The 115,343-nt window shown below is 61.5% G+C and carries 96 protein-coding genes and 1 pseudogene (2 of these 97 cut by a window edge); 36 read left to right on the top strand and 61 right to left on the bottom strand.

Going from position 1 to position 115,343, the window contains the following annotated elements; all coding sequences use genetic code 11:
* Positions 1-949, bottom strand: partial view of an ABC transporter substrate-binding protein gene (locus tag OS035_RS04250; RefSeq protein ID WP_097628011.1) — the 5' end (the start) only. It extends 989 nt beyond the left edge of the window; 949 of the gene's 1,938 nt are visible here — the first part of the coding sequence; it begins with the start codon at positions 947-949; the stop codon falls past the left edge of the window.
* Between the two features lie 293 nt (positions 950-1,242).
* Between OS035_RS04250 and OS035_RS04245 the strand changes: the two genes are divergently transcribed.
* Genes OS035_RS04245 through OS035_RS04205 form a run of 9 tightly spaced genes read left to right on the top strand, consistent with a single transcriptional unit; the run spans position 1,243 to position 9,927 of the window.
* Positions 1,243-1,956: a FadR/GntR family transcriptional regulator gene (locus OS035_RS04245; protein ID WP_097628012.1), complete on the top strand. Its 714-nt coding sequence runs from the start codon at positions 1,243-1,245 to the stop codon at positions 1,954-1,956.
* Between the two features lie 21 nt (positions 1,957-1,977).
* Positions 1,978-2,808: an NAD-dependent epimerase/dehydratase family protein gene (locus OS035_RS04240; RefSeq protein ID WP_331813397.1), complete on the top strand. Its 831-nt coding sequence runs from the start codon at positions 1,978-1,980 to the stop codon at positions 2,806-2,808.
* Positions 2,805-3,692 carry an SMP-30/gluconolactonase/LRE family protein gene (locus tag OS035_RS04235; RefSeq protein ID WP_183854091.1) on the top strand — a complete coding sequence of 296 codons (888 nt, stop codon included), beginning with the start codon at positions 2,805-2,807 and terminating at the stop codon, positions 3,690-3,692. Before OS035_RS04240 ends, OS035_RS04235 begins: the two co-directional genes overlap by 4 nt.
* A 19-nt stretch (positions 3,693-3,711) precedes the next feature.
* The gene (locus OS035_RS04230) at positions 3,712-4,665 is read left to right on the top strand and encodes a dihydrodipicolinate synthase family protein (RefSeq protein WP_184378070.1); all 954 of its coding nucleotides are present in this window, start codon (positions 3,712-3,714) and stop codon (positions 4,663-4,665) included.
* A 44-nt stretch (positions 4,666-4,709) separates the two neighbouring features.
* Positions 4,710-6,296: an ABC transporter substrate-binding protein gene (locus tag OS035_RS04225; RefSeq protein ID WP_097628016.1), complete on the top strand. Its 1,587-nt coding sequence runs from the start codon at positions 4,710-4,712 to the stop codon at positions 6,294-6,296.
* Between the two features lie 5 nt (positions 6,297-6,301).
* Complete coding sequence (locus tag OS035_RS04220; RefSeq protein ID WP_183854085.1) at positions 6,302-7,396, top strand: ABC transporter permease; 1,095 nt, start codon at positions 6,302-6,304, stop codon at positions 7,394-7,396.
* Positions 7,397-7,400: 4 nt separating this feature from the next.
* Entirely contained in the window at positions 7,401-8,333 is a 933-nt protein-coding gene (locus tag OS035_RS04215) for an ABC transporter permease (protein WP_097628018.1), read from the top strand.
* Positions 8,330-9,187: an ABC transporter ATP-binding protein gene (locus OS035_RS04210; RefSeq protein WP_331813396.1), complete on the top strand. Its 858-nt coding sequence runs from the start codon at positions 8,330-8,332 to the stop codon at positions 9,185-9,187. The genes OS035_RS04215 and OS035_RS04210 overlap by 4 nt, the downstream gene beginning before the upstream one ends.
* The gene (locus OS035_RS04205) at positions 9,184-9,927 is read left to right on the top strand and encodes an ABC transporter ATP-binding protein (protein WP_097628020.1); all 744 of its coding nucleotides are present in this window, start codon (positions 9,184-9,186) and stop codon (positions 9,925-9,927) included. The genes OS035_RS04210 and OS035_RS04205 overlap by 4 nt, the downstream gene beginning before the upstream one ends.
* A 32-nt stretch (positions 9,928-9,959) precedes the next feature.
* Here OS035_RS04205 and OS035_RS04200 read toward each other — a convergent pair whose 3' ends face one another.
* Positions 9,960-10,802 carry an alpha/beta fold hydrolase gene (locus tag OS035_RS04200; protein ID WP_183854079.1) on the bottom strand — a complete coding sequence of 281 codons (843 nt, stop codon included), beginning with the start codon at positions 10,800-10,802 and terminating at the stop codon, positions 9,960-9,962.
* A gap of 199 nt (positions 10,803-11,001) precedes the next feature.
* Between OS035_RS04200 and OS035_RS04195 the strand changes: the two are divergent.
* A pseudogene (locus OS035_RS04195) lies at positions 11,002-11,163 on the top strand (ATP-binding protein); the annotation flags it as partial.
* A gap of 123 nt (positions 11,164-11,286) precedes the next feature.
* Here OS035_RS04195 and OS035_RS04190 read toward each other — a convergent pair.
* Positions 11,287-12,399: a hypothetical protein gene (locus tag OS035_RS04190; protein ID WP_179867147.1), complete on the bottom strand. Its 1,113-nt coding sequence runs from the start codon at positions 12,397-12,399 to the stop codon at positions 11,287-11,289.
* A 411-nt stretch (positions 12,400-12,810) separates the two neighbouring features.
* On the opposite strand from OS035_RS04190, the gene OS035_RS04185 reads away from it, so the two are divergent.
* A complete protein-coding gene (locus OS035_RS04185; RefSeq protein WP_003572688.1) occupies positions 12,811-13,014 on the top strand; it encodes a cold-shock protein in 204 nt (67 codons plus the stop codon).
* Between the two features lie 159 nt (positions 13,015-13,173).
* Here OS035_RS04185 and OS035_RS04180 read toward each other — a convergent pair whose 3' ends face one another.
* The 10 genes from OS035_RS04180 to OS035_RS04135 form a co-directional block, all read right to left on the bottom strand.
* The gene (locus OS035_RS04180) at positions 13,174-14,799 is read right to left on the bottom strand and encodes a GMC family oxidoreductase (protein WP_165503870.1); all 1,626 of its coding nucleotides are present in this window, start codon (positions 14,797-14,799) and stop codon (positions 13,174-13,176) included.
* Positions 14,796-16,325, bottom strand: coding sequence for an FGGY-family carbohydrate kinase (locus OS035_RS04175; protein WP_097628023.1), 1,530 nt, complete (start codon positions 16,323-16,325; stop codon positions 14,796-14,798). The genes OS035_RS04180 and OS035_RS04175 overlap by 4 nt, the downstream gene beginning before the upstream one ends.
* A gap of 31 nt (positions 16,326-16,356) precedes the next feature.
* Positions 16,357-17,199 carry a class I fructose-bisphosphate aldolase gene (locus tag OS035_RS04170; RefSeq protein WP_183779684.1) on the bottom strand — a complete coding sequence of 281 codons (843 nt, stop codon included), beginning with the start codon at positions 17,197-17,199 and terminating at the stop codon, positions 16,357-16,359.
* On the bottom strand, positions 17,172-18,920 hold the full coding sequence (locus OS035_RS04165; protein WP_222148762.1) for a glycerol-3-phosphate dehydrogenase/oxidase: 1,749 nt from the start codon (positions 18,918-18,920) through the stop codon (positions 17,172-17,174). Before OS035_RS04165 ends, OS035_RS04170 begins: the two co-directional genes overlap by 28 nt.
* Before the next feature lie 12 nt (positions 18,921-18,932).
* On the bottom strand, positions 18,933-19,928 hold the full coding sequence (locus tag OS035_RS04160; RefSeq protein WP_183779679.1) for an aldo/keto reductase: 996 nt from the start codon (positions 19,926-19,928) through the stop codon (positions 18,933-18,935).
* Positions 19,925-20,929: a sugar-binding transcriptional regulator gene (locus tag OS035_RS04155; RefSeq protein ID WP_183779676.1), complete on the bottom strand. Its 1,005-nt coding sequence runs from the start codon at positions 20,927-20,929 to the stop codon at positions 19,925-19,927. The genes OS035_RS04160 and OS035_RS04155 overlap by 4 nt, the downstream gene beginning before the upstream one ends.
* Before the next feature lies 1 nt (position 20,930).
* A complete protein-coding gene (locus OS035_RS04150) occupies positions 20,931-21,923 on the bottom strand; it encodes an ABC transporter permease (RefSeq protein WP_331813395.1) in 993 nt (330 codons plus the stop codon).
* Between the two features lie 28 nt (positions 21,924-21,951).
* Entirely contained in the window at positions 21,952-23,490 is a 1,539-nt protein-coding gene (locus OS035_RS04145; RefSeq protein WP_183779796.1) for a sugar ABC transporter ATP-binding protein, read from the bottom strand.
* A gap of 69 nt (positions 23,491-23,559) precedes the next feature.
* Complete coding sequence (locus tag OS035_RS04140) at positions 23,560-24,588, bottom strand: substrate-binding domain-containing protein (protein ID WP_026230460.1); 1,029 nt, start codon at positions 24,586-24,588, stop codon at positions 23,560-23,562.
* Between the two features lie 203 nt (positions 24,589-24,791).
* A complete protein-coding gene (locus tag OS035_RS04135) occupies positions 24,792-25,034 on the bottom strand; it encodes a DUF982 domain-containing protein (RefSeq protein ID WP_097628139.1) in 243 nt (80 codons plus the stop codon).
* Positions 25,035-25,222: 188 nt separating this feature from the next.
* Between OS035_RS04135 and OS035_RS04130 the strand changes: the two genes are divergently transcribed.
* A complete protein-coding gene (locus OS035_RS04130) occupies positions 25,223-25,804 on the top strand; it encodes a nucleoside 2-deoxyribosyltransferase (RefSeq protein ID WP_331813545.1) in 582 nt (193 codons plus the stop codon).
* 78 nt (positions 25,805-25,882) lie between these two features.
* Here OS035_RS04130 and OS035_RS04125 read toward each other — a convergent pair whose 3' ends face one another.
* Positions 25,883-26,203 carry a YkgJ family cysteine cluster protein gene (locus OS035_RS04125; protein WP_097628028.1) on the bottom strand — a complete coding sequence of 107 codons (321 nt, stop codon included), beginning with the start codon at positions 26,201-26,203 and terminating at the stop codon, positions 25,883-25,885.
* Positions 26,204-26,490: 287 nt separating this feature from the next.
* On the opposite strand from OS035_RS04125, the gene OS035_RS04120 reads away from it, so the two are divergent.
* The gene (locus OS035_RS04120) at positions 26,491-27,408 is read left to right on the top strand and encodes a DMT family transporter (RefSeq protein WP_097628029.1); all 918 of its coding nucleotides are present in this window, start codon (positions 26,491-26,493) and stop codon (positions 27,406-27,408) included.
* Between the two features lie 128 nt (positions 27,409-27,536).
* Positions 27,537-27,986, top strand: a complete 450-nt coding sequence (locus tag OS035_RS04115; protein WP_097628030.1) for a pyridoxamine 5'-phosphate oxidase family protein — start codon at positions 27,537-27,539, stop codon at positions 27,984-27,986.
* A gap of 22 nt (positions 27,987-28,008) precedes the next feature.
* Here OS035_RS04115 and OS035_RS04110 read toward each other — a convergent pair whose 3' ends face one another.
* Positions 28,009-29,253 carry a DUF763 domain-containing protein gene (locus tag OS035_RS04110; protein ID WP_331813394.1) on the bottom strand — a complete coding sequence of 415 codons (1,245 nt, stop codon included), beginning with the start codon at positions 29,251-29,253 and terminating at the stop codon, positions 28,009-28,011.
* Between the two features lie 92 nt (positions 29,254-29,345).
* Between OS035_RS04110 and OS035_RS04105 the strand changes: the two genes are divergently transcribed.
* A complete protein-coding gene (locus OS035_RS04105) occupies positions 29,346-30,887 on the top strand; it encodes a phospholipase (protein WP_331813393.1) in 1,542 nt (513 codons plus the stop codon).
* Here the strand turns inward: OS035_RS04105 and OS035_RS04100 are convergent.
* Positions 30,834-31,793, bottom strand: coding sequence for a lysylphosphatidylglycerol synthase domain-containing protein (locus OS035_RS04100; RefSeq protein ID WP_097628033.1), 960 nt, complete (start codon positions 31,791-31,793; stop codon positions 30,834-30,836). The two genes, OS035_RS04105 and OS035_RS04100, sit on opposite strands and share 54 nt — an antisense overlap.
* Before the next feature lie 113 nt (positions 31,794-31,906).
* On the opposite strand from OS035_RS04100, the gene OS035_RS04095 reads away from it, so the two are divergent.
* Both OS035_RS04095 and OS035_RS04090 read left to right on the top strand, forming a co-directional pair.
* A complete protein-coding gene (locus tag OS035_RS04095) occupies positions 31,907-32,635 on the top strand; it encodes an endonuclease/exonuclease/phosphatase family protein (RefSeq protein WP_097628034.1) in 729 nt (242 codons plus the stop codon).
* A 222-nt stretch (positions 32,636-32,857) separates the two neighbouring features.
* Positions 32,858-35,362: a methyl-accepting chemotaxis protein gene (locus OS035_RS04090; protein ID WP_097628035.1), complete on the top strand. Its 2,505-nt coding sequence runs from the start codon at positions 32,858-32,860 to the stop codon at positions 35,360-35,362.
* 45 nt (positions 35,363-35,407) lie between these two features.
* On the opposite strand, the gene OS035_RS04085 is transcribed toward OS035_RS04090, so the two are convergent.
* The 5 genes from OS035_RS04085 to OS035_RS04065 all read right to left on the bottom strand — a co-directional run bounded on the left by OS035_RS04085 (position 35,408) and on the right by OS035_RS04065 (position 40,027).
* Positions 35,408-35,659: a hypothetical protein gene (locus tag OS035_RS04085; protein WP_131710532.1), complete on the bottom strand. Its 252-nt coding sequence runs from the start codon at positions 35,657-35,659 to the stop codon at positions 35,408-35,410.
* A 148-nt stretch (positions 35,660-35,807) separates the two neighbouring features.
* Positions 35,808-36,320, bottom strand: coding sequence for a hypothetical protein (locus OS035_RS04080; protein ID WP_097628037.1), 513 nt, complete (start codon positions 36,318-36,320; stop codon positions 35,808-35,810).
* A 54-nt stretch (positions 36,321-36,374) separates the two neighbouring features.
* Positions 36,375-37,511, bottom strand: coding sequence for an NAD(P)/FAD-dependent oxidoreductase (locus tag OS035_RS04075; RefSeq protein WP_097628140.1), 1,137 nt, complete (start codon positions 37,509-37,511; stop codon positions 36,375-36,377).
* Positions 37,512-37,596: 85 nt separating this feature from the next.
* Positions 37,597-39,135 (bottom strand): amino acid ABC transporter permease/ATP-binding protein, encoded by a 1,539-nt coding sequence (locus OS035_RS04070; protein ID WP_097628141.1) that lies wholly within the window; start codon positions 39,133-39,135, stop codon positions 37,597-37,599.
* A 64-nt stretch (positions 39,136-39,199) separates the two neighbouring features.
* On the bottom strand, positions 39,200-40,027 hold the full coding sequence (locus OS035_RS04065; RefSeq protein WP_097628038.1) for an ABC transporter substrate-binding protein: 828 nt from the start codon (positions 40,025-40,027) through the stop codon (positions 39,200-39,202).
* Between the two features lie 182 nt (positions 40,028-40,209).
* On the opposite strand from OS035_RS04065, the gene OS035_RS04060 reads away from it, so the two are divergent.
* Entirely contained in the window at positions 40,210-41,280 is a 1,071-nt protein-coding gene (locus OS035_RS04060; protein WP_097628039.1) for a LacI family DNA-binding transcriptional regulator, read from the top strand.
* Positions 41,281-41,304: 24 nt separating this feature from the next.
* On the opposite strand, the gene OS035_RS04055 is transcribed toward OS035_RS04060, so the two are convergent.
* From OS035_RS04055 to araD, 11 genes are all read right to left on the bottom strand, one after another.
* Positions 41,305-41,568, bottom strand: coding sequence for a hypothetical protein (locus OS035_RS04055; RefSeq protein WP_097628040.1), 264 nt, complete (start codon positions 41,566-41,568; stop codon positions 41,305-41,307).
* 95 nt (positions 41,569-41,663) lie between these two features.
* A complete protein-coding gene (locus OS035_RS04050) occupies positions 41,664-41,894 on the bottom strand; it encodes a hypothetical protein (protein ID WP_037074096.1) in 231 nt (76 codons plus the stop codon).
* A 316-nt stretch (positions 41,895-42,210) separates the two neighbouring features.
* Complete coding sequence (locus OS035_RS04045) at positions 42,211-42,459, bottom strand: hypothetical protein (RefSeq protein ID WP_097628041.1); 249 nt, start codon at positions 42,457-42,459, stop codon at positions 42,211-42,213.
* Positions 42,460-42,526: 67 nt separating this feature from the next.
* Positions 42,527-42,934: a hypothetical protein gene (locus tag OS035_RS04040; RefSeq protein WP_097628042.1), complete on the bottom strand. Its 408-nt coding sequence runs from the start codon at positions 42,932-42,934 to the stop codon at positions 42,527-42,529.
* Positions 42,935-42,968: 34 nt separating this feature from the next.
* The gene (locus OS035_RS04035) at positions 42,969-43,259 is read right to left on the bottom strand and encodes a hypothetical protein (protein ID WP_097628043.1); all 291 of its coding nucleotides are present in this window, start codon (positions 43,257-43,259) and stop codon (positions 42,969-42,971) included.
* 172 nt (positions 43,260-43,431) lie between these two features.
* Positions 43,432-44,493, bottom strand: coding sequence for an Ldh family oxidoreductase (locus OS035_RS04030; protein ID WP_183779670.1), 1,062 nt, complete (start codon positions 44,491-44,493; stop codon positions 43,432-43,434).
* Positions 44,494-44,565: 72 nt separating this feature from the next.
* Complete coding sequence (locus OS035_RS04025) at positions 44,566-46,086, bottom strand: ABC transporter substrate-binding protein (protein ID WP_097628045.1); 1,521 nt, start codon at positions 46,084-46,086, stop codon at positions 44,566-44,568.
* Positions 46,087-46,401: 315 nt separating this feature from the next.
* Positions 46,402-47,919 (bottom strand): aldehyde dehydrogenase (NADP(+)), encoded by a 1,518-nt coding sequence (locus OS035_RS04020; RefSeq protein ID WP_097628046.1) that lies wholly within the window; start codon positions 47,917-47,919, stop codon positions 46,402-46,404.
* A 116-nt stretch (positions 47,920-48,035) separates the two neighbouring features.
* Positions 48,036-48,746, bottom strand: a complete 711-nt coding sequence (locus tag OS035_RS04015) for a ribonuclease activity regulator RraA (protein WP_097628047.1) — start codon at positions 48,744-48,746, stop codon at positions 48,036-48,038.
* A gap of 22 nt (positions 48,747-48,768) precedes the next feature.
* Positions 48,769-49,959, bottom strand: a complete 1,191-nt coding sequence (locus OS035_RS04010) for an L-talarate/galactarate dehydratase (RefSeq protein ID WP_097628048.1) — start codon at positions 49,957-49,959, stop codon at positions 48,769-48,771.
* Positions 49,960-49,968: 9 nt separating this feature from the next.
* Positions 49,969-51,705, bottom strand: a complete 1,737-nt coding sequence (gene araD, locus OS035_RS04005; RefSeq protein WP_097628049.1) for an L-arabinonate dehydratase — start codon at positions 51,703-51,705, stop codon at positions 49,969-49,971.
* Between the two features lie 143 nt (positions 51,706-51,848).
* Here araD and OS035_RS04000 point away from each other — a divergent pair, with 143 nt between their 5' ends.
* Positions 51,849-52,568: a GntR family transcriptional regulator gene (locus OS035_RS04000; protein ID WP_018245653.1), complete on the top strand. Its 720-nt coding sequence runs from the start codon at positions 51,849-51,851 to the stop codon at positions 52,566-52,568.
* 27 nt (positions 52,569-52,595) lie between these two features.
* Here the strand turns inward: OS035_RS04000 and OS035_RS03995 are convergent, their stop codons facing one another.
* The 5 genes from OS035_RS03995 to OS035_RS03975 form a co-directional block, all read right to left on the bottom strand.
* Positions 52,596-53,543, bottom strand: a complete 948-nt coding sequence (locus OS035_RS03995; RefSeq protein WP_097628050.1) for a 2-hydroxyacid dehydrogenase — start codon at positions 53,541-53,543, stop codon at positions 52,596-52,598.
* Complete coding sequence (locus tag OS035_RS03990) at positions 53,540-55,174, bottom strand: ABC transporter ATP-binding protein (protein ID WP_097628051.1); 1,635 nt, start codon at positions 55,172-55,174, stop codon at positions 53,540-53,542. The genes OS035_RS03995 and OS035_RS03990 overlap by 4 nt, the downstream gene beginning before the upstream one ends.
* Entirely contained in the window at positions 55,167-56,108 is a 942-nt protein-coding gene (locus OS035_RS03985; RefSeq protein ID WP_179867149.1) for an ABC transporter permease, read from the bottom strand. Before OS035_RS03985 ends, OS035_RS03990 begins: the two co-directional genes overlap by 8 nt.
* Positions 56,109-56,111: 3 nt before the next feature.
* Positions 56,112-57,026 (bottom strand): ABC transporter permease, encoded by a 915-nt coding sequence (locus OS035_RS03980; protein WP_097628053.1) that lies wholly within the window; start codon positions 57,024-57,026, stop codon positions 56,112-56,114.
* A 135-nt stretch (positions 57,027-57,161) separates the two neighbouring features.
* Positions 57,162-58,037 carry a DMT family transporter gene (locus OS035_RS03975; protein WP_097628054.1) on the bottom strand — a complete coding sequence of 292 codons (876 nt, stop codon included), beginning with the start codon at positions 58,035-58,037 and terminating at the stop codon, positions 57,162-57,164.
* Between the two features lie 453 nt (positions 58,038-58,490).
* On the opposite strand from OS035_RS03975, the gene OS035_RS03970 reads away from it, so the two are divergent.
* Positions 58,491-59,678, top strand: a complete 1,188-nt coding sequence (locus OS035_RS03970) for a hypothetical protein (protein ID WP_097628055.1) — start codon at positions 58,491-58,493, stop codon at positions 59,676-59,678.
* An 87-nt stretch (positions 59,679-59,765) separates the two neighbouring features.
* Here OS035_RS03970 and OS035_RS03965 read toward each other — a convergent pair whose 3' ends face one another.
* The 3 genes from OS035_RS03965 to treZ all read right to left on the bottom strand — a co-directional run bounded on the left by OS035_RS03965 (position 59,766) and on the right by treZ (position 63,743).
* Positions 59,766-59,927 carry a hypothetical protein gene (locus OS035_RS03965; RefSeq protein WP_003591297.1) on the bottom strand — a complete coding sequence of 54 codons (162 nt, stop codon included), beginning with the start codon at positions 59,925-59,927 and terminating at the stop codon, positions 59,766-59,768.
* Between the two features lie 106 nt (positions 59,928-60,033).
* Positions 60,034-61,923 (bottom strand): 4-alpha-glucanotransferase, encoded by a 1,890-nt coding sequence (malQ, locus tag OS035_RS03960; RefSeq protein WP_179867153.1) that lies wholly within the window; start codon positions 61,921-61,923, stop codon positions 60,034-60,036.
* Positions 61,924-61,949: 26 nt separating this feature from the next.
* Complete coding sequence (gene treZ / locus OS035_RS03955; protein ID WP_097628057.1) at positions 61,950-63,743, bottom strand: malto-oligosyltrehalose trehalohydrolase; 1,794 nt, start codon at positions 63,741-63,743, stop codon at positions 61,950-61,952.
* A gap of 165 nt (positions 63,744-63,908) precedes the next feature.
* Between treZ and OS035_RS03950 the strand changes: the two genes are divergently transcribed.
* Together OS035_RS03950 and OS035_RS03945 are read left to right on the top strand one after the other, a co-directional pair.
* Positions 63,909-64,190, top strand: coding sequence for a type II toxin-antitoxin system ParD family antitoxin (locus tag OS035_RS03950; RefSeq protein WP_097628058.1), 282 nt, complete (start codon positions 63,909-63,911; stop codon positions 64,188-64,190).
* Positions 64,191-64,297: 107 nt separating this feature from the next.
* Complete coding sequence (locus OS035_RS03945) at positions 64,298-64,780, top strand: hypothetical protein (protein ID WP_143541930.1); 483 nt, start codon at positions 64,298-64,300, stop codon at positions 64,778-64,780.
* Positions 64,781-64,863: 83 nt separating this feature from the next.
* On the opposite strand, the gene OS035_RS03940 is transcribed toward OS035_RS03945, so the two are convergent.
* The 3 genes from OS035_RS03940 to OS035_RS03930 all read right to left on the bottom strand — a co-directional run bounded on the left by OS035_RS03940 (position 64,864) and on the right by OS035_RS03930 (position 73,075).
* On the bottom strand, positions 64,864-66,540 hold the full coding sequence (locus OS035_RS03940) for a response regulator (RefSeq protein WP_097628060.1): 1,677 nt from the start codon (positions 66,538-66,540) through the stop codon (positions 64,864-64,866).
* Positions 66,541-66,550: 10 nt separating this feature from the next.
* Complete coding sequence (locus OS035_RS03935) at positions 66,551-72,850, bottom strand: HAMP domain-containing protein (protein ID WP_097628061.1); 6,300 nt, start codon at positions 72,848-72,850, stop codon at positions 66,551-66,553.
* A gap of 81 nt (positions 72,851-72,931) precedes the next feature.
* Positions 72,932-73,075: a hypothetical protein gene (locus OS035_RS03930; RefSeq protein WP_179867146.1), complete on the bottom strand. Its 144-nt coding sequence runs from the start codon at positions 73,073-73,075 to the stop codon at positions 72,932-72,934.
* On the opposite strand from OS035_RS03930, the gene OS035_RS03925 reads away from it, so the two are divergent.
* The 5 genes from OS035_RS03925 (at position 73,062) to OS035_RS03905 (ending at position 76,825) form a co-directional block, all read left to right on the top strand.
* A complete protein-coding gene (locus tag OS035_RS03925) occupies positions 73,062-73,526 on the top strand; it encodes a hypothetical protein (RefSeq protein ID WP_179867154.1) in 465 nt (154 codons plus the stop codon). The two genes, OS035_RS03930 and OS035_RS03925, sit on opposite strands and share 14 nt — an antisense overlap.
* A gap of 27 nt (positions 73,527-73,553) precedes the next feature.
* Complete coding sequence (locus tag OS035_RS03920; protein ID WP_097628063.1) at positions 73,554-73,835, top strand: hypothetical protein; 282 nt, start codon at positions 73,554-73,556, stop codon at positions 73,833-73,835.
* Between the two features lie 169 nt (positions 73,836-74,004).
* Positions 74,005-75,030 carry an ABC transporter substrate-binding protein gene (locus OS035_RS03915; RefSeq protein ID WP_097628064.1) on the top strand — a complete coding sequence of 342 codons (1,026 nt, stop codon included), beginning with the start codon at positions 74,005-74,007 and terminating at the stop codon, positions 75,028-75,030.
* Positions 75,027-76,067, top strand: a complete 1,041-nt coding sequence (locus tag OS035_RS03910) for a FecCD family ABC transporter permease (RefSeq protein WP_097628065.1) — start codon at positions 75,027-75,029, stop codon at positions 76,065-76,067. Before OS035_RS03915 ends, OS035_RS03910 begins: the two co-directional genes overlap by 4 nt.
* Entirely contained in the window at positions 76,064-76,825 is a 762-nt protein-coding gene (locus OS035_RS03905; protein WP_097628066.1) for an ABC transporter ATP-binding protein, read from the top strand. The genes OS035_RS03910 and OS035_RS03905 overlap by 4 nt, the downstream gene beginning before the upstream one ends.
* Before the next feature lie 11 nt (positions 76,826-76,836).
* Here OS035_RS03905 and OS035_RS03900 read toward each other — a convergent pair whose 3' ends face one another.
* Positions 76,837-77,304 carry an Lrp/AsnC family transcriptional regulator gene (locus OS035_RS03900; RefSeq protein ID WP_097628067.1) on the bottom strand — a complete coding sequence of 156 codons (468 nt, stop codon included), beginning with the start codon at positions 77,302-77,304 and terminating at the stop codon, positions 76,837-76,839.
* A gap of 149 nt (positions 77,305-77,453) precedes the next feature.
* Between OS035_RS03900 and OS035_RS03895 the strand changes: the two genes are divergently transcribed.
* On the top strand, positions 77,454-78,629 hold the full coding sequence (locus tag OS035_RS03895; protein ID WP_097628068.1) for an amino acid aminotransferase: 1,176 nt from the start codon (positions 77,454-77,456) through the stop codon (positions 78,627-78,629).
* Positions 78,626-80,254: a thiamine pyrophosphate-dependent enzyme gene (locus OS035_RS03890; protein ID WP_183779665.1), complete on the top strand. Its 1,629-nt coding sequence runs from the start codon at positions 78,626-78,628 to the stop codon at positions 80,252-80,254. The genes OS035_RS03895 and OS035_RS03890 overlap by 4 nt, the downstream gene beginning before the upstream one ends.
* Positions 80,255-80,258: 4 nt before the next feature.
* Here OS035_RS03890 and glgB read toward each other — a convergent pair whose 3' ends face one another.
* Genes glgB through OS035_RS03875 form a run of 3 tightly spaced genes read right to left on the bottom strand, consistent with a single transcriptional unit; the run spans position 80,259 to position 88,978 of the window.
* Positions 80,259-82,472: a 1,4-alpha-glucan branching protein GlgB gene (gene glgB / locus OS035_RS03885; protein WP_097628070.1), complete on the bottom strand. Its 2,214-nt coding sequence runs from the start codon at positions 82,470-82,472 to the stop codon at positions 80,259-80,261.
* Complete coding sequence (treS, locus tag OS035_RS03880; RefSeq protein ID WP_131710504.1) at positions 82,469-85,750, bottom strand: maltose alpha-D-glucosyltransferase; 3,282 nt, start codon at positions 85,748-85,750, stop codon at positions 82,469-82,471. The genes glgB and treS overlap by 4 nt, the downstream gene beginning before the upstream one ends.
* Positions 85,751-88,978 (bottom strand): alpha-1,4-glucan--maltose-1-phosphate maltosyltransferase, encoded by a 3,228-nt coding sequence (locus OS035_RS03875; RefSeq protein WP_183779663.1) that lies wholly within the window; start codon positions 88,976-88,978, stop codon positions 85,751-85,753.
* A gap of 220 nt (positions 88,979-89,198) precedes the next feature.
* On the opposite strand from OS035_RS03875, the gene OS035_RS03870 reads away from it, so the two are divergent.
* The 3 genes from OS035_RS03870 to OS035_RS03860 all read left to right on the top strand — a co-directional run bounded on the left by OS035_RS03870 (position 89,199) and on the right by OS035_RS03860 (position 91,327).
* Complete coding sequence (locus OS035_RS03870) at positions 89,199-89,582, top strand: hypothetical protein (protein WP_179867150.1); 384 nt, start codon at positions 89,199-89,201, stop codon at positions 89,580-89,582.
* Between the two features lie 65 nt (positions 89,583-89,647).
* Complete coding sequence (locus tag OS035_RS03865) at positions 89,648-90,529, top strand: MBL fold metallo-hydrolase (protein ID WP_331813392.1); 882 nt, start codon at positions 89,648-89,650, stop codon at positions 90,527-90,529.
* A gap of 24 nt (positions 90,530-90,553) precedes the next feature.
* Positions 90,554-91,327 carry a phosphotransferase enzyme family protein gene (locus OS035_RS03860; RefSeq protein ID WP_097628144.1) on the top strand — a complete coding sequence of 258 codons (774 nt, stop codon included), beginning with the start codon at positions 90,554-90,556 and terminating at the stop codon, positions 91,325-91,327.
* On the opposite strand, the gene OS035_RS03855 is transcribed toward OS035_RS03860, so the two are convergent.
* Both OS035_RS03855 and OS035_RS03850 read right to left on the bottom strand, forming a co-directional pair.
* Positions 91,328-92,371 carry a magnesium and cobalt transport protein CorA gene (locus tag OS035_RS03855; protein WP_097628073.1) on the bottom strand — a complete coding sequence of 348 codons (1,044 nt, stop codon included), beginning with the start codon at positions 92,369-92,371 and terminating at the stop codon, positions 91,328-91,330.
* 186 nt (positions 92,372-92,557) lie between these two features.
* The gene (locus OS035_RS03850) at positions 92,558-93,268 is read right to left on the bottom strand and encodes a DUF4272 domain-containing protein (protein ID WP_097628074.1); all 711 of its coding nucleotides are present in this window, start codon (positions 93,266-93,268) and stop codon (positions 92,558-92,560) included.
* A 200-nt stretch (positions 93,269-93,468) separates the two neighbouring features.
* On the opposite strand from OS035_RS03850, the gene OS035_RS03845 reads away from it, so the two are divergent.
* Positions 93,469-95,352: a HAMP domain-containing methyl-accepting chemotaxis protein gene (locus tag OS035_RS03845; protein ID WP_097628075.1), complete on the top strand. Its 1,884-nt coding sequence runs from the start codon at positions 93,469-93,471 to the stop codon at positions 95,350-95,352.
* Between the two features lie 113 nt (positions 95,353-95,465).
* On the opposite strand, the gene OS035_RS03840 is transcribed toward OS035_RS03845, so the two are convergent.
* From OS035_RS03840 to OS035_RS03820, 5 genes are all read right to left on the bottom strand, one after another.
* Positions 95,466-96,920 carry an NCS1 family nucleobase:cation symporter-1 gene (locus tag OS035_RS03840; protein WP_097628076.1) on the bottom strand — a complete coding sequence of 485 codons (1,455 nt, stop codon included), beginning with the start codon at positions 96,918-96,920 and terminating at the stop codon, positions 95,466-95,468.
* 143 nt (positions 96,921-97,063) lie between these two features.
* On the bottom strand, positions 97,064-98,215 hold the full coding sequence (locus tag OS035_RS03835; protein WP_097628077.1) for an alpha/beta hydrolase: 1,152 nt from the start codon (positions 98,213-98,215) through the stop codon (positions 97,064-97,066).
* A gap of 69 nt (positions 98,216-98,284) precedes the next feature.
* Positions 98,285-101,356 carry an efflux RND transporter permease subunit gene (locus tag OS035_RS03830; protein WP_183779661.1) on the bottom strand — a complete coding sequence of 1,024 codons (3,072 nt, stop codon included), beginning with the start codon at positions 101,354-101,356 and terminating at the stop codon, positions 98,285-98,287.
* Positions 101,353-102,441 (bottom strand): efflux RND transporter periplasmic adaptor subunit, encoded by a 1,089-nt coding sequence (locus tag OS035_RS03825; protein ID WP_097628079.1) that lies wholly within the window; start codon positions 102,439-102,441, stop codon positions 101,353-101,355. The genes OS035_RS03830 and OS035_RS03825 overlap by 4 nt, the downstream gene beginning before the upstream one ends.
* Positions 102,438-103,511: an efflux RND transporter periplasmic adaptor subunit gene (locus OS035_RS03820; RefSeq protein ID WP_097628080.1), complete on the bottom strand. Its 1,074-nt coding sequence runs from the start codon at positions 103,509-103,511 to the stop codon at positions 102,438-102,440. The genes OS035_RS03825 and OS035_RS03820 overlap by 4 nt, the downstream gene beginning before the upstream one ends.
* 110 nt (positions 103,512-103,621) lie before the next feature.
* Here OS035_RS03820 and OS035_RS03815 point away from each other — a divergent pair, with 110 nt between their 5' ends.
* Positions 103,622-104,254, top strand: a complete 633-nt coding sequence (locus OS035_RS03815; protein ID WP_097628081.1) for a TetR/AcrR family transcriptional regulator — start codon at positions 103,622-103,624, stop codon at positions 104,252-104,254.
* A gap of 178 nt (positions 104,255-104,432) precedes the next feature.
* A complete protein-coding gene (locus OS035_RS03810; RefSeq protein WP_097628082.1) occupies positions 104,433-105,470 on the top strand; it encodes a LacI family DNA-binding transcriptional regulator in 1,038 nt (345 codons plus the stop codon).
* Positions 105,471-105,507: 37 nt separating this feature from the next.
* Here the strand turns inward: OS035_RS03810 and OS035_RS03805 are convergent, their stop codons facing one another.
* A complete protein-coding gene (locus OS035_RS03805) occupies positions 105,508-106,527 on the bottom strand; it encodes an AraC family transcriptional regulator (protein ID WP_097628083.1) in 1,020 nt (339 codons plus the stop codon).
* Positions 106,528-106,793: 266 nt separating this feature from the next.
* On the opposite strand from OS035_RS03805, the gene OS035_RS03800 reads away from it, so the two are divergent.
* Complete coding sequence (locus OS035_RS03800; protein WP_183854023.1) at positions 106,794-107,945, top strand: ROK family transcriptional regulator; 1,152 nt, start codon at positions 106,794-106,796, stop codon at positions 107,943-107,945.
* Positions 107,946-108,126: 181 nt separating this feature from the next.
* Here the strand turns inward: OS035_RS03800 and OS035_RS03795 are convergent, their stop codons facing one another.
* The 6 genes in view from OS035_RS03795 to OS035_RS03770 are tightly spaced (at most 16 nt apart) and all read right to left on the bottom strand, a layout consistent with a single transcriptional unit that may run on beyond the window.
* Positions 108,127-109,173: a carbohydrate ABC transporter permease gene (locus OS035_RS03795; RefSeq protein WP_179867155.1), complete on the bottom strand. Its 1,047-nt coding sequence runs from the start codon at positions 109,171-109,173 to the stop codon at positions 108,127-108,129.
* 12 nt (positions 109,174-109,185) lie between these two features.
* Positions 109,186-110,175: a carbohydrate ABC transporter permease gene (locus OS035_RS03790; RefSeq protein WP_097628086.1), complete on the bottom strand. Its 990-nt coding sequence runs from the start codon at positions 110,173-110,175 to the stop codon at positions 109,186-109,188.
* A gap of 2 nt (positions 110,176-110,177) precedes the next feature.
* The gene (locus OS035_RS03785) at positions 110,178-111,284 is read right to left on the bottom strand and encodes an ABC transporter ATP-binding protein (RefSeq protein ID WP_097628087.1); all 1,107 of its coding nucleotides are present in this window, start codon (positions 111,282-111,284) and stop codon (positions 110,178-110,180) included.
* A complete protein-coding gene (gene pglB, locus OS035_RS03780; RefSeq protein WP_331813391.1) occupies positions 111,272-112,636 on the bottom strand; it encodes a polygalacturonase PglB in 1,365 nt (454 codons plus the stop codon). The genes OS035_RS03785 and pglB overlap by 13 nt, the downstream gene beginning before the upstream one ends.
* Complete coding sequence (gene bglB / locus OS035_RS03775) at positions 112,633-113,727, bottom strand: beta-galactosidase BglB (protein WP_097628089.1); 1,095 nt, start codon at positions 113,725-113,727, stop codon at positions 112,633-112,635. The genes pglB and bglB overlap by 4 nt, the downstream gene beginning before the upstream one ends.
* Before the next feature lie 16 nt (positions 113,728-113,743).
* Positions 113,744-115,343 carry the 3' portion of a hypothetical protein gene (locus OS035_RS03770; RefSeq protein ID WP_331813390.1) on the bottom strand. The gene runs 923 nt beyond the window's last position, so only the last 1,600 of its 2,523 coding nucleotides appear in the window; its start codon lies beyond the right edge, outside the window; the stop codon is at positions 113,744-113,746.

The raw sequence follows: 115,343 nt of genomic DNA, 5'->3' as shown, positions 1-115,343 counted from the left end.
GCATCAGCGATTCGACGTCCTGCGAGATGCCGAAGTTGATCTCATCGATATAGGGAAGCTGATTGCCCTCGGTATCGACCTGCCAGAAATAAGGATTCCGGGTCATCACGACGCGGGTGGCGCCACCGACATAGGGCTCCTTGACCACCCATGGATCGAGCGTCGGCTTGTCGACATTGCCCCATCGCGTCGGAATCTCGATGTCGCCGCAGCGGCTGCGGAACAGCTCCGTCCAGCTGGTGACGCCGGCTTTCTTCGCATCGGCCTCGATATTGGGATTATATTTCGGCAGGAACTGGCTGCAGTAGTGCTTCGGAAAGAGCGTCGGATGCTGACCAAGCGGCGTGGCGAGGTTTTCCAGGTAAAGGGCGTTGGCCGCCGCAAAGGTGAACCTGACCGTATAATCGTCGACCTTCTCGACGGTTACCGGCTTGCCGGCGACAGCAAGCTGCGCCGGTGTCGCGCTGTAGAGCTCGGTGTTTTTGACGCAGTCTTCGATCGCGAAAACGACGTCATCGGCGGTAAAGGGATGACCGTCCGACCAGCGCACGCCTTCGATCAGATGGAAGGTGAATTGCGTCGCGTCGTCGCTGACTTCCCAGCGCTCGGCGAGGTTCGGCTCCACAGCGGTAAATTCGAGGTTCCAGCGCACGAGGCTCTGGTTGCCGACCATGCGCAGAATGCCGTTATGGTCGGATGAACCGCGAAGGCCGCGGCGCAGAGAGCCGCCATAGGTGCCGACTTTTTCGAACGGCTTGACCACCATCGGCTTCTTCGGCAGGCGCTCGGCGAGCGGCGGCAGTTTTCCATCTTTCACAAGTTGTGCAAGTGCGGGCGCCTCGCCGCCTGCGGCGAAAGCGCGGCCCGCGATGGACAGCGCCGCTGCACCGGCCATGCCGCCAAGCACGGCGCGGCGGGTAACGCCGCGCGACAGAATTTCATTAGGCATCGAGTTCCTCCCTTTCTATGCCGGCGCAACTTTTGAGCCGGCTGATGCGGCGGGCTCCCGACCTGCCGCTGCGCCCTCCTCGGCGCCCGGACGGAACCATAGACACGTTCCCAAATGATTACAAGAGTTGACAGATAATTACAAATTTTGTAGCGATGCAGCATGAAAGCTTGAATTACACGCCTTAAAACCTAGGCTGGAGCGCACAAAAGACGCCAATCTGTCAGAATCTGTGCATCGCATTGAAATGTCGTTGGCGGACAACTGCCTGACGTTCAGAGAAAAGGACGATAATGACATTCGCGGCCGACGCCGTTCCGAACCGAGGCGCGACGCGCTTCAGCGACATCATCTACGAGAAGATCGTGGGGATGATCGCCGACGGCAATTTTCCGGTGAACGAACGGTTGCCGTCGGAGACGAAGCTCGCCGCCGATTTCGGCGCTTCGAGGCCCGTCGTGCGCGAGGCACTCGAGCGCTTGAGAGCTGATGGCCTGGTCGTTTCCCGCAAGGGCTCCGGCTCCTATGTCCGGCAAAGACCGGATTCGTCGATGCTGAAAATGGTGCCGGTCGGATCGCTCGCCGATGTCCAGCGGTTTTTCGAATTCCGCGCAGGCCTCGAAGCCGAGGCGGCGGAGCTCGCCGCGCGAAACTGGCAGCCCGCCGACAAGGAGAGGATAACGGCAGCGCTTCTTTCGATCGAGCAATGCCTGCGCAACGGAGAGCTCGGCGCCGAGGAGGATCAGGTTCTGCATGATGCCATCGCCATGGCGACCGGCAACCAGTTCCATATCACCGTGCGCGAATGGTTCAGGCCGCATTTCGCCATCGGGCATTCCGTTACACGAAGCCTGAGCCTGAAGCGCACGCTGGAGCAGATCCGCAGCGTCCAGGACGAGCATGCGGTGATCGTGGAGGCGATCTTCGCACGCCGGGAAACCGAAGCGCACGATGCGATGAAGAAACACATATTGAATGCTCGCGCCCGCATGTTCCAGGGCGTTTGAGCGAGAATGGGAGGAAGAACGATGAAACGGATCGCTATGACGGGGGCTGCCGGACGAGTCGGAACGCTGCTGCGCCCGCTCCTCCGCGCACATTTCGGGCACGTCAGCCTGATCGATCTGCAGGAGCCCACCGGGCTTGGCGACAACGAGACCTTCGTCAGGGCCGACCTTACAAAGCTCGACGAGACTAAGGCTGCGCTGAAGGATATCAACGGCGTCGTTCATCTCGCGGGTATCGCCAGCGGCACCGACATGAACGCCATTCTGCACGCGAATGTGCTTGGAACCTACAATCTCTACGAAGCTGCCCGGATCAACAAGGTCGAGCGGGTGGTCTACGCCTCCAGCAACCATGCGACCGGCTTCTATCCCCGCGGCGAAATCATATCGCCGCTCGATCCGATGCGTCCCGACAGCCCCTACGGACTTTCCAAATGCTGGGGCGAACTGGTGGCCGGGCTTTACTACGACACGTCAGGCATTCGCTCCCTTTCCATTCGCATCGGCAATGCCGGGACCTACCCCAACAGCGAGCGATCGATTGCGATCTGGATCAGCGCGCGGGATCTGGCGCAGTTGGTGCGGATCGGGCTCACTCATCCGTTGATCGCCGCGACGGTGGTTTACGGTGTTTCCGATACCGACGAGAAATGGTGGGACAACGATCTGGCGAGGAGGCTCGGCTACCAACCGGAAGACCGGCCGCGCGATCACGCCCGCATCGAACAGGGAGCCGAAGGGCCTGTCGCGCTTGCGTTCCAGGGTGGCGGATTCTGTGAAATCAACCACGATGGCACCATCCGCATGCGTAACGCCGAAGGTTTGGCAAAAAGCCTGGAGGCGGCCGAATGACGGCGCCTCGGATCATCCACCCGCAAGTCCGTTCCGTGATCGAGCAACCGCTGACGGTCGGTGAATCGCCGGTATGGGACGACGAGACCGGCACGCTGTGGTTCGTCGACATTCTGGCTCCGGCCGTCGTGCGGCTCTCGGCTTCGGGAAAGATCGACCGCTTCGACATGCCAGCGGCGGTCGGCAGCCTCGGGCTTTGCCGCGATCATAGGATTGTCGTCGGCCTCCAGACGGGCGTCCATCTCTTCGATCCGGCCTCCCGCGATATCGAATTTCTATGCGACCCGGTCGGGCGCGAGATGATCGGCCGACTCAATGATGGAAAGGTCGGTCCGGACGGGCATTTCTGGGTCGGCTCGATCAGCGAAGCCAAGCCGCAGATCGAAGAGGCCGCTCTTTACCGCGTCGGCGCCGATGGCAGCACGCGGACGGTTGCAACGAGACTGACGAGCTCCAATGGCCTCGCCTGGTCGCCGGACGGCCGGCGGATGTATCACTCCGACAGCCGGCAATGTTTCCTGCAAGCATTCGACTTCGATGCCGAGACGAGCAGTCTCGGTGAAGGACGTCGCCTTCGCAGCTTCACAGAAGATGAGGGGCGGCCGGACGGGGCGACGACTGATCGCGACGGGTTTTACTGGAGCGCCGGCGTCTCCGCCGGCCGCCTCAACCGCATATCGAGCGAAGGTGAAATCGTCGAGATCTACATTCTGCCGGTCCCGGCACCGACCATGCCGTGTTTCGGGGGACCTGATCTCAGCACCCTCTTCGTCACCAGCCTGTCGACGGACCGCACCGGACGTTTCGAGGCGGGCACGGTCATCGCCTTCGACGTGGATGCAGAAGGGCTGCCGCCCTTCCGCTTCGGCAACCAATTATCTTGAAAGCGAACGGGGAAGAAAAATGAGCATCGCGATCATGCGCAAGGCGCTCACGGGCGTTTCGGGTGTTCCCGTCACGGCCTATGACAGCAAAGGCGAAGTCCAAACGCGGATTACGGCCAAGGTCTATGCGCGGGTGGCGGCCGCGGGCATTCACAACATCGTCGCTGCCGGCAATACCGGGGAATTCTACGCGCTGACGCCGCAGGAAATCCGGATCGTCCACGAAGCGGCGGTATCAGGCGTCGACGGCCGCGCGCCGGTGACGGCGGCGATCGGCCGGTCGCTGCGCGAGGCGATCGGCATGGCGAGGGATGCGTCGGCGATCGGCGCAACCGCCGTCATGTCGCATCAGCCCGTCGATCCTTTCGCAGCACCTTCGGCCCAGATTGGCTATTTCTGCAATCTTGCCGATGCGTCCACTCTGCCGCTCGTCGCCTATGTCAGGGCCGAGGGTTTTGGTGTCGACGATATCGTCCGCCTCGCCAACCACGGCAATATCGCCGGCATCAAGTTTGCCACGACCGATCTGATGCTCTTGTCGCGCGCGATTCCGGCGGCCGATCCCGATGGTGCCCTGTTCGTCTGCGGCCTGGCGGAGAGCTGGGCGCCGACATTCACCGCCGCCGGCGCGCGCGGCTTCACGTCGGGCCTCGTCAACGTTGCGCCGCAGCTTTCGCTTGCCGTCCACGCCGCGCTCGAAAAAGGCGACTTTGCCGCGGCACGGGCGATCGTCAACAAGCTCGAGCCGTTCGAGCGGATGCGAACCAAATTCCGCAACGGCGCCAATGTGACCGTCGTGAAAGAGGCGGTCACCTATTCCGGCCTCAATGTCGGCCCCGTGCGCGTGCCGGGGTTGCCGCTGCTCGACCAGCATGATCGCGAGGAACTTCATCGGCTGCTACGAGGCTGGGAGGCCGAGGGCAGCATTCAAACTGATCCGGACCGGCAGCAGCCTGCCAAGGCGGCCGGCTGAGTTCGACATTATTTCTGCAAACAACAGGATTGGGAGGTCTAGAGATGCTGAAACAGCTACTGACAACGATCGCAATTACCGGCGCCCTGATAACGACGCAGCCTGCCTGGGCTGCCTCGCCGCCCAATATGCTGGTCATAGGCACCAATCTCACCGGCATCCGCACGCTCGATCCGGCCCAGAACAATGCCCGCACCGTTTCCGAGCTGATCTCGAACCTCTACGACAATCTGGTGCAGCTGTCGCCGGACGATCTCAAGACGCTGAAGCCGATGCTTGCGACGCAATGGAGCGTCTCAGACGACGGCAAGATCATCACGCTCACCCTGCGCGACGACGCCGTCTTCCAGAGCGGCAACAAGGTGACCGCCGAGGATGCGGCCTGGTCGATCCAGCGCGTCATCAAGATGGGCCAGGTCGGCTCGACTGACGTGGCGCTCTGGGGCTTCAAGCCCGATAACGTCGAAAAACTCGTTCGGGCAAAGGACGAGCATACGCTCGAGATCGAACTGCCGCAGTCGGTGAATACCGATCTGGTGCTCTATTCGCTGGCCGGCTCGTCGATCGGCATCGTCGACAAGAAGACGGTGCTGTCGCATGAGGCGAATGGCGATTTCGGCGGCGCCTGGCTTTCGGCCAATTCCGCCGGCAGCGGTCCGTTCAGCCTGGCGCAATGGCGGCCGAACGACGTGGCGATCTTCAATGCTCAGCCGAAATACTGGGGCGGCAAGCCCGCCATGGCCCGCGTCGTCGCCCGCCACATCCCGGAATCCGGCAACCTCAGGCTGCAGCTCGAAGCCGGCGACGTCGATGTCGGCCAGTATGTGGCAAGCGGCGATCTCGATGCGCTGTCCACCAACAAGGATATGGTCATCGACAATGTCCCGGGTCTTGGCTTCTATTATATCGCCCTCAATCAGAAAGACCCGGATCTGCAGAAGCCGAAGGTTCGCGAGGCCTTCCAGCACGCCTTCGACTGGAAGGCGATCTCCGGCAACATCATGCGCTATACGGGCTTTCCCTGGCAGTCGATGATCCCGCGCGGCATGATCGGCGCGCCCGATGAGGCTGCCGCCCGCTATGATTACGATCCCGCTAAAGCCAAGCAGCTGCTGGCGGAGGCCGGATATCCGAACGGCTTGAAGAAAGTGCTCAATCCGTCGGGGGCAGCGACCTTGCCCTTCGCCGAAGCGCTGCAGGCGAGCGCGCGGGCTGCCGGCCTCGATCTCGATCTGGTGCCCGGCGAGTTCACGCCCGCCTTCCGCGAACGCAAGTTCGAAGTGCTGCTCGGCAATTCCGGCGCCCGCCTGCCGGATCCCTTCGCCGTCGCCACACAATATGCCTTCAACCCTGACAATAGCGACGAAGCGCGCCTCGGCAGCTATTATCTCTGGCGCACAGGTATGAAGGTGGACGATCTCAACACCCTCATCGATCAGTCGATGAAAGAGCGCGATACGGCCAAGCGCACGGATATGTTCAAGAAGATGGACGGCATCTATGCCGGCATGGCCGCTCCGCTCGTCATCTTCTTCCAGCGAACCGACCCTTACGTCATGCGCGCCAACGTCAAGAATTATCACGGGCACACGACGTGGTCGACGCGCTGGCATGACGTGACCAAGGAGTAGAGCGCGTGGCGAGCGCCGATCTGACATCGAAGCAGGAAGGCCGTCGCTCTCAAGCGGGCGGGTTCGCCGATGCGGCCCCGCACCCGTTGATGAGCTTGCTGCGGCGCCTGGCGGGACGCGTGGTGGCTGTTGTGACCACGCTGCTCGGTCTGCTTTTCCTGACCTTTTCGATGGGGCGCCTGCTGCCTGCCGACCCGGTGCTTGCTATCACCGGGCCGGAGGTCAGCAAGGAGGTCTATGATCGGGTTTATAACGAGCTGGGGCTCGGACAGCCGATCTGGATGCAGTTCCTCTCCTATGTCGGAAAGATCGCCACAGGCAATCTCGGCACGTCGGCGACGACGGGCCAGCCGATCCTCACCGATCTGATGACGATCTTTCCCGCCACCATCGAGCTTGCGATCATCGCCATGATCATCGGCGCCATTATCGGCATTCCCTTGGGCGTCACGGCTGCCGTCAGGCGCGGAACCATCATCGATCACATCGCCCGGATCGTTGCGCTTGCCGGCCACTCCATCCCGATCTTCTGGACCGGGCTGATGGCGCTCTTCCTTTTCTACGCCAAGCTCAAGCTGGTCGGCGCATCGGGCCGCATCGACGTCTTCTATGAGGGCCTCGTCACCCCCATGACGGGCTTTCTGCTGATAGACGCAGCGATACAGCAGCAATGGGACGTGTTTTACAACGCGCTTGGCCACATCATCCTGCCGGCGGCGATCCTCGGTTATTACTCCGTCGCCTATATCAGCCGCATGTCGCGAAGCTTCATGCTGGAGCAGTTGAGCCAGGAATACATCATCACCGCCCGGGCCAAGGGGCTCGGCACCCGCAAGGTCGTCTGGCGGCACGCCTTCCGGAACATCCGCGTGCAGCTGCTGACGATCCTGGCACTGACCTTCGGCGGGCTGCTCGAAGGCGCGGTGCTGATCGAGACGGTTTTCGGCTGGCCGGGGCTCGGCCAGTATCTCACCCGCGGGCTACAGATGAACGATATGAACGTCGTCATGGGTTCGGTTCTGACGATCGGCGCCGTCTTCCTGACGATCAACATCCTGTCGGATGTGCTCTACCGCATCCTTGATCCGAGAACACGGTGACGCCATGACGATCTCCTCAGAAGACGCAGACGCCCACACCCTCGGCTTTCGCAGTTGGTTGCGGGCAGATGAGCCTCAGGGCTGGTTCCAGTCGTCGGCGCAGCAAATCCATCAGGGCTGGCTGAAATTCAGCCTGCACCCGCTTGGGCTGGCCGGCCTCTTCATCATCGTGCTGCTGATCGTCGTGGCGACGGCCGCCCCCTTGCTCACCAGCTACGATCCGATCGTGCAGGATATGGCCGGGCGACTCGCGCCGCCCTCGGCCGCCCATCTTCTCGGCACCGACAATTTCGGCCGCGACGTCTTTGCGCGGGTGATCTACGGCGCCCGCACCACGCTTTACATCATCATGCTGGTGACGATCATCGTCGCACCGCTCGGCCTGCTGATCGGCACGGTCTCCGGCTATTTCGGCGGCATTGTCGATGAGATCCTGATGCGCATCACCGATATCTTCCTCTCCTTCCCCGGACTGGTGCTGGCGCTCGGTTTTGCCGCCGCCCTCGGCCCCGGGATCACCAATGCGATCATCGCCATTTCGCTGACGGCCTGGCCGCCGATCGCGCGGCTGGCGCGCGCCGAAACGCTCAGCCTGCGCAAAGCGGATTATATCGCCGCCGTGCGCCTGCAGGGCGCGACATCGCTTGCGATCATCACCCGCCACATCCTGCCGATGTGCATTCCCTCGGTGATCGTCCGCGTCACCCTCAATATGGCCGGCATCATCATCACTGCCGCCGGTCTTGGCTTCCTCGGCCTCGGCGCGCAACCGCCCTGGCCGGAATGGGGCTCGATGGCCGCCAGCGGTCGTGAGTTCATGCTCGATAGCCCTTGGGTGATCGCCGCGCCCGGCATCGCCATCGCACTCGTCAGCCTCGCCTTCAATCTCGTCGGCGATGCGCTGCGCGACGTGCTCGACCCGAGAGGTTCGGAATGACAGAGCCGCTCATCGACATTCAAAACCTCGATATCGCCTATGGCGGCGGCCACATGCGCGCGGTGCGCGGCGTGAGCTTTGCGCTCGGGCAGGAAAAACTCGGCATCGTCGGCGAATCCGGATCGGGCAAATCCACCGTCGGCCGGGCGATCATGAAGCTGCTGCCGCCGACCGCGATCGTCCGCGCCGAGCGGATGGCCTTTCGCGACGTCGACCTCCTCAAGGCCGACGAACGAAAGATGATGACGATCCGGGGGCGGCGGATCGGGCTGATCCTGCAGGACCCGAAATATTCGCTCAATCCGGTCATGCGCATCGGGGAACAGATCGCCGAGACCTACCGTTTCCATCATCCGAAGGCGGGCGCGAAGCAGACCTATCAACAGGCGCTCGACATGCTCGAAGCCGTCCAAATCCGCGATCCCGAGCGCGTCGCCCGTCTTTATCCGCACGAAATATCGGGCGGGATGGGCCAGCGCGTGATGATCGCCATGATGCTGATCGCCGAACCCGAAGTGCTGATCGCCGACGAGCCGACCTCGGCGCTCGACGTCACGGTCAGGCTCGAAATCCTGGCGCTGCTCGACGAACTCGTCTCACGCCGCAATCTCGGCCTGATCTTCGTCAGCCACGACCTCAATCTGATCCGCAATTTCTGCGACCGCGTCCTCATCATGTATGCCGGCCGTGTCGTGGAGGTGCTGGAGGCGCGCGATCTCGACAAGGCGAAACACCCTTATACGCAGGGGCTGCTGGCATCCTTGCCGACGATCGAGAATCCTCCTGCCCGGCTGCCCATCCTGAAACGCGACCCGACCTGGCTTGACGACCTCGCAATGGAGGTGCGGCCATGATCCGGATCGACAACCTTACTATCCGTTTCGGACACGGCCAGCGGCCCGTTGTCAGAGATGTGAACCTCACGGTCGAGAGGGGGACGGCGTTCGGCCTGGTCGGCGAGTCCGGCTGCGGCAAGTCCACGGTTCTCCGGGCCCTCTCCGGCCTCAACGCCAATTATGATGGCAACATCGAACTCCAGGGCGAGACGCTGGACCGGCAGCGCAGCCGGCCGTTCTATCGCCGGGTGCAGATGGTGTTTCAGGACCCCTACGGATCGCTCCATCCCCGCAAGACCATCCGCTCGCAACTGAAAGAACCGCTGCGCAACCAGGGGCTGGAGACGAATTCCGTCGACGTCAACGCGGTACTCAGATCGGTCGGCCTCGATCCGGCGCTGAGCTACCGATTTCCGCATCAGCTTTCCGGCGGGCAGCGCCAGCGTGTGGCGATCGCCCGCGCCCTGATGCTGAACCCTGACGTCCTGCTTCTCGACGAACCGACATCGGCGCTCGATGTCTCTGTCCAGGCCGAGATCCTCAATCTGCTGCAGGATCTGCGCGCCGAGCGCGGCCTCACCTACCTCCTTGTCAGCCACGACCTCGCCGTCGTCTCCCATATGTGCAGCCGCGTCGCCATCATGGAAGCCGGCGAGATCGTCGAACAGGTCGATATCGAGGCCCTGCGCCGAGGCGCCGTCGAACATCCCTATTCGCAACGCTTGCTGCGGGCGAGCCGGATGTACGGGAGGGTGTAGCCGTCGATCGGTACGCCCTGCCGCTTCGCGGGTCACCGCAAGTGGGCGTCGATGGCGAAAATGATCTCTTCCCAATCGTTGGGATGAATTTCGTGGCCGCCACCTTCGAGGCGGACAAGCTTCGCGCCCCGGACGGTTCTTGCCAGCAGTTCGCCGTGCTCAACCGGATAAATCGGGTCGGCCGTTCCGTGTATGACGAGGAGGGACGCGGCCAGTTCCGCCAATTTTCCTTTCAAGGCCTGCCCGCCCCTCAACATGAAATGATTTGTGGCACTGACGAAGTTCTTCGCCCGCCTGACATCCCGTTCGACAAAGGCGCGCGCCCGCCCTTCGTCATAGGTGTGCGCCACCCCGGCGATCATCCGGGTGTCTCTGACAAGAAATTCGATCACCTGGGCATTGTCTGTCCAGTCGATGGCGTCACCCGTCGCGGCGTGCGCCATGTAGGCGTCAGTGGTATGCGGCAGCCCGCTAGTATCAATGCCTATTGGCGTGGTGGACATCAGCGTCAGCGTCTTGACGCGTTCGGGATAGGAGAGCGCTGCGATCTGGGCAATCGTGCCGCCCAGTGACATGCCGATCAGATTGACGCGGTCAATGCCGTAGCCATCCAGTACCCTGACGGCGTCCGCAGCCATGTCGTCCATGGTGTAAGGCGGTTCCCCCGGCTCGTAGATCGTCGAACGGCCAGTGTCTCGATTGTCATAGCGAATGACATAATATTTTAGAGCGGCGAGCTTCTGGCAGAACCCGTCCGGCCACCACAGCATCGACGCCATCGCGCCCATAATCAACAGGATCGGCTCATGCGCCGGGTCGCCAAAGGCCTGTGTGGCGATCTCGACGTCATCAAACTTGATATTGCGTTCAGTCACTTGGAGCGTCCTATACGTGTATCGGGTGAAGCGGCGAAGGCTTGGGTCCTGATATCAGCAGCCATAACCCATGATGGGGCTAAGGCAGGTGTGCCGCATCAGGCATTTTGCCTAGGGCGGGTTCAAAACACACATGGGATGACTACGTCTCCATCTCTGCTAATCTTAAACTTCACCTATCGGAGGACTTTGTGTCGACATCCCTCAAAAGTCCTTGTTCTCAGGCCGTGCAGCAGAACTCGATGCGATGGAATCCGCGTTCCGGGACGTCTCCGGCGGTCGGCAACGCTCCATTCTCCTCGGAGCGGAAGCAGGCGGCGGCAAGAGCCGGCTGGTCGAGGAGGTCGTCGACCGACTGTCAAGCATGATGCCGAAAAGTGTGAGCGGTTTTCGGACGACATCATGCTCTAAGTCCTTAATGTAGAACAGGATGATTTTAGGCCGGGTCGGCCTCCAGGCGTTCCGATCAAACAATAGGGCGCGGCTATTTCCAGCTCGTGTAATCAGCGGCGGTGCAACCAAACGGCGCACGATCTTGGCCAAACCGCTTCTTCAGCTGCTCGCATCCCCACTCGTTCAACGGCGCCGGCATGAGGTTGTTGATGTCCATGCCAGGCGATTGGAATTGCGTCGGCGAGCTCGTGACGTACCAAAGCCAGAAGCCGACCACACCGACGACGATCAGAAGCAAAGTGCCGAAGAAAAGCTGCAGCCGCCTCAAGATCGACACCGTCTTTTTGGGTTCTTCGATCAACACCGGCGCAGCCTGATCGCCGTCTTGCTGATGCCCCAGAGGTGCGAGAGCCGCGGCGCGCTCGGCATCCGTGAGCTCGACCCGCTGCAGACGATTGTCCAGAAGCACCGGCAGGGCCGTATTGCCGTGCCTGACGGCCATTCCGATCGCCTTGCCATTGGCTTCACCGACGATCAGCGGCTCCTGTCCGCTCTTCATCCGCGTGTAAGCCGATCGTCCCGTTTTGTCAGCGGCGATCTTGTCATTGTAGGTGATGGAAAGGACCCCGCGCTTGCGGTCAAATGCACTGATCTCGACGGGGACGGGGATCAGCCTGGCAGGCCGGCGCAATTGACCCTTGACCCGCCAAATGCGGATACCAAGAAAAATCATGCCCAGGCTCATGCCGCCAAGCAGGACCACGAACAGCGTGAGCGTGATGATCCTGTTCCAGAGCATGTCCAGACCCAGGCTCATTGTCGCGAGTTCCGGATGGTCGACGGAAATCACAAGATCGGTTTCATAATCGCCGGTATGGAAATCGACGAACATGACCTCGACCTCGGTGTCGTAGTTTCGTCCGCCGTAGCTGTAGACAAGGTGTGCCTCGCAGTCGGTGAAGACTGCCTTGCGTGTCGTGCATTTCCCGTTTTGCACGTCACCGTTCTCAAGCACCAAGGGATTCTGGCTGATCTGGAAATCGCGGATCACACCGGGTGCTTCCGAGACGAAGAGAAAGACGGCCAATGCCAGGATAATGGGCGTTGACCAGAAGTAAGCGTTCGGCGTGGAGATGACGTTGCGCGCCAGTGAGAGCGGGCGGCTGGGGAGAACAAGCGAAGACAACGGCGTCGGACCCCTCATGTGACAGCGCAGCGCGCCGGTAAAGCTTCAAAGCGGCCGATGACCAACGAGCGGAGTTGGCGTCATCCAGACCGGCTTGCACAATCCCATTGTGTGATACCGATCTACAACCTGTTGCGGGCGATCGGCAATGCTTTTCTACACGCGCAGGCGGCAATCCCGCGTTGGTCCTGTCGATAACGCGAGCGACACGAGATACATATTTCACTGATGCCTCCGGACGCAGCATCGAGACGATGAAAACCGAGCGATCGTCAGGCGATCGGTTTGCCGAGAGCCGGATTGACCTCGCCAAAACTGTTGCCTCTTCGCCTTTAAAGTTGCGTCACCGGTATGAAGGTTGATAGAGGAGCGGCGGCGGTATAGTTTCGCTTTCGCAAATCGACGAATGACACAAGGAATAGTTATCTCATGCCGACAGGTACGGTTAAATTCTTCAATGACGACAAGGGCTTCGGCTTTATCACCCCCGAGGATGGCGGACAGGACGTGTTCGTGCACGTGTCTGCTCTGCAGCGCGGCGGGTCGCTACGCGAAGGCGACAAGGTCAGCTTCGACGTCGGACAGGATCGCAAGACCGGAAAATCGAAGGCTGAGAACGTCTCAACCCTCTGATTCAAAGTCGAAGATTACCCAACCCGCGTTGAGCGGGTTGGGCTCGTCGCAACGCCATAGGCCGCGACGACGGTAATCGAGGTCTGTGCGTGTCGTTTTGGGGTACCGGGACGGCAGGAATGCTTCACGCATCCACGTCAGGCCGACGCGAGGCGCTATCTACGCCTCCGATAAAATGCTTTCGGCCGCCTTCTCAGCAATCATGATCACCGGCGAATTGGTGTTGCCCGAGATGATGGTCGGCATGATCGAGGCATCGACGACCCGCAGCTTCGCCAGCCCATGCACCCGCAATTGCGAATCAACCACCGCCATCGTGTCGCTGCCCATTTTACAGGTGCCGACCGGATGGAAGATCGTTGTGGCGATATCGCCGGCGCGGCGAATCAGATCCTCGTCACTCTGGTATTGCCTGCCCGGCAGCATCTCCTGCGGCCGGTACCTAGCGATGGCGCCGGCCTCCATCAGCCGGCGCGCATGCCGAATCGATTTCGTTGCCACGATCCGGTCGCCAACGGTCGAAAGATAATTCGGGCGGATGTCCGGCGCCACGGTAAAATCCGGGCCGCCGACATGCACGGTGCCTCGGCTTTCCGGCCGCAGATTGCAGACGGAGACGGTGACGGCGGGATATTTGTGCAGCGGCTCGCCCAGTCGGTCGGTGCTCAGGGGCTGCACGTGATATTCGAGGTCGGCGGTCGCAACGGCCGGATCGCTCTTGGCAAAGATGCCAAGCTGGCTCGGCGCCATAGACAGCGGCCCGGAGCGGCGCAGCATATATTCAAGCCCCATGCCCGCCCGGGTCAACAGGTTGTGATAGAGCTGGTTCAGCGTCTTTGCGCCCTCGATGCGGAAGACCGTACGGATTTGCAGATGGTCCTGCAGGTTTTCGCCGACACCCGGAAGTTCATGGGTGACATCAAGCCCGGCGGCGGACAACACATCCGGGCGACCGACCCCGGAAAGCTCCAGGATTTTCGGCGAATTGATCGCACCGGCAGACAGGATGACCTCGCGACCGGCGCGAGCCAGATGATTCTGCCCGTTTAGCCGGAACCGCACGCCGGTCACCATTCTGCCGTCGAATTCCAGCCGCTCGGTTTCGGCGCCGGTCAGCACACGCAGATTGAGCCGCTTCATCGCCGGGCGCAGAAAGGCCTTCGTCGTGTTCCAGCGCAGGCCCCCGCGCTGGTTGACCTCGAAATAGCCTGAGCCTTCATTGTCGCCATCGTTGAAATCGTCGGTCTTCGGGATACCGAGTTCTTCAGCTGCATCGCGAAAGGCATCGAGGATCGGCCAGGAAAGCCGCTGCTTTTCCACCCGCCATTCGCCGCCTGCCCCGTGCATCCGCGACTGGCCACGATAGTTGTCCTCGGATTTGAGGAAATAGGGCAGCACGTCGTCCCAGCCCCAGCCGGAATTACCCGCCTGCCGCCAGCCGTCGTAATCGGCCGCCTGGCCACGCATGTAGATCATGCCGTTGATCGACGAGCAGCCTCCCAGCACTTTTCCTCGCGGATAAGGCAGTGATCGGCCGTTCAGTCCTGCCTCCGCCGCCGTCCTCATCATCCAATCGGTGCGTGGATTGCCCATGCAGTAGAGATAGCCGATCGGCACATGCACCCAATGATACCGGTCGCTGCCGCCGGCTTCGAGCAGCAGGACGCGGTTTTTCGGATCGATCGACAGCCGGTTGGCCAGAACGCATCCCGCCGATCCGGCGCCGACGATGATGAAGTCGTAGCTTCCCGCATCAATGGCTGCATCATTCATACGCATGTTCATGCCGCCGCCCCCGCTGCCGCCGGCGGGACCGCTGTCAGACGCCGCCAGAGCGGTGCCATCGCTTCGGCGATATCCTGATAGAGAGCGTAACGCCGCGCATAGTGCGCCTCGAGCGAGACATCCGGACGATAATTCCGCTCTGCCCGAACCATGGCCGCAGCACCAGCGCCGAAGTCCGCGAAGACACCGACGCCGGTTCCGGCCGCAATCGCCGCTCCCAGCGCACCGGTTTCACGCGAGCGGGCAACGCTGACCGGAACGCCGAGCACATCGGCGAAGATCTGCGGCCAGATCAGGCTGCGCGAGCCGCCGCCGGACAGCACGGCTTCGTTGAAGACCGCGCCCGCCTTTCGGATCGTCTCGATGTGCTGGCGATGACCGAAGGCGACACCTTCGAGAAGCGCGCGAACGAGATGTCCCTTGGTGTGCCAACCGGCAAGACCGTAGAAGCCGGCGCGCGCGTGGCCGTCCTGCTGGGCGCCATAGAGATATGGATGGTAGATCGGATCGTCTGTCGTGGGCTCGATCGCCCCGGCCAGCGCGCAGCAGGCATCAAAGGGCGAAACGCCTTCAGCATGCTCGCCTTCGAAGAACTCCCGCACCAGCCATTCGAGATTGGCAGCCGAGGTGGCGCTGTTCTCCATCGCCATGTAGCGGCTGCGATCGAAGGTCGAGGACATGAAGACTGGCCCGCCGAGGTCGGGGCTGTCGATGATGACTTGGTTGATGCTCCAGGTGCCGGCAATGATCGAGGCGCTGCCGGTGCGTGCAACGCCCGAGCCGAGCGCCGAGGCGACGACGTCGAACAGTCCGCCGGCCACCGGTGTACCAGCGGCGAGCCCGGTTTGCCCCGCCACCTCTTCCGTTACCGTACCGGCAATGTCGGCGCTTTCGATGAGCGGCGGCAGGAGGTCCATGCAATCGTCCAGTCCATAGGCCTCCATCAGCGCCTTGTCGTAGCGGCGCGCGGCAAGATCCAGCAGACCGGCCCCCGACATGTCGGACACTTCGCTGACACGCTGGCCGGTCAGGCGGTTGACGACGAAATCCTTGGAGAAGAACACCGTACCGATGCGGTTGAACAGATCCGGCCGGTGACGCTTCAGCCAGGCAAGCAATGTCGGCGTCTGGGATGGCCACGGACGCTGGCGGGCAATCGGATAGGTCCGGTCACCAACACCGGCTTCTCGCCATTCATCGACCAACCCGGCCGCCCGCGTGTCGAGCGACTGGATGCCGATGAGCGGAGCGCCGTCGCGATCAAGCGCATAAAGACCGTTGCCATGCCCGGCGCAACCGATCGCGGCGATTTCCTCCGGCTGGATCTCTGCCTTTTCGATGCAGGCGCGGATGACCTGCCGTGCATTTGTCCAGAGTTCGTCCAACCCTCGCTCGACATGCCCCGGGCTCGGCATGCGGCTGTGTCCTTCTTCGGACGCAGCCGCGATCTCGTTGCCGTGGCGGTCAAAAATCACCGCCTTGATAACGGTGTTTCCGGCGTCGAGCCCCAAAAGATACTCTCCCATGCAGAACCCTCCCGAGATTCGAAATCGCTGCTCAGCCCTGCTGATAGAGCGCAAAGGCCTGGTCGCCGCTCGCGTCCTCGTGCACGATCGCCATCAGCCCGCGCACCACGGCACTCGGATTGGCGTGCTGATAGATGTTGCGGCCATAGACCATGCCCATTGCACCCTGCCGCATCAAGGCCGCGGATTTGTCGAAGACGGCACGAAGATCCTCCTTGCCGCCGCCGCGCACCAGAACCGGGCAACGGGCTGCTTCCACCACTCTGTGGAAATCCTCGGCATTGGTGGTTGGGTCCGCTTTGACGATATCCGCACCCATCTCACGGGCGAGCCGCGTCAACGTCACGATCTTGTCGGCATCGCCGTCGACCATGTAGCCGCCCTTTTCCGTCACCGGCTGCATCACCAACGGCTCGATCATCAGCGGCATGCCATACTTGTCGCAATCGGCCCGGACGCGGGAAATATTCTCAACGCACTGGCGGAAAAGGTCCGGCTCGTCCGGCAGCATGAACAGGTTGACGACGACGCAGGCTGCATCCATCTCGATCGCGCCGATCAATGGTTCGGCCTCGTTCTGCAGCACCGCCCACATGTCGCGGTGGCGGATCCGGTTATAGGGATTGCCCATGTCGATGCGCATGACCAGCGTCGGCTTGTCCTTGCCGGGCACATGCTGCAGCAGGTCGGCCTGGCCGTAATTCATCTGGATCGCGTCCGGCCCTGCAGAAACCAGCGCCTTGACGACGGCCTGAATGTCCTCCAGCCCGTTGAGGAAGGATGGTTCGTTGCAGACGCCGTGATCGATCGCCACATCGAGGCAGCGGCCGCCGCCGAACAGCCGGTTCATCCGGACTTTGCTGTTGTGTCGCATTCTGTGCTCCTTGGTTCGTTCCTTGCGGAAAGCATGTCTTCGTCGACGCCGTGGCGTTGGTTGAGAAGGGTGAGAAAACGGTCGCGCTCACGGGCGCGATGCGCGAGCGTCCAGCGCTTTTCCTGCGCCAACAGGTCGAGTGCGGCATCCATCATGTCGAGCGTAAGCTCGCCTGAAACGGCCAGCGTCGTGCGCCGCAAAAGCAGGTCGTCGAGATGTTCCACCGCTTCCTCGCGGATCAGGAACTGCACTTCGCGCATCGAGTAGGCGGCGTGCGGCAGCACTGCATCGGGGCCGGCCGCGATGAAGTCGCCAACCGCCTCGGCATCCGTGCCATATCGGGCAAACAGCTCAGCCATGCGCCGGCCGGAAAGGCCCTTGCTGGCCGCCATCTGCGTCAGCCAGGCGGCCGCGCTGGCGGGAAATGCCCGCCCGCCGCCGATCGGTCGATCGGTTGTCGCAATGCGGCGCCGCCTGCCCAGCCTTTCCAGAGCCATGTCGGCCGCCAGTTCCCCGAAGGATCGGAATGTCGTCCACTTGCCGCCGATCATGCACAGAACCGGTGGGCCACCATCCTTCGGCTCCACGACCGTGCAGAAATGATCGCGCGGGATGCGGCCGGTAAAGCTGTCAGTGCTGGCCGGCAGCGGCCGCACGCCGGAAAACTGGAAAACGATCTGTTCCGGCCGGACGGTGATATCAGGCAGCACGAAGGCGAGCGATTGCAGGATATAATCCCGCTCGTCCGCCTCGCAGCGCACCGTTTCCGGATCGTCGACGCGGATATCGGTCGAACCGACGAGAACCTTGCCAAGATAGGGAAACAGGATGCAGATCCGCCCGTCCTCGTTTTCATAGTAGATCATGTGATCCGCGAGTGCGTCGCGCAGGTCCGCATTGTCGACGACCAGATGCGAGCCCTTGGTACCGCCCATCAGCGGCGCCGGCCGTGTTTCTGGCGAAAACAGGGTCTGATTGGCGATGTCTATCCAGCCGCCGGTGGCGTTGATGATCAGCACCGGTTCGACGCTAATGGAAGCCCCGCCGATCAGGTCCTCGACCCGATATTGGCCATCCTCTGTCCGATGCAGTTCCGCGTAATTCAGCGCCATCGCCCCGAATTTTGCTGAAAGACCATCCTGCAGAAGCTCGATGCCCAGCCGCTCCGGATGGCTGACCCAGGCGTCGAAATAGGTGGCGGAACTCTTGATGTCGGGATTGAGCGCCGGCCACTTGGCAAGCGTCGTGCGCCGGTCGCGAAACTGGTGGCGCGGCATCAGCGCCCGCTTGCGGGTCAGGAAGTCATAGATGCTCAGGCCTGCCTTGATGGCGACGGCGCCACGCCGGCTCGGGCGGCGGCTGAGGCCCAGGAAGCGGACGATGCCATTGCCGAGGCCGGAAAATATATCGAACACCGGCACCGTCGTCGGCAGCGGCGCTACGTAGTGTGGCGCATTGCGCAGCAGCCGATCCCGCTCGACCAGCGATTCCTGCACCAGCTTGAATTCGCCATTTTCAAGATAGCGAAGCCCACCATGGACCATGCGCGACAGCGCCGAACTGGCCCCTGAGCAATAGTCGTGTTTCTCGACGAGCAGCACGTTCAGCCCCTGCAGCGACAACTCGCGAAAGACACTGATGCCGTTGATGCCGCCGCCAATGACGCACACGTCCACCTTCGGGCTCTGGCGGAGCCCGTCCAATATCTCTTCCCGTTTCATGATGGCGATCCGCTACCTGTCCATGTCAGTCAGTTTCGCCGCTATGGCCGTATCGATGGCCGCAAGATCGGCCGAATCCAGCCGGATGGTCCCGGCTCGCGCATTGTCGAGCGCTTGCGCCGGATTGCGCGCCCCGCAAAGTGCAAAGGTGACGCCCGGCTGCGCCAGCGTCCAGGCAATCACGATCTGGGCGATGCTGGCGCCGTGTTTTTCGGCGACCGGCCGGATGTCGTCGGCCAGCGCCGTTGCCTTCTGGCGATTGTCGACTGAAAAGCGCGGATTATCCTTGCGCTGGTCGTCGCCTGAGAACACCCGGTCCGGACCGATGGTGCCGGACAGCAACCCCAACGCCAGCGACGAGTAGCTCAGCGTCGCAATGCTGTTGGCCTTGGTCAGCGGCAGAAGCTCCGCCTCGATCTCCCGGTCGATCATGCTGAACCGCTCCTGGATCGCATCGAGACCACCAGCAGCAATATAGGCATTGAGTTCGTCGGGGCTGACATTGCTTGCGCCGATCGCCCGGATCTTGCCCGATGTGCGCAGGTCTTCCAGCGCCCGCATCGTTTCCTCGATCGGGGTCGTCGGATCTTGCCAATGAGTGATGTAGAGGTCGATATAATCGGTTCCAAGCCGCCTCAGACTTTCCTCGACCTCATGCAGGATGGCGTCGCGGCCGAGATAACGGTGCACCGGCTTGCCGTCTTGATCGAAGAAATGACGACCCTTCTGCGTATGCCAGACAAGGCCGCATTTGGTGGCGATGACTGCCTTGTCGCGGCGCCCGGTCAGCGCCTTGCCGACGATCTCCTCGGAACGTCCAAGCCCATAGGCGGGCGCCGTATCGATCAGCGTCACGCCGGCATCGAGCGATGCCTGGATCGCGGCGATGGATTCGGCTTCATCGGTCCCGCCCCACATCCAGCCGCCGATCGCCCAGGTGCCCAGTCCCACCGCCGAGGCGGAAACGCCCGATTTGCCGATCTCACGTGTCAATTGCTGTCCGCTCATGCCCATTTTCCTTCGCCATTCGCCAGTGCCAGCACCCGCGCACCCGTCGCCTCATCGGTCACCAGCGTATCGAGATGATTGCCCCTGAGAACGCTGAGGATCGGGCCTGCCTTGTTCGGCCCGCTCGCCACACCGATCTTGGTGGGGATCGAGGCGAATTCCGGCAGCGTCAGCGACACCAGCGAACGGTTGAGGCTATAGTCGCAGACTTGGCCATGATCATCGAGCAGATGCGCCAGCAATTCGCAGGAGGCGCCGGACCGCTCGATCGCGGCGCGGTCGGTGCTTGAGGAGGGATGCAGGTCGTAGTAGCTCGAATCGTCCGACAGAATCGAGCCGATGCCGACCACCGCCACTTTCGCCTCGCGCGCCCGTTTGAAAACGTCTGCGACGGAACGCATGTTGATCAGCATCGCCCGCTGCTCGGCATCGTCGGCAAAGAGGGGCGCGTGGATCTGGTAGGAACGTCCCCCAAGCCGGTCGGCCATCAAGGTCGAGACATGATTGACGTCAGTATAATGTTTACCCTGCACGCAGCCGGTTGCTGGAATGACCTCGACATTGAATCGTCGCGGCGGCTGCAGACCGGCGACGACGGCGCTCACCCCTTTGCCGCCGGTGATGCAGATCGTATCGCCGTCGATGATCTCTTCCACCAGCAACCTTGCTGCCGCTTCGCCAACGGCCTGAAGCGCCGTCTGCGGATTGTCGGACACGGTCGGCACCACCACAGCACGGCCGATGCCGCCAAGCGCTCGTAGCCGTTCTTCCATATCGACCAGCGGCTCGACCGGCGACTTGATCTTGATCTCGACCAGACCGAGCTGGCGGCCGCGCTTGATCAGGCGGTTGACGGTGGCGTGCGAGATGCCCAGCTGATCGGCAATCTGCGCCTGTGTCAGCCCCTCGAGAAAATGCAGGACCAGAGCCTGGTGCATCTGCCGGGCGATGACGATTTCCTCGCGCGGCGCATTTGCGGGTTTGAGCTTGGCTATCGGCATATCAGGCAGCCTTCCGCTTGTGCAGGAAATGGTCGATCGAGACGGCGGCAAGCAGAATGCAGCCTTTGATCATGTCTTGCCAATAGACGGACACGTCAAGCAAGATCAATGAGCTTGTTACGACTGACAGCAGGGCAATACCGAGAATAGCCCCAAGGATCGTGCAGGAACCGCCATTCAGCGACGCACCGCCGATCACCGCGGCGGCGATGATGTTGAGCTCCATGCCGACACCAAAGGTCGGGGTCGCGGCACCGAAGCGGGACATGTAGATCACCCCGGCAACGCCGGACAGCGTGGCGCAGAGCACCGTCACCCAGAACTTCACCTGGTTGGTCTTGATACCGGAATAGAGCGCCGCCTTCTCGTTGCTGCCGGTGTAGAACACCTTGCGGAAGGCGGTTGCCCGGCGCAGCAGGAAATCGAACAGCACGACGACCGCGACAAAAATCAGGATCACATAGGGGACGCCATAGACTGTGCCCTGCCCCACCGCCTTGAACGAGGGCGGCAAGGTGAAGAGCGACAGCGGCGTACCCTTGGTGATGATCAGGCAGATACCACGCACGATGACCATCGCCGCAAGCGAGGTGATGAAGTGGTTGAGACCGACGACCGTGACAAAGAAGCCCATGACACAGCCGATCAGGCCGCTGGCAATGATCCCGATCAGGGATGCGCTCCATGGATCGAGCCCCATCAGGAACAGCGAGCCCGACAGCACCATCGAGAAGCAAACGACCGAGCCGACCGACAGGTCGATGCCGCCGACAATCAACAGGATGGTCATGCCGACGACGACGATCCCTTCCACCGAGAACGACATCAGCATCGCCCGGAAGTTGCCGAGCGTCAGGAAATGCGGCGAGGCAAAACTCATGACGATGCAGAGCGCCAGGATGATCGCAATCAACCCCGCCTCGCGCATCGTTCCCAGCCGTTTCCAGCCGGGCGCGCGTGCCTGATGTGCCGTTGCCAGTGTAGCGTCCGCCATGACCCTGTCTCCTGCCCCTGCTTTTTCCCTACGCGGCATGCTCTGATGCCTTTGAATTGTTGTGACCGCCGATACCGGAGGCGAGCCGCATGATCGTTTCCTCCGTCATCGCCTCGCCCTCGACCTCGCCTGCGACCGTGCCCTCGTGGATGACCAGCACCCGATCGCACAGGCCGAGAAGCTCCGGCAGTTCCGACGAGATGACGACGATGCCGATGCCGGAGCGCGCGAGATCGCGCAGCAGCCGGTGGATTTCCGATTTGGCGCCGACATCGATGCCACGGGTCGGCTCATCCATCAGAATGACCTTGGGATCGACCGCCAACTGCTTGGCAATCGCCACCTTCTGCTGGTTTCCGCCCGACAGCGACGAGACCGGCATATCGATGCCACCCATCCGTACGCCGAGCCGCCGGGCCAGGTTGTGGGCACGATCCGCCTCGGCCTTGGAATCCAACAGTCCCAGCGGTCCGGTCAGCGATTTCAAATCGAGAACGGCAATGTTCTGGGCGATGGAAAGATCAAGGAAAATGCCGGAGCCTTTCCGGTCTTCCGACAGGTAGACGACACCCGCCTGCGCTGCCTGCGCATAGGACCGCGCCCGCAGCCGCTGTCCATGCAGTTGCACCTCGCCGCCGGTTACAGGCCGCAATCCGCAAATACCTTCAGCTATCTCCGTGCGCCCCGAGCCGATCAGCCCGCCGACGCCGAGAATTTCACCCTTGCGCAGGTCGAAGCTCACATCCGTGAAGCGGCTGCCGTCGCCGAGATCGCGGACGCTCAAGATGATCTCATCGGTCCGCTCCGCCAGCGCCTGCTTTTCCGGATAGAGCTGGGTGATCTCGCGCCCGACCATGCGGCGCACCACATCATCCGGCGTCAAGTCCGCCACCTTCTCCGTCGAGACATAACGGCCATCGCGAAACACGGTGACCCGGTCGCACAGGCTGAAGATTTCGGCCATGCGGTGGCTGATATAGATGATCGAAATACCCTGCGCCTTGAGGTCGCGGATGATTCCGAACAGGACCTGCGTCTCCGATTCCGTCAAAGCAGCCGTCGGTTCGTCGAAGATCAGCACCCGGCAATCGAGCGTCAGCGCCTTGGCGATCTCGACAAGCTGCTGACTGGAAATCGACAGGTCGCCGACTTTGCGGCGCACGTCGATCGGCGCCAGACGATTCATCACGACCTGCGCATCCCGCTCCAGCCGGCCATAATTCATGAAAGGGGAGCGGCGGCGGTTGGTCGCGGCCATGAACATGTTCTCGGCCACCGTCGCATCGGGGCAGAGCGCGATTTCCTGATGCACGAGGCCAAGCCCGAGCGATTGCGCCACGGCCGGCGACGTCACCGTTACCGGCGCGCCATCGACGAGAACGTCCCCTTCGGTCGGCTGCTGCACGCCGGCAATGATGTTCATCAGCGTCGACTTGCCCGCGCCGTTTTCGCCGCAAAGCGCATGAACCTCGCCCTTCTCCAGGCTGAAGCTCACATCCGTCAACGCCTTCACCGCCCCGAAGTGCTTGCTGACATTGCGGATTTCCAGAACCGGCATCGACGCCATCATCGTCTCCTCCTCACGCTCGCGGTGGCTGTCCGGAGTTTCCTGCCTCCGGACAGCCGGCACAAAGGCTTACTCCTCGATGCCTTTGGTGCCCCGCCGCTTCAGATACTTGTCCCAGTAGAAGTCGTCGGCATTATCAGCCGTGACGATCGACAGGCCGTTGTCGACGAACGGAATGCTCATCGGGTTGAAGCCGGCGCGCTTGGCGTCGTTCATCGGGTCGATGAGTTCCGGATGCTTGGCCAGCCACAGAAGCATGAAGCCCATGTAACCCTGCATGCCCTGGTTCGGATTGATCGAACCGAACACTTCGCCTGCCTTGATCATATCGAGAATGTTGGCATTGACGTCGGCGCACATCACGAGGATCTTGCCGCCGCTTTCCTTGTTGGCCTGCGAAGCGCCGATGGCCGAATTCGCTTCCGGCATGAAGACGGCCCCAATGTTCGGATGGGCCTGCACCAAGCTCATCAGGCCCTGATAGGCCTTGTTCGGGTCCTGGTTGGACGCAGCGCGGCCGACGAGCTTCATGTCAGGATATTTTTCCTCCATGCGGGCGATGAAGGCGGCGATACGCTTGTCGTGGTTGTCCTGGCCCGGATTTTCGAGAACGGCATATTCACCCTTGCCACCCATCTTTTCGGCAATCGCGTCCGCCGCATAGGTGCCTTCGCGGGTATTGTCCGAGGTGACGAACGAGATGCGCTTGGAAAGCGGTGCATCGGCTGCGAAGGTCACGACCGCCGTGCCCTGGTCGATTGCCCGGTTGATCGGCTCGATGAACGGATCGGAGTTCATCGGATGAACGAGGATGCCGGCCGGGTTCTGGGCCAGCGCCTGGTCGAAAGTGGCGATCTGCTTGTTGACGTCATATTCCGGCGTGCCGGTATAGGCGGTCTCGCAGCCGAGCTGCTGACCGGCCTGCTTGAACATTTCATAGACCGGGAACCAATATTCGACGCCCGATACCATGACGTTCATGACGTATTTTTCACCCGGCTTGCAGCGGAACGGATTTTCCGTGTCCGCGCTGGCCACGCCGGCCAAAAGCGTCGATGCAAGGACCGCCAATGCGGTCGTGCTTAGAAAATTGCGCAAGTTTCCTCCTCGAGGCCGAAGCCCCTCCCAAATATCCGGCGGCGCCTTAGCGGCTGCCGATGATCCATTGAAGACCGGAGTTCCTCCTCGAAATCCGGTATGGGCAGGTAATCCCAGACACAGCAGCCTGTCAATATAATTCACACACTGAAATATATTTCACTCGCTAGGTCTTTGGATCGGTTGTTTGCCGCACGCGTGGGCTAACGGAGCACGCCGGCTTCTTCGGCCGCTACTTTGAAAGCCAATGCGGCCGCGGCTGCATCGGCTCGCCCGTGGACGGCGTCCGTGCAGATCTTCTTGGCGGTGGCGAAGGATGCCGCTTTCTCACGCGGCCAACAGGTCATCAGATATGCGAGCGCGTCCCTGCTATTGCGGATACTTTTAAGATGGTCGCCATCCCCAACGATGACCTCAACGGGCTGGTCCCAAAAATCGCGGCGCATCGACATCTCCTCAGCTCTTCGGCTATGGCTGAACGTCATCTGCGCGGGCTCGTTCCAGCATGGGACTTTGGTCCCATACGGTCGGGCGAAAGATCCTTATGCGCTGCACGTGCGCGGTTCTCCTCCACTGGATTGTGATCCTCATTCGCTCTACAGCAAGGGACGTGTTCCGAGCCCGTCCCCTTAAGGTGCAATTCATCTATGACGAAAAAATTTATCTCGCCGGTCCTGAAGTGTTCCTTCCAAACGCCCGTGAAATGCTCGACCGGAAGGCCGCGCTTGCCCGCGAGGCGGGACTTCACCCACTCTCACCTGGTGATCTGGAAATCCCGCAAACGAACTCGAAGCGCGAGCGGGCGGCAGCGATAAACGCAGTGGATGAGAAGATGATGATGGAGGCCGATGCCATCATCGCCAATCTCACACCGTTTCGCGGCATTGCCGCCGATACCGGGACGGCTTTCGAACTCGGCTTTATGTGCGCAAGCGGCAAGCCTGTCTTCGCCTATACGAATGTGGCCCGCGATCACAGCGGACGGGTGAGCGATCTTTATGGCGGCGCCGTCGCCTATGATGGTGAAGGTCGGCTGCGAGACCCGAACGGGATCGCGGTCGAGGATTTCGGCCTGGCCGACAATCTCATGCTGCACGCCGGGATCGAGCGGCGCGGCGGCGTCCTCATCGTCGGAGACGCGGCTCGCGATGCGCTCTATACGGATTTAACCGCGTTCAAGACCTGTCTCGCCATCGCAGTCGAGAAGCTGCGATAAAGGACTGTCCAGGCGTTTAGATGATCGAGATGCGCCGTTCGTTGGGCTTCCACGCTGAGCTATGGATTTGAGTCCCCCTTAAAGCGCTGACATATCGGAGGGAAGCGTTAAACCGAAGGCGTCACGCGCCATCAGGCAAGCAGCATCTCCGGGAACGCATTCGCGACAAACGACAGGCCGAATATCGTAGACGACGCAAGATGTCTCAACACCGACCCGACCGGACAATGCAGCGCAACGCGACCCGTTACAACGCATTCCCGTCTCATCTGCAGCGACGAAGCGCGGTGGCAGCAAATCGAGAGCAGCATCACTTTCCGTGGAAAATCTTGGCCAGTCAGGTGAAAAGGAGCAACACGCACCGCAGGTTTGGCAATCTAGATCGCTTAGTGAGTTCATAACCAGCTCCTACCACGGCACCTCCCGGCAACGCAAAGTGCTTAATACGGAAGATGACTTGAGGCGGAACGGATTCAGGCGGCCTTTGCGGTGTCCTCGCTATGACAAATCTCCATTGACAGCACTTTTAGGCATTCCTTGCTGAAAGCTGCCAATGAAGTGCCGAACGATAGAAGACGGCGAGCAAACAAAATCACGGACGAAACTGACCATTGACATTGGCGGTGTTAAGGCCGAAGCCGCACTCGGCTGCGCAATGCGCGGCCGTTTTCACGAGGATTCGAGAGATGAAGACCAAGGCGGCTGCAGCCAACGCCGGAAACCTGATCATGACGGGTATCGTGCTGATGCTGCTCGGCGATCTGCTCTTTGCGCTGAACGATGCTATGGGCAAATGGCTGCTCACGAACTTCGCCCTCGGTCAGGTACTGGTGATCCGCTCGGTCGGCTCTTTCATCGTGCTTGGGCCGATGATCGCACGGCAAGGGCCGATGGCCCTGTTCCGTGTCGAGCAGAAGCGCCTCCAGTTCATACGTGTTTTCATGGCGACCGCCGATGTCGCCCTGTTCTACGCGGCCGTCGCCTATCTGCCGCTCGCCGACGTCATGACCTTCTATATGGCCGGGCCGATCTACATAGCCGCGCTCTCGCATTTCTTTCTTGGGGAGAAGATCGGCTGGCGTCGCTGGCTAGCCGTTTTGGTCGGCTTCGCGGGCGTCGTCATCGCGCTGCGTCCGTCGACGGCGATGCTGTCGCTTCCGTCGCTCTTCGGCCTTGCCGGCAGCCTTGCCTTTGCGCTGTCGCTGGTGATGAGCCGTTATCTGCGTTCGACCAGCGACACGACCCTGGTGACGTGGCAGACGATCGCCGCCCTTGCCACCGGCATTGCGCTGAGCATCGGCCATTGGCAGCCGGCAACGCTCGTCAATTGGTCCGGCATGCTCCTGCTCGGTGTCGTCGCCACCTGCGCGCATCTCTTGATCACCCGCTCGCTGAAGCTCGCACCGGCATCGCTGCTGGCGCCGATGCAATATACGCTGCTGCTCTGGGCGATCGTGCTGGGCTACATCTTCTTCAACGATATTCCCGATATGCAGATCATCGTCGGCGCCGCAATCATCGTCTTTGCCGGGCTCTTCATCTTCCATCGGAAGAACCTGAAAGAGACGGTTCCGGTCGAAGCCGTCCCGCCCGACGGCCATTGAGGCTATAGCGCCGCTTATCTTTCAGTTTCGCACAGGACGCCGCTGTAACCCCTGGAATTCCTGCATTTCCACGGAACAATTTGGACGCCTGCACGCTACTCCCGAGCATTCAAACCCGGGAGATCGCAATGGCGTTCATGACCCTCGAAGACCTATCCTCGCAATTGAAGAAGATCGATTTCTGCATGCTGTCGACGAACGCCGGGTCGGGCCGCATCTCGGCCCGCCCGATGAGCAATAATGGCGACGTCGAATATGACGGGGATTCTTGGTTCTTTTCGTATGAGGACAGCAGGAAAATCACGGAGATCGAAGGCATCGACATGGTCTCGCTGACGTTCACGGCACCGCCCAGTCTCCTCGGCAAGCCGGGGATCTTCATAGCTGTCGAGGGCGTCGCCTCACTGGTGCGGGACAAGGCGGCATTCGAAGACCATTGGGTGCCCGATCTCGAGCGGTGGTTTCCGGAAGGTGTGGACACTCCCGGGATCGTTCTTATCAAAGTTTCGGCGTCCTCCATCCGCTACTGGGATGGTGAGGAAAACGGCGAGGTCACCCTACCCGGATTAGCGAGCTAAGAGAGCGGCATAACGGTGTGCCCTACTCTGCGGGCGGCTCTTCCCAGCCGAAGACGCTCCGGCCGGCGAAATCGGCGGACTGGCGGAATTCGCCGGCGATGATTTCCTTGAGGTCAGGGCCTGTCACATAGCGTTCCATCTGCCTGGATTGATTATCCAGGCGCTTGAGCGCCTGCAACTCTTCCTCCCGTCCGAGCCTGGCCTTCTGCACTGCCGATTTCATTACGCCGATCGTCTCGTCATAGACCTTGAGCGGCACCGGGAAGGGATGGCGGTCCTTGCCGCCATGGGCGATGGAGAAGCGTGCCGGATCGGAAAAACGGCAGGGTGCGCCGTGGACGACCTCGGCCACCATAGCCAGCGCCTCCACCGTGCGGGCGCCGACACCGGGAACCAGCAGCAGCTCTTCGAAATCCGCCGGCCCGCGGTCGGCTGCGGCAGCAAGATTTCCATGCAGACGCCGCATATTGACATCGCTCTCGCGCACGTCGTGATGCGCCGGCATGATCAGGTGCGGCAGCATCGGCTGCTCGGCTGGCTCGGGCGCCGGCTGCTTGACACGCAGCAGCGCGGCGGCCTCGCGGATGATCCGGTCAGGACCGAGTGTTGCCAGCAGATCGAGCTGGCCGCGCCGCGACCGCTCGGCGCGCCGGTCGGCCAGATTGACGATCGTGCCCTGGCTCCTGCCCTCGATTGCCACATGCGGCGAGTCGACAAAACTCTCCAGCCCCTCCGACAGCCAGTGATAGCGCCGTGCCTGCCGCCTGTCGCCGTTCATGCCCTGTTGCACGACCACCCAATGGCCGTCATCGGCGACGATGAAACCGTGCAGATAAAGATCGAACCCATCCTGAAGCGCAGCGCTGTCGACCTTGGCGATGAGACGGCTCGTTGTCGCCAGGCCTTCGCCATCGAGGCCGACGCGTTCGCCGATCGAGACGAGCTCGTGCGGGGTTTTGCGCGATTGCGCGCCGCGGCCGCCGCAGACATGCAGGCCGAGTTCGCCGGCGCGCGGTTTCAGCCCGCGCTTCAACGCACCGAGAACACTTGTGGTGATGCCGGAGGAATGCCAATCCATGCCCATCACCGCGCCGAAGGACTGAAACCAGAAGGGATGAGCGAGCCTGCGCAGGAATTCGTCCCGGCCGTAGTGATGCACGATCGCTTCGGCGATCAGGGCTCCGAGCCGCGTCATCCGGTCGCCGAGCCAATGCGGCACACGTCCCCCGTGAAGGGGAAGATCGGCGCTGCCTGCGCGTTGTGACATCTCGTTTCCTTACGCTTTCCATCACTCCGACGCCGCACGGAACCCAAAAATATTCCAGGCGTTTGTTTTCGCAGTTAGAAGCCGAGGCAATCATGACCGCAATCGAGACCGTCTTCAATAACCCGAGCCTGCCCCAGGCAAAATCGCAATGGCCGGACGGCCGCGAAAAACGGAATAACAGCGCTTTGCGCCTGGAGGGCATCGCCGAGAAGGCGGCCTTCCTGATCAACGGCAACCGATATTTCGCCGAAGTTTCGCGGGCGCTGCGGCAGGCACGGCGCACGATCTGGATCATCGGCTGGGATTTCAATCCCGACATCCCGTTGGAACCGGAGCAATCCGACGAGACTTTGGCAGACCTGTTGCATGGGCTCACGGCGGCCAATCCCGAACTCGAGATACGCATCCTCATCTGGGCGCTCGGGCCGGTCTATTCGGAAAAATCCCTGCAGGTGCTTCGCAAGAAGAACTTCCCTAAGAATGCCCGGATCGACCTGCGTTTCGATCTTCAGGGTGCCGTTCGCGGCTCTCACCATCAGAAACTCGTCTGCATCGACGACGCCGTCGGCTTCATCGGCGGCATCGACCTGACGTCGCGGCGATGGGACACAAAGCGCCATCATGCCAGGGACAGGCTCCGGCGGGACCCCGAGGGCGTGTCCTACGATCCGCTCCATGACGTTCAGGCGATGGTCACGGGCGACGCCGCACGGCTGATCGGCGATATCGCCAGGCGACGCTGGGAAACAGCTACCGGCGAAAGGCACCCGCCGCTTGCCGAGCGCGCGCCCTTTCCCTGGCCGGACGATCTTGCTGTTTCGCTGCGGGATATCCCGGTGAGCTTCGCGCTGACGGAGCCGTCGACGACCTTGTGCGCCGGCATCAGCGACGGTATCGCCTCGACATTGGATATCATTTCGCGAGCACGGCGCCTGCTTTATATCGAGGCGCAATATCTCGCCTCCTTCCGCGTCGCCGACGCCATAGCCGCACGGCTGCAGGAGGAAGACGGGCCCGAGGTCGTCATCATCTGCACGCGCAGCTCCCACGGGCTGATCGAAAAGATTATCATGGGCGGCAATCGCGACCGCGTCATCCGCCTTCTCAAACGGGCCGATCGCGCGAACCGGCTGCGGGTCTATTTTCCCGTTGTGCCCGGGCCGACAGTGCCCGGGCCAATCGTGCCCGGGCGGACAGCACCAGCGACTGTCGACGAGGTCGAGGTGCTCATCCATTCCAAACTGATGATCGCCGACGATGAGCTGGTACGCATCGGCTCCTCCAATCTCAACAATCGCTCCGAAGGGATTGATTCGGAATGCGATATCCTATTCGAATCTGAAACAGACGAGCACCGCCGCGCGGTGGCGGAGCTGCGTAACCGCCTGCTGGCGGAATATCTCGGAACAGGCACCGAGACCGTTGCAGCCGCCTACGCGCAAAGCGGCTCGGTGATCGAAGGGATTGAGGCGCTGAATGACGGCGCCCGGGGTCTGAGAGAATTCGTCGTCGAGCTTTCCGGCAGCACCTCACCGGTCAGAGGGACCGGGTTCTTTGACCCGGCCCGGCCTTTCCTGCCGCTACGCCGATTGGGCCTCGGCGCGCTCGTCCGCTTCCTCGTCCGTCCCGCGTGACCTTCGGAAGACGATCTCACTGATGAGGAGAAGCGTCGTGCCGAGTGCCAACGGAATGAAGAAATAGGCGCAGCGAAACGCGATCAGCGCGCCGATCGAGGCTTCCTGCGGCACGGCATAGGAGACAGTCGCCTCCAGCACGCCGAGCCCACCAGGAACATGGGTTGCGAGAATTGCCGAATTGGCCAGCACATACGCCGTCACCGACCTGAAGAAAGCGACGTCGCCGAAGGCAGAGAGCATCTGGTGCAGGCAGGCGGAAACGAGGATGAAGTTGATCGTCCCGATCGCGACCTGCGCGACGGCAATCGAAAATCGCGGCAACTGAAACGACCATCGCCAAGCGCGCAACTTGCCGCGGATGAAAAACGCCAGCGCCGCATAGACGACCGGCACGATGAGCGCCAGCACACCGAAAATGCGTACATTGGCCGTATCAAGCCGCAGCAGGCGCCCGGCATCACCCGGATTGACGATTAGAGCAAGGCCGCCGAGCGTGATCAGCCCGAGCCCGACCGTGACGCCGCAGAACAGGATAATTTTCGCTACGTCCTCGGTCGTCAGTCCCCAGCGCGAATAAAAGCGGTAGCGGAAAGCACCGCTGCTCAGCCCGGCAAAACCGATATTGTGGCCGAGCGACAGGCTGATGAACGAAGCCAATGCAATTTTAGGATAAGGCAAGGATTTGCCGAGCGAACGGATCGCCAGCAGATCGAAACAGCCAAGACATAGATAGGATGCCGCAGCAAAGAGAAGCGCTGTACAGAAGCTTGAAAGCGGGATGCTGCGAACCGACTGGACGATCTGGTCGAGGCTGTACTGCTCGAAGATGCGATAGAGAAGAAAGACTGCAAAACAAAGGGCGGCAACCAGCAGTCCATTCCAGATCATGCTTTTCAAGCTCATCGATTGTCCTCGGGAGTGCGAGCGTGGTGGGTCGATAATCTGGAACGATCAAACGAGTTTTGTGTTCCCCCGGAACACGATCGATGTCCCAAGGGACGAGTTTCAGCGGACCCATGGCGGAAAAATCAATCAGACTCCTGACTTATAACGTGCACAGTTGTATCGGCAGCGACCGTAAGCTCGATCCCGGGCGCATCGCTTCGGTCATCGCCGAGGCGCAAGCCGACATCGTCGCGCTTCAGGAGGTCGATGTCCTCCGGCGCAGGACCGGCGGCATCGACCAGGCGCATATGATCGCCTCGCTGCTCGAAATGCAGGCCCATTTTCATCCGGCGCTGTCGGTTGCCGAAGAGCAATATGGCGATGCGATCATCACCGCTCTGCCGACAGGCGCGGTCAAGGCCGGCCCGCTGCCATCCATCGGCGAACAGCGCGGCGCCCTTTCCGTCGAAATCCTGGTCGGCGACAGAAAACTGCTGGTTGTCAACACTCATCTCGGGCTTCGCGGCCGCGAGCGCATGCGGCAGATGACGACGCTATTGAGCGCGGGCTGGCTGCGCGGCACGGCGGACGAACCGCTTCCCACTATTCTCTGCGGCGACTTCAACGCCATTCCGTCGTCGGCGACGTACCGACTTGCCGCGCGATCGCTGAAGGACGCCCAGCTCGCAGGCAAGGACCGGCCGAAAGCGACCTTTCCCTCCCGCTACCCGCTGATGCGTATCGACCACGTCTTCGTCAGCGACGATCTCGTCGTCAAGAAAGCGGCCGTGCTGCAAAACCGGCTGACGAGGATCGCTTCGGATCACCTCCCTCTTCTTGCAGAAATCTGCTTCGCCTGAACGCTGGCGCCACGCGCGACCTCCTAGGCGTTGTTATCCACTGAAAAACGACACGCATCAGCGCTTGCAGCGACATTGAAACGAATATTTCACGAATAATGTTATATGGAATATCTGTTCCGCCCGCGCATCATGTGTCCGGGTGATGGATGTTCAGTCGTTCGAGCGGATCGGGACCTTCACTCGAAATCGACTGCTCTCTTGGAGGAAGAGGAGGGGTTGATGTTGGCTAGGCTGTTGTCACGTGTGCGCATCCAGACGCAGGTGATGGTGTTCATCGCGCCATTCGTCTTGAGCATCATGGCCGTCGGCGCCATGGGCTTTTATGCATCGAGCCTGCTCCAGGGGCGGATGGATATTTCCAACTCCGTCCTGCAGTCCTTGAGCGGCTTTCGCAATCTATCTGCCGCGATGGCCGAATTCCTCGCCAATGCCACGCAGGAAAACAGAGACGCCGTCACCGCCAAGCTTGCCGATCAGCGTGCTCTTCTGAAATCCGGCCTCGACAGGCTCGCCGCGGATCGCAGCGGCCAGCAGGAGTTGGAACAGGCGCTCTCTTCGATCGATGGAATTTCGACACGCATGGACTCGCTGTGGCAGCTTCAAGAAAGCCGGACGGCACTCCTTGCCGATCTCCAGAAAGCGCAGAGCGTCGTCGTGTCGTCCCAGACGGATATCGTCGAGGGCTCCAAGGTTCTCCAACGCGCGGCCGACCTGCAGGAAGACGAGTCTCGCAACACGCTCGGCGACGCGCGGCGCATTTCGGATTTCGCGTCCTTCACCCAATCGCTGAACGACAAGGCCCAAGCCGCCGGCCCGATCAGTGGCGCGGATCTCGACGAACTCGCCCGGCAACAGCGCATCGTCGGAATGGCGCTCGGCGGCGATGCGCCGGACGCTAAAAAAGCGATCGACGATACCATCGCGACCCTGAAGCCGCTTGTCGAGGCTTCCGGCCAGACCGAGGCGCGCGTCGCTGGCCTTCGTGATGCGACGGCCCAGATCGTCGGCAGGCTGCCCGAATTGCAGGTCGTCGCCACGCGGCGGTTGAAGGCCGTGACGGATAAAGCGGCTGAAACGGCCAAGACGGTCGAGCGTGCCAAGACCAGCCAGAGAGACGGTCAGAAGCTGACGACCTCGGCATATGTGATCCAGATCGTCCTGGCGAAACTGACGCTCGCCCCGACGGACGCCAATCTCCAGCGGCTTTCGCAGGAAATCACCGCTGTCAGAAAAGGGCTGGATATGTTGATCTCGAATGCGGGCGGCGTTGCCCAATTCGATAATCTCAAACCGAAGCTTCTGCCGGCACTTGATAAGATGCAGAAGGCCGCCACCGATCTCGTCCGCATCAGCGCGCAGCGCCAGGAAGAATTCCGCGCCGCCGCTGCCGATGTCGACCGGATGTGGTCGCAACTGACGGCGTTCGCCGAAATGCAGCGGCAGAACGCAGCCGAGGAACGTACCGACGCCAATGCCATGTCTTTGGGAACGACGATCCTCGGCGCGGTGATCGCAATCCTTGCCGGCGTCGGGCTGACGGTCACACTCAAGGGCCCGATCAACCAGATCACCTCGGCCATGCGGCGGCTTGCGGATGGCAAGCTTGAAACGTCGATCGTCGGCGAGACCCGGGCCGATGAAATCGGCGATATGGCCCGCGCGCTCGAAGTCTTCAAGAACAATGCCATCGCCAAGGTCGAGATCGAGGAGCGTAGCGAGATCGAACGGGCGAAGGCTGAGGAGGAAAGGCATCGCAACGACGAGGAAAAACGTGCCGTCGAACAGCAGATCGACTTCGCAGTGACGGCCTTGGCCGAAGGGCTCGGGCGCCTGGCGCGAGGCGATATTTCACAGACGATCGCGTCGCCCTTCTTCGGCCGGCTGGAGCAGCTTCGCAACGACTTCAATTCGTCGCTGCTTCGCCTGCAGGAAACGATCGATCAGATCCGCACCAACACCCGCATGATCGAAGGCAATGCCGGCCAGATGGATCTGTCGGCAAGCAACCTCGCAAAGCGCACCGAGCAGCAGGCCGTCGCGCTTGAGGAAATCGCCGCGGCTATCGAGGAGATCACCACCACGGTTCGCTCGTCGGCAGCCTGCGCCGACGATGCCCGCGAGATCATCACCGACACCAAGAAGACGGCCGATTCCTCATCCGGTGTCGTCGCCAGCGCCATCGAGGCGATGAGCAAGATCGAAGCCGCTTCGGACGAGATCGTGCAGATCATCGGCGTCATCGACGACATCGCATTCCAGACGAACCTGCTCGCGCTCAATGCCGGCATCGAAGCAGCCCGCGCCGGCGAGGCTGGAAAAGGCTTTGCGGTCGTGGCTCAGGAGGTTCGCGATCTCGCTCAGCGCTCCGCCGAGGCCGGGCAAAGGATCAAACAGCTGATCGGGCGCTCGCGGACGGAGATTACCAACGGGGCGCGGGTCGTGCGGGAAACCAGCGAAGTCCTCGAAAGCATTTCCGCGAAAGTGGTCACCGCATCCGAGCAGATGGACGTCATTGCGCGGTCGAGCCGGGAGCAATACAACGCGCTGCACGAAGTCAATTCCTCCGTCAACCGGATGGATCAGATGACGCAGCAGAACGCGGCCATGGTTGAGGAAACGAGCGCGGCGACGAAGGAACTTGCCGACGAGACGAAGACGCTCCTGCAACTGATCGACCAATTCCAATTGGATGAAACAGAGACGCGTCGCGTGAACGCTGCATAGTGGGGCTCCGCTCTGCTTCGTAGCCGCCCGTGACGGGCGGGCGGGTCAGTGACGACTGTAGAGCGGCGGCATCACCTCTTCATCCGAGAGATCCGGATAGAGCCGCCGGCGTGTACGATCGAGCGCTTCCGCCTCCCTGCGCTTCCGTTCCAGAAGTACGGCCGTGACGTCTTTATAGGGAGCGCCGTCCTTCAAGGCGACACGGACGATCCCGCCCTGCGAGAGGAAGTCGCAGAAGGATCGCACCGAGCGAAGACGTGTCGTAATCTCGATATAGCGGTCGTCATGTCCAGTCATGTTCGCCTCCTTAAGATGTAAAATGTCACGAACACTTCGGCAAGAAGATGACACTGGTTTCATGACGGTCCCAGACCCGATCGGCCATGTGCGGAAGCCGGTTCCAAATGCGCAAACAGGTGCAGATTTCGCTTTGGAGCTTTAGGCATTATCCTCTGGCGAATTTCCGATTCATAGTGGCGGCGACCAAGGGCAGCGCCGTGGTCGCGACGGTTCCGAGGGGCAGTCGCCTGATACCCCGGGTGATAACGAATGCCGCAGCCATCGCGCCGGCGAGCTTCAGCCACGGCTGATTGCCGAGCTGGGCATGGGCACTGGCATCTGCCCATCGGACGTTTTCAGTCACGACGGCCGCAGTCTGGTCTCTGATTACATGAAGGCGGGCCTGGAGGTTTTCGAGCTCCTTCCTCAGCTCCCGCAACCGACTTTCCAGAACATGCTCCTCCGAGACCAGGAACGGTTCCTCCATATAAGCATCGGCCGGTGTAAGAGCATCCTGGCCGAGCGTTGCGAGGTAGGCCTCGTACTCGGCTTCGCTCGCAAACCCCTCACGCCGGATCAGCTCCGGGTTGATGCTCGTCTCCTCTCCGTTCGCCGTCCGCGCGCCGACATCGTCGTGTCTCTGTTCCGCGCCGACACCGGCGGGCTCGTCCTTAAACATGATGCGTCTCCCGTTGTTTCCTCGGCAGAACGCTCGATGGCTCTATTTGATCCATCACGGCCGCGATGCGCTGAAACGCTCCGGCCGAAATTCCGCCAGCAGTGGATGACGGCGTCCGGTGGCGATCTCGTCCGCCAGCAGTTCGCCGGCGATCAGGCCGAGCGTGGCTCCACTATGGCTGAAGGCGACGAAATAACCCCAGATCGACGGCAGCTCGCCGAAGACCGGTTCGCCGTCGCCCGGAATGGGCTTCGGGCCGACACCATAATCGTCGATCTCGAGCGTGGGGTTGCCTTCGAGAACTTTTGACGCCTCGCGCAGCAGCCCGTCCAGCGTCGATTGTCTGACCTCATAACTGCCGTCCGGCTTCATTCCGACCTCTTCCTCGGACCAGGCCGAATCGAGCGCGAACCCGCCATTGGGCATGGGCCGGATGGCGACGCGGGGAGTGTTAAGCACGGCCTTCAGCGAATGGCGGATCGGCTTCGTCCTGACGAGAAGGGCGACCGGCGTTGCGTCGGCGATATGCTGACCGGCTTCGGCGACGATTGCCGGAACGGCGCTGCCCGCGGCAAGCAGCACAGACTCCGCTTGCCAGTGCCTGCCGTCCGCCGTGCTCACGCCGCGGACGCGGGCGCCTTCGACATCAATTATCGCGCGCCCAGCGTCTGTCACGACCTCGCCGCCGAGCAAACGGAACTCCGCTGCGAGAATGCCGATCAGAGATGGGAGATCGACCCAGCCTTCCCCAGGATTGAAGATCGCACCCTGCACCGTCACCGCGCTGGCGTCGACGCCGGGCGTCGCGCCGGCAATGTTTTCCTGGGTCAGCCATTGCGCGTGATAGCCGAGATTGCACTCATAGTCGAAGACCTCGGCGATCTCGTTACCGGCGTCATCGGCATCCCAGGTCAGCCCGCCATCGAAACGCAGCCAAGGCGCATCCGGATATCGGGCGGCGAGCGTTCGATACCGGTCGATACCGGCGAGGCGCAGCCGGTGATAGGCGTCGGAGCGTTTCCGGGCAGAATTGAGCCAGGCGAGCGAACGGCTGGAGGCGCCATTGGCAAGCGGCCCGTCACTGACGAGCACGGTGGCGATCCCAAGGCGCGCGAGATGGACAGCCGTCGAGACGCCGAATATGCCGCCGCCGATGACGACAACCTTCGAAGGTTTTGGGGTAGCATTCATGTCGATAACCTTGTTTCCTGCTATGTCGAACGAATTCCGATGCATCCGTCGTGAGTGACGTTGGCGGCATGCTTCACGTCAGGGGCTAGAGGACTTCCGCAAGGAAGCGCTTCAGCCGCTCGCTTTGGGGATTGTCGAAGATCTGCTGTGGGCAGCCGGCCTCGACGATCCGGCCCTCATCCATGAAGACCACCTGATCGGCCACCTTCCGCGCAAATCCCATCTCGTGCGTGACGACGGCCATGGTCATGCCCTGGCGGCCGAGAGCCGCCATCAAGTCGAGAACGCCCTTGACCAGTTCGGGATCGAGCGCACTCGTCACTTCGTCGAACAGGATAAGCTCCGGATCCATGGCAAGAGCTCGCGCGATGGCGACGCGCTGCTGCTGCCCGCCCGATAGACCTGCCGGGCGATGATCCCTGCGCTCGGCAAGACCGACCTCGGCCAAACGCGCCTCGGCGATGCGTCGCGCCTCCTGCCTCGGCATCTTCTTGATCTTCGTCAGGGAAAGCATGACGTTCTCAAGCGCTGTGTGATCGGGAAAGAGGTTGAAGTGCTGGAACACCATCCCCACCCGCCGGCGCAACCGTTCCGGTTTCATGGCCAGAATGCTGTCGCCATCGAGCAGGATGTCACCGCCCTTCGGTTCCACCAGCCTGTTCATGCAGCGCAAAAGCGTCGATTTGCCCGAACCGGAGGGGCCGATGATGCAGGTGACGGTCCCGGCGGCGATGTCGAGGTCGACACCCTTCAGCACGTCGAGATCGCCATAGGCCATGCTCAGATCCCGGATGTTCAGGGCGCCGCCCTGGAAGCGCGGTTTCGTCTCTCCGGAAGATTTGGCCGCGGGCTGCGGGACGGCAGCGGCTTGCAACTCGCTGACCTCGGCCAGACCACTCGCAGCACCCGTACCGCGGCCCTGTTTTCCCAGGCGTAGTCTCACGTCGATGTAGTTGACCAAGTGGGTGAGCGGCACGGTGATGACGAGATAGAAGACGCCCGCCAGCAGCAAGGGCGACAGATTGCCCGTTACGACAGCCTGATCCTGCCCGACGCGGAAGATTTCCCGCTCGGAGGCGAGCAATCCGAGGAAATAGACGAGGCTGGAATCCTTGACGTTTCCGATGAACTGATTGACCAGCGCCGGCAGGACGCGCCGGATGCCTTGCGGGATGACGATCAGGCGCATGCCTTGCCCGTAGCTCATGCTCAGCGCTCGACAGGCTTCCATCTGGCCGCGCTCGACGCTTTGGATACCCGAGCGGAAGATTTCGCCGATATAGGCCCCGGCGATCAGGCTGAGCGCCAGGATGCCGAGCGGGAATGGCGACGGGCCGAAGATCTCTCGTCCGATCCGGGCAAAACCCTGACCGATGATCAGGATCGTGACGATTGCCGGCAGGCCGCGAAAGATATCGGTGTAGATGCGCGCGGGCAGCCGTAGCCAGCGGGACTGCGAGATGCCCATCACGGCGAGAGCCATGCCGATGACGACGCCGAGCACGGTCGAGGCGGCGGCCAGGATCAGGGTGTTCTTGAGGCCGACGCTGATCATGCTCGGCAGCACTTCCGCCATGGCGTCCCAATCCAGGAAGCTGCGGCGCAGATTTTCAAGCCAGTTCATCGAGATCCCCATCGAAGCCCACGCCGGGCATAAGGCCGTCCGCCGGAGCGGACGGCCTGCGGCCTCACTTCTTAGGAAGATACTGGTCCGGCATCGGCGAGCCTGGGAACCATTTTTCGTAGAGGGTCTTCCAGGTGCCGTCCTGCATCGCGTCGTGAAGGGCGCCGTTCAGCGCCGTGCGGAAGGCATCATTCCCCTTGCGGATCACGAAGCCCGCCGGCGCATCGAAGGATGGGATGTTGACCGCAACCTTCAGCGCAGGATAGCGCTCGCCATATTGTTTGGCCGCCTCGTAATCGAGGAAATGCGCATCGACCGTGCCATTGTTGAGGGCGGCGACGGCGGAATTGTTATCGGGGAATTTCACTAGATCGGTTCCACCGAAATTCTTGGCCGCATAGACCTCCTGCAAGGTGCCCTGAACGACGCCGAGACGTTTGCCCTTGAGGCCGTCGGCATCCTTGATGCCGGCATCCGCGGTCAAAACCGAGAGATAACCGGCAAGATAGCCGTCAGAAAAATCGACGGTCTTCTTGCGGGCTTCGGTGGTGCCGATCGCGGCGACGGCAACGTCGAAGCGTTCGTTTGCCACCGACGGCAGGAGGGCTGAAAATTCCTGGCCCGTGAACGTCACCTTGTCTTTCGGGAAGCCGAGGCGGGAGACGACGTTGAGAAACAGTTCGATATCGAAGCCGGTGAACTGACCGTCGGCCGTCGCAAATGTATAGGGCTTGGAATCTCCCATCGTGCCGACGCTGATCGTCCCCGTCTCGATCAGGTTATAGGGATTGTCGGCCGCAACGGCAGAGCCTGCCCCCATCGCAAGAAGGCACGTCAGAATGCCGGCCCGCAATGGGGCGAGGGTGGCCGCAAATGTTTCAAAAGGCTTCATCGTCGTTCTCCGCTCTGAAAGGAATGCTCTTGTCGGCATATTGCTTCGCCCACACTCTGTCGCGTATCAGCAGCAGAGCTTTATGGGCAGGATACCGGTCTCTGATATAAAGAGACCGGTCTCACAACATATTTGATATCTGTCAATTGACCGGCCGTCAACAACTCTTGTAGTCCTCGGTTATGGAAGATTCCGCTCATCCGAAACGGCCAGTCACGGTCGCCGACGTTGCGAAGGCCGCAAAGGTCTCGAAGGCAACGGCCGCCCGTGTGCTCGGCGGCTACGGCGTCGTCAGCGTCCAGATCAAGGATCAGGTGATGGCGGCAGCCGCCGCACTCGAATACCGCCCGAACGAGCTCGCCCGGAGCATGAGCACGGGACGGTCGGGCATCATCGGCGTGGTTGTCGGCGATATCGAGAACGCTTTCTTCAGTCTGGCAGTGCGCGGCATCAGCGATGCGGCCCGCCTTGCAGGCTTCAACATCATCATCGCAAATTCGGGCGAACAACTCGATGCTGAAAGATCGGCCGTCGACCTGCTGATTGGCAAGCGCGTCGATGGCCTGATCGTCACGCCGGCCCGCTGCGACCGCCTCGATCACCTGCAGCATGTCCGCCGCGCCGGCGTGCCGCTGGTTCTGTTCGACCGGGCCATCCCCGAACTCGATGTCGACGCCGTGACCGGCGACGACCGGGAGGCAGCCCTCACCGCGACCCGGCATCTGATCGGCCAAGGACATCGCCGCCTCGCCTATGTCTCGGCCATGGATGCCGAGAGAGGCGGGCTCACCGATATCGCGCTTATCTCGAATTCCGCCGTGCGCGAACGCGTGGAAGGCTTCGTCAGCGCTCTGACCGAGGCGGATTTGCCGAACCCTCTTCACTCCGTCAGGCTCGGTGCCACAGACCAGCATCAGACGGACGCGGTGATGAAACGTCTGCTTTCGGAAATATCACCGCCGACGGCGCTGCTGGCATCCGACAGCCTCGTCGGCTTGCGCATTTTCAAGTCGCTGCAATCGCTCGGCCTGTCGATCCCGCAGGATGTCTCGATGATTTCCTTTCTAGACGCCGACTGGACCAGCGTCACCGTTCCACCGATCACCATCGTCGACCAGCGCGTCTACGAGCTTGGCAAACTCGCCGGCGAACGGCTCGTCGCCCGCATCGAGCGCACCCCGCTTGCCGTCGAACATCTGCGCGTTACCACGAGCCTTGTCGTGCGCGGCTCCGTGGCGACGATCGGCCGGTGAGATCCGGGCTAAAGCCGATATGCTCTAATCATAGAGCTCGCCATGACCAATCTGCTCCTGCCTGGCAGATGTGTCGCTGATAGCGGGATCGTCGGCCGGATCGGGATCTTTCTTGTTGGCATCACGCAGAAACTGGGCGGCTTCAAGCAGCGCTGCAGTTATCTCTTCGGTTGCCCATCCGGCTTCATTGGCGGCGGCAACCAGTCCTTCCAATGCGTCGCGCGCGGCATCAGTCGCCTCTTTGAAGCGTTGCGCGGGCGCTTCGGTTTTCGGCGATGGAAAGGTCATCGGAATTCCCTCCACTAGGTTCTGACTATTGGAGATGAACGCAGCCCGCGGGAAATGGATGCACGATCATGCGGATTTCGGCGACGACATCCGCCTCAGATGACCGTCTGCAACAGAAACGGCGAGCGCTCTAGCGGACGCTGGGCAAGGATCCTCAGCATCGCCGGGCCTTGTATGCCGGTCGTCGTCGTGGAGCGGCCGTCGTGGTAGACCACCGTCATAACGCGGCTGAGGCTATCGTACCTGATCTGTGCGATCGTGCGCGTGTGAACCTGAAAGATGAATTCGTGGGGCTGAGATTTCCGCCTGGACCGCTTCGAGCTCATTGTGATGCCCCAGCAAAATGACGGCAGCATTGACCCGGCCGTCCCCAGCTCAGGATACGCGTGATAGTCGACAACACATCCCTCATCGAGTGCCTCCAATGCGCTCAATATTCGGCCAAGCGACAAAGCGGTCAGTTCCGGCAATCGAACCGGCAGCCTCCAGATCAGAGACTTGGCCTCACACTACAGACGCCGATCAAGCACATATTGTTTCCACGGTCGCGTGACATCGGCGTGACATGCAGATCACGGCTCGAAAACTTGTCCGAAACGGGCATTGTGAGGTGTCGATTTCACCAAGGGCAACGACAGCCCATCAATGCAATGTTCTATGTATTCCATAGGGACGGGCGGCGTGCGGCCAGTATCCGACGGTGCGTGCGAGCGACCGAATGGCTTCGTCCACGACGAAAACCGCATCCCCGAGCCGTTCGATCTCGCAATCCAGTTCGTACACCTCGACTTCGTCAAGACCTTCAGTGAGCAGCAACCGCTTGCTGGCCTCGATCAGGCGCTCCGTGCGCCCGACAATATCGAGAGCGCTTCGTATGATAATGTCGAGCATGCAGTTGCCCCCGCTTGAATGACCAAGTGTCGGGCATAATCGGAATGCTGACAATCCCAAAATCTTGTCAGATGCGCGCGCGGATCGTGTCGTAGAAATCCCACACCTCACGCAGCGCCGACTGGTGGCGGCGGCGCGGCAGAGAGGCGCGCCGTCCGGCAAAGGCGAAAGCAGCCGCGACCGCAGCAACGAGAAGGAGCGTCGAGGCCGGATAGAGCTTCACCGCCGCTTCCGTCTGACCCACCGCTTTCCCGGCCCCTCTCTTTACCGATCGGGCGCCATCACGGATTTGCTGCTGGAGCGTTTCGATTTGCAATCGCAGCGCGCTCAACTCTTCGCCCAGGCCGTGATCAGGCTGCCGGGGAACGCCGACGGAGGCCGTGCTCCTGTCGATAACGGCTTTCGGCACCGGCTCGCCGATCTTGCCTCCTTCGGGGTCGAGGGTAGCCGTCTCGGTGCTCTTGCGTCGCGGCATGATCCATCTCCTTCGCAAAAGTGATCACTCTGTGCTAGTCGTCATCGAACGAGAAAACCGGCCGATAGTGGCGCTCGGCAATCAGCAAGCTCCGGTCGGGCCGGATGATGTAAGTTTCCTCGACCTGCCGTCCCCATTGATCTGTGAAGCTGTGTGGGAAAGAAGAACCCACGGGCGATTTCGTCAACTTCGTGCGTGGCTGACCATTATAGGTGATGCTGCCGGGGATAGGGGCCAGTCCAGCCGACGTGTAATATCCTTCGCCGGTCGTGCAGCCCGCCAGAACAACGGCAAAGACCAGCCAAAATCCCGTGCTCCGCTTCATAGAACCTCCAGCCGTTCCGTCCTTTGGACGTCACTTACTCCATCGCCAATGTAACAGGGGACGACGGACATTGTTCCAGAATCGGCTGGAGACGTCGCAACAAGTTGCCCAACAGCATAAGGCTCGCCTTTGAGCGTATGGGCTTGGCGTTCGAACCCGTCCTTCAAGCCCCTCAGGCGGCGACTGCAGGAATAGGCAAGCCCAGGATCTCGGCATGTCGACAAAGTTTCTCCCAAGCCGCATCGCCGACCGGCACGCCTTCTTCCAACGCCGCACGGCGCCTTCGTGCCGCGCTGTCACCCGGCATGCGGACCGGGCCATTGTTCCAGGGCGCGGAAGGGTTGCTGCGGCAAGCAGAGGCGAGAAAATCGGACTGCGCGGTAAAGGCATCCAGCCCGGCGAAAAAGGCGGGATCGATGACTTGAAGAAAGGCGCTTTGCGAAAACACGCCAGGCGGCGTGTTCGCCCGGCCCTTGCCGGAAAGCCCCTGCCCCAGCAATTCGACGATCAGCCCGAGCCCAAAACCCTTATGTCCCTTCAATTGGCCGCCAAGGGGCATCATCGTTCCGCCGCGTTCGGTCACCTCGCGCGGGTCATCGGTCGGCTCGCCAGCGGCGGTGAAAGCCCAGGCCTCGGGAAACTTCTTGCCGGCCTTCGCCAGGTTTTGCGTCATAGTCGTGGTGGTGATCGAAGCTGAGACGTCGATCAGGATCGGATCCTCCGATGTCGGGAAACCGGCCGCCATCGGGTTCGGCGTCAGTAGCGGCTTGGTGCCGCCATAGGGCGCGACACGGCTTGCCGCGGGATGCGACACCGATAGCTGCACGATCAGGCCCTGCTCGGCAACCTGCCGCATGAAGGCCGAAAGAGCGCAGGTATGATGGCAGTTTCGGATCGCCGCGGTGACGACGCCATGATCGCGTACGCGTTCGCAGGCCTGGTCGATCGCCTTGGTCAAAAGCCATGCGCCGGGCAAGGATTTGCCGTCCCAGACAAAGGCCGCGCCGCGGTCATTGACCACCTGATAGCTGCCGGATTTCGCCAGCGAACCGTCCTCCAACGCTTCGACATACCAGTTCAGCAGACTGACGCCATGCGTTTCATGGCCGATCATGTCGCCTTCCACCAGGACAGCGGCTGTGGTTTCGGCCTTGTCGGGCTCCATCCCGGCGCCGGTCAATATCTGCTCGGCGAATTGAGTGAGGGCAATGCGGTCAATCAGCGGCATAGGCATCCATCCGTCATGTCATGGAAGACGCGGGCCATCCGAAAGAGTGTGGCCCGCGCTTTAAGTCCGCAAACCAGCTTACTTGAAGCGGATCTGCGACAGCTGCAGTTCGGAATTCGTTGCGATCGTCGGCTTGAAGTCGAGACGCGGCGAAACGCGGGTGAAACCGACCATATGGAACATCGGAATATCGGCGATGATCTCGGTGTTAACCTTGGCGAAAAGCTCCTTCCAGAGTTTCGTGCGCTCGTCGCCGGTGGCTGAGGTCGCCTTGGCGATGAGTGCGTCGACCGCAGGATCCCGAACCATGGAGTGAGAGCCGTCGGCCGCGTATTTCACGAATGCGGTGAAGACGGGATCGCCGGTCGCATTGTCGTGCTGCGACTGGGTCAATGTCGGACCGGAATCGGCGACGAAAGGTGCAACGAAATAGCCGTTCCATACGGAAACGTCATACATGTCGAGCTTGACGTTCAAGCCGACGTCCTGAAGCATGGCCATCATCGCTTCCATCGCTTCGGTGGCGTTGGGATATTGCCCATTGCGGCCGATGATGCGGATCTGTTGATCGACTGGGACGCCGTCGGCTTTCGCCGCCTTGACCAATTCCTTTGCTTTTTCGGGATCATAAGGCCAGGCGGGGATATCGGCATTGTAGCCGATCGTTGTGGGTACGACGAGTTGCGTGGCGATCTTCGCCTGTTCGGGAAACAGCGTTCCAAGCATTGCCTGACGATCGATGGCGAGGTTCATCGCTTCGCGTATGCGCCGGTCGTTGAGCGGCGCTGCCCGCGTATCGATGCGCAGCGATGTCGTCTCCGAATTCGGATAGGCGAAGTCGGTTTCCTTGTTGGTGGCATCCTGCACTGATACGGCCGGAACGATATCGGCTTCACCGGCATCGACCATGGCCGCCGCGACGGCGCTATCCGAACGGAACAGATAGGTCGCCTGCTCCACCTGCGGCTTGTCCCCCCAATAGTCCGGATTGCGCTTCAGCACGATCGACTGGCCGATCTCCCATTTGTCGAAGGTATAGGGGCCGGTGCCGACCGGCTTGCGGGTAAATTCGTCTGCGGGTGTCGCTTCGGCCGATTCGACGGCCATCACCGTCATCAGCAACGGAAGAATCGGCTGCGCCGGTTTTGTCGTAATGCGGATGGTGTTGGGATCAGGCGTCTCGAAGCTGAATTCCGTGCCGCCGAAATATTTGCCGCCGGTCTCGCAGCTGAGCTTCTTATTCTTGTTGCGCTCGATCGTGAACTGGACGTCTTTGGCGGTGAACGGTTTGCCATCGTGCCATTTGACATTCGGGCGCAGCTTGAACTCCCAGGTGTCGTCGTCAATCTTCGACCATTTCGTCGCCAGGCGGGGTTTGAGGCCGCCGTTGACGTAGTCGAATTCCACCAGCATCTCGTTGACGTTTTCGGAAATGACCCGGCCGACGTCTTGGCGCGCTGCCATACAGGGCTCGACGACATCGACGGTTTCGGCAAGTACAACAGTGACGTTGCTCTTGGCACCTTCAGCGTGAGCCGAGCCGATACTCAGCCCGATCACCGCGGTTGAAAAGCAGGCAGCTACCAAATGCAGTTTCATTTCGTTCTCCTCCCATGCGCCGGCGGCGCCCCTTAAAGCAAACCTCGTCTTGTCTTTCGGTGGTCCGGCCCTCGCCTCCTCATGCGAGAGCCAATCTAATACATAAGAGCACTAATATACTAGTTGAGAAATGCGATCAAGCGCGGCGCCCGAAACACGAGCTGTCACCCGTCTGAATTCTCGTTTTTTAGCCGTGGTAAAGCGCGTCAGTCCGCGCATCTCTTCATGGGTAAGAGCCGCTCAGCGGCACACGCATTGGGCCCGCCTTTAAGCCGGCGAATGATCGCGAAGTTTCGTCGCCGATACTCCCCGGTCTCAGTTGCGCAGATCTTGGGGCAACAGGCCGGCGGGGAAATTCTGGTAAGCGACAGGGCGCAGAAACCTGCGGATCGACATGGTCCCGACGCTGGTCGCACCGAAATTGGTCGAGGCCGGATAAGGTCCGCCATGCACCATAGAATCGACAACCTCGACGCCGGTTGGGAAGCCATTGACCAACAATCTGCCCGCCCTCCTTTCGAGGATCGGCAGCAGGTCGCGGGCAAAGCCAAGATCTGCGTCGTCCATATGAATCGTCGCTGTCAGCTGTCCCCGGAAGCTTTCCGCAAGGGTGAGCATCTCTTCCGGCGAGCCGACGCGCACGACGAGACCGAGAGAACCGAACACCTCTTCGCTGAGCGAATGATCGGCAAGCCAGGCCGAGCCATTGGTCTCGAAAAGGTTCGGGCCGGCGTCCCGGCCGGCGCTCTTTGCAGAGAGAACCGGCGCAACGGCATTGCTTGCCCGCATGCGCTCGACACCTTCGTGATACGCGGCGGCAATGCCTTTGGTCAGCATCGTCTGCGGCGCCACCTTTTCGAGAGCCGACTTGGCAGCGCCGGCGAACCTGTCCGCCGCCGGCCCGTCGACGACGACGGCAATACCGGGTTTGGTACAGAACTGGCCGGCGCCAAGCGTCAGTGAACCGGCCCAGCCTGAACCGATCGCCTCCGCCCGGGCAGCGGTCGCAGCCGGCAGTAGGAACATCGGATTGACGCTGCCGAGCTCGCCGAAAAACGGAATCGGTTCAGGGCGCTGGGCGCAAAGGTCGAAAAGCGCACGGCCGCCGGCAAGCGACCCGGTAAAGCCGACCGCTTTGATAGCGGGATGCGTCACCAGAGCCGTTCCGACATCACGGCGCCCGCCCTGAATCAGGCTGAAGACGCCAGCCGGCATGCCGGTGCGCTCGATCGCAGCCGCGATCGCCTCGGCAATGATCTCACCGGTGCCGGGATGGGCTGAATGTCCCTTGACCACGACAGGGCAGCCGGCGGCAAGCGCGGCTGCCGTGTCGCCGCCGGCCGTCGAGAATGCCAGCGGAAAATTCGAGGCGCCGAAAACGGCGACCGGGCCGATCGGCCGCTGCACCAGGCGGATTTCAGGCCGCGGCGCCGGCTGCCGGTCGGGCTGCGCCGCATCGGTGCGAGCATCAAGATGTGCGCCTTTGCGAATATGCTCGGCAAACAGCTTGAGCTGGCCGGTGGTGCGGGCGCGCTCACCGTTGAGCCGGCCCTCGGGGAGCCCGGTTTCCTCGGTTCCGATCAGGGTGACCGCCGCGCCGCGCCTGTCGATTTCCTCGGCGACGGTCTCGAGGAAAATGGCGCGCTCCTCGCATGTCTTTGCGGAAAACGCCGCGAATGCGGCTTCGGCGGCGCGGCAGGCGCGGTCGACCAATTCCGTGGTGCCGACGGCGAAATCATGGGCCGGGCCGTGTGCCGGCTCGGAGCGAAAGGTCGTCGTTCCGGCAATCCACTCGCCAGCGATCAGATGCCTGCCTGAAGGGGTCCAGCTCATTGTTATCTCCTTGGCGGAGCCTCGCTCCGTCCATGTGCGGTGATTGCGCAAGATGCGCCGCGTAGAACATGATGCCGAAAAGTGTGCACGGTTTTCGGGCCTGATATCATCCTGTTCTAGCGGCCGTTCACCTTCCGCCATTCGGCAAAGAGTGTCAGATTGCTTTCATCGGTGGCCGGGTAGAGACCGATGATCGTATGCCCCTGCTTGACGCGCTCGGTGACGAAATCCTCGTAGGCGGTCATCTCCACCGCTTCGTCGGCGATCTCGTCGGCGATCTCGGCCGGAATGACGATCACGCTGTCGTCGTCGCCAACCATGATGTCGCCCGGGAAGACCGCCACATCGCCACAGCCTATCGGCACATTGATGTCGATTGCCTCGTGCAGCGTCAGGTTCGTCGGGCTGGAGGGACGGTTGTGATAGGCGGGGATATCAAGGCCACCGATCGTCATGGCGTCCCGGAAGCCGCCATCGGTGACGACGCCGGCGCCGCCGCGCATCATCAGACGAGTAATTAGGATGTCGCCGGCAGAGGCTGCGCGCGGATCCTTGCGGCTGTCCATCACCAGAACATGGCCGTCCGGGCAGGTCTCGATGGCAAGCCGCTGCGGGTGTTTCGGGTTCCGAAACACGTTCATCGCATTGCGGTCCTCGCGCGCCGGCATGTAACGCAGGGTGAAGGCCGGTCCCACCATATTGCGGCCCTTCGGCTGCACCGGCCGGACATCCTGGATCGTCTGATTTCTCAGGCCACGCTTGAACAGCGCCGAGCAGAGCGTCGCGACCGAAACACCCATCAGTTTTTCACGGGTTGCGGGGTTCATATTTCCTTCTCCTCGTTCGAATTCAGCTGCCGAAGCTGCGCGTTTCCACGGTCCAGTCGCGGGCTTTGCCCGTCAGGCTGCAACCAAGCCCCGGACGGGCGGGCACGATCATCCGGCCATCCCTGATATCGAGCTGTTCGTTGAACAGTGGCGCAAGCCAATCGAAATGCTCCACCCACGGTTCGTGCGCATAGGCGGCCGCCAGGTGCAGATGGATTTCCATGGCGAAATGCGGCGCCAGCCGCATGCGTTTCGCCTCGGCTTGCGTGCAGATGCGCAGAAAGGGCGTGATGCCACCGACCCGCGGGGCATCCGGCTGAATGAAGTCGACCGCATCGGCACGGATCAGGGCCATATGTTCGTCGGCGCTTGCCAGCATCTCGCCGGTAGCGATCGGCGTGGCCAGTTCGCGCGCCAGTGCCGCATGGCCCTCGGCGTCATAGGCATCGAGCGGCTCTTCGATCCATTCGAGATTGAGCGGTTCGACCAGCCGGCCGAAACGCAAGGCCGTGGTGCGGTCCCATTGCTGGTTTGCATCGACCATCAGCGGGACACGGCCATCGATATGGCTGGTCACCGCATCGAGCCGGCGAAGGTCGATCATCGGGTCCGGCTGTCCGACCTTGATCTTGATGCCGCCGATACCGGAAGCGATCGAATGGTCGATGGCGTTGCGGATTTCCTCGACGGTCGATGACAGGAAGCCGCCGGAGGTGTTGTAGCAGGCAACACTGTCGCGATGGGCGCCAAGCAGTTTTGCGAGCGGCAGGCCGGCGCGTTTCGCCTTCAGGTCCCAGAGGCAGATATCCATGGCGGCAATGGCCTGCGTCGCAATGCCGGAACGGCCGACCGAGGCGCCAGCCCAGCAGAGCTTGTCCCATATCCGCGCTGTATCGTTGGGGTCCTCGCCTATCAGATTGTCGGCAATCTCGCAGGCATGTGCATAAAGCGCTGGCCCGCCTGCCCGCTTCGAATAACTGAAGCCAAGGCCGCTATGACCCGCTTCGGAGAGGATCTCGCAAAACAGAAACGCAACCTCCGTCAACGGCTTCTGCCGGCCGGTCAAAACCTTGGCGTCGCTGATCGGCCGCGCCAACGGCAGATAGGCGAGCGACAGGGTGACCGATCGGATGGCGTCCAGCTTGGCCGGGCCGGCCGCAAAACCAGCCTTGGGCGGTTGCGCGGGGATCGTGCGTCGATTGGGATCAAACATCGTGGTGCCTCAGTTGATAGCCGGTTCGGGAGTCTTGCCACCGAATTCCGTCGTCAGGAAGTCGAAGTCGCAGCCTTTGTCGGCTTGCTCGATATGCTTGGAGAACATAAAGCCGTAACCGCGCTCGTAGTGTCGCGTCGGCGCCACCCAGGCGGCGCGGCGGGCTGCGATCTCCTCTTCCGAAACCAGCATATTGAGGCTGCGCGCCGGAATGTCGAGTTCGACCATATCGCCCGTTTTCAGCAACGCCAGCGGCCCGCCGATGTAGGATTCCGGCGCGGCGTGCAGCACACAGGCGCCGAAACTGGTTCCGGACATCCGGGCATCGGAGATGCGCACCATGTCGCGCAGGCCGAGCTTCAACAGTGCCTTCGGCATCGGGATCATGCCCCATTCCGGCATGCCCGGTCCGCCCTGGGGGCCGGCATTGCGGAGCACGAGAACCGTGTCCGGCGTCAGCGGATAGTCGGGATCGTCGATGATCTTCTTCATCTCAGCATAGCTGTCGGCGACCAGCGCCGGGCCGCGATGGCGATGGAATTTCGGGTCGCAGGCCGCCGGTTTGATGACCGCGCCGTCGGGACACAGGTTCCCCTTGAGCACGGCCAGGGAACCTTCGTGATAGACCGGGTTAGACAGTGGCCGGATAACGTCGTCATTGTAGATCTTCACCTGGTCCAGACCATCCACCAAGGGTTTTCCCGTCACGGTGATCGCGGTGGGATCCAGCTTGTCGCCGAGCTGCTTCATCAGCGCACGCAAGCCACCCGCATAGAAGAAATCCTCCATCAGGTAGGTCGAACCGGAAGGACGGATGTTGGCGAGAACCGGCGTCGTGCGACCGATGCGATCGAGATCATCGAGCTCCAGCGGGACGCCGGCGCGCCGCGCCATGGCGATCAGGTGAATGATGGCATTGGTGGAGCAGCCGGTCGCCATGGCGACCGTGACTGCGTTGTCGACGGCCGCGGAAGTGATGATCTGGTCCGGCGTCAGATCCTCCCACACCATATCGACAATGCGGCGGCCGCAGGCCGCCGACATGCGCTGGTGGTTGGCGTCGGCTGCCGGGATCGAGGATGCGCCCGGCAGCGTCAATCCCATAGCCTCTGCGATCGCCGTCATCGTCGACGCCGTGCCCATGGTCATGCAATGGCCATAGCTGCGGGCGATTCCGCCTTCGATGCCCTGCCACTCCTCCTGGGTGATCGTGCCGGCACGGCGCTCATCCCAGTATTTGAAGCCGTCGGTACCGGAGCCTAGCGTCTTGCCGGCATAGTTGCCGCGAAGCATTGGGCCGGCGGGCAGATAAATGAACGGAATGCCCATGCTGGTTGCGCCCATGACAAGGCCGGGTGTCGTCTTGTCGCAGCCACCCATCAGAACGGCGCCATCGACAGGATGGCTGCGCAGCAGCTCCTCGGTCTCCATCGCCAGCATATTGCGGTAGAGCATCGTGGTCGGCTTGACGAAGTTTTCGGAAAGGGAAAGAGCAGGCAGCTCCATGGGGAACCCACCCGACTGAAGAATTCCGCGCTTCACCCACTCGGCGCGTTCACGGAAATGCATGTGGCACGGCTGGGCATCGGACCAGGTGTTGATCACGGCGATGATCGGCTTTCCCTGCCAGTCCTCCGGTGCGTAACCCATCTGCATGGTCCGCGACCGGTGGCCGAACGAGCGCTGATCGTCCGGCAGCATCCAACGGGCCGACCGCAATTGCTCGTAGGTTTTTCTTGCGGCCACGGCTCTCTCCCACACTTTCGCTTGCTTATCTCAGCGCTTGCACCAACTGATATTTTAGTTTGACATATATATCAATGGAAAGTTTGCGTTCTTGTGCATTAGGTCGTGCAAAGCTATGAATGGACTGAAAAGGATGCCTCACCATGAATTCCCAGTTCGCCTCCACATTCGGCCTGACTGCACCCGGTTTTCCGGTCGTCGCCGGCAGTACGGTCCAGCGGGTCTATGATGATCTGCGAAAGCGCATCATCACCATTCAGCTACCGCCAGACACCACGTTGTCGCGCACCGAGCTTACGGAGACTTATGAAGTCAGCCAGACTCCCATCAGGGACGCATTGCAGCTTCTCAAACAGGAGGGTCTGGTTCGCATTTATCCGCAATCCCGCACTGTGGTGACCAGGATCGACGTCCTGCAAATTTACGAGGCACATTTCCTTCGCGTGGCGCTGGAAACGGAGGTTTGCCGCCGCCTCGCAACCGATCCGGATCCGGATCCGAGCGTCATTACCCGCGCCCGGTCGATCATCAAGATGCAGTCGGCAGTCGCTGACGACGCCGATCAGATCGCGATCTTCCAGGAGCTCGACGAACTCTTTCACCAGACGTTGTTCGCAGGCGCCAAGCGCAGCAGCCTCCACCAATTGATACGCGAGCGGTCCGGTCATCTCGAGCGCATTCGTCGTCTGCATCTGCCCGAAAAGGGCAAGATCGCGAGCATTCTCGATGGGCACCACGCCATCATCGATGCGATCGCCGCTCGCGACGAACAGGGCGCGGTCGATGCGATCCGCGAGCATCTCAGCCGCACCGTCGCAAAAGTGGAAGACATGCGGAAGGAGTTCCCGGACTATTTCGTCTGATCTGCCGCGCCGCGGGTTTTGCCGAAGTCAATTGACCGGCGTCAGCAGCGGCCTGCCTGCAAAGAAGGCGGCAAGGTTGTCGACCGTCAATTGCGCCATCCTGTCGCGCGTTTCCTCGGTACCGCTTGCATGGTGGGGATAGAGCACAACATTATCGAGTGCTGCGAAGCGCGGATCTGGATTGGGTTCGTTGAGGTAGACATCGATGCCGGCCGAGGCGATCCGCCTTTCCTGCAAGGCCTTGATCAAGGCCGGCTCGTCGACCACGGTGCCGCGGGCAATGTTGATGAAGCTGCCCGTCGGCCCGAGCGCATTCAGCACGTCCGCCGATATCAGTCCTTCGGTCGAGGGTCCGCCAGGGGTCGCGACGATCAGGATATCAGCCCAGTCCGCCAGTTTTACCGGTGCGTCGAAATAGGCAAAATCGTTGCCGGCCTTCTTCGTCCTCCCATAATAGCCGACCGTTAGCCCGACAGCTTCGCATCGCTTGGCAATCGCCATCCCGATGCGGCCGAGGCCGACGATCCCGGCCTTCTTACCCGACGTCGATGTCGTCAGCGGCATCATGCCCTTCTTCCCCCAATCGCCGGAGCGCACATAGCGATCGCCTTCCGGCAGGCGCCGGCGTGCCGCCAGCATCAGAAGCAGTGCCATGTCGGCAACGTCGTCGCAAAGCACCTCGGATGTGTTGGTGAGCTTGATGCCGCGCCGTGTCATCGCCTCGACGTCCATCTGGTCGTAGCCAGCCGAGGAACAGGCGGCGAGCTTTAATGCCGGCAATTTCGAAAGCAGGGCTTCGTCGATCGTCACATGGCCGTTGCAGACCAGTGCGGAAGAGACCGGGCCTGCTTTCCGCAGGAGAGCATCCCGCTCTTCGCCTTTGACAAGATCCAGCCGGTGCAGCGTGTAGGTCTCTTCCAGCATCGCCATCTGATGGGGCCGGAGCGGATAGGCGACGATGACATCGGGCTTCATGCGGAAACGAGTCCTTCCTGTAGTTGGCGGGCGGCGCGTCGGGTGGCCTGGATTTCTGGATCGGGATCGAGGCTCGCGGCAAGAAGCGCCTGCGTGTAAGGGTGGGAGGGCGCGTTGAAGATCTGTTCCACCGGACCCTCCTCGACAATCTCGCCAGCCTTCATGACGATGACGCGATCGGCGAAATCGCGAACCACCGGCAGGTCGTGTGCGATGAAGAGGTAGGACAGGCCGAATTCGCGACGCAGGCCCTCAAGCAAGGCAATCACCTGCGCCTGGATCGACACGTCGAGCGCCGAAACCGCCTCGTCACAGATGATCAGCTTCGGCTCCATCGCGAGCGCACGGGCAATCGCGATGCGCTGGCGCTGGCCGCCGGAAAACTGATGTGGATACCGGTCGGCCATATCCGGTTTCAGGCCAACCTTGACCAGCAACTCGGCCACCCTCTCCTTCCATCTCGCTTTCGGCAGGATATCCGGGTGAATGACCCAGGCCTCGGAAATCAACCGGAACACGCTCATCCGTGGGTTGAGTGATTGCGTCGGGTCCTGAAAGACCATCTGCAAATCGCGACGCAGCCCGAATATTTCTCTAGGGGTCATCGCAAGCAGATCGTTTCCGCGGTAGAGGACCTTTCCCTCCTGCGGATCGTCGAGGCGAACGATCGCCCGGGCAAGAGTTGACTTGCCGGAACCGCTCTCGCCGACGACGGCAACCGTCTCGCCGGGCATGATGACGAAGTCCACGCCCTTCAGCGCCTGAAATGCGCCAAAACTCTTCTTCAAGCCGATGGCGCGCAGCAGCGGTTCGCCCTGCCGGTCACGCTCTTGCGCCATCGCACCCTTCCCGGGTGCGGCGGCAATCAGCTTCTTCGTATAGGCGTTCTGCGGGTTGCGATAGACTTCGGCCGCATTGCCGGTTTCGACGACGCAGCCGGAATTCATCACCACGACCCGGTCGGCGATCTCGGCAACGACGCCCAAATCGTGAGTGATCAGCAACAGGCCCATTCCGGTTTCCTGCTGCAACTCCTGTAGAAGTTCGAGCACCTGCGCCTGCACCGTAACATCAAGCGCGGTGGTGGGTTCATCCGCGATCAGAATATCGGGCTTGCAGGCGATTGCCATGGCGATCATCAGGCGCTGCCGCTGTCCGCCGGAGAACTGGAATGGATATTTCCGCATTGCCGCCTGCGGATCGCTTATCCCGACGCGCCCGATTAATTCGAGCGCCCTCGCGCCGGCGCGTTCCGCCGACTGGCCATGCGTCGTCATCATCTCGGTGATTTGCCAGCCGATCGGATAGACCGGATTGAGGTGGGCGAGTGGGTCTTGAAAGATCATGGCGATCTTGGCGCCGTTGATCGTCCGCCGCTCCTCGGTCGTCATTTTCAGCATGTCGCGGCCGTTGAGGAGAATGGTGCCGCTGGTGATCTTGCCGGGTGGCATGTCGATCAGGTTCATGATCGCCGACGCGGAGACAGACTTGCCCGAACCACTTTCCCCAAGGATCGCCAGGGTCTCGCCGCGATCGAGATGCCAGCTGACATCCTGCACCGCCTTGACGGTCCCGCTGGCGGTGTGGAACTCGACCGAAAGGTTACGAACGTCCAGAAGATGTTCAGCCATTTTTCTTGCCTCTCATTTCCCGGCCTCTCATTTCAAGCCGCCAGCGTTGCGTCGGATCGAGCGCGATGCGCAGCCAGTTCGACAGAAGATTGAGCGACAGCGTCGTCAGGATGATTGCAAGGCCGGGCCAGAAAGACAGCCACCAGGCATTGGTGAGATAGGGCCGCCCTTGAGCAACCATCAGACCCCAGGTGATCTCAGGCGCCTGAATGCCGATCCCCAGGAACGACAGCGAGGATTCCGCCAGCATGACGAAGGCGAAATCAAGCGTGGCGATGGTCACCAGCGTCGGAAAGATCACCGGCAGGATGTGTTGGAACACAATGCGCCGGTTCGATGCCCCCATGACCTGGGCCGCCTGCACAAACATCCGCTCGCGCACCTCAAGCACTTCGGCGCGGGCGGTGCGCAGATAGATGGGGATCCGGGTAATCGCCAGGACGAGGACGATATTGGTGACCGAGGGTTCGAGCATATAGAGCACGATCACCGCCAGAAGCAGCGACGGAAAGGACATGATGACGTCGCCGAGGCGCATGATCCATTGAGCGGCGGAAGAGCGGCTGTAACCGGCCACCAGACCGAGCGCCGTGCCGACGACGGAGGATGCAAGCACCGCCGCCGCGGCAACCAGCATGGTGTTTTGCGCCGCCACGACGACGCGGGCCAAAAGCGGCCTGCCTAGCGCATCGGCGCCAAGGATGTAAAGCCATCCGCGGGTGATATCGAAGGGCGGCGCGTTTCGGCCCCGCAGGTTCTGCTTGGTGGCGATGCCCTCCAGCAGAAACGGGCCGAACATCGCACAGAGAAGAACGATCAGTAGGAATAGAGCGGCGAAGAAGGCCAGCTTGTCCGCCCACAGCATGGTCAGCCAGCGGCCGATCGGGCCACTCGGTTTTTTCTCGACGAGGATTTCTGTGTCGGTCATCGCCATCGCTCAATACCGGATGCGCGGATCGAGCAGCACATAGGCAATGTCGATCAACAGGTTCATGATGAAGATCGCCAATGCCGAGACCATGATGACGGCCAACACGACGGCGAAATCGCGAAGCAGGATGGAATCGATCATCAGCTTGCCGATTCCCGGAAAACCAAACACCGTCTCGACGACGACGGCACCGTTCAAGATAGCGGCGGCCTGGTCGCCGATGACGGTGATCACCGGCAGCATGGCGTTGCGCAATCCGTGAACGAAGATGATCGAGTTGGAACGGACGCCCTTGGCGCGCGCCGTCTTCACGTAGGCGGAAGACAGAACGCTGATCATCGAGCCGCGCACCACCTGCAGAATCAGGCCAAAGGGCCGGATGAACAGCACGCTGACCGGCAGGACCCAGTGCCAGAAGGTTCCCGTTCCGGATGTCGGCAGGACATGAAGTTTGACGGCGAAAATGACGATCGCCACGATGGCAAGCCAGAAATCCGGGGCCGCAGCACCGATCAGCGAGAAGAAGGTGGCAAGACGATCGAAGACACCGCCGACGCGAAACGCCGCGAGCGAACCGATGACGATCGCGGCGACTGTGACCAGCGCCATGGTGATGACAGCCAGCCAGAAGGTCCAGACGAAGGCCTCCAGCACGACGTCCATGGCAGGACGAGCCTGCCGCAGCGACTGACCGAAGTTGCCCTGCGCGAGATCCGCGACATAACGGCCGAACTGGATGATCAACGGTTCATTGAACCCGTTCATTTCGCGGAATTGCTGGCGCATTTCCGTGGTCGCATCAATCGGCAGGTAGAGATCGGTCGGATCGCCGGTCAGCCGGGACAGGAAGAACACGATGACGATAAGCACCACGAGCGACACGCCGCTGGCGATCGCGCGTTTGCCGATGAAACTCTTCATGCCACTCCTCCCGAGTGAAACCCATAGGGACCGTTCGCCTGGTCTTCGCGTGTCCGCCGTCAGTTCCCTGTCGACAAGCGGAAACTGAAATATTAGTGTATCTAGAATTTTTGTGAACCCCCTTTCTCAAATTCATCAGCTCTTATCGACCGGCGGCTTCCGTCTCCAAGCGATATCGCCCGTGCCGATGATGGTTGCCCCAATGATGACCGCCGCGCCGATCCAGGTCTGGGGCGCAGGAATTTCCGAGAAAAACAAAAAGGCCATCAGCGCGACCATGGGCAGCCGGAGAAAGTCGAGCGGCGCCAGAACGCTTGCAGCCGCCATGCCGAAGGCGCGGGTGATCAGCGTCATGTTAAATGCCCCGAGTGCCCCTTGCATGGCGAGCAGCCCGAGTTGGCTCCAACTCGGCATCGACCAAACAGGCAGCATGACAATCAGGCCGAGCGGCACCGTCGTGATCAGGTTCCATGCAACCAGCCGGTCCGCGCTGTCCCTCAACGCCATTCGCCGCAGCATCAACTGGCTGGCCGCCGTCAAGACCGCTCCCGCCAGCGCAAAAAGCAGCCATTGGTCGAAAGCGGACGCTCCAGGGCGAATGATGATCATGACGCCGATAAAGCCTGCCACGATGCCAGCGACGCTGGAAACGCCGACACGTTCCTTGAGTACGAGCCACGCACCGAGAACGAGAAACATCGGCATGGTGAAATTGATCGCTGTGGCATCGGCCAATGGCGCATGCGCAAAGGCGATGAACAAAGCAACCAGCGAGGCAAGCTTCAGACCCGCACGCACGACATGCAGGACCCGGTAGGGAGAGGCTCTCAGACCAACGCGAGACACGATCCACGGCGAGACGGCTAGGAGCCCGAAAAACGATCGGAAAAAGCCGATCATCAATGGATGTACACCGCCGGCCAGCGAGCGCACGATGATTGCGTCGAGACTGTTTAACAAGGCGGCCGCCACCATCATGCAGACGGCAAGGCCTGTGCGACCGGGCTGCATTCCATTTCTCCTGATCGACGAGTGCAGCCCATGCCATATCGGTCGTTCGATACCGCAAGCGCGCTGACCAGCATCTGCAGCCACGGTCTTATCGCGATCCGCCAGCGGCCGTCCACACTAAAATACAAATATATTAGTTTTAAAAAATGCGGGCTGAGCGGCTTCACGTGACAACGGAATTACAGGGTTGCAAGAATCGAGGGAATACACTCTACGTCTGAGAATGAGCCGCAAAACGACCCGTGCTGGAGAAAATCACGCCGTCCCTCCTCTCGGGAAGGCCGGCTATATCTCCTCGGCCCGACAGTTCCGGCGGTGCGTGACCTCCTCACCACCGAATTAGCGGCCAGATGTAACCGCGACATCCCTCCCAGCTCTCGGGCCTTCGGAGCAGGACGGATAGGTCCGGGAATTTCACAACCCCACGTCTACTTACTCCATAAGGATATTTTCATGAAGCATATGCGCAATCTCCGCCTGATGATGGCAAGCACTGCCTTCCTGGCCCTCGCCGGCCCCTCCTTCGCGCTTGACGGCGCTGATATGATGAAAAAGCTCAATGCCGCTACCAGTGCCGGCGGCACGGTCATCACCTTCGAAAAGGCTGATGTCGATGGCGATACGGTAACCGCGACGGGCGTCCAGGTGGGATATGCAAACCTGCCCGGCGACACTTTGAAGATCGGCGAGCTCACCTTCGAGGGCGTCGAGGAGACCGAAGGCGGCGGCTATCACGCCAAAACCGTCTCTTTCCCGGATATCGACATGAGCCAGGAAGAAGGCCGCTTTTCCGCAAAGGACATCGAGATCGCGGGCCTCACGATTCCGGCCAATGCCACGGGCGAGACGCTGAACGACATCCTCCTTTATGAAACGGTCAGCACCGGGCCGATCGCTCTCAACATCAAGGGCAAGGACGTGTTTGCCATCGAGGGCATCGAGTCGAACCTCGAGCGCCAGGATGGCGGCTTTACTTATGACGCCAATGTCGCTGGCCTTAAAGCCGACCTGTCGCAGGTCGAGGATGCGAGCGCGAAGGACGCCATCGAGAAACTCGGGCTGACCACGATCGACGGCACGGTGACGATGAAGGGCAGCTGGGAAGTCGATAGCGGCAAGATCGCTGTCGACGAATACGCTTTCGACTTCAAGAATATCGGCCGGCTGAATATCGCCGTCGACTTCTCCGGCTACACGCTGGCCTTCGTCAAGTCGCTGCAGGAAGCGGTGAAGACCGCCGAGGCCAATCCGAACAAGGAAGAGGCCAACCAGGCCGTCGGCCTTGCGATGTTGGGACTGATGCAGCAGCTGACGTTCAACAGCGCCTCGATCCGTTTCGACGATGCCTCGATCACCAAGAAGGCACTCGACTATGCCGGCGCCCAACAGGGCGTCACGGGCGACCAGCTGACGCAATCGCTGAAAGGCCTTGTGCCGATCATGATGGCGCAGCTCAACCTGCCGGAGCTGCAGAACCAGGTGTCGGCTGCCGTCAACACCTATCTCGACGGGCCGAAGAACCTGACGGTCAGCGCAGCACCGGAAAAGCCCGTTCCATTTCCGATGATCATCGGCGCCGCCATGGGTGCGCCGAACACCATTCCGTCGGTCCTTGGCGTCAAGGTCACAGCGAACGACTAAGCTGGCGCGCCAGCAGCTGGAGGCGGGTTCGGACCTGCCTCCAGCTCCATTTCCCCAGCCGAGATTCGGCGATTTCCTGGAATTGCTCTACAGCTCGTCGCTGCGACGCCTCACGGCGTGCTTCAGCGCGATCATGTGTCTTCGCCGCTCCAGCATATAATCGGCATAGCCGACGCAGAAAAACAGCAACGTTGGGCCGGCGTAGATGATGATCAGGGCCAATGCGATAAGGATGAATGCGGTCGTCATGATCTTGTTTCCATCATATTGGTCGTGCCGCATTTAAAGCGGCGACAGCGGATAGGCCCTCATCTCGGCTTTCCCTGTCCTTATTTGATAAAAATTCGCCGGCTTCCTATTCGTTCCGTCCCCGATCGATTTCCATTCGCGCCGCGGAGGCGAAGCGCGGCCTTTCCTCCCGCATCGCCGCCGTTACGCGCTTCAGCAGCGGGACCGACAGCAAATCCTCCAGCAAAACCGAAAGCTTCGGCTTCCAGTTCGGATAGCTGTCGCTGGTGCCCGGAATATTGGTCGGCGCTTTCTCGTCGGTGAGATCGGCAAGCCGCACCGATGTCAGAAGCGATGGAGTGCGCGCAATGAAACGATAGGCGCTCACCGTCAGATCTTGCAAGGCTTCCTGGCTTGCCCGCGCCGCCGTGAGCCGGGGCGGCACGTCGAGGCCCGCGGCGTTGAAGACCGCTTTCAGATACCTCCGCTCGCGCCTGCGGTGTTTGAGATGTTCTTCGGTGATATCGGGCGGCACGATACCGTGTTCACAGCGATCCTGAATGTCGGCGCCGCGCCACCAGCCGGCAAGCGTTTGGTGGTCATGCGTCGAAATGCAGGCGAGCGCGAGGACCGGATAGGCATTGGCGGGCTTGAAGCCCTTCTCATCCTGTTCATAGGAAAGGATCCGGTAGGAGAGAATGCCGGCGGTAGCCAGATCCTCTTGCAAGCCTTCGGGAATCATTCCAAGGGACTCCCCTATGACAAGGCATCGATGTTCGGCGGAAACCTCGGCGAGGATCTGCAACAGCCGGTCCTCGGGATAGCGGACGTAGGCGCCGCTATCCGGCCTGCTGCCTAACGGAACCAGGAAAAGGCGGCGGATCGCCGGGGCGTGATCAATACGAATGGCGCCGGCGTAGCGCATGGCGGTGCCGACCATGCGCCGGTAAGGCGACATCTCCCCTCCGGCAATTTCGGACGGCAGGTATCCGGCAAGGTGCCAGTCCTGCCCATCGACGGCGAATGGATCGGGAGGACTGCCGATCGTGGCCTGCGAGACATAGATATCCGGCTCGCTCCACGTCGCCGAGCCGTCGACCGCCTCCCCGACGGCAAGATCGAGATAGAGTCCTATCCTGAGGCCGCCCTTGCGCGCCCGATCTGCCGCCTGCATCAGCTGGCGGTGGGCGAGCCATTGCAGCCACATGTGGAAGCGAACATCATCTGCATGCTCGCGTTCGAAATCGCCGACAGCGTCGCTGTCGAAGCGCTGGAACTCGGCCGGCCATCGTTGCCAGCCGGCGCCCGCCCCGCGCTCGACCATGGACGAGGAGAGGCATTCGAACAGCGCATGCAGCCGAAGGCTGTCGCCGCCATGCGCGACAAATGCGTCGAACTCGGCTTCGTCATCAACACGGCGTTGTCGCCGCGCCGACCAGAGATCACGAAGGGCTCCAAGCTTGGTCCGCGCGACGCCGATGTAATCGACGAGATCGGATTGGCGAAGGCGCTCCAATTCCTGTTCGAGTTCGGAATTGCCGGCAAACCCCGGCACCTGATCGACCGCGATATAGAGCGGGTTGAGATGCTGGCGGCTTGAAGGTTCGTAGGGGCTGCAGCGGTTGGGATCGGCGAGGAACGGCGCGTGAATCGGATTGAGGCCGATGAAATCCGCTCCCAGCGCCCCCGCCAGATCGGCCATATCGGCCAGATCCTGGAAGTCTCCAATACCCCAGTTGCGTGCCGACCGGATCTCGTAGAGCTGCAGACTCATGCCCCAGATCCGGGTATCAGACAGGAAATCCGGAAGAAACGACGCCGGGATCTTCCCTCGCGCCGGCTTCGCTTTCCACTGCGGCGCGCCGGCCTCTTGATCCGCCGTCAATTCAATATTCAATGCCGAGAGTATCTTGCGCTTGGTCGCGGCCGAGATCACCACCTCCCGGTTTTCGGGACTGGGCCTGGTCGGGCTGATGCCGTGGCGGCGGGCGAGTTTGTCGAGTTCTGCGGATTTCATCATTCGACCCTTTCCTCCCACCGCCGTCACGCCTCGCTCAGGCTCCAGATCACTGCCCAGGGCGCCAAACCGCCGCCGTCGCGTCCGCCGAGCCGGAGTATCGTCTCAGCATCGTCCGGCGGCGAGTCGTGCGCTGTCGCCTCGTCGCCGAGGTTGGCGCGCAGGTGAAGATGCCGGCCTTCCGCAAGGGGCCAATCCACTGCGATCGCATGTCCCGCCGAGCGGTAGACAGCGCTTCCGGCCGTCGCGCCTTTCAGCAAAGGAACGATCCTCCGGTGCCGGAGGTCGAGAAGCGTTCTGTAAAAATCGAGCACCTCGGAGGAAGCGCGTTTCGACCAATCCAGTTTGGCCGCAGCGAAGGTCGATGGCGCCGTCGGGTCGAGAAGGTCGTCGGCGTCGAAGCCCGGCAGGCGCGAAAGCTCCTCGCGACGGCCCTTTCTGACCTTCTCGTTCAGCTCCTCGTCGAAATCGCAGAAAAACGGGAAAGGTTCTGCAGCGCCCCATTCCTCGCCCATGAACAGCATCGGAATCTCGGGCGCCAGCAGATAGATTGATATGACGGCTTTGACGGCGTCGGCCGGGCTCGACGCCAACACCCGGTCGCCCAGCGCCCGGTTGCCGATCTGGTCATGGTTCTGGATGAAGGAGATGAAGGCCGTCGGCGGCAGGTGACCGCTCGGCCTGCCGCGGCTTGCCCCCCGATAAGGCATCGGTTCGCCCTGGAACACGAAGCCTTCCGCCAGCGCCCGGCCGAGCTTACCGGCGTCGCCGGCGTAATCGGCATAATAGCCGAAGGTTTCACCGGTGGCAGTGATATGCAGCAGATGGTGGACGTCGTCGTTCCACTGGGCGGTGAACAGCTTCGCTTCGCCTTTTTCGTCGCGCTTCAGCAGATCGCTGTCATTCTCCTCGTTTTCGACGATCAGATGAACGTGCCGGTCGCCGGCTGCAGCCCTGACGCGGCGGGCAAGTTCGTGAAGCAAATGCTCGTCGCTATCGTCCTTGATCGCGTGAACGGCATCGAAGCGGAAGCCGTCGAGCCTGAATTCGGTGATCCAGTAGATGGCGTTCTCAATGATAAATTCGCGGATCATCTCCGATCCGTCGCCGTCATAGTTGATGCCGTGGCCCCAGGGTGTCTTGTGATGGTCGGTAAAGAGCGGCGCGTAGGAAGGGATATAATTTCCGTCAGGCCCGAAGTGGTTGTAGACCACATCGAGGAATACCGAGATGCCGCGCTGATGGGCTGCGTCCACCAGCGCCATGAAATCTTCGGGCCGGCCATAACTGCTGTCAGGTGCATAGGGCAGCACGCCGTCATAACCCCAGCTGTAGCGGCCGGGGAATTCGCTGACCGGCATGACCTGCAACGCTGTGACGCCCAACTCCCTGAGATGATCGAGCCGCTCGATCGCGGCTGTGAAAGTCCCCTCCGGCGTGAAGCAGCCGATGTGCATCTCGTAGATGACCATTTCCTCCCACGGCCGGCCGCTCCAGTCGCTCGTCCTCCAGCGATAGGCGGTGAGGTCGACCACTTCGCTCGGGCCATGCGCATCCTGCGGCTGGAACCGCGAGGCGGGATCGGGAATTTCAAGACCGTCCGGCAGAACGAAGCGATAGCGCGTGCCGGCATGGGCATTCGGAACCGTGCATCGATGCCAGCCATCTTCCGCCGTCTGCATCGGCCGCGGATCGGCGCCTTCGATCTTCAACGACACGCTTTCATGCAGGGGAGCCCAGAGCCGAAACAGAATACCCTCTTCAGTGACTGCGGGGCCGAACGTCATATTGGTCAAGGGAAAGCCTTCTGTGAAGAGCATAGGATTTGGGTAACTTTTGCAGGAGCAAAAAGTTTCGTCCGCACGCGGACGCCATCGGGCATCCCTCGTTCAGCAAATGCTGGAAAGAGTATGACTCTATCCATCTCGAGTAGGATTTTATCCTACCGTATGCTATAACTATCCTGCAAAATAGGAGTGCAGCGTATGCGTTCGACGCAACAGATGAGCATCACACTTCCCGTGGAAATGGCGAAGCGAGTCAAGCAGCGGGTGTCCGACGGTGATTACGCCTCGGAAAGCGAAGTCATACGCGAGGGCCTGCGAGCTTTGCAGGAACGCGAGAATGCTGTCGAGCACTGGCTGCGAACTGAAGTCGTGGCCACCTATGATGCCCATAAGGCCGACCCCACAAGGGCCAAGCTTCTCGAAGAAGCCCGGAAGCGGCTCGAAGCACGCATGGACGAAATCGATCGGGAAGACGACTGATGAAGCGTTGCCATATGTCAAAACGCAACCAGTGGCTTGGTGAAAGCTCCGGACACTAAATTTGAAAGCCGCGCTTATGTTGTACAGCGATCAGCCGTGATGCGAAGATGACGACTATGGTCCACACTTTCAGCTTTGCCTCAATGTTTCTTATACTCGGGCTGTATACACCTGATCTGCCAGAGGACTTTTCCATAAAGTCGCTCGACTCCGTCGAAATTAAATGCCCCGGTTTTGGAAAAACTTCATCCGACGCGGTGCTTGTTGTGGAGTGCGATGGAAGCAAGCGGACGTTAAGACTCGCGAAGAGCTTAAACTTTGACGGCAGTTCCTACATTAGAAATCCAGACACTCATGCAAAGGAAATATTGTCGGAGGTCGGCAAGATTATAAATGAGGATTTAAATATAGAACGTCGCCATCTGACATTTTGCGATCCAACGGTAGACACTCTCGGCAGATGCAAGACAGTTTACACTCTGAGTGGCACGAGGGATTTTGATGAGGCAGCTTTGGCGATAAACCCCAGAGATAATAAAATGGATAGCTTTTCATACTTTCTGATCGTCTCCTGGGAGGTAGGCAAATAGAAAGTGGAAATGCTCCAACTCCACCCGTTCGGGTTCAACCTCATCCAAGATTTCGACCGCACTCCGCCGCTGCGTTTCGACCGTCACGCCGCCGCGACTTTGCCCGAGAGTGCCTTGTCCATCGCCGCCTGAAGCTGTTCCTGGGTGAAGGGTTTGGTCATCCGGAGCATCCGGCCGAGGCCGTGGTCTTCGGAAAATTCGGCATAACCCGAGGCAAGAATAATCGGCAGGCTCGGGAAGGCTGAGCGGAGGTGGCGCGCAAGCTCGGCGCCTGTCATGCCGGGCATCGCATGATCGGTGATGACGAGATCGCAATCTCGTCCGTCAGCGAGGAATTCCAGGGCCTGCGAGGCGGAAGATGCCTCGCGCGGCAGGTGTCCGAGATCCTCCAGCATCGCCACAGTTCCCGTCCGGACAAGCGCATCGTCGTCGACGACGAGAATGGCGAGCGGCCGTGATACCGGGTTTAAGGCTTCCGTCGCAGGAGGCTCGACGGCCGGCTGCGTCTTGACGAAGGCCTCGGCGACGGGCAGCCAAAGGGATACGGTCGTGCCCTTGTCCCTCGCGCTCAATATCTGGATCGAGCCGCCGGATTGCGCCGCCAGGCCATGAACCATCGACAGGCCGAGGCCGGTGCCCTTGCCGACCCCTTTAGTGGTGAAAAACGGTTCGGCAGCGCGAGCGACCGTTGCCTCATCCATGCCCTCGCCATCGTCCGACACCGATATCCTGATGTAATTGCCGCCGGCGAGGCCGGCCGGCCGACCGTCTTCGGCCGCTGCCGCGACAACCGTCACGGCGCCGCCGCTTTCGAGCGCGTCGCGGGCATTGACGAACAGGTTGAGCAGCGCCAGCTCCAACTGGTTGCTATCCACCAGAAGCGGAGCCAGATCCGCCGGAATGCGCTTGTGGATTTCGATGCGCGGCCCCACCGCCTTGGCGAGCAGATCCTCGACGTTTTCGAACAGCCTGAGGAAATCGACCGCCTGCGGCTTCAACTCCTGGCGGCGCGCGAAGGCAAGCAGGCGCTGGGTCAGCGCCGTGCCGCGCTCGGCCGCCTGGATCGCATTCGTCAGCAGGCGTTCGCTGCGTTCATCCGCCGGAAGCCGCTTCTTCAGGAGGCCGAGGCTGCCGAGCACCGCCATCAGAAGGTTGTTGAAGTCGTGCGCCACCCCGCCCGTCAGGTGGCCGATCGTGTCGAGCTTCTGCGCCTCGAACAATTGCGCCAGCGCTTCCTCACGCTCGCGCGTCCTTTGATCGATCCGGTGCTCCAACTCCTCGTTAAGCTCCCGCAGCTGAGCGGCTGAGGCCTCGAGTTCGGCGGTGCGCTGGCGAACCCGAGCCTCCAGTTCGGTATTCAACCGTTCGAGTTCCCGCGTCTTCCTGTAAAGATCGGCAAAGACCCTGACCTTGGCTCTTAGCACCTCAGGCACGATCGGGACGGAGACGTAGTCGACGGCGCCCACCGCATAGCCGCGCAACCGGTCGGGTTCGGCTAGCATCACCGCGGAAACGAAGATGATCGGGGTGTTCTGATAGCGCGGATGCTGCCGGATCATGCCGACCAGCTCGAAGCCATCCTGTTCCGGCATGCAGACATCGACGAGGATCACCGCGATTTCGGTGCGCAGTAGGTGCTCGAAAGCTTCGCGCGCCGATTGCGCCTTGATGAGGTTTTCCTCGAGTTCTTCGAGAATGACCTCGTAGCTCAGAAGTTTCGCAGGCTGGTCGTCGACGAGGAGGATGTTGACGGGGTTCATGACCGGATCCTCAGCGGTGCAGCCACATGCGAAGCGCCGACAGAAGCTGTTCGGTATTGACCGGCTTCGCCAGGTAATCGGATGCACCCGCTTCCAGGCATTTCTCGCGGTCGCCTTTCATCGCCTTCGCCGTCAGCGCCAGGATCGGCAGCCGTCGGAACCGTGGCTCCGAACGGATGACCTGCATCGTCTCGTAGCCGTCCATTCCCGGCATCATGATATCCATGAGCACGATCGCCACCGAAGGCTCGTTGTTGATGACGTCGATGGCTTCGCTGCCGGTCGTGGCCGTCAGTACCCGCATTCCCCGGCGTTCCAGTACGCTGCTCAGCGCAAAGATATTGCGGGCATCGTCGTCGACGAGCAGCACGGTCTCGCCGACGAGATCCTCGTCCGAGCTGTGCAGTTCCTGCAGGGTCGCCTGTTTTGCCGCCGGCAGGTCGGCGACGACCCGGTGTAGGAACAACGCCGTCTCATCGAGGAGACGCTCCGGAGACTCGACGCCCTTCACGACGACGCTTCGGGCCATACTGTGCAGCGTCGCATCTTCTTCAGGGGAAAGCTCTCGACCCGTGAAGACGACCACCGGCACCTCACCGATCTCGGCGTCGTCGCGTATCTGCTCCAGTACATCGAAGCCGGACATGTCAGGCAGCGAAAGGTCGAGCACCACGCAATCCGGCGGATCCTGCCTGAGGGCGGCGAGCGCTTCCGATCCGGAGCCGACACTTGTGATGTCGATGTCGTCATGTCCGAGAAGCGCGGTGACGCTCAGCCGCTCGGCCTCGTTGTCTTCCACCAGCAGCAGATGCTTGCGGCGCGGTTGCGCGTAGGCCTTCAAGCGCGACAGCGCCTTGCCGAGGCCCTCGGGCGTCGTCGGCTTGCTCATGAAGGCGAAGGCGCCGCGGGTGAGCCCATGCTGGCGATCCTCGTCGAGGCTGATGATCTGCACCGGGATATGCCGCGTCTGCGGATTCTGCTTGAGCTGGCTCAGCACCGTCCAGCCGAGCATATCGGGCAGGAAGATGTCGAGCGAGATCGCCGCCGGCCGGTAGTCCTGCGCGAGTGACAGCGCATCGCTGCCACGCATCGCCACCAGAACCTTGAATCCGCTGTCACGGGCAAGATCGACCAGGACACGAGCGTAATGCGCATCGTCCTCGACGACGAGCAGCACCGAATCGCCGGCCGCTATCTGGTGGCGATCGTCTTCCACATGTTCGATGGTCTTCTCGGCGCGGCGGCTGGCTGCCGCCTCGGCGAACTCCACCACATTGGCCGATGGAAGGGACTTCGGCGCAACCGCGCCGGCGCCGACATAGGTGAGCGGCAGATAGAGGACGAAGGTGCTGCCGACGCCCGGCGTGCTGCGCAGCTGAATCTCGCCGCCGAGCAGGTTTGCCAGTTCGCGGCTGATCGCCAGCCCGAGACCGGTGCCGCCATATTTGCGGCTCGTTGAGGCATCCGCCTGCTGGAACGCCTCGAAGATGATGCGTTGTTTTTCCGGCGGAATGCCGATGCCGGTATCGACGACTTCGAAGGCAATGACCGAAGGCGCGTGCCGGAGCGACGGATGATCCGGGGACCAGCCACCCGCCGCCAACGCGACGCGAAGCGTCACACCACCTTGCGCGGTGAATTTGAAGGCGTTCGACAGCAGGTTCTTGAGGATCTGCTGTAGCCGCTTCGAATCCGTGATGATGCTCTTCGTGACATCACCGCCGATCTCGACCGCAAACGACAGGCTCCGGTTTTCCGCCTCGTGACGGAATGGCCGGGCCATCACCTCAAGCAGGTTGCTGACGAAAATCTCCTCGGCATCGACCGAAACCGTTCCGGATTCAATCTTCGACAGGTCGAGGATATCGCTGATCAGGTTCAGAAGGTCGGTTCCGGCGCCATGGATCGTCTTGGCAAATTCGACCTGCTTGCCCGACAGGTTGCCGTCGGGGTTTTCGCCGAGCTGCTGGCCGAGAATGAGGATCGAATTCAAAGGCGTGCGCAGCTCGTGCGACATGTTGGCGAGGAATTCGGATTTGTACTTCGATGTCAGGGCCAGCTCGGTGGCCTTTTCCTCGAGCGCGCGCCGGGCCTGCTCGATCTCCTGGTTCTTCGCCTCGACTTCGACGTTGCGTTCTTCGAGCTGCTGCGCCTTCTGCCCGAGCTGCTCGTTAGTCTGCTGCAGCTCGCGCTGCTGCGTCTGCAGCTCGGCGGCGAGTTTCTGCGACTGCTTGAGTAGGCCTTCGGTCTGCATGGTCGCTTCGATCGAATTGAGGACGATGCCGATCGACGTTGTCAGCTGGTCAAGGAAGGACAGCTGCAGCTCGGTGAATTCGCCGGCGGAGGCAAGCTCGATCACCGCTTTCACCTGCCCCTCAAAATGCACCGGCAGCACGATCGCGCTTCGCGGCAGGGTCGTGAACACGCCGGAACTGATCGGAACGACATTCTCGGGAAGGTCGGTGACAAGAATCCGGCGAGCATCACTGGCGCACTGGCCGACAAGTCCCTGGCCGAAATCGAGCCGCGGCGGATGCGCCGCCTCGACCCCTTGCGCATAGACCGACAGAAGCGACAGGAACGGTTGTTCCTCATCGGCATCGACCTGGTAGATCACTCCCTGATGCGCGCTGACGAGCGGCGCCAGCTCCGACAGCAGCAACTTGCCCACCAGCGTCAGGTCGCGCTGGCCCTGCAGCATATTGGTGAAGCGGGCCAGGTTGGTCTTCAGCCAGTCTTGTTCGGTGTTGCGCTCCGTTGTCAGGCGCAGGTTGTCGATCATCGTGTTGATATTGTCTTTGAGTTCGGCGACTTCACCGCGTGCATCGACCTTGATCGAGCGCGTCAAGTCGCCCTTGGTGACGGCGGTCGCCACCTCGGCAATGGCGCGCACCTGCGTCGTCAGGTTGGCGGCAAGCAGGTTGACGTTGCCGGTCAGATCCTTCCACGTCCCCGCCGTACCTGGCACATTCGCCTGGCCGCCGAGGCGGCCTTCGACGCCCACTTCGCGCGCCACCGTGGTCACCTGATCGGCGAAGGTCGCAAGCGTATTGGTCATGTTGTTGATGGTTTCGGCGAGTGCTGCCACCTCGCCCTTGGAGGCGACGGTGAGGTTCTGCTTGAGGTCGCCGTTCGCCACAGCCGTCACCACCTTGACGATGCCGCGCACCTGTTCGGTCAGGTTGGCGGCCATGACGTTGACGGTGTCGGTCAGGTCCTTCCAGGTGCCGGCGACACCCGGCACCTGCGCCTGGCCGCCGAGCTTGCCTTCGGTGCCGACTTCGCGGGCGACGCGCGTCACTTCACCGGCGAAGGCGTTGAGCTGGTCCACCATGGTGTTGATAGTGTTCTTCAGTTCGAGGATTTCCCCCTTCACGTCGACGGTGATCTTGCGGGAGAGGTCACCGCGCGCCACGGCGGTCGTCACCTCGGCGATGTTTCGAACCTGGGTCGTCAGATTGGCGGCGAGCAGGTTGACGTTGTCGGTCAAGTCCTTCCAGGTGCCGGCGACGCCGGGAACGACGGCCTGACCGCCGAGGCGGCCATCGGTGCCGACTTCGCGCGCCACGCGCGTCACTTCGCCGGCGAAGGAGCGAAGCTGGTCGACCATGGTATTCAACGTATCCTTCAGCAGCAGGATTTCGCCGCGCACGTCGACGGTGATCTTACGCGACAGGTCGCCATTGGCGATCGCGGTCGCCACCTCGGCGATGTTGCGCACCTGCGCCGTCAGATTTCCGGCCATCGAGTTGACGCTGTCCGTCAGGTCCTTCCAGGTGCCGGCGACGCCGGACACCTGCGCCTGGCCACCGAGCTTGCCTTCGGTGCCGACTTCGCGGGCGACGCGCGTCACTTCGCCGGCGAAGGCATTGAGCTGATCCACCATCGTATTGATGGTGTTTTTCAGCTCGAGGATTTCCCCCTTCACGTCGACGGTGATCTTACGCGACAGGTCGCCGCGCGCCACGGCCGTCGTGACTTCGGCGATGTTGCGCACCTGGCCGGTCAGGTTGGAGGCCATGGAATTGACGTTCTCGGTCAGGTCCTTCCAAGTGCCGGCGACACCCGGCACCTGCGCCTGGCCACCGAGCTTGCCTTCGGTGCCGACCTCGCGGGCGACGCGCGTGACTTCTGATGCAAACCGGTTCAGCTGATCGACCATGGTGTTCAGCGTTTCCTTGAGTTCCAGGATTTCCCCCGAAACCGACACGGTGATTTTCTTCGACAAGTCGCCATTGGCAATCGCGGTCGAGACTTCGGCAATATTGCGCACCTGCGCCGTCAGATTGCCCGCCATGGAATTGACGCTGTCGGTCAGGTCCTTCCAGGTGCCGGCGACGCCGAGCACGTTGGCCTGGCCGCCGAGCCGGCCTTCCGTGCCGACCTCGCGCGCCACACGCGTGACTTCACCGGCAAAACCGTTCAACTGATCGACCATCGTGTTGATGGTTTCCTTCAGCTCGAGGATTTCGCCGGACACGGTGACGGTGATCTTCTTCGACAGGTCTCCCTGGGCGACGGCGGTCGCGACTTCGGCGATGTTGCGCACCTGTCCCGTCAGGTTGGAGGCCATGGAATTGACGCTGTCGGTCAGATCCTTCCAGGTGCCGGCAACGCCGCGCACATTGGCCTGGCCGCCGAGCCGGCCCTCGGTTCCGACTTCGCGTGCGACGCGGGTGACTTCCGAGGCGAAGGCGTTCAACTGATCGACCATCGTATTGATGGTTTCCTTCAGCTCCAGGATCTCACCCTTCACGTCGACGGTGATCTTCTTCGACAAGTCGCCATTCGCGATCGCGGTCGAGACTTCGGCGATGTTGCGCACCTGCGCCGTCAGGTTGCCGCCCATCGAGTTGACATTCTCGGTCAGATCCTTCCAGGTGCCGGCGACGCCGCGCACATTGGCCTGGCCGCCGAGCCGGCCCTCGGTGCCGACTTCGCGGGCGACGCGGGTGACTTCCGAAGCAAAGGCGTTCAGCTGATCGACCATCGTGTTGATGGTCTCCTTCAGCTCGAGAATTTCCCCCGACACCGTCACCGTGATCTTCTTCGACAGGTCGCCATTGGCGATCGCGGTCGAGACCTCGGCGATGTTGCGCACCTGCGCGGTGAGGTTGGAAGCCATGGAATTGACGTTGTCGGTCAAGTCCTTCCAGGTGCCGGCGACGCCGGGCACCTGCGCCTGGCCACCAAGCCGGCCTTCCGTGCCGACTTCACGCGCCACGCGCGTCACCTCGCCGGCAAAGCCGTTCAGCTGGTCGACCATCGTGTTGATGGTTTCCTTCAGCTCGAGGATTTCGCCCGAGACGTCGACGGTGATCTTGCGTGACAGGTCACCGCGCGCCACGGCCGTCGTCACCTGGGCGATGTTGCGCACCTGCGCCGTCAGGTTGCCGCACATGGCGTTGACGGAGTCGGTTAGGTCTTTCCAGGTACCGGCGACACCCGGCACCAGCGCCTGGCCGCCGAGCTTGCCTTCGGTGCCGACCTCGCGGGCCACGCGCGTCACTTCCGAGGCGAAGGAGCGCAACTGGTCGACCATCGTGTTGATGGCTTCCTTGAGCTGCAGGATCTCGCCGCGCACGTCGACGGTGATCTTCTTGGAAAGGTCGCCGTTGGCAACGGCGATCGTCACCTCCGCGATGTTGCGCACCTGCGCCGTCAGGTTCGACGCCATCGAGTTGACGCTTTCGGTCAAGTCCTTCCAGACGCCGGTCACTTCAGGCACTTGCGCCTGCCCGCCGAGTTTTCCGTCCGTGCCGACCTCGCGGGCAACGCGCGTCACCTCGGAGGTGAAGACGCTCAGCTGCTTGATCATCGTGTTGACGATATCGGCCGAGCGCAGGAATTCGCCTTTGAGCGCCCGGCCGTCGACGTCGAGGGGGACGGTCTGCAGCAGATCGCCCTTGGCGACCGCGGTGATCGTCCGGGTGACGGCCGTCGTCGGCCACAGGAGATCGTCGATCAGGCCGTTGATCGATCCCTCCATCTCCGACCAGGAACCATCCGACAGGCCGAAGCGCACGCGCGTGCTCGTGCGCCCGTCGCGACCGACAACCTGGCCGACATGTTCCAGTTGCTGGGCCATGCGCTGATTGCCGGCGATAATGTCGTTGAGGGCATCGGCGATCTTGCCGGTGACGCCGGTCAGATCCGACCGCATCCGCACCGAAAAGTCGCCGCGCCTGACCGCGACAAGGACCTCCAGGAGCGCGCTGGCATCGTCGAATGCCATGGTTTTGTGGTCGTGGCCATTGAGGCTGTCTGCCGCGACGCTGTCGCGCGCGCGTTCACTGGTTTGGTTGCTCACGAAAATCCCCCTCTTCGACGACTGGTAATTTAGTGCTCAACGCGGAAAATGGTATGGGCTATCCCCGCATACAGCTTATCATCATTTGCCATTCAAAATGAACTTGGTAGCTGCATCAATCCACAACGCCCGCCTGAGACCTTTCAAAGGATTTGCGGATTTTCGTGCAGGCGGGAACAGTTCCGCGCCACCCGTCGTTTCCGTCGTGATAATGGAGAGCGACATGTCGAACGTCTCAAGGACAGGCAAGGAAGAGATCAACAGCGCGACCAGCCCGACCACCTTCGGAAAGTCGGTCGAGAGCCAAGCGCAAATGCAGGATGCGGCGGCGGAAGCCTCACCCGAAACGGGCGGCGAGATGCTCAACATCTACCGGCTGGAACCGATCGCCGCTCCCGACGATCCAAGATGGGACAATGCCCCCGGCCACGGCATCGTCATCGTGGCCGCCAGAACGCCGGGTGATGCAAGGATCGTCGCCGCGGCGCGCGAACTCGACTTCATGGAAGTGGATGCGGCTCCCGCCGAGGATGTGACCACGGTCAATGCCAGTGCCTTCCGCGACGACAAGCTCTATACTGTCATAGAGATCGACCGGAACAGACGCGATATCAAGCGCGGCATCGTCGAGGGCATGGTCTCGGTCGACACGATCCGCCCAGTCCAACCGGATTAGAGGCCACCCCTTTTTATTGGAGTTCTCATGAATACGGCCAATCTACAGCTCAAGGGGCTGATCATGGCGATGACGTCGATCTGCGACGCAATCGTCGACAAAGAAGTGCTGACGCGCGGGGAAATCAACGCCGCGCTGTCGAAGGCCCAAAAGGCAATCGAGGAGGACGACGATCATGAACTGTCGGGCGCCAACCGCGCCGCGATCCTGTTTCCCATCCGGGTGTTGCAACTCGCCGGTGAAGCCGCCGGGAAAGGTGAACAGCTGACATTTTCGGATTATGCGAAGCTTGTGGGAAAACTGAGCTGACGTCTAAGGTTTACAAAACGCCGCATCGCTCGGATGGATCCGGCACGCTGTCCGGCAGCTTGTCGAGCATTGTCGACTTTTCCAGATAAGTTGATTTATTTGGTCTTGTTTTCCCGGCGTTTCTGAGGCTATACCCCGGCCGAATACACACACGCACTGGGATTTCTACGTGACCAGCCTCAAATCACTTCTAGCCGCCTGCGGCCTCTCCGCCCTGATCGGCCTTGCCGCAACCCCGTCTTTGGCAGGTTCGACGACCTACCCACTGACGCTGGAAAACTGCGGCGCTGAGGTGACGTTCAAGAAGGCTCCCGAGCGGGCGATCGGCCTCGGCCAGAACAGCGCGGAAATCCTGCTGCTGCTCGGCCTTGAGGACAAGATGGTCGGCACCGCCTTCTGGCCGAGCAAGGTGCTGCCGCAGTTGGCGGAAGCCAATGCCAAGGTCAAGCTTCTCACAGTCGAGATGCCGACCTTCGAATCGATGCTCGCCGAAAATCCCGACTTCGTGGCCGTGGCGTTGCCAAGCCTGGTCGGACCGAACAGCAAGATCGCCAAGCGCGAGGATTTCGACAAGGTCGGCGTCGCCACCTATCTTTCGCCCAGCACCTGCCTCAGCACCAAGGACGTCAAGGACCAGTACGGCAGCCGCGCCGAACTGTGGAACATGGATCTGCTCTACAAGGAGATCGATGAACTCTCGCAGATTTTCGACGTCGCCGATCGCGGCCAGGCGCTGATCGCCGACTTCAAGGCGCGTGAAGCCAAGCTTCGCGGAAGCGTTGCCAAGGACGGCAAGAACCTCTCCTACGTCTTCTGGTTCTCCAGCCCCAGCCCGTCGGCCGACGCCTATGTCGGCGGCAAGAACAGCGCCTCCGGCTTCATCGCCGACGTGCTCGGCGGCCACAACGCAATCACCGCGGAAGCAGAATGGCCGACCGTCGGCTGGGAAGGCATCATCGCCGTCAACCCGGACGTCATCGTCGTCGCCAGCCTCGACCGCAACCGCTGGGAGCTCGACAAGCCTGAGGCCAAGATCAACTTCCTGAACACCGATCCGGCCGTCAGCCAGACCCCAGCCGTCAAGAACAAGGCGCTCGTCGTCATGGACGGCCAGGCGATGAACCCGACCATTCGGACGATTTACGGCGCCGAGCAGGTGGCCGAGCAGTTGAAGGCCCTCGGTCTCCTGAAGTGACGGACGCGGGCCGTCTCTTCAGGCAGTTGGGAGCGGTCGCCGCGCTGCTCCTGGCCTCCTTCTGTCTCATCGCTGTCGCCATCGGCGTCAGTGTCGGAATCGGTGATCTGCCGATTCCGCTGGCGACCACCTTTTCGGCCGTTACCAACCGGCTCGGATGGACCACGGTCGAATTGAACCGCATCCACGAAACGGTCATCTGGGATTATCGCCTAAGCCGCGCGCTGGTCGCCGCCTTTTGCGGCGCGGGCCTGGCGCTGTCGGGCGCCATTATGCAGTCGCTGCTGCGCAACCCGCTTGCCGAACCCTATGTGCTCGGCATCTCCGCCGGTGCCTCCACCGGCGCCGTGGCGATCGTCATCCTGGGGCTCGGCGCGGGCGCGGTGTCGCTGTCATCGGGCGCCTTTGCCGGCGCCTTCGCCGCCTTCTTCTTCGTGGCGCTGCTCTCGAACGGCACCCGCGGCGGTGCCGACCGCACCATCCTTGCCGGCGTGGCTGCCTCGCAGCTCTTCAATGCCTCGACTTCGTATATCGTCACGACCTCGGCCAATGCCCAGCAGGCCCGCGACGTGATGTTCTGGCTGCTGGGCAGTTTCAGCGGCGTGCGCTGGCCGGAATTCGCGTTGGTCTCGGTTGTCGTCGGCCTCGGTCTTGCCGCCTGTCTGTTTTATGCCCGCGTGCTCGACGCCTTCGCTTTCGGCGACGAGGCGGCCTCTTCGCTCGGCGTCAATGTCGGCCGCGCCCGCATGGTGCTCTTCGCGCTCACTGCCATGATGACGGCGACGATCGTCAGCATGGTCGGCTCGATCGGCTTTGTCGGCCTCGTCGTGCCGCATGTCGCCCGCTTCGTCGTCGGGCCGCTGCATATCCGCCTGCTACCGGCCTGCGCCATCGCGGGAGCGATCTTCATGGTGCTCGCCGATATCGCCGCCCGCGCCCTCATTCCCGGCCAAATCCTGCCGATCGGCGTCGTCACGGCGCTCGTCGGCGTTCCCTTCTTCTCGATCATCCTCTACCGGTTCCAGCGCGCGTCATGAGCATCAAGGCCGACAACCTCACCTGGAAAATTGGCAGGAAGACCATCCTGGACGGCGTTTCCCTGGAGGCTCAGCCGGGCCGGATGCTCGGCCTACTCGGGCCGAACGGCTCCGGCAAGACCTCACTGCTGCGGCTTCTCGCCGGCCTGAAGCGGCCCCATTCCGGCCGCGTCACTCTTGATCGGAACGACATCGGCACGATCAGCCGCCGCTCGATCGCCCAGCGCATCGCCTTCGTCGAGCAGCATGCGGCGACCAATGCCAATCTGAAGGTTATTGATGTCGTCAAGCTCGGCCGCTTCCCGCATCGTTCCATGTTCTCCGGCTGGACGAGAGCCGACGAAGAGGCGGTCGAAGCGGCACTTGCGCGTGCCGGTATGGCAGAGAAGCGAGACGATCGCTGGCAAAACCTGTCGGGCGGCGAAAAGCAGCGCACCCATATTGCCAGAGCGCTCGCCCAGTCGCCGCAGGAGCTGATCCTCGACGAACCCACAAACCATCTCGACATCCAGCACCAAATCGGCTTGATGCGGCTCGTCTCCAGCCTGCCGATCACCAGCATCGTCGCCCTGCACGATCTCAACCATGCCGCCATGTTCTGCGATGAGCTGATCATCATGCAGCAGGGTAGGATCGTCGCGTCGGGCGCACCTGAAGACGTGCTGAGCGAGAACCTTCTGCGCGACGTCTTTTCCGTCGAAGCCCGCATCGAAGCCTCGCCCCATCATTCGCGCCCGCATATCCACTATCTCAGATGAAAGTGGCCACCTCACGTCACGATCTGCAGCGGCAAAGCAGTCGTCTTTTTCAGCGTTTTCAGGACGATGCTTGACTTCACCGAGGCCAGATTATCGGTGACCCGGATCATTCTCTCGAGAAATTGGCTGAGATGGTCGAGGTCGCGCGTCATCACCTTCATCAGAAAATCGGCATCCCCCGTCTGCGAATAACACTCCAGAATCTCCGGCGCGGTTTCGATGAAGCGATGAAGCCGCTCGTTTCCACCTTCCGTATGCGCGCGCAGGCTGACGAGGGTATGAGCGACGACGGCAAAACCCAGTTTTGCAGGATTGAGGATAGCAACGACGCTCTGGATGTATTGCTCATTGCGCAGCTTTTCCAAACGGCGTGCGCATTGGGTCGCGGAGAGATTGACCTTCTGCGACAATTCACCCTGCGTCACCTCACTGTTTTGCTGGAGGGCGGCGAGCAATTTGATATCGAACTGGTCAAGCATGGCCCATCCAAATAAGCAGAATTTCCGCATAGTATAGCCAAATGACGCAGATTGTCTGCATCTTCATATCGCATTAGGCAGATAATCGCATAAAATCGCCGCGGAAGTTCCGTTAGTCTCCAGCCATTGGATAAAACGGAGGTGGACTTGTGTTTGAGAAACTGAATAACCGGCCGGCCGACAGCCTGCTTGCCCTCATCAAGGCCTTTCAGGTCGACGAGCGCAGCGGAAAGATCGACCTCGGCGTCGGCGTCTATCGCGACGCCATGGGCCGTACGCCGGTGATGCGAGCCGTAAAGGCGGCGGAACAGTTTCTTCTCGAGACCCAGGACAGCAAGAAATATCTCGGCCCGGAAGGCGATCTGCAATTCGTCCGACTGCTGCAACCCATTATTTTCGGCAAATCGCCGACGTTCGATCATCGCCTCGTCGGCATTCAGACACCCGGCGGCAGCGGCGCGCTGCGTCTCGGCGCCGAGCTCATCCAGACGGCAAATCCATCCGCTAAGGTTCTGTTGGGGACGCCCAGCTGGCCGAACCACGCGCCGATCTTCGCCTCGGCGCGGCTGGCCGTAAAGGACTACGCCTTCGTCGATCTGACGTCGCAACAGGTCAAATTCGAAAGCGTCGTCGACGCCCTGTCTTCCGCTGCGGAAGGCGATGTCGTCCTCCTTCACGGTTGCTGCCACAATCCGACCGGTATCGATTTCACCATGGAGCAGTGGCGGCAGATTACCGGACTCCTCGTTGCACACGGGCTGGTGCCGTTCATCGATCTTGCCTATCAAGGGCTTGGCGACGGTCTCGAACAGGACGCCGCACCTACACGGATGATCCTCGACGCGGTCGACGAGGCGCTGATCGCTTATTCCTGCGATAAGAATTTCGGTCTCTATCGCGAGCGCGTCGGCGCGCTCTACCTCATGACCCGCAATGTCGACGACATCGGCAAGGCCGAAAGCAATATGGCGGCCCTTGCCCGTGTGAACTGGTCGATGCCGCCCGATCATGGCGCCGCGATCGTCAGAACCATTCTCGAGAGCCCCGAAATGTCGGCAATGTGGCGCGCAGAACTCGAGGAGATGTGCGAGCGTGTCAACGGCAACCGCGCGGCGCTCGCCGCTGCAGCCGCCGATCTGGCCTTTATCAGCCGGCAGCGCGGCCTGTTCTCCAATCTCTCCATGTCGAAAGAAACGGCCGCAGCGCTGCGCGCCAAACACGGCATCTACATGGCCGATTCCGGCCGTATGAACCTTGCGGGCATGCAGCCGGCCGATGCCGGCGCCATCGTGACCGCACTTCGCGCTGAAGGCTGCTTGAAATGAGCAAGAAGGAAACGACCGGCCAGGCGATGACCCGTTCGCTCGTCGCCCATGGGATCGACACGGTGTTTGGCATCCCGGGCGCCCACATGTATGATTTCAACGATGCGCTCTACGGCGCCCGCGACAAGGTTCGGTTCATTCACACTAGGCACGAACAGGGCGCCGGATATATGGCCTATGGCTATGCCAAATCCACCGGGCGGATCGGCGCCTATACCGTCGTCCCCGGCCCGGGTGTTCTCAATTCCGGGGCAGCGCTTTGCACCGCTTACGGCGCCAACGCGCCGGTACTTTGCATCACCGGCAACATCATGTCCCACCTGATTGGCCAGGGCAGAGGGCAGTTGCACGAACTGCCCGATCAACTCGCGACAATGCGCGGGCTTACCAAGACGGCGGAACGCATCAATCATCCGTCCGAGGCAGGCCCCGTCATGGCCGAGGTCGTCGGCAAGATGCTCTCCGGCCGCCAGGGTCCGGGAGCGGTCGAAGCCCCATGGGACGTGTTTGGCCAATCCGGCCCCGAAGTCGATCTTTCCGTCGGTACGAGAGCGCCTCACCCGGCTGTCAACTCCGATCAGATCGCTGCCGCAGCGGCGCTGATAGCGTGTGCCAGCAATCCGATGATCATGGTCGGCGGCGGCGCGGCGGAGGCCGGCGCCGAGATCGCCGCGCTTGCGGAACTGCTGCAGTCGCCCGTCACCTCCCATCGTTCCGGCAAGGGCATCGTCGCCGACGATCACCCGAACTATCTGAATTTCGTCGCCGCCTATGAATATTGGAAGAAGACGGACGTTCTGATCGGTATCGGCAGCCGGCTCGAATTGCAGTTCATGCGTTGGAAATGGCTTCCCAAAGGCCTCAAGATCATTCGCATCGATATCGATCCGACCGAAATGGTCCGCCTCAAGCCCGGTGTCGGCATCGTCGCCGATGCCAAGGCGGGAACGCGGGCTCTGATCGATGTATTGTCAGGTTCCCGGCGCGACGATCGCACCCGCGAATTTGCCGACATCAACAAAGAGGCCAGATCTCGGTTCTCGGAAGTGCAGCCGCAGCTTGCCTATCTCGACGCCATTCGTGAGGCTCTTCCCAGAGACGGCTTCTTCGTCGAGGAGATCAGCCAGATGGGCTTTACCGCCCGTTTTGCCTTCCCCGTCTACGGCCCGCGCCAATACGTGACATGTGGTTATCAGGACAATCTGGGTTTTGGCTTCAACACCGCCTTGGGCGTGAAGGTCGCCAATCCCAATAAAGCGGTTGTTTCCGTTTCTGGCGATGGCGGATTCATGTTCGGCGTTCAAGAGCTTGCCACTGCCGTCCAGCACAAGATCAATGTCGTCGCCATCGTCTTCAACAATTCAGCCTATGGCAATGTTCTGCGCGATCAGAAGCAGGCGTATCAGGGTCGCTATCTTGGCTCGGAGCTGACCAATCCGGATTTTGTCGCGCTTGCCGAGAGCTTCGGTGTCCGCGCGTTCAAGGTGACAAGCCCCGACGAACTCAAAGAGAGGATCGAGAAAGCCCTCTCTCTCGACGAGCCCGTGCTCATCGAGGTTCCGATCGAAAAGGGATCCGAGGCAAGTCCCTGGCCGTTCATTCATCCGGCGCCGCACGCCGAATGAATCCCTATCTAGGCGACGGTCCCTTGAGAAAGATCGTCGCCAGCGGCGGCAACGTCAGCGACAGGGAAACCGGCCGCCCATGGGCGGGGATGGGTTCGCTCGACAGCGCGCCGTTGACGAGGCCGGAGCCACCATATTCGCGCGCATCCGTGGTGATCCGCTCGATCCACACGCCATCATCAGGCACGCCGATCCTATAGCCGTAGCGCGGCACCGGCGTGAAATTCGATACGACAAGGACGGATGAAGAGCGGTCCTTGCCATAACGGAGCATGCCGAGGACGGAGTTGGCGGCGTCGTCGGCTGCTGCCCATTCGAAGCCCTGGGGATGGAAATCGCCGAATTGCAATGACGGCTCTTCCCCGTAGAGGCTATTCAGGTCCTTGACCAGCCGCTGAATGCCGACATGCTGAGGCCGCTCCAGTACATCCCAGCTCACCGAAGCATCATGGTTCCATTCGCCCGGCTGGGCGATTTCGCTCCCCATGAACAACAGCTTCTTGCCGGGATGACCCCACATGAAAGCGAGGTAGCTGCGCAGATTGGCAAATTTCTGCCATTCGTCGCCCGGCATCTTCGTCAGCAGCGAGCCTTTGCCATAGACCACCTCGTCATGGGAGATCGGCAGCATGAACCGCTCGGAATAGGCGTAGATCATGCCGAAGGTCATCGTGCCATGATGATGGCTCCGATAGACCGGATCCTTCTCGATGTAGCTCAGGCTGTCATGCATCCAGCCCATGTTCCATTTGATGTCGAAGCCTAGCCCGCCTTCTTCCGGCGGCTTCGTCACACCCGGCCAGGCCGTCGATTCTTCGGCGATCGTCATTGCATGCGGGCAGCGCTCGTGGACGATGCTGTTGAGGTGCTTGAAGAACTCAACCGCCTCCAGGTTCTCCCGCCCGCCATACTGATTTGGAATCCATTCGCCTTCGTTGCGGCTATAATCGCGGTAGAGCATCGAGGCCACGGCATCGACGCGCAAGCCGTCGACATGATAGCGCTCGAGCCATTCGAGCGCGCTGGCGATCAGGAACCCTTTCACCTCGTTGCGCCCGAGATTGTAGATCAGCGTATTCCAGTCGCGGTGAAAGCCCTCGCGCGGATCCTCATGCTCGTAGAGCGCGCTGCCGTCGAAGCGGGCAAGACCCCAGACATCCGTGGGGAAGTGAGCCGGCACCCAGTCGAGGATGATGCCGAGCCCGGCGCCATGGCAGCGGTCGACAAAATAGGCGAAATCCTCCGGCGTGCCGTAGCGGCCGGTCGGAGCAAACAAGCCGAGCGGCTGATAACCCCAGGAGCCGCCGAACGGATGCTCCATGATCGGCAGCAGTTCGATATGGGTGAATCCCATGTCGCTGGCATAGGGAACGAGGCGCTGGCTGAGCTCGACCCAGTCGAGATATCTGTTGCCGTCCCGCCCGTCGCGCAACCAGGAGCCGGCGTGCACCTCATAGACTGACATCGCGCCTTCCAGCCTTTCCTGGCGGGAGCGGTCCCTCATCCAGCCGTCATCCGTCCATCGAAACGGCGTCGACGATGCGACGATCGAGGCGGTGGATGGGGCAGCTTCGCTCGCCCTCGCCACCGGATCGGCCTTTTGCGGCAGGCAGGTGCCCTCGGCATCGACGATCTCGAACTTGTATCTTTCGCCGGCGGCGAGGCTCGGAATGAACAGCTCCCAGACACCCGCCGATTGCCTCAGCCGCATCGGATTTCGCCGCCCATCCCAGGCATTGAAGTCGCCGACGACCGAGACGCGGCGGGCATTCGGCGCCCATACGGCGAAACGAACGCCTGATATGCCGTCGATCGACATCGCCACCGCGCCAAGCGTGCGGCTCAGACTGTAATGCGTGCCCTCCGATATTAGATGGAGGTCGAGCTCACCGAGCAGCAGGCCGAAACTATAGGGATCCTCGGTGATCTGCACCGCATCCGGCCATGTGATCTTCAGCCGGTATCCGGTCCTCAAACCGGTTGCCGCCGCGAACAGGCCGGCGGGATGGGCGACACTGAAGGGCGTCACCACCCGTCCACTCCCAGCCTCGATGAGATCGACCGCCTCCGCCCCGGGCAGATAGACCCGCACGATGGTCATCCCGCCGCTTTCATGGGGACCGAGGATCGAAAAAGGATCGCCGTGGCGCCCTTCGATCAGAGCCCAGAGGGCATCGTGCCCGATTCCGGCGAGAAGTTCCGAGCGCTCAACATTCATGCCGGGACCCCCGCCAGACGCGAGACGATTTCGGTGAGGCCGGAAAGCGGGATCGGAAGCCATTTCGGCCGGTTGCGGGCCTCATAGGCGATCTCATAGGCGGCCTTTTCGAGAAGAAAGGCATCGAGGACCCTCCGTCGTTGATCGGGTGGCATATCAAGCGCCTTCGATGCCGAAACCGCCTGCGCATAGGCGTCGAGAAACGCCTCTTCCGCCTGGCGCCCGAAGCGGGCGATGGCCTCGCGCCGGACTTCGTTCTCATGTTCGATGACGGCGTCGTTATCAAGCTGGGCGGTGGCGACGAGATAACTCAGTGACCTCAAAAGCCCGGCGACATCGCGCAGCGGATTGGTCTTGGCGCGGCGCTCGGCCAGGTTTTTCGCGGGCTCGCCCTCGAAATCGATGATGACGGCATCGCCCTCGCTGACGAGGATCTGACCAAGGTGAAAATCGCCGTGCGTGCGCGTCATCAGCGTATGGCGCGTGGCCTCGGCCAGCGTCGCGGCAAGCTCGACGAGTTCGGAGCGGCGCTTGAGCAACGGCGCTGCAAGCAGGTCGATCGCCGGATCGGCATTCTCCTCCCGTTCGGCAAGTTTCGACATGGCATAGGCGACTTCGCCGGCAACCGCCTTCTTCATCGCCTCGACTTCGCTGTCGCCGGCGATTACCGGGCTGAAGGCTTCGTCCGCAGTCTCCCCGGCAAGCACGACATGCAGTTCTCCGAGACGCATGCCGACCATCGCAACGAAGCTGATCAGCGGCTGGAAGACGTCGTCGCCCGGCTGGACGGCCGGGTCGTTCAGCACGAGTTCGTCTGCCCCGCGGCGCAGGTTGTTCAGCATCCAGTTCCAGGCATCGCCCTGATTGCGGATCGCGCCTTGGACGATGATCAATGTCGAGCGGCGTCCACTGGAGTCCGTGTGCGCGACCTCGCCGAGCAAGGGCGCGGTGTGATCGTAGCCGGCGCGGGTGAGATAGCGCGTCATCTCGACTTCCGGATGAATACCGGGAAAGATGTGCCTGATCAGCTTGATCATCGCCAGATCGCCGACGATCAGCGAACTGTTGGACTGTTCGGCCGAGAGCCAATGGACCGGAAGGTCGTCGGTGACGGCAAGACGGTCGAGCCGTTCCGTGCCGAGAAATTCGAGCGTGCCGGTGCGGCCGGTGGTGCGCGAGCGGTCGCCAAGCCCGCGCAGGATGCCGCGCGCCATCGCCTCCACGGCAAATCCGTCCGTCAGGAAACCGACGCGCCGGCCCTGGCGGACCCGACCGAGCGCAAGCTGCTGGGTCAGCACCGATGGTTGCGCATCGTCCCAGGCGACCGCCAGCGGCAGCTGGTAGGATTCGCTATGGTTCGGCAGCACGGCCTCCAGTTCGCCGAGAACAATCCCGTCGGCAAAGGGGATCGGCGTTGCGGAGATCAGACGCGCCGCCTGCAGCGGCTGGTCCTTTGCCCCGAACCACCGCCGCTTCGCCAGATAGGCCGGCAGAATTTCGTTGCTGAGAACGCGTGCAAGCTTGGGTTCATCGACAAGGTCGAGCAGGCCGCGACGGGTGACCATCGTCACCAGATCGGGAAGCTGCTCCGGCGGAGCGGTGCGCCATGCCGGCGGGTCGGCATCGGCTTCCAGCTGGAACCAGAAAAACCCGTAGGGCGGCAATGTCAGCAGATAGGTCAGCTGACCGATCGGCGGAAAGGGCGACATGCCGGTCAATTCGATCGGAACGCGGCCCTCGAAGCTCGACAGGTCGAGTTCCACGGCCTGCGGCAGGCGCGAGAGGTTTGCGACGCACATCAGCGTCTCGCCTTCATATTCCCTGAGATAAGCGAGGATCTTGCGGTTCTCCGGCGCGAGGAACCGCAGCGAACCACGGCCGAAGGCCGGATGCCGACCGCGCAGCGCCAGCATCTTGCGCGTCCAGTTGAGCAGCGAATGCGCGTCCGTGCTCTGTGCCTCGACGTTGACGGCCTCGAAACCGTAGAGCGGATCGGCGACCGGCGGCAGGACGAGACGCGCCGGGTCTACCCTGGAGAAGCCGCCATTGCGGTCCGGAGACCATTGCATCGGCGTCCTCACCCCATCCCGATCGCCGAGATAGATATTGTCGCCCATGCCGATCTCGTCGCCGTAATAGATCACCGGCGTTCCCGGCATAGAGAGCAGCAGCGCGTTCATCAGCTCGATGCGCCGGCGGTCGCGCTCCATCAGCGGCGCCAGGCGCCGCCTGATGCCGAGATTGATGCGGGCGCGCTTATCGGATGCGTAGGTTTCCCAGAGATAGTCGCGCTCGGCGTCCGTCACCATTTCGAGCGTCAGTTCGTCGTGGTTGCGCAGGAAGATCGCCCATTGGCAATTCTCCGGAATCTCCGGCGTCTGCCGCAGGATATCGGTGATCGGAAACCGGTCCTCCTTGGCGATCGCCATATACATGCGCGGCATTAGCGGAAAGTGGAAGGCCATGTGGCATTCGTCGCCGTCGCCGAAATATTCGCGCGTATCCTCCGGCCATTGATTGGCCTCGGCCAGCAGCATCACGCCGGGATGGGTGGCATCGAGAGCGGCACGGATGCGCTTCAGGATCGCATGGGTTTCCGGCAGGTTCTCGTTGATCGTCCCCTCGCGCTCGACAAGGTAAGGGATCGCGTCGAGGCGGAAGCCGTCGATACCGGTTTCCAGCCAGAAGCGCATCACCTTCAGCAGTTCCTCCATGACCAGGGGACTGTCGAAGTTGAGGTCAGGCTGGTGGGAATAAAAGCGATGCCAATAATAGGCGCCCGCCACGGCATCCCATGTCCAGTTGGACTTTTCGGTATCGATGAAAATGATGCGCGTTTCCGGGAATTTCTGATCGGTATCCGACCAGACGTAAAAATCGCGCTCCGGGGATCCGGCCGGTGCCTGACGGGCGCGCTGGAACCAGGGATGCTGATCGGAGGTGTGGTTGATGACGAGCTCGATGATGACGCGGATATTACGCTGGTGTGCGGCGTCGACGAAGGCGCGAAAATCCTCCAAGGTGCCGTAATCGGGGCTGACATTGCCGTAGTCGGCGATGTCGTAGCCGTCGTCGCGGCGCGGCGAGGGAAAGAAAGGCAGCAGCCAGATGGCATTGACGCCGAGCGCCGCGATGTGATCGAGCTTGGCGTGCAGGCCGGCAAAGTCGCCGACGCCATCGCCATTGGCGTCGTAGAACGACTTGATGTGCAGCTGGTAGATGATCGCATCCTTGTACCAGAGGGGCTGCTCAATGCCATCGGGGTTCATCGTGTCCATTCATGCCTCCGCTGCTCGAACGCGCCAGATCGCAAAGGGCAGGATCTCAGGGTTCAGGCTGATGCTCTGCCGTTTGCCGGTCCATTTGAAACGATGCCCACCGACCAGATCCTCGGCATCCAGCGTGCCGCCGTCGCCGAGCGACCAGTGCCAGAGCGGCAGTTCGACATCGCTTTGCTGAAAATTGTGAGGGTCGAGGCTGATCGCGATCAGCAGGACATTGTCGCGGGCCTTACTTGCCTTTTCGAAGAACAGGATATTGTCATTCCAAGCATTCAGAAGCGTCAGCCCGAGATGCGAATGCAGGGCAGTGTTCTCGTTCCTGATACGGTTGAGCATCCTGATTTCGTCGACGATATTGCCCGGCCGGTCATAATCCCAGGCGCGAATCTCGTATTTCTCGCTGTCGGCATATTCCTTGCGCTTGACATCGGGTCGCCCCTCGCAGAGCTCGAAGCCGTTATAGACGCCCCACAGGCCAGAGAGAGTGGCGGCAAGGGCGGCGCGGATCAGAAAGGCCGGGCGCGGCGCGTTCTGGAGAAAGTCCGGATTGATGTCATGGGTGTTGACGAAGAAGTGCGGACGGAAGAATTCCTTCGCCTCCGTCTCAGTCAGCTCGCGCATATATTGCTCGAGTTCCCATTTGGCGTTGCGCCAGGTGAAATAGGTGTAGGACTGGGAAAAGCCGATCTTCGCCAGCCTGTACATCACTTTGGGCTTGGTGAAGGCTTCCGACAGGAAGACCACATCGGGATGACGCGCTCTGATATCGCCGATCAGCCATTCCCAGAAGGGAAAGGGTTTGGTGTGCGGGTTATCGACGCGAAACAGCTTGACGCCCTGGTCCACCCATAGCTGGACAACATCCCTCAGCTCCATCCATAGCGAGGGCAGCGCGTCTTTGGTGTAGAAATCGACGTTGACGATGTCCTCATATTTCTTCGGCGGGTTCTCGGCATATTTGATCGTGCCGTCCGGGCGCCAGTCGAACCAGCCGGGATGTTCCTTCAGCCAGGGGTGATCCGGCGACGCCTGGATCGCAAGGTCGAGGGCGATCTCCAGCCCGTGCCGGCCCGCCTCCTCGACCAGCCGGCCGAAATCCTCGAAATCGCCGAGCTCGGGATGGATGGCATCGTGGCCGCCCTCCTCGGAACCGATCGCATAAGGGCTCCCGGGATCGCCGGGACCGGCCTTCAAGCTGTTGTTGCGCCCCTTCCGGTTGGTCGAGCCGATCGGGTGAATGGGCGGGAAGTAAAGCACGTCGAAGCCCATGCCGCGGATATCGGCCAGCCTCGGGATGACGTCGTCGAAGGTGCCGTGCCGGTTGGGATCACCGCTCTGCGAGCGCGGGAAGATCTGGTACCAGCTGGCAAAGGCCGCTTCCTTGCGCTCGGCATCGACGGCGCTTGCCGTGGAGCGGAGCCGGAACGGCCGCCTGTCGGCTTTGTTCATCAGCTCGGATGTCTGGGGATCGAGCAGGATCGCCGTCCGCTCGGCGTCCGAGGCGCTTTCGAGACTGTCGCTCAGGGCGTGCAGTTCGGGGCCGAGCGCTGCCGGCGCCCCGGCCTGTGCGGCGTGGACGAGGTTCAATCCCTCCTGCAGCTCGAGCTTCAGGTCGAGCCGGGCGTCGTTCTTCTTGGTCAGCTCGTAGCGGAAGATCGCAAAAGCGTTTTTCCACGCCTCGACGGCGAACTCGTAGCGGCCGGTGCGCTCGAGCAGGAACTCGCCGCGCCAGCGGTCGTTTTCGATAAGATGCATCTCCGTCTCGTTCCAATCCGCCATGGCGTCGAGCGGCCGCCAGAGCAGGACGGCGGCGATCGGGTCGTGGCCGTCGGCGAAGATGTCAGCCTCGACGGTAACGATGTCGCCCACCACCCGCTTGACCGGAAAGCGCCCATCATCGACACGCGGCGTGATGTTTTCGATGGCAAGCCGAGGCGATGCCGTCGCCTGCGTGATCTCCAGGGCGGGTCTGGAGGTGATCGGCGTTGGCGCCTTGCCTTGGATGACCAGCGCCTCCCCTGCCCGCAGGCGGAGAACCCCACCGTCGGCTGCGACGGGCAGAAAGCCGGAGGCCGCTTCGCGAAGTGCCGTCACCGGCGCGGGCGCGCTTCGCCGAAGGTCTCTGTTCAGCAGGATGAAGCGCACATTGTCGGCGCTGCGCAGATCCTGCACCTCGGATTGCAGGAGTGCCGAGACCGGCCCATTGGCGTTGCGGATCAGGCGCAGCGATGAAGCAGGCGCATGGTCGATCGTGCCGATTTCGCTATTCGCACGCCGGATTTCGGAAGAGAGATCGAAAGCCAGGTCGTGACGCAATCCCCTGAGACCCGCCCTGTTGCCATGCGTCGGATCGAGCGGCGTGGCTGCGCCATATTCGAAGCCCATCGGAACCATCAGGCCACCCCCGAGCGAAGCGGCAAGGCGCAGGGCTCTCACGGCGCGCCGTTCAAGGATTTCGCGGCTCTCGGTTCCGTGCGCGATACGCCGCGCGAATGGCGGTTCCGGAAAAGCGATCTGCCAGCCGAGCGGCTGCTGCACGCGATGCTCGTCGATGAACCATCTCTCGTCGAAATCCCACCAGGCCATCGACGAAAAACAACCGTTGAAACCTGCCTCGTTGATACCCCCCCTCACCGCAAAATCGGTGCCGGGCGTCCAGGCGAGGAATTGCGCCTCGGTCTTTTCGCGCACCGCCGCCATCAGCGATTTGAAAAACGCCGGCGTCGCCCGATCTATCCCAAGCACCCGATAGCCGGCGAGACCGGCGTCGGACAGCCGCTGCAGCCGTTCGGTCCATTCCGCCAACAGCTGCGATTGTCGTTCCGCCCCCATCGCCGCCATCGGTTCTGCCGGGTCCAGTGGCGAGCGTCTCGGATCGACGGGACGAAATCCCGCCTGAGGATGCCTCCCCCTGCCGTCGAGCATCAGATCCATCATCAAGGCAACGCCGCTCTTGCGGCCAGCCTCCGCCAGACGCGCCACCCCCTCCCCGACATCGCTTCCGAGCGACAGTTCAGGATCGAGACGATCGAAGTCCCGGGAAGCAAACACGCTGCGCTCCCCGTCCCGGTCGAAGAGGGGCGCCGTCAGCACGTGATCGAAACCGGTGTCCGCCGCATGGTCGAAAACCTCGCGCCATGCATCGATGCCCTGGAGAAGGAGCGGATTGGCATAATAGATCCGGGGTGGGGTGCTCAACACACCCCCGTTCGCAGAAAATAACATCGGCCGCCGCCTCGAGTTGCTTTTCAGGCAAACTTCCTTTGGCGGTTGTTGTTCCACCGGCACGGCCAATTCGCGGCTGTACGAAAGCATCAGCCGCATCGGCGCCGGATCGAGGGGACGTATTTCGTTCGAGCACCAAAGCCCGCCCAGGGGACGAAGAGACCTTGAGAATTCCAGCCGCATCCGGATAATCTTCCGCCGTCCGGGGAGAGGGAGTCAGGTGGCTATTGAGCGCGCATCCAAGCTTCGATCCATACTCGTCGCCGCAACCCTGTCGGCTTGCATACTGTGCCTCACCTCCTGGAGCATCGAAACCGATCGTTCGACAGAATTAAAACACGGCCTGTTCGAAATTCGCGAGGAGGCCAGGCGCTTCGTCGCGCAGGAGAACGCCAGTGAGCACGAGCAGTGGAACGTGCTGGAGCCCAACGCGAAGGTGCTGGTTCCCCGATGTGCGGTCCCGCTTCAGACACAGTGGACGCCGAAGAGCCTCGGCCGCTCAAAACCCAGCGTGATGGTCGTCTGCCCAGACGCGGTGCCGAATGCTGTGATGAAACGGTGGGATGTACATGTCCCAGTAGAGCGAAAGACGCACCACCCTTAAGGGCGAGCACCCGAGCTGATTTGATGTACTGAATGAGAGACCGATTGCAATAGAGGCGACCAGACGTGAATGCACCGGTAGAATTGTGCTCCTATCCCGAACTTGACGACCGGATCGTGATCGTTCGGGCGGGAGATGAAGTCGATGGCGTGTTTGTCCGGACCGAGAGGTTCAGCGTCCTGATCGATACGCTTGGAACGCCCGAGCTATGCCGGATGGCGCTGGATCTGCTAGAAGAAAAGACGGCGGCTCGCCCCTTGATTGTCATCAATTCGCATATGGATTGGGATCACTTCTGGGGAAATGCCGCCATTGCCGGCCGCGCTCCGATTATCGCGCATGCCGCAGCACTCGACCGCTTGCGTGATCCCTCCGAGCAACAGGTTCTGAAAGACAAGGCTGGCCAGGAACCGCGGTTTCGCAATGTCGAGCTCATCGGTCCCGATATAACCTTCTCCGGCTCGATGCTTCTCAACGGCGGCGATCTGAAGCTCGAACTCATCCATACGCCCGGGCACACGCCCGACCATATCGCCGTCTGGATTCCCGAGCTTCGCATCTGCCTGGCCGTCGATGCGGTGGAATATCCTATCCCCGAAGTCTGGAGTAAAAGTGCCGAAGACCTTCGCCTGATCCGTTCATCGCTGGAGCGGATCCGTGATCTCGAACCGAGGCTGGTCATCCCCGCGCATGGCCAGACATCTTCGCCTTCGACGGAGAAGGCAAATCTTGCCTATTTCGAAGCCCTGGCCGAACGTGTCGACGGGTTGAGCGAGAACCAGCTGGCGGACGTTCAGCTCAGCCGCTCAAGCGGTTTCCGGCTTGAAGATTTCATCGCCATCCCCGACGGCATGCCTGCGGAAACGGTGACGTTCTACCGGAACTGCCACGAGACAAACCTTGGCGCCACCCTTCAGGCCCACATGGAAAAACGGAAATCCGCGTAGATGGATCTGCAGGGGGAGAATGACATAAAGCCATTGGAAGGCGGACGAACCGGGCAGATCTGGCGCGACGGCGATACCGTCGTTAGACCATCAGGCGCGTGGACGCCCACGGTGCACCGGTTTTTGCGCCATGTCAGGGACAGAGGTTTTCTGGCGGCGCCGGAGCCGATCGACATCACAGGGAAAAACCAGGAGATCGTCAGCTTCGTCGCCGGGCGCGTCTGCGAAGACCTGGGCGACACGTTTGTCGGATCGGAGCGCATGCTGGTTTCGGCGGCCAGGCTTCTGCGCGATTTTCACGCGGCATCACAAGGGTTTCTGGAGCAGGATGGTGAAATCCAGACGTGGATGCTGCCGCCACAGGAACCGCGGGAAATCGTCTGCCACGGAGATTACGCGCCTTACAACGTCGCCACGACAGAGCATGAGGCTGTCGGGATCATCGATTTCGATACCGCGCATCCCGCACCGCGACTCTGGGATCTGGCCTACGCGGTCTATCGCTGGGCGCCTTTGTCCGATCCCTCCCATCCCGGCGTGCTGTCAGGTCTCGATGAACAGCTGCGGCGGGCGGAAATCTTCTGCACGGCCTACGGGGCAACGGCAAAAGAACGGCAACAGCTCCCGGAGATGGTCTGCGGGCGGCTCCAGGCGCTTGCCAATTTCATGCAGGCAAGGGCTTCGGCCGGAGACGAGACCTTCGCGGAGCACGTAGCCGCAGGGGACGCTCAGCTGTATCTAAGCGATATCGACTATGTGCAGCAACATCGAGACCGACTGCTGAACGCGCTCCTATAGCTAGAGCCACTTCCTCCGACGGAAGAAGCCAAAGAGGCCGAGACACAGGACGCCGATGACGCCGAGCACGACGAAGTAGCCATACTGGGTTTTCAGTTCCGGCATATCGCTGAAGTTCATGCCGTAAATGCCTGCGATCGCCGTGGGAACGGCGAGAATTGCCGCCCAGGCGGCGAGCTTGCGGGCAATCGCCGTCTGCTCGGTCTGGCCGATCATCACGCTAGCCTCGAAGGCGAAGGCCAGCACCTCGCGCAAAGCGTCGATATCTTCCTGAACCCGGCGCACGTGATCGGTCACATCGCGAAACAGCGACTGAAGCGTCGGATCCATGCCGGGAAGATCGATGTGCTCATATCGCCGGCAGACGTCGACGAGCGGCACAACGGCATTGCGCAGCCGCAAGAGCTTCCGCCGCAGCAGATAAAGCCGCTCGATATCGGACTTCCCCAGCTGTTCGCGCAGCACCAGATCCTCGAGCTTCTCGACCTCCTCCTGCACGACTTCGATGACCGGCATATAGTTGTCGACGATGAAATCGAGGATGGAATAGAGGATGTAATTTTCACCATGGGCGAGCGCCGCGGGCGTTGCTTCGCACCGTTGCCGCACCGACAGATAAGAGGACGAGTCACCGTGGCGAACGGAGACGACATAACCGCGGCCGACGAACAAATGCGTTTCGCCGAAGATGATTTCGTCATCCTTCATATGGGCGGTCCGGGCAACGATGAACATTGCGTCCCCATAAATCTCCAGCTTCGGTCGCTGGTGGGGCTGTGCCGCGTCCTCGATCGCCAGTGCATGGAGATTGAATTCGGCCTGGACCTGATGCAGCAGCACTTCGTCCGGCTCGTGCAGACCGATCCAGACGATGGCGTTCTCCCGACTGCGCCATTCGCCGGCTTCTTCTATCCTGATGTCGCGAATGCGCTGCCCATGCTGATACACGGCGGCAGCCACGACGCCGGGCCGTTCATAGGGCAACGATGCCGAACCGCCGCCCGCCTGCGCGGAAATTTCGTCCAGATCCTTCAGCCGTTCCAAATCCTGCCGTCCTCCCGCTCCCGCACGGATCACGCATCCGCACCAACGCCGGCCAGGCGTCGCGTCGATCATAATGCTATTTCGTAAAACATGCATCCGTCTCAGTGCGGAACCAAGAAACGCTGATTGCGCATTGGCTTTTGTCAGCTCTGCGCCAGCGACTCATTGCAGAACGCGCAACCCACATCACGTGTCCGTGGAAATGTCATCCCAGTCCTGATCCATGTAGCCGATCAGCCAGTTGAGGGCGTAATGCCATTCGTAGACCACGCCCTTGTCCAATCCGGTCGGCGGCTCTTCACCCTTCAGTCTTGCGTTCACGGCCGCCCAATCATAGCGGTAGATCAGGTCGGCGGCGTCGAGCAGTTCTTTTTGCGGGCGCAGTTTGGCGCGACGCATCAACCCGTCCGTTCCCAATTCGCGAAGCGTTTTCGCAATGAACGGGACGTCGCAGATATGGTCGGGACGTTCGAGCTGCGGCGAAATCCCGAGTGCCCACAACATGACGTGCACGCCTTCGTAACGCCACGCGAAGTTTGCGCGATCCTGATCGGAGGGATCAGGATCGTCCATGAAGGCCTTTTCTTTCGGGGTGAAAAAACTCACTGCATCGAACTGCCGGATGAGAGCCTGACCCATGGCATGGTCGCCGGTCTCGCCTTTCACGGCAACGATCGCAAGCGCGATCGTGCGTTGCACGACCGCCTTGGTATTTCGGCGGGTACTTTCGCTCTCGGGCTCGACGGTCGGCAGATGATCGATCGTCGGCACCCCTTCCGATTGAAGCTGAGCGATAGACCGGGCTTTGCGCGCCCCTGCCTCATCGGCGGGTTGCGAGACGGCTGCCTGAACCGGAAGGATCAATGCAAGAAGGGCAGAAAACAGGCGCTTCATCATGTATGGCTCCTCTCATCTCTTTGACGCATCGATAAACATTTCCAGCGCGATCGGGATATGTTTTGCGCAAAAGCGACGTCGGTTTCCGGAAGGGTTGGTAAACGGCATTTTACATATTGAGCAAATCGTTAAATTTTTCTCGGTACAAATGTCCCTAGCCAAGCCGGTATGAGGCCGGACCGTTCGATCGAGGACTTTCTATGCGTCGTCCAAACATTAAAACGAGTTTGCTGTTGATTTTCAGCGGTGTAGCTCTTCTTTTCGGTCTTGTAGCCTATCTCGCGGTCGACGGTCTTTGCAAAACGAACGGCTCGACCGAGGAAATTGCCACCGACTGGCTGCCAAGCGTGCAGGCGTCGCAGGCAATCAATCTCGCCATGACGAATTTGCGCCTCACTTACCGCGATCACATCATCGCGCAGTCGGAGGCGGAAAAGAAAACACGCGAAGAGGCAATCAAAGTTGCCGAGGATGCGATACGCAAATCGGTCGACGCCTATCTTCCGCTGGCGTCGTCCGATCGCGAGCGCGACCTGATCAAGACGATCAAGGAAAGCGTTGAAGGTTACATCTCCAGCAGCTCGCAACTCCTCGTCCTTTCCCGTGCCAACAAGACCGAGGAAGCCGGGCAATATCTCGGCGGGGGAATGCGCTCTTATTCCGACAAGCTCAAGGAAGCCACGGCGGCCCTGGTCGAATTGAACGTCATCGGCAGCAAGAAGGCCGCCGACCTCAGCACGGAGACCTTCGCCTCCATAGAATTCTACCTGCTTGCAACGATCGCTGTCGCCGGGTTGCTCGTTCTCGGTGCTGTCGCTTTCGTGCTGAAGGCAATCGCCAACCCGATTACCGGCATCACCACCTCGATGCGGCGTCTGGCAGAGGGGGACACAGGTTCACAGATCCCATTTGCCGACCGCGCCGACGAAATCGGATCCATGGCAGGGGCGGTGGAGATCTTCCGCCAGGCCGCCATCGCGAACAAGCGGATGGCGACAGAGGCCGAGGAAAACCGCGTCCGAGCGGAGGCTGACCGCGTTGACACCCAGAGGCTGGCGGAAGCCGACGCATCGGAGCGGTTGCGCATCGCCACCTCGGGTCTCGCCGCCGGTTTGAAGCGGCTGGCCGCAGGAGACCTTGCCTTCCAACTCGACGAGGCCTTCGCGCCCGATTTCGAGGCACTGCGCCACGACTTCAACCAGTCCGTCACCCAGCTTGGCGCGACGCTCCGGGCTATTTCCGACAGCATCGGCACGATCGATGAAGGCACGCGCGAAATCTCCTCCGGTGCAAGCGATCTGTCGAAGCGCACGGAGCAGCAGGCGGCCTCGCTTGAAGAAACGGCAGCCGCACTGGAAGAGATCACCGCAAACGTTGCGAACTCCAGCAAACGGACCGAGGAGACGCGCACGGTGGCCACCGAGGCAAACCGCAGCGCCGGTATCTCCGCGGAAGTCGTTTCCCACGCCGAAGAGGCAATGGAACGCATCGAGACCTCGTCGCAGCAGATCTCCAACATCATCAGCGTCATCGACGAAATCGCGTTCCAGACCAATCTTCTCGCGCTCAATGCCGGCGTGGAAGCCGCCCGTGCCGGCGAGGCCGGCAAGGGCTTTGCCGTCGTCGCCCAGGAAGTGCGCGAACTCGCCCAGCGCTCGGCAAGTGCAGCCAAGGAAATCAAGGGGCTGATCCAGAACTCTTCTAAGGAAGTTGAAAGCGGCGTCAAGCTCGTCCGCGACACCGGCCAGGCCCTGAAGACCATCGGCGGCTTCATCACCCAGATCAATCACCATATGGACTCGATCGCCACTTCTGCGAAAGAGCAGTCGATCGGCCTCAGCGAAGTCAACGTTGCGGTCAACAGGATGGACCAGACCACGCAGCAGAACGCGACCATGGTGCAGGAGTCAACGGCGGCAGCAGATTCACTCGCGCAGCAAGCCCAGACACTTCGCGAGCTTATCGCCCAATTCAGGCTCGACGATACGACGTCCAACCAATCGTCAGCCCTTCGCTCGACGGCAAGAACGATGGCGCAGCCGACAGCCCGCGCCGCGATCCATGCGGTTGCCGCTCGCCGCTAAAGCAGGTCGCGCAAAAGTGTGCAGCGGTTCTGCGGCAACTGCCCTCGCCCTCGCCCTAACCGCTTGCACAGACCAGAGATGAAGGCGCCCGGCAATGCCGGGCGCCTCTCTTTTTATCGTGCGGCGAAGGCCGGATTGCGCCGGGCGCCCATTCTCAGCACGAAATAGATCGCCCCGCCGATTCCGACGCCGAAGAACCAGCCATAGGTGCCCCACCAATCCGGCAGGATGCTGGTGAAGGTCGGCAGAATCGAGGAGAACAGCGCGCCGACCGCAAATGCGATGAAGGCATTGCCGTGCCAGCCGTTCTGGAAGCGGAACTCGCCATTCTCATGATAGAGCGCCTCGACGTTCAGCTGGCTTTTCCGCATGAGATAGTAGTCCACCATCATGATGCCGAAGATCGGCCCCATCGTCGACCCGATGAAGTTGACGAAATGCGCCGCACCCGTCTCCCAGGGAGCAAACGGATAAAGCACGAGAGCGATCAATGCGGCAATGTATCCGCCGCGTTTGAAGTTGATCTGGCGCGGGAAGACGTTGGCGAAGTCGAAGGCCGGCGAGACGAAGTTCGCCACGACGTTGATGCCGAGCGTGGCGATCGCGAATGTCAGGGCCGCAAGCAGCGCCAGGAACCAGCTTTCGAATTTCGCCGATATCATTTCCGGATGCAGCAGAACCTCACCATAGACGGTGAAGGCCGCCGTGGTGGTGACGCCTGCGACAAGGCAGAAGGCCAGAAGGTTGATCGGCAGACCCCAGAGATTGCCCTTGCGCAGCGCCTTTTCGCTGGTTGCGTAACGCGAGAAATCGCAGAAATTCAGATAGAGTGCTGCGAAATAGGTGATCCAGGTGGCGGCCACCGCGGCAAGTGCTGCAAACGAGCCGGGCTCGCCCGGCACGCCGGCATCCTTGGTCTTCTCGATCAGCACGTCGCGCGGGATCTCCGAACCGAAGGAGAAGGTGCCCGACTTGACGACCAGATAGACGGCCAGGATCAGCATCATGATCCAGACGGCCGGACCTGCCCAATCCTGAAACTTGCGAACCGTCTCCATGCCCCGCTGGATGATAAGCAGTTGCAGCGCCCAGACGACGATGTAGCAGATAAGTTCGAGGGTCGAGTGGCCGAGCATATGGCTGTTCTGATGGAAGGCGAGCAGGCTCTCGTTGCGGATCAGAAGAGCGACGATCGCGCCGGATGCGGCGGCGGTCTGCGCGCCGTACCAGAAGCAGGCGACCACCGCCCGAACCAGGGCCGGAACATTGGCGCCGAACGTGCCGAAGGAGGCACGGGCCAGAACCGGAAAGGGTACGCCGGTGCGCACGCCGGCATTGCCGACCAGGCTCATCAGCACAAAGATGACCAGCGAGCCGATGCCGATGGCGATGACGAAATTCACGAAGCTGCCGCACAGCAGGAACAGGCTCGCCGCCAGATAGTAGCCCCACAGGCTGTGAACATCAGATGTCCAGACGTTAAAGATACTGAACGCACCCCATTTGCGCTCCTCGGCGGGTGCAAGATCCTCGTTGTATAACGAGGGAGACGGATTTCGAATGCTCATGAATGCCCTCCCATATCCCCTGAGGCCGACTCGACCCCGGACGGAAGTTTGCGCCTCATTTAGGCATCTGACAATTTAATAGTCATATTGTACACAATGTCGGTGCCCGCGCTGTACAGATCCCGCTGGGCGCCTCGCGCGGATCAGTGCGCGCCGACAACGCGTCCAGCCAGACGAAACGGGCTTGCGACTGCAGCGCCGGCCGCGTCGAAGACATAGGCGCCGACATCGCCGGCGGATGTACGCTTGCCGCTTTCGAAGGAGGCAAGCTGCGCACCGAACTTGGCGAGTGATGCATAGCGATCATGCCCCAGTCCATCGGACGCCTGGATCGAGGTGATGTCGATGACCCGGAGCCTTTCTTTCACGGCGGCCTCCTCGATAACGGGATCGTTAATATCGAGACGCCCGACGCGCGGCCGCTCCCCTGCGATGAAGCTCGAGGCCACGAGCGCCCGGTCGTCCTTGGAAACGAGCAGGGATATGGGGATCGGCATTCGCCCGATATCCGCCAGTTGGGAGCGGAAGACATCGACGTCGATGTCGGGGGCAGCGAGGATTACCGCCAGTTTGCCGACGACATCGTCGCGATGCTGCAGCGTGAGCTGGCGGACCGTCTCCATGACCAGGAACCCACCCATGCTATGTCCGAACAGGACGATGCGTTTCACCTTGCCGGAGGCCGAAAGCGAGGTGACGAGGGAATCGAGCGCGCTACGCGAGGCGAGCGCCGCATCCCGGTCAGCGACATATCCGGCAACGGCTGCAGCCGAAGGCCAGGAAAACAGGATCGGAGCCCCCGGCATTTTCGCATCCGCGGCGATCTGCGCCGTACGATAGAGCGCCTCCTGGTAACTGTAGTTGTAACCATGCACGAAGATGCCGATGGTGCCGTCCGGCTGCACCGACCGGAGCGCCTCCTCAACGAAGGCGTCCTTTGCAAGCTGCTTGCGGCCGATGACGGCAAATTGCCGTTCGGGATCCAGTGTCGAGGTCGGGTATGCGATCGTGGTACCCTTCCTGTCCGGAGGGACCGAAAATGCATATTGCTCATAGGTGAGGTTGTCGGCCCATGCGCTCCCAAAACCGCCCCGCATGGTATCGGGGGTCCTGTTCGTCGCAGCCAGCACGCTAACCCGGTTCGAAACGGCCTCATCGGCCCGAGCCTGCAGATGCACCGGCTTCAAGACATCAGGCGACGGCCTCGAGACGCAGCCCGTCAGCGCCACCAGACCGAGCGCGACCAGCACGGCAGGAGCTATCTTCGCAAGCCCGTTCAAACGTCGTTGCTCCACCGAGCGATCCCTTCGCAGGTCAAGGCGCGCAGCGGCCGCTTCGGCCGCTGCGATGGCTGACGGACTCGTTCATGCCTCTGCCGGGACATCGGCCTTGACGGCTTCGTCTCTCGGGATCCTGAACCATGCGACGTAGAGCGCCGGCAGGAACAGCAGGGTGAGCGCGGTTCCCACAACGATGCCGCCCATCATGGCGTAAGCCATCGGTCCCCAGAATATTTCGCGCGAGATCGGGATCAGCGCGAGGGTGGCAGCCGCAGCGGTTAGCATGATCGGCCGCATGCGGTGCTCGGTCGCCTCGATGACCGCCTGCCAGGCCGCAACACCCTCGGCGCGCAGATGTTCGATCTGCACGACCAGGATGACCGAGTTGCGGATCAGGATGCCGATCAGCGCCAGTATGCCGAGGATTGCGACGAAGCCCATCGGCGCATTGCTGAGCAGCAGCGCCGCCACCACGCCGATCAGCGCCGTCGGGGCGACCGCGAAGACCAGGAAGAGGCGGCTGAAACTCTGCAGCTGGATCATCAGGATCGTCGCCATGATGAACAGCATCAGCGGAGCCACCGCCGCAATCGGCCCTTGCGCTTCGGCGCTGGATTCGACCGCACCGCCCACTTCCACTTTGTATCCCACAGGCAGGCTCTTCTGGAATTCCTCGACCTTCGGCTTGAGCTGGTCGACGATCGTGGCCGGCTGCGTCGAACCAATGACGGCCGCCTTGAGGGTGATCGTCGGCTGCCGGTCACGACGCCAAATCGTCGGCTGCTCGAGCTCGTAGCGGAAATTCGCAACCGCCGAGAGCGGCACGACCTTGCCGTTGGAGGTCGAGAGCTGCAGATTCTCAAGCGTCTGGATGGAATCGCGTTCGGAAGCCCGGGCGCGCCCGACGACGTTGACCAGATAGATGTCATCGCGGATCTGTGTGGCGGTAGAGCCTTCAACGATGCCGTTGAGAGCGGTGGCGATATCCTCCGAGGAGACGCCGAGCTGGCGCGCCTTGTCCTGCAGCACATCGACCTTGACCACACGCGAGGGTTCGTTCCAATCAAGCACCATGTTCGACAGCAGCGGATGTTGCCCGACGACGCCGGCAAATTGCTGGGAGACTTCCCGGACTGTCTGGATATCGGGGCCGCTGATGCGGTACTGGACCGGCTTGCCCACCGGCGGACCGATGTCGAGAAGCTTGACGAAGGCGTCGGTGCCCGGGAAGGTTTTCGTCAGATAGTCCTGCAGTTCCGCCCGCACCTTGTCGCGCACGTCGAGGCCTTTGGTGACGATCACCGTCTGTCCGAACGACACGTCGGGCGTCTGCACGTCGAAGGAAAGGATAAAGCGCGGGGCGCCCTGGCCGACATAGGTTGTCCAGTGATCTATATCCTTGTTGCCGGCCAGCATCTCTTTTTCGAACATGGCCATCTGCCTGTTGGTCTCGGCGATCGAACTGTTATGCGGCAGGTTCCAGTCGATGATCAGCTCGGGCCTGTCAGAATTGGGGAAGAACTGCTGCTGCACCAGCCCCATGCCGCCGATCGAGAGGCCGAAGACGCCGACAGTCAGTATGATGGTGATCCAGCGCCAGCGCATCGCCAACCCCAGAAGCCAGGAGAAGACGGCGGCAAAGCGGCCCTTCTTCTCATGATGCGACTTCATGGTCTTCGGCAGGATGGTGACGCCGAGAAGCGGCGTGAACAGCACCGCCACAATCCAGGAAACGACCAGCGAAACCGCGATGACCACGAAAAGCGTAAAGGTGAATTCGCCGGCGGCGCTGTTGTTGAGACCGACGGGAATGAAGCCGGCGACGGTGACGAGCGTTCCCGTCAGCATCGGAAAGGCGGTCGACGTATAGACGTAGGTTGCAGCTTTCCTCAGATCGTCGCCCGCCTCCAGGCGGGCCACCATCATTTCGACAGCGATCATGGCGTCATCGACGAGCAGCCCGAGCGCGATAATGAGTGCGCCGAGCGAGATGCGCTGCAGCGAGATGCCGGAATATTCCATCACCACGAAGGTGATCGCCAGCACGAGCGGTATGGAGATCGCCACCACCATACCAGCGCGAAGGCCGAGGCTGATAAAGCTGATGACGAGCACGATGACGATCGCTTCGAAGAGCGCCCGGGTAAAGCCGGAAACCGCCTCATCGACGACATGCGGCTGGTCGGAAACACGGTGGACGTCCACACCGATCGGAAGATCGCCGACGACACGTTTCATCTGCGCATCGAGCCCCTCGCCGAACTGCAGCAGGTTGGCGCCCTGTTTCATGCCGATGGCAAGTCCGATCGCCGGCTGGCCGTCGAACCGGAACAGCGATGAGGGCGGGTCCACATAGCCGCGCTTGATCGTAGCGACATCGGTCAGCGGGAAGAAGCGGTCGTTGATGCGAAGGTTGATCGACCGCAGGCTTTCCTCGGAGGTAAACTGTCCGCTCACCCGCAAGGCAATACGCTCCGGCCCGGCATCGACGAAGCCGGATTGCGTCACGGCATTCTGCGCCTGCAGGGTCTGGATGACAGACTGCTGGTCGATGCCGAGGGCTGCGATCTGGCGGGTGGAGAATTCGAGATAGATCGCCTCGTCCTGCGCGCCGACCACATCGACCTTGCCGACATTAGGCACGGTCAGAACCTCGGAGCGGGCATCTTCCACAAGATCGCGAAGCTGGCGCTGGGTCAGGCCGTCACTGGTGAAGGCGTAGATGTTTCCGAACACGTCGCCAAAGCGATCGTTGAAGAAGGGACCGACGACGCCGGTCGGGAAATCGCCCTTGATGTCGGCGATCATGTTGCGGATGCGCAGCCAGGTCGGCGCGACATCCCTTGCCTTGGTGGTCGGCAGCAGTTCGACGAAGACTGTCGTCTGGCCGGCGACGGTCTCGCTCTTCGTGTAGTCGAGCGATTCCAGTTCCTGGAGCTTCTTCTCGATCCGGTCGGTCACCTGCCGCGTCACCTCATCGGCGGAGGCGCCCGGCCACTGCGCGGTGATCACCATCGTTTTGATCGTGAAGTTCGGGTCTTCCTCGCGGCCGAGATTCAGATAGGAGAAGGCGCCGGCGAGAATGAAGACGATCATGAAGTACCAGACGAGCGACCGGTGTTCGAGCGCCCAGTCGGAGAGATTGAAGGACTTCACTGGCTGATCTCCTGGTCGATCCTGATGGCCTGGCCATCCTCAAGTTTATGCACGCCGGCCACGACCACCCGTTCTCCGGGGGCAAGCCCTTCGGTGACGCGGACAGTGCCGCCATCGACGACGTCTCCGTCGATCTTCACGCGGCGGCGCGAGACTTTCTTGCCCGGCACATCGACGATCCAGACGCTCGGGCCGTCGGTGGCGGCAAGGATTGCCGAAGACGGCAGCACGATCTCCGGATCGGCGGCGATGGTGGCTAAGGCTGTGATGACGGAGCCAAGCCTGAAAGCCTCAGGCGGATCGCTGAGCGCGATCTTGGTCCGGCTCGTCCGCGTAGCCGTCTCCGCCTCCGGCGCAATCTCGCGCACGACGCCGGATGTGCGGATCGTCGGATCGAGCTGCAGCGTCACCTCGAACGGCGCACCGATGTTCAACCTCTGGGCGGCGCCCTGCGGCACGTCGACAACGGCGTCGCGCTTGTCCGGCCGCGCGATTGTCACGACGGTCTGGCCGGCGGAGACGACCTGACCGACCTCGGCCGAGGTCGCCGTCACCACCCCGTCGAATTCCGCCCGAAGCTGGGCATAACCGAGCTGCTCCTTGGCTTTGTCGAGATTGGCCTGCGCCTTGGCGACGGCAGCTGCGGCCGTGCGTCTTGCCTGCTCGGCCTCTTCGAGCGCGGCCTCGGTGCCGGAGCGCGACTCCAGCAACGCGCGCTGGCGCTGCTCGGTGGTCACGGCGTTTCTGAGCTGAGCGTCGCTGTTTTCCACGTCGGATTGGGCGCTGCGCACCGCAAGCTCCAGCCCCAGCGGATCGATGGCGGCAACCACGTCACCCTTCTTGACGACATCCCCGACATTGACATTGCGGGCGATCATTCGCCCGAGAATCCGGAAACCGAGTTCGGTCTCGATCGTCGGCTCGATCGTGCCCGTCAGGCTGAGCCTCGAAGCGGACGTCTGCTTGACGGTCATCGACAGCACCGGACGAGGCGCCTCCTTTCCGCTCTCGTCTTCCTTCGGCGCGCAAGAGGAAACCAGGGCCGTGCCCACCATCAGCGCGACTATCTTGAGACGAATACTCACTTGGAAGCTTCCTTGAGATAAGACACGATTTCACCGGGTCTGAGGAATTTGGTCCCGTCGGTCACCACGGTCTCTCCTGTCGAGACGCCCGATTTCACGATGAAGCTGCCGGTCTCGTAACCGGCAACGTCGACCGCCCTGACCGAAACTGCCGACGACGCGGGATCGACGATCCAGACGGCCGGTTTGCCATCCTTGGAGGTCATGGCCGACCAGGGCAATTGGATGACGTCCTGCGGGACGTAAGTGAATCGCCCGACGACGGGAGCGCCGAGCGGAATGGGAGCATCGCTCGTTATCGCGACCTTGACCCTGATCGTGCCGGTGGAGGAATCGATCGTCGGAGAAATTTCGCGAACCCTAGCCGTGATCTTCTGCGAAGGGGCCGACAGAAGGGTCACGGTTCCATCGCCGTCCACCGGACGCAGGAATGCGCTTTCGACCACTTCGAACACGGCGTCACGGTCGCCGTCATGAGCAAGGGTAAAGACAACCTGGGCTGCCTGCGCCACCTGCCCTACTTCGGCATTGCGCGCGGTGATCACACCGTCGGCATCCGCCTTCAACTCCGTGTAGGACAGAGTGTCCTGAGCCGTTTCCAACAGTGCCTGCGCCGACTTCGCCGATGCCTGCGCGGTCAGAAGCGCCTCTTGCGCCTGATCGAGCGCGGCACGCGTCGTCACCTGCGTTCGAAACAGACTCTGCTGGCGATCATAGGCAAGCTGCGCTTGGGTCTGCTGCGCCTCAGCGGACTGAAGATTGGCGGCGGCCACATCCAGGTCGGCCTTCTGCTCTTCCGGATCGATGCGCGCAAGCAGTTGGCCCGCCTTCACGCTCTGCCCGACCTCCACCAACCGCTCGACGATCTTGCCGCTGACGCGGAAGGACAGATCGGTCTGGATACGGGCCCGAACTTCTCCGGTCAGCGCGCCGCCCTCGGCCAGTGGCTCAGACTTGGCCACGACGACGCCGACCTGCCGCGGGATCGGCTCTGTCGGCCCGCTCGAATCGCTGCATGATCCGAGACCGATGGCGCATACGATCGCGATAGCGATCCGAATGGTTCTCATAGTTGACCTCTTGCTCTCCACGGCAGCTGCTATATAATTGACTGACGCATTAGTCAATGAAACTTTGCGCCGCAGGGACGAGTGCGCGCGCAACAGCGGGGAGGTGGGAAATGGCAGCTCAGAAGAAGCTCACAAGGGCGGAACAGAAGGCGCTACGGCCCGTCCAGATCCTGCATGCCGCCTTTGAGGAATTCGTCAAATGCGGCTTTTCCGGCACACGGGTCGAAGACATCGCCGACAGAGTCGGCGTCACCAAGGGCACGATCTACGTCTACTTCGAGACGAAGGAAAAGCTATTCGAAGCCATGATCATTCACTTCTCCGTGCCGTTTCAGGAGCTGCTCGCGATCGCCGATCGGCTGAGTGGCAGCGCTACCGACAGGTTGACGTCCATTCTCGGCCTCTTTTACGACCAAATCCCCGAGGACCGCACGACGCGCGAATTGACGCGGCTGGTCATTTCGGAGGGACAGCGTTTCCCCGACCTGATCGATCGCCACCACGATCAGTTCATCGCGCCGATCATTGCCAAGATCGACGCCCTCATCCTGGAGGGTGTGGCGGCGGGTGAGTTTCGTCCAATTCCGGTGGAATTTTCCGACATCGTAGTCGCGCCTATCCTGACGACGACGGTTCTGCGGCTGATATTCGACGACCGCCGCGTGCCCACTCCCAACAAGGAGGCCTTCCTGCGGACCTATTTCGACCTGCTGTTCAACGGCCTGCTCGCCAATCCCCTGTGATCACCAATGGCTCTCGGCGCCCGCAATCATCGCCCGTTTGCGGCAGCGCTGCGGCCAGTTATCGCCGAAAGCGGAAAAATAGGCGAAAGCGCACGTAGCTTTTCTGAAGTCTTTATGTGAAAACATCGCGTTAGCTTGTGTCTTCGAAGGCACAACCTCAATTCGCGACGGAATAAAAGTGGAACGCAAAGTCAATCTCAAGGATGTCGCGCGCGACGCTGATGTATCGCTGAGTACGGCCTCGCATGCGCTGAACGGAACCGCGCCGCTGACGGTCGAAGTGCGCGAACGGGTCCTGGATTCGGCCAAACGCTTAGGATATCTCGACCGCCGCAGGAAGAAGGCGACGATCGCGGCGCTGCGCGTCCTGCTTCTTGCCATTCCGGGCGATGCCGCGCCGGAGAGCGACCTTAACCTGGTGAGCTGGACCATCCTCAACGGCCTCAGGAAGGAGTGCGAGCGTCGCGGCATCCGGATCGTGCCTTTCGTCAGCACCGGACGGCGCATCGACGGCGCTGAGGTCAGGCAGATCGCGCTCTCCGAGCGCGCCGACGGCATCGTGGTGCTGAACGACGATCAGCCGGAACTCATCCGCAGCCTCTCTTCCCCTGATATGCCGGTTGTTATCGTCAACGGCGAGGATCCGGCCATGCTGGTCGATACGGTGACACCGGAAAACCGCTTCGGGGCGCGTCTTGGCATCGAGCATCTGCTGGCGCTCGGACATCGCCGCATCCTGCACCTGACCTGGAAGGGCCGCACGACCATCCAGCGCAGATATGACGGCTTTTCCGATGCCTATTTCGCTGCACAGCTTCCCGTGCCCGAAGACATGATCGTGGAGGCCGAAGGATATGAGCCTCGTCACGGCGAGGCTGCCATCAACGCGCTGCTCGACCGCGATCCCACGATGAAAGGTGCCACCGCCGTCTTCTGCGCCGCCGACAATCTGGCGCTCGGCTGCCTGAAGGCATTGGCCGATCACGGCATAGGCGTGCCTGAAGCGATCTCCGTGCTGGGCTTCGACGATATCGTCCCCGGCGAATTCAGCCGTCCGCCGCTTTCAACCGTCAGCGTACCTACCGACAAGCTCGGCGCTGCCGCCTTGGCGCTCATCGAACAGAGGCTGGTCGCCAACGACCCGCAGCGGCCGGCCCATCGCCTGGAACTCGGATGCCACCTCGTTCTGCGCGGCAGCATCGCCCCGCCGCGCTAAAAAAATCATCCGAAGGCGTCAAAGGCTGAAGCCTAAATTAACGCAAGCGCTCCGCCCGCAGGCGCGTATCCCGCGGGCTTTCGCCGAAGGTGCTACGATAGATGATGGAGAACCTGCCCGCATGCGCGAAGCCCCATATCGTGCAGATTTCGCGGACGGATTGCTGGTTCGTTGGATCCCGCAATTGCTCACGGGCCGCTTGCAGCCGGATCGTGCGCAGGTAACCAGCCGGCGAAGTCCCCCTGAAGGCCTTGAAGCCCGTCTGCAGGGCGCGAAGTGAAACGCCGACATCGTCCGCAACCATCGTCATGGTGAGAGGTTCGGCGATATTGGCATGCATATAGTCGATGGCACGCCGGACATGCCAAGGCGCAACCAGCGACACTTTCTTTTTTTCCAGATGGCCGGACAGGCGGTGGTGGCCAAATCGGATGACAAGATGAGCGAGCGTTTCGCTCATCGTTGCCATGGCGAGAGGAGAAGACAGAAGCGGACCGCCGTTGCGCATGCCTTGCACGATCGTCTGCACCAGGTTGCCGATAAGCTGGCCCGATTGTGTCGAAAGATCCAGGATGGGCTCAAGGTCGAGCGATTCGGACAGCGGCGTTTCCGCAAGTGAAATGAGCGCACGTTTCACGATTTTCCAGTCGAGGAAGAGGACATCCGAAGTGTGCGGACCCTGGACGAAACGATCACCGGCCTCATGGTTATTGGCCATGAGAACATAACCCGCTCCACTTTCAACCGCCCTTTTCCCAATGGACACTCGAAAGGACCCTGTCTGTGGGAGGTAGAAAGCAAGGTGTTGGGGCGTCTCATTGAGCGTTCGAACTGTCCATGAACTTTGAAAGACGGAGTGAAGGACCGTAAACCCATCGCCTCTTCTCAAGTCTGCCGCCCAACGGAAGTTTCGGTCGTTGCCCAGCGGTTGTGCGGCAAAAACCCCATAACCGGTCGACAATGTTTTAACCATCGACTCGAAGTCGTGGCCTTGGTGCGTCGGTGCGAACTCATAATCCTCGCGCTCAGGAGCGCGCGCCGTGTTCTCGTACCTCATGCAGCTCGATCCTCTCTTTCAGCACCCGCCTCCCCATGGCCGAACGTTCCATCCCGCTCAGGCTTGAGTGGTGGCGAATGGGTTCTCCTCCAAACGCACGGACCCGCTCTTTGAGTCCCTGAAATAAGCTCATCTCGGCTGGCTTGGCCAATCTTGATGAGGTAAGCAAGCTCGGCAAACGAGGGACCGAATCCCCTCATTTGACAGAAGCAACACGCCCCTTCAATGTGCTTCACACTCACAGTGTAAATCAAAACGATCTGCAAATGAAGTATGATCCGCTAGAACATGTTGCCACGCATTTTTTGCGCGATGCACAACCGGCCCGGGTGGCGTCCCGCAACGAGCGGGACCTCTTGCGGTTGATCTGGAAATCCCCAGGGATCGAGCGCTCCGACCTGACCGAGCCGCTCGACCTCACCCAGCAATCCCTGCACAGGATCGTCGCGCGGCTTCATGAGCGAGGAATGATCGTCTTTTCCCATGCCGAAGCCCGGCGGGCGGGCCCGCCCAGCCCGGAACTGACCCTTCGAAAAGACTGGTGTCTGACGCTCGGAATCGCCGTCAACGTCGGCTCGATCGGCCTCTGTCTCATGGGTTTCGGCGAACCTCTGGAGAATATGGAAATCCCGCAGGCAGGCGACTTGCTGTCGGTGGAATTGGAACGGATCGAAGCGGCAGTCGAAGACATTCTTGCCCGCCGGGGCGCCAAACGCCGAGACATTCTCGGCGTCGGCCTTGCGGTCGCCGGCCACCGTATGCTGGAGACTGCCTTCAATTGTCCTCTGCCGCTTGCTCATTGGTCACTGATCGATCTCGCACCTTTGCTCGGGAAGCAGCTTGCCTTGCCGGTCTGGGCGGACAATGTCGCCAGGACCGCAGCCTTGGCGGAAGCGATCTTCGGCGTTGGCCGAGATGCCGCGGATTTTGCTTATATTGCCCATCTTCACGGCTACGGTGGCGGCCTGGTTTCCGGAGGCATGCCGTTTCGCGGCAGTTTCGGCAACGCCGGCGAATTCTCCGTTCTCTTTGCGCGTGAGGACTATGACGACCGTCCCGCACTCAACCAGTTGCTCGAACATCTTCGCGCCAAAGGGCGCCCGGGCCTGACCCTGAACGACCTGAAGAACGAAGAACTGGTGGGTTGGGACGGCGTCGAGGAGTGGGTCGACCGGGTCATGCCGGCCCACAATCGCGCCATCAATGCGATCTGCGCGATCTTCGATCCGGCGCTCATCGTCCTTGGCGGCGAGCTTCCGCATTCCCTTGCGAGAATGCTGATCGAACGGACCGAATTCAACAATCTGCCTCGTCACGGCGCAGTGCGCGACGTTCCGCAGCTTGCAGTTGCGGATATCATTGATGCTCCCGGCGCGATTGGCGCGGCCTTGATCCCACTCTTCGAAACAGTTTTGTGAGGCTCCGGCAGTCAAGCCCGTGCTTCCAACTCTGCATCCCCTCGTGCCGGGGCACGCAAGAATGCGTGACGGCGTCGCTAAGAAGGACTGAATCGCACCGCAGGATCAAGTTTGGCGCGCATCAGCCGGCGCGACGAGATTGGAAGCACTCAGCTCAGAACGGACGACGCGTTAGAATTCATCACTTCATCCCTGTACCTGCAATGCCTGTCGTGATGTATTTCTGCAGGAACAGGAAGACGACGGTGACGGGTAGCAGGCTGAGGAAGGTCATCGCCAGTATATAGTGCCACTGGACCGAGAACTCGCCCTGGAATGCGTTCAGACCGACCTGCAGGGTGAAATTCTCACGGCTGTTGAGAACGATGAGCGGCCAGAGGAAGTCGTTCCAGCGCCAGAGCACCGAAAAGATCGCCAGCACCGCAAGCGCCGGCGCTGTCAGCGGCAGGATGATGCGCCAGAAGATGCAGAATTCGCTCGCTGCATCGACGCGCGCCGCCTCGATCAATTCGTCGGGGATGGTCAGCATATATTGCCGCAGCAGGAAGACGGCAGTCGGAGAGGCGATCGTCGGCAGGATGACGCCCCACAGATTGTCGGCAAGCCCGACCCCGACGATGACGAGATAGGCCGGCACCATGACGACGGCGAGCGGGATCATCAGGGTCGAGATGATGATGACGAAAACCGTCGTGTCGCCGCGGAACTTATATTTCGACAGCGCAAAGGCGGCCATGGCGTTGACGATCAGCGTCAGCAGCGTCGCGACCACGGTGACGAACACTGAATTCTTCAAGAAGGTCAGGAAGCTGAAGCGCGTCAGCGGGTCGGTGTAATTCTCGGTGGCGACGGTCAGATGCTGGACCGGCGTGATCCCCTTCACGTCGACGCTGACCGGCTGTCCCGGATTTGCCGGATCGACCATCTGGGCTTTGAGGCCGATGCGCCGCACCATGGCCATTTCGCGCGGCTGACCGTCGAGCGTGACCTGCCACAGGCTGAGCGGCTTGTCGAAGCCGGGCACGGTCTGCTCCACGGCGGCGCGCGGAAGCAGCGTCGGCGGAAAGCGGGTGATTTCGGCCGCCGGCTTCAGCGAGGAAAGTCCCGCCCAGACGACGGGAACGAGCACCGCCAGTGTTCCGCCAATCAGCCAGACCCATGACAGAATATCGGTGATGTCGATGCGTCCGGCCCGGCGCGTGCGCGTCATGAAGCGGATCGGGTTCATAGAGCTGTTCATTCAGGACTCCATTCGCTTGCCGAGGCGCAGTTGTATGAGGGTGAGAACCAGAAGCACCAATCCCATCAGAACCGAGGCGGCTGAGGCAAGGCCGAAGAGGCGGAGATCGCTGCTGAAGGCCATCTGGTAGATATATTGGACGATGAAGCTGTTGGCCGTGCCGGGCCCGCCGCCATTCGTCAGAACCCAGGCCTCGTCGAAGATCTGCACGGATTTGATCATCAGCAGGATGAAGACGACGAGCAGGTTCGGCGCAAGCAGCGGCAGCGTGATCCTGAAGAGGGTGCGGCGCGGCGAAGCGGCGTCGATGGAGGCGGCCTCGTAGAGTTCCTTCGGGATCGCCTGGAGACCGGCGAGCAGGATGAGGGTGTAAAAGCCCATATGGAACCAAACCGACACCACGACGACGAAGAAACGCGACCAGCCGACATCCAGCAGGAAAATCTCAGGCGGCACGCCAATCATCTGGAAGAAGGCGTTCAACAGCCCGTTGCGATCGAGGAACCATTTCCAGATCAGGCCGATGACAACGGGCGACAGCAAGACGGGATAGAAGAACATCGCTCGGAAGAAGCCGCGTGCAAAGATCGCCCTATTGAGGATCAATGCCGTGATCAGTGCCACCAGCAATGTGGCGGTGACGTTCAATGCCACGAACCAGAGCGTGTTCCAAACCGCCGTCCAGAACAGCGATTCCTGGCAGGTTCCCGGCTGCAGATAATTGCCGCAGGAAAGCAGGGCGCGGAAATTGTCGAAGCCGACGAAGGGCCGCTCCGAGACGAAAAGATTGGTGCCGCCGGTAAAGGCGTAGCCGACCGCGATCGCGATCGGAAGGAATGTGAAGATAGCGAAGAGAACGAGGTTCGGCGCCAGGAATAGCCAGGGCATGCGCTTGCGGCCGAAGATGCGCTCGACCGCATTCATCGGAGCCTCGACCACCCTCATCGCCATGTCGCCCGCCTGGGAGAGCAATGCACCAGCAGCAGCCATGGTCAGCGCCTCCCCTGTCGTGATCGGCGGGCAAAGGCCAAGCCGCTTTCGGGATCGAACAGGTGAACGCGTGCCGGATCGGCATCGATCATGATCCGGTCACCCTGAACAGGCGCGAAATGGCCGGCCTCATGGATGATGATCTGCTCGTCCTGGCCGGCAAGATTGCCGTAAACATAGGTCTCGGTGCCGAGGCCTTCGTGATACTGGACGATGAACGGCAGGCCCTTTTCGCTGGAGCGGGAGAAATGCGCGGGCCTTATGCCGGCAAGCACATCCTGTCCGACCGTAATGCCCTCGGGATCGACGTCGCCGACGATCCTGCCGCCGCCCGCGACATCGATGGCGACACCGCTCTCGCTGATGCCCGATACTTTCCCCTTGATGATGTTCATGCGCGGCGAGCCGAGGAAGCCGGCGACGAAAAGATTGCGCGGATGATCGAAGAGTTCCAGCGGTGCGCCGACCTGCTCGACCCGCCCGGCGCGCAGCACGACGATCTTGTCGGCCATGGTCATCGCCTCGACCTGGTCGTGCGTGACATAGATCATCGTCGTCTTGATCTCGCGATGGAGCTTGGTGATCTCAGCCCGGGTTTGGACGCGCAGCGCCGCGTCGAGATTGGACAGCGGCTCGTCGAAGAGGAAGATATCCGGTTCGCGCACGATGGCGCGGCCGATCGCCACGCGCTGGCGCTGGCCGCCGGAAAGCTGCTTCGGGCGCCGGTCGAGATAGGGTTCGATCGCCAGCATCCTGGCGGCTTCGGCAATGCGCGCCTCGATCTCGGCGCGCTTGAACTTCAGATTTTCAAGGCCGAAAGCGAGGTTCTTGCGAACGCTCATATGCGGATAAAGCGCGTAGGACTGGAAGACCATAGCGATTTTGCGCTCGGCCGGCGAAAGGGCGCTGACGTCGCGGCCGCCGATGGCAATGCCGCCCGACGTAACCTCTTCCAGGCCGGCAATGACGCGCAACAGGGTCGACTTGCCGCATCCCGACGGGCCGACGAAGACGACGAATTCGCCGTCCTTTATATCGAGATCGACGTCATGCAGCACTTTGACGGAGCCATACGACTTGTTGACGGTGGAAAGTTTCAGTTCTGCCATGCCCCACTCCCGTCGGGTGCCGCCGTTTCGAAGACGACGTCGATTGCGTTCCAGCCTTGCGGCAGCGGTGTCGGTCTCGCGATCCGCACCTCGTTCATCAATATCCCGGTGACCCCCGCCACGTAGACGGCGGGCATTCCGCCCGGATAGTCTTGCAGGCCGATCACCCGCCCGTCCGCCCCGCGCGTCCAGGCATTGGCGCGGCCGCCACCGTCTGCCTTCGGCGCAAGGTCCGCGTTTGTCGGACGCAGGTCGTAGGCCTGCGCGGTGCCGAGTTCGCCGGGCCGTTGATCCACACCGATGCGCGCCAGCGATACATTGCGAATGCCGGCGGACGAAGCCGAAATGACGGTGATCGCCCCTTCCATGCGCCCGGTAATGTCTTCGACAATGAGGTTTTCGATGGCGCCTGCCGGGCGCTCAGCGACACGGTCGACGACGTTGACGGTCAGCGCCTCCCCCGAGCCCCAGAAGCCGTCGAGCGTTTCGCGGCACTCGACAGCAATCCGCGAAAACCTGACGTTCGATATCCGGCCGCCGTCGCGTGAGAAGATACCGAGCGCTCGGTTGGAAGATGAAACGCTACAATCCTCGAAGACGACATTGGTGACGTCGCCATGCGTTTCCGTGCCGATCTTCAGCGCGCAGCTGAGGCTCTGAACGGCGCAGCGGCGGATAAAAATATTCTCACATCGTCCGATTGCGACACCCTGCGGGCCGATGCTGGTCTTCAGGCATATGCCGTCATCGGCCGTCGATATCGCGCAATCCTCGATGACGGCGCCGCGGCAGGCATCGAACACGATACCATCCGTATTGGGAAGGCGGCGGTCGTTTTCGATCGTGACGTTGCGGACCGCGACATCGGTGCAGTCGACGAAGTGCAACGTCCACATCGGCGAACGGCTGATATGTAGCGCGCTGATCTCGACCTCGTCGCAGCTCTCGAAGACGACGACGCGGGGGCGGAATTCGGCCGGAATGAAGGTCCCTACCGTCTCGTCATCCCCGATGATGAAGCTCTCGCAGCCGGCTTCGATACGCCCCGGCCCCGTCAGGCCGATCCGCCGCGCGCCCTTGGCGACGATCATGCCGCGATCTGACTTCTCGGCGATCACCGAAACAGTCGTATGCGCATAGGCTGCATAGTCCGGAACCGGCCGCAGGATCGCGCCGGCGGCCAGATGCAGATCGACGCCCGAATGGAGCCGGAGCCCCCGGCAGATGTGGATGCCCGCCAGGAGCTCCAGGCATCCGCCGCCGGAAGCCGAGAGATCGTCGATCGCCGCCTGCAGGCGCTCGGTATTGTCGCCGTCGAGCGCCTCGATCGAAACGAGGGAGGCGGCACTCATTGACGCTGACCGCTTTCGAGAAAGACTTCCGTCAGCAGCAGCATGGTCAACGCCTGGCCGTAAGGCGTCGGCAGGTTCGGGATGCGCCGGTAGAAATCGAGGTCGTGCCCCATCGGCGTGCCGTCCGAGACGCCGTGGACGACGCCCTCCTCGTCGATCTGCGCCAGCACCGCCGCAAGCGCACGCTCGGCATAGGCCCTGTCGCTCTCGTCCAGAATGCCGGCATCGATAGCGCGCAATATGCCGTAAGCGATGCCTGCCGTCGCCGAGGTTTCCAGCGGCGAGGACGGATCGTCGAGAAGGGTCGTGAACATCCCGTCCGGCCGCTGATATGCCTTCAGCGAGCGCACTTGGCTGACGAGAACATTCGAAAGGAAGCGCCGATCCTTCTCGCCGAGCGTCGGGACAAGATCGAAGAGTTCGGGAATGGCGACGGTGATCCAGGCATTGCCGCGCGCCCAGAAGGCGTTGGCGAAATTGTGCCGGCCGTTGAAGGTCCAGCCGTGATACCAGAGACCGCTGACCGGATCGGAGAGATAGCGTGTGTGGATCACGAACTGATAGACGGCCTCATCGATCCAGTCGTTGCGCTTGCAGAGCACGCCGGCGCGGGCGAGGAACAGGCAGGCCATGAACAGCGTGTCATCCCACAATTCGCCGTCGTTGAGGCGTTCCTTGACGACGTGCTGAAAGCCGCCCTCCTCCGTCTTCGGCAATTCCTTGACGAGCCATTCGGCCCAATCCTCGACCAGCGCGCGGAAATCGGGACGGTCGACATGCTGGACGAGGATTGCCAGTGGCAGCATCGGCGCCGTGCTGTTGATCTGGCGCGGCGGCAGGCCGCGCTCGATCTGGCCGGCATACCAGGCGACGAGCTCCTGCAGCGCTTTCTGATCGTTGGTGGAAATCGCACGTCGCAAGAATCCGTAGAGGCCGACGCCGACTTCCCAGTCCCACTCGTCGAACTGGATCCCGGAGGTGGAGCTTCCGGTCACGAGACCTTCCTTGATGCCTCTAAGCCGGCTGAAAGCCGTTGCCACGCGATCGATCGTCGTCAGGAGCGCGGCGTTATCGACAGATGTAGTGTTCATGCTGGGGACCTATGTTTTACGAGTAGAGCGGTCCGTCAGTACCGGCTTGGGACGCGGCACTGTCGTGGGTGAGAATCGGGTGCGGCTGATCATGTGTGAACAGCCGGCGCTTGCCGGCGATCGAAAGACCGTCGGCATAGGAAAGCGAGAGCACGGGGCCGCCCGGCGGCGTCAGCGTCAGCAGGCGAAGCGCAGGATCGAAGGAAACCGCCGTCTGGTACAGGCGTTCGAGGAAGGTTTTGAAGGCGTCGCCATTGCCGCATCCAACGATAGCAGCCCAGCCACAGAGCGACCCGTAGGAGCGCGCCTCGCGGCCGGCGGTCGGCCCCTCGGTGATCAGTTCCAGGCCGTTGGAGGCCCAGAGGGCGGAAAATCCCCGGCCCGACCGTGCGATCAGCCACTTGCCTTCGACAATGAGATCATCGAGGCCATCGCGGCCGATATAGGCATGCGTCCATGCGTGCCGTGCGTCGCTTGTGTCCTCGATCAGCAGGGCGACATCACGATGCTGGGCGACACGCGGCAGGATGCCGTTGCCGGCCCAATAGGACGGCCTTTGATTGCCCCAGGGATCGTCCTCGCCGGGATGATTGACCCAGAGTCGCGCCATTGGATGGCCGGCCAGCCTGATGTCGAGGACGTGCTGCTGGTGACCCTTCCGACCAGTCTTGTGATCGACCACCGTCGAAAGCTGCGCCGCCTCGTTCTTGAACAGCACGAGCTTTCCACTCTCGAGCCCCTGGCTGTAACGCGCCTCGACGCTTCTGCCCCTGGAAGGGGCGGCAAGCTCGATCAGATCGGCGGGCGGCTCGTAGCCGCCGGCGCAGAACATCGTCAATGCCGCCACGCCGTTGTTGAGCCAACCGGTGCCGAAAGCCACCTGGGCAAAGGGCGCAAGCTCGGTCAGCGGGCCGGCGCGCAGTTCCTTGTCGTAGGCGCGGCCCTGCGAGCCGGCCGGAACGCCGGCCAGCGTATGAAGGGCGATCATGCGGAAGATGAGGTCGATCTGGCCGCGGGCGCGATCGGCAATCCCCCTCTCGGCCCAGCGCTCCAGCGCCAGCAGGCCGATGAAATCGATCGGGTAATAGGCGGCCGAATTCCACTCCGCCAGGCCATGAGCCTCGACGCTGTCGAACCAGCGCCCGAGCCGCTCGACGGCGAGTTCCGCCTGCTGCCGTCCCGTCCGCCCGGAGGCCGAGAACACCGCATCGGGGAGAAACAGCCCGGCCAGCAGCTGGCTGGTATGGAAGCAGAGCACATGGTTCTCGCTCCAGAACCACATCGCGTCATTGCCCGGCTCGTCGACCCAGTAGCGATAAGAGAGAACGGAACGGCGGATGCGTTCGACCGTGGCCGCAGGCATCCGGTCGCCATAGGCGCCGAGCAGCCAGAGGAGGGGCACCATGATGAAGTCCGAGCAATCCTCCCGCGCATCGATCGAGGCAAGGGTCGCATCGACGATGCGCTTGAAGCTTTCCGGATCGTGATGGCCTGTTTCCATCATCGCGATGAGACGCCCGGCGCGATTGGCGCCGAAGCGGGCGCTGTATTCCAGCGCCTGCCGCTTGCGGGCGGAAAGCGACGCCTCTTCAGGCAATGGCGATAGGCTGCTCATG

It is taken from the genome of Rhizobium sp. 268, from assembly GCF_036571585.1.
GTDB lineage: Bacteria > Pseudomonadota > Alphaproteobacteria > Rhizobiales > Rhizobiaceae > Rhizobium > Rhizobium redzepovicii.
Note: the sequence above shows the minus strand (reverse complement) of the source record. Positions and strands in the feature narration are given on the sequence as shown.

What these genes read in the sequence shown, in the direction of transcription:
- OS035_RS04245 (WP_097628012.1), top strand. Translation starts at nt 1,243, where the DNA reads ATGACATTCGCGGCCGACGCCGTTCCGAACCGAGGCGCGACGCGCTTC.
- OS035_RS04240 (WP_331813397.1), top strand. Translation starts at nt 1,978, where the DNA reads ATGAAACGGATCGCTATGACGGGGGCTGCCGGACGAGTCGGAACGCTG.
- OS035_RS04235 (WP_183854091.1), top strand. Translation starts at nt 2,805, where the DNA reads ATGACGGCGCCTCGGATCATCCACCCGCAAGTCCGTTCCGTGATCGAG.
- OS035_RS04230 (WP_184378070.1), top strand. Translation starts at nt 3,712, where the DNA reads ATGAGCATCGCGATCATGCGCAAGGCGCTCACGGGCGTTTCGGGTGTT.
- OS035_RS04225 (WP_097628016.1), top strand. Translation starts at nt 4,710, where the DNA reads ATGCTGAAACAGCTACTGACAACGATCGCAATTACCGGCGCCCTGATA.
- OS035_RS04215 (WP_097628018.1), top strand. Translation starts at nt 7,401, where the DNA reads ATGACGATCTCCTCAGAAGACGCAGACGCCCACACCCTCGGCTTTCGC.
- OS035_RS04210 (WP_331813396.1), top strand. Translation starts at nt 8,330, where the DNA reads ATGACAGAGCCGCTCATCGACATTCAAAACCTCGATATCGCCTATGGC.
- OS035_RS04205 (WP_097628020.1), top strand. Translation starts at nt 9,184, where the DNA reads ATGATCCGGATCGACAACCTTACTATCCGTTTCGGACACGGCCAGCGG.
- OS035_RS04190 (WP_179867147.1), bottom strand. Translation starts at nt 12,399, where the DNA reads ATGAGGGGTCCGACGCCGTTGTCTTCGCTTGTTCTCCCCAGCCGCCCG.
- OS035_RS04185 (WP_003572688.1), top strand. Translation starts at nt 12,811, where the DNA reads ATGCCGACAGGTACGGTTAAATTCTTCAATGACGACAAGGGCTTCGGC.
- OS035_RS04180 (WP_165503870.1), bottom strand. Translation starts at nt 14,799, where the DNA reads ATGAACATGCGTATGAATGATGCAGCCATTGATGCGGGAAGCTACGAC.
- OS035_RS04175 (WP_097628023.1), bottom strand. Translation starts at nt 16,325, where the DNA reads ATGGGAGAGTATCTTTTGGGGCTCGACGCCGGAAACACCGTTATCAAG.
- OS035_RS04170 (WP_183779684.1), bottom strand. Translation starts at nt 17,199, where the DNA reads ATGCGACACAACAGCAAAGTCCGGATGAACCGGCTGTTCGGCGGCGGC.
- OS035_RS04165 (WP_222148762.1), bottom strand. Translation starts at nt 18,920, where the DNA reads ATGAAACGGGAAGAGATATTGGACGGGCTCCGCCAGAGCCCGAAGGTG.
- OS035_RS04160 (WP_183779679.1), bottom strand. Translation starts at nt 19,928, where the DNA reads ATGAGCGGACAGCAATTGACACGTGAGATCGGCAAATCGGGCGTTTCC.
- OS035_RS04155 (WP_183779676.1), bottom strand. Translation starts at nt 20,929, where the DNA reads ATGCCGATAGCCAAGCTCAAACCCGCAAATGCGCCGCGCGAGGAAATC.
- OS035_RS04150 (WP_331813395.1), bottom strand. Translation starts at nt 21,923, where the DNA reads ATGGCGGACGCTACACTGGCAACGGCACATCAGGCACGCGCGCCCGGC.
- OS035_RS04145 (WP_183779796.1), bottom strand. Translation starts at nt 23,490, where the DNA reads ATGGCGTCGATGCCGGTTCTGGAAATCCGCAATGTCAGCAAGCACTTC.
- OS035_RS04135 (WP_097628139.1), bottom strand. Translation starts at nt 25,034, where the DNA reads ATGCGCCGCGATTTTTGGGACCAGCCCGTTGAGGTCATCGTTGGGGAT.
- OS035_RS04125 (WP_097628028.1), bottom strand. Translation starts at nt 26,203, where the DNA reads ATGAACTCACTAAGCGATCTAGATTGCCAAACCTGCGGTGCGTGTTGC.
- OS035_RS04120 (WP_097628029.1), top strand. Translation starts at nt 26,491, where the DNA reads ATGAAGACCAAGGCGGCTGCAGCCAACGCCGGAAACCTGATCATGACG.
- OS035_RS04115 (WP_097628030.1), top strand. Translation starts at nt 27,537, where the DNA reads ATGGCGTTCATGACCCTCGAAGACCTATCCTCGCAATTGAAGAAGATC.
- OS035_RS04110 (WP_331813394.1), bottom strand. Translation starts at nt 29,253, where the DNA reads ATGTCACAACGCGCAGGCAGCGCCGATCTTCCCCTTCACGGGGGACGT.
- OS035_RS04105 (WP_331813393.1), top strand. Translation starts at nt 29,346, where the DNA reads ATGACCGCAATCGAGACCGTCTTCAATAACCCGAGCCTGCCCCAGGCA.
- OS035_RS04100 (WP_097628033.1), bottom strand. Translation starts at nt 31,793, where the DNA reads ATGAGCTTGAAAAGCATGATCTGGAATGGACTGCTGGTTGCCGCCCTT.
- OS035_RS04095 (WP_097628034.1), top strand. Translation starts at nt 31,907, where the DNA reads ATGGCGGAAAAATCAATCAGACTCCTGACTTATAACGTGCACAGTTGT.
- OS035_RS04090 (WP_097628035.1), top strand. Translation starts at nt 32,858, where the DNA reads ATGTTGGCTAGGCTGTTGTCACGTGTGCGCATCCAGACGCAGGTGATG.
- OS035_RS04085 (WP_131710532.1), bottom strand. Translation starts at nt 35,659, where the DNA reads ATGACTGGACATGACGACCGCTATATCGAGATTACGACACGTCTTCGC.
- OS035_RS04080 (WP_097628037.1), bottom strand. Translation starts at nt 36,320, where the DNA reads ATGTTTAAGGACGAGCCCGCCGGTGTCGGCGCGGAACAGAGACACGAC.
- OS035_RS04075 (WP_097628140.1), bottom strand. Translation starts at nt 37,511, where the DNA reads ATGAATGCTACCCCAAAACCTTCGAAGGTTGTCGTCATCGGCGGCGGC.
- OS035_RS04070 (WP_097628141.1), bottom strand. Translation starts at nt 39,135, where the DNA reads ATGAACTGGCTTGAAAATCTGCGCCGCAGCTTCCTGGATTGGGACGCC.
- OS035_RS04065 (WP_097628038.1), bottom strand. Translation starts at nt 40,027, where the DNA reads ATGAAGCCTTTTGAAACATTTGCGGCCACCCTCGCCCCATTGCGGGCC.
- OS035_RS04060 (WP_097628039.1), top strand. Translation starts at nt 40,210, where the DNA reads ATGGAAGATTCCGCTCATCCGAAACGGCCAGTCACGGTCGCCGACGTT.
- OS035_RS04055 (WP_097628040.1), bottom strand. Translation starts at nt 41,568, where the DNA reads ATGACCTTTCCATCGCCGAAAACCGAAGCGCCCGCGCAACGCTTCAAA.
- OS035_RS04050 (WP_037074096.1), bottom strand. Translation starts at nt 41,894, where the DNA reads ATGAGCTCGAAGCGGTCCAGGCGGAAATCTCAGCCCCACGAATTCATC.
- OS035_RS04045 (WP_097628041.1), bottom strand. Translation starts at nt 42,459, where the DNA reads ATGCTCGACATTATCATACGAAGCGCTCTCGATATTGTCGGGCGCACG.
- OS035_RS04040 (WP_097628042.1), bottom strand. Translation starts at nt 42,934, where the DNA reads ATGCCGCGACGCAAGAGCACCGAGACGGCTACCCTCGACCCCGAAGGA.
- OS035_RS04035 (WP_097628043.1), bottom strand. Translation starts at nt 43,259, where the DNA reads ATGAAGCGGAGCACGGGATTTTGGCTGGTCTTTGCCGTTGTTCTGGCG.
- OS035_RS04030 (WP_183779670.1), bottom strand. Translation starts at nt 44,493, where the DNA reads ATGCCTATGCCGCTGATTGACCGCATTGCCCTCACTCAATTCGCCGAG.
- OS035_RS04025 (WP_097628045.1), bottom strand. Translation starts at nt 46,086, where the DNA reads ATGAAACTGCATTTGGTAGCTGCCTGCTTTTCAACCGCGGTGATCGGG.
- OS035_RS04020 (WP_097628046.1), bottom strand. Translation starts at nt 47,919, where the DNA reads ATGAGCTGGACCCCTTCAGGCAGGCATCTGATCGCTGGCGAGTGGATT.
- OS035_RS04015 (WP_097628047.1), bottom strand. Translation starts at nt 48,746, where the DNA reads ATGAACCCCGCAACCCGTGAAAAACTGATGGGTGTTTCGGTCGCGACG.
- OS035_RS04010 (WP_097628048.1), bottom strand. Translation starts at nt 49,959, where the DNA reads ATGTTTGATCCCAATCGACGCACGATCCCCGCGCAACCGCCCAAGGCT.
- OS035_RS04000 (WP_018245653.1), top strand. Translation starts at nt 51,849, where the DNA reads ATGAATTCCCAGTTCGCCTCCACATTCGGCCTGACTGCACCCGGTTTT.
- OS035_RS03995 (WP_097628050.1), bottom strand. Translation starts at nt 53,543, where the DNA reads ATGAAGCCCGATGTCATCGTCGCCTATCCGCTCCGGCCCCATCAGATG.
- OS035_RS03990 (WP_097628051.1), bottom strand. Translation starts at nt 55,174, where the DNA reads ATGGCTGAACATCTTCTGGACGTTCGTAACCTTTCGGTCGAGTTCCAC.
- OS035_RS03985 (WP_179867149.1), bottom strand. Translation starts at nt 56,108, where the DNA reads ATGGCGATGACCGACACAGAAATCCTCGTCGAGAAAAAACCGAGTGGC.
- OS035_RS03980 (WP_097628053.1), bottom strand. Translation starts at nt 57,026, where the DNA reads ATGAAGAGTTTCATCGGCAAACGCGCGATCGCCAGCGGCGTGTCGCTC.
- OS035_RS03975 (WP_097628054.1), bottom strand. Translation starts at nt 58,037, where the DNA reads ATGCAGCCCGGTCGCACAGGCCTTGCCGTCTGCATGATGGTGGCGGCC.
- OS035_RS03970 (WP_097628055.1), top strand. Translation starts at nt 58,491, where the DNA reads ATGAAGCATATGCGCAATCTCCGCCTGATGATGGCAAGCACTGCCTTC.
- OS035_RS03965 (WP_003591297.1), bottom strand. Translation starts at nt 59,927, where the DNA reads ATGACGACCGCATTCATCCTTATCGCATTGGCCCTGATCATCATCTAC.
- malQ (WP_179867153.1), bottom strand. Translation starts at nt 61,923, where the DNA reads ATGAAATCCGCAGAACTCGACAAACTCGCCCGCCGCCACGGCATCAGC.
- treZ (WP_097628057.1), bottom strand. Translation starts at nt 63,743, where the DNA reads ATGCTCTTCACAGAAGGCTTTCCCTTGACCAATATGACGTTCGGCCCC.
- OS035_RS03950 (WP_097628058.1), top strand. Translation starts at nt 63,909, where the DNA reads ATGCGTTCGACGCAACAGATGAGCATCACACTTCCCGTGGAAATGGCG.
- OS035_RS03945 (WP_143541930.1), top strand. Translation starts at nt 64,298, where the DNA reads ATGACGACTATGGTCCACACTTTCAGCTTTGCCTCAATGTTTCTTATA.
- OS035_RS03940 (WP_097628060.1), bottom strand. Translation starts at nt 66,540, where the DNA reads ATGAACCCCGTCAACATCCTCCTCGTCGACGACCAGCCTGCGAAACTT.
- OS035_RS03925 (WP_179867154.1), top strand. Translation starts at nt 73,062, where the DNA reads ATGGAGAGCGACATGTCGAACGTCTCAAGGACAGGCAAGGAAGAGATC.
- OS035_RS03930 (WP_179867146.1), bottom strand. Translation starts at nt 73,075, where the DNA reads ATGTCGCTCTCCATTATCACGACGGAAACGACGGGTGGCGCGGAACTG.
- OS035_RS03920 (WP_097628063.1), top strand. Translation starts at nt 73,554, where the DNA reads ATGAATACGGCCAATCTACAGCTCAAGGGGCTGATCATGGCGATGACG.
- OS035_RS03905 (WP_097628066.1), top strand. Translation starts at nt 76,064, where the DNA reads ATGAGCATCAAGGCCGACAACCTCACCTGGAAAATTGGCAGGAAGACC.
- OS035_RS03900 (WP_097628067.1), bottom strand. Translation starts at nt 77,304, where the DNA reads ATGCTTGACCAGTTCGATATCAAATTGCTCGCCGCCCTCCAGCAAAAC.
- OS035_RS03890 (WP_183779665.1), top strand. Translation starts at nt 78,626, where the DNA reads ATGAGCAAGAAGGAAACGACCGGCCAGGCGATGACCCGTTCGCTCGTC.
- glgB (WP_097628070.1), bottom strand. Translation starts at nt 82,472, where the DNA reads ATGAATGTTGAGCGCTCGGAACTTCTCGCCGGAATCGGGCACGATGCC.
- treS (WP_131710504.1), bottom strand. Translation starts at nt 85,750, where the DNA reads ATGGACACGATGAACCCCGATGGCATTGAGCAGCCCCTCTGGTACAAG.
- OS035_RS03875 (WP_183779663.1), bottom strand. Translation starts at nt 88,978, where the DNA reads ATGTTATTTTCTGCGAACGGGGGTGTGTTGAGCACCCCACCCCGGATC.
- OS035_RS03850 (WP_097628074.1), bottom strand. Translation starts at nt 93,268, where the DNA reads ATGATGAAGCGCCTGTTTTCTGCCCTTCTTGCATTGATCCTTCCGGTT.
- OS035_RS03845 (WP_097628075.1), top strand. Translation starts at nt 93,469, where the DNA reads ATGCGTCGTCCAAACATTAAAACGAGTTTGCTGTTGATTTTCAGCGGT.
- OS035_RS03840 (WP_097628076.1), bottom strand. Translation starts at nt 96,920, where the DNA reads ATGAGCATTCGAAATCCGTCTCCCTCGTTATACAACGAGGATCTTGCA.
- OS035_RS03820 (WP_097628080.1), bottom strand. Translation starts at nt 103,511, where the DNA reads ATGAGAACCATTCGGATCGCTATCGCGATCGTATGCGCCATCGGTCTC.
- OS035_RS03815 (WP_097628081.1), top strand. Translation starts at nt 103,622, where the DNA reads ATGGCAGCTCAGAAGAAGCTCACAAGGGCGGAACAGAAGGCGCTACGG.
- OS035_RS03805 (WP_097628083.1), bottom strand. Translation starts at nt 106,527, where the DNA reads ATGAGGTACGAGAACACGGCGCGCGCTCCTGAGCGCGAGGATTATGAG.
- OS035_RS03800 (WP_183854023.1), top strand. Translation starts at nt 106,794, where the DNA reads ATGAAGTATGATCCGCTAGAACATGTTGCCACGCATTTTTTGCGCGAT.
- OS035_RS03795 (WP_179867155.1), bottom strand. Translation starts at nt 109,173, where the DNA reads ATGAACCCGATCCGCTTCATGACGCGCACGCGCCGGGCCGGACGCATC.
- OS035_RS03790 (WP_097628086.1), bottom strand. Translation starts at nt 110,175, where the DNA reads ATGGCTGCTGCTGGTGCATTGCTCTCCCAGGCGGGCGACATGGCGATG.
- OS035_RS03785 (WP_097628087.1), bottom strand. Translation starts at nt 111,284, where the DNA reads ATGGCAGAACTGAAACTTTCCACCGTCAACAAGTCGTATGGCTCCGTC.
- pglB (WP_331813391.1), bottom strand. Translation starts at nt 112,636, where the DNA reads ATGAGTGCCGCCTCCCTCGTTTCGATCGAGGCGCTCGACGGCGACAAT.
- bglB (WP_097628089.1), bottom strand. Translation starts at nt 113,727, where the DNA reads ATGAACACTACATCTGTCGATAACGCCGCGCTCCTGACGACGATCGAT.